The sequence below is a fragment of the Rhodococcus sp. NPDC054953 genome (assembly GCF_053609225.1).
Window position 1 is genome coordinate 1 of sequence record NZ_JBSGXD010000013.1, and the last position, 115,343, is coordinate 115,343.

The following is a 115,343-nucleotide window of genomic DNA, read 5'->3' on the forward strand; positions in this document are numbered from 1 at the left end:
CCGACACGTTCGAGGCGGCCTACTACGCTCAACCATCGACTCCCCAACCGGAGATGTCGCCAGCATAGGAGCGGCCAGATTCCCGGGTCGGTTCACAAAGCCACTCTCGAAGAGCAGCTCCCCGCCTTCATCCAGTACCTCGAGATCTCCGAAGCCAAAGCTCACTGGGCACGAGAAGAGGAAGCCCGCCGCTCGGAGATCCGCAAGGTCCGCTGGCACCAGGTCAGAAAGGAAGCGTTCGCTGCGCTCACCCAGCAACGCAATGCCGAGAAGCTTCGCGACGAACTGACGCGGCGCGACGCTGCCGCAGCCATGCGCGAGTATGCCAACGAGATCGATGCCGTCGCAGCTCAATCCACAGACCTCGACTCCGAAGCCGCACACGAATGGGCCAACTGGATCCGCCAACACGCCGAAACGACAGATCCGCTCAACGGGCCGCTGCACATCGTGCAGGTCACTTCCTGCAGCCACGACGAACTTCAACCGCACATGAAGGGTTGGAGCACGTACGGACCTCATCTGGGGTAGCCAACCGCCATACTGCTGGTCGTCCGGATGGACTTGCGCTCAACGGTTTACACCACGCCTCTGGGCTCTGTCGGAAGATCCTCCTCCAGATGCGCTTCGATCTCCTCCGGCGAGGAGTACTGGGCCTGGATTCCGGGCCACCATCGGCTCTGTTTGGCCTGGTACGGCCCGTACATGCCTTCCGTCATTCGCGTCCTCGTCACGACCAGGCCGTGACGAGCCCTGGAGAGCATGACCAGCAGGACGCGCTGCTCCTCATCCAGTGCGTCTCCCTGGCTGTTCCGCTTGCCCGGCAGGTGTCCTTCCTCCAGGCCGATGACGAACACCCAGTCGAACTGCTGGCCTTTGCCAGTATGTGCGTTGAGCAGGTGGACGCCGGGGCCGATCGCCTGCTTGGGATCGGAGGCCCTGATCGACCTCACCGCGGCCTTCGCCGTGACTGCATCGCTCTGCTCCAGGGTGTCGAACGCGTCGTCGACCAGCTCGCGGGCGTCGACGTCGGCGGGGTCCATTGCATCGAGCACCGCCAGCCTCGCGTCCGCGATGCTGGCTCCATGGGGCAGGGCAGCGACGGTCGACTGGATGAGGGCGACGATCCCGGGGTCGTCGATCGCGAGGTCCCATCGGCGGACTGGGAAGGCCTTCTCCTCCACGAACGCCGCGTCGATATTTTCCCTGCGCCACCCCGCACGAGTGATGATCCCGATGGATGCTTCGGGCAGCCGGTCCAGGATCGATCCCGCCAGACGCCTCAGCAATTCCGCCTCGACAGCGCGGTTCTGGAGCACAAGGGCCGCGGAGCAGCCCCTGCCTGGCCACCGCTCCGGCTGCGCGGACACCAGACCAGAGCCCGGATCGACCTGCTCGCTCACCGAGTTGACCGTCTCCAGCACCTTCGGCGAGGAGCGGTAGGACTCGTGCAGCCTGATCGGCTCGCCACAGGTCCTCCGGGCCTCCGCCTCGACCTCGGTGGGCGCGGCCCCTGCCCACGAGTAGATGCCCTGCAGGGGATCGCCGGCGAACGTCCGCCTGGACGTGCAGCTCAGCAGGGCGAGGTCGAGCTGTTGCATCGAGAGGTCTTGGAACTCGTCGACCAGTACCGCGCCGAAATGCGCTTGGTAGAGACGCGCGACCGCGGGGATGCGGAGTAGGTGCTGTGCGTGCCGGAGGAGGTCGTCGTAGTGGAGCTGATTGGTCTCCTGCCGCGACCGCTCCACCTTCTCCGCGAGCACGACCGCGTGCGCGGAACCTCGCTGTCTAATGGCCGTCAGCACCTCGACGTCCGATAGCGGTCCCCGCTTGATCTCGCTCAGGATCCGCTCGGCGTCGTACATGGCGGCCCCGCCGCCCGCTGCCTCCATCGCCCGCCGCATAGTGCTGGTCTTCGGTAGCTCCAGTCCTTCCATGTCGAGGCCGATGGTCCTGCCGTGGGCGAGGACTACCTGGGTCGCGAAGCCGTGGAGGTTGCGGACAACGATCTGCCTACGCGCTCGTGCGTGGCCCAGCACGGAGCGGAGGCGTTCTTCGAGGTTCGAGCGGGCCCGCTTGGTGAAGGTCAGAGCGAGCACGCGCTGGTTCTGCTCTAGCGAACCGATCTGATGGGCGGCGCGGTGCGCCAGGACCTCGGTCTTGCCGCATCCTGGCGGGGCGATGATCAGCAGGTGATCCTGCGCGGAAGTCGCCGCATCGCGCTGCTCCGCGCTGAGCGAGAACCCGCTCACTGCCTGCTCAGCTCGTCCAGCGCCCGCACGAGCCGCGACACGCTGCCGATCTTCTCCGCTGCGTCCGGCGTCATGGCCTCAGCGATGCACGTCGCCGCCTCGACTTTGCCCTTGTCCCTACAGAATTTCGCCACCGCTTCGGGGCTAATCGCCTCGATCGTGTCGACGCCCGCCGACTGCAGCAGCCCCTGTTCCTGGCAGAACTTTCCGTCGATGAGGGCCTTCGCCGCGACTGGGCCGCCGAGGGCGCAGGTGTACTCGTCCTCGAGGTCGGCCTTGGAGACGAACACCTTCTTGTCGACGACGTAGCGGGGCTTTCCACCGAACGCGTTCACCCAGGGGGCGCTCTCCTTGTCGTCGACCAGACCCAGAAGCGTGGGTCCGAACCCGTCGGGCCCAAGGAGCGGGAAGACGTTCCTGAACTTGTCCGCGCCGTCCAACTCGACGACCACAGCACCGAGCCGGTCGAGGTCGATGCCGAGGCTGTCGGCCACCGACTCCACGATCACCCGATCGGCGTCGCCCTCGACGAGGACGACGAAGCGCGCCGTCAGGGCCTCCAGCAGCCGCGGCGACCACCAGTGCGCGCGCACCTTCTCGACCTTCGACAGCTTAGACTCTCCGATCTGGTGGCACTTCCCGTGACGGTCTACCGCGATAACCTCCGAGGGCTCGAACCGGTGGAGGATGTACGGCGAATGCGTGACGATGATCTTCTGATTCCCGTCGCCGCTCAGGAGGTCCGCCGCCGTCCGTTGACTGGTCGGGTGCAGATGGATCTCCGGCTCGTCGATCGCGAGGACGTTCGCCGTCCCCTCTGCCAGGTCGAAGAGCGTCATGGACATGAGCTGTCGGACTCCGTCCGACTGCTCCGCCAGCGAGACCTGGCTGTCGCCTCGGTTGAGGAACATCGTCACGTCCTGGAGCACGTCGCTGGACGGATCGGTCACGCTCCGGACCGAAAAGTCGTCCTTGGCGACGGCGCGCGGCATCGAACGGCTGAGATGACTTGCGACGCGGCCCAGGAGATCCCCAACCGACTCGTTACCCGCGAGCTTCTCGTTGAATTGATCGAGGATTGCCTTCAATCCGTCCTCATTGGGTCCGAGGTTAGCGGCCGCCAGGAGCGTCCGGACCGGGCTGTGCGCGCCCTCCATCATCGACGCGCCGCGCGTCGCCTTCAGATAGCGCCAGCCGAACGCTTCCAACTGCTCGCGACTCGGCGCTCGTTCATGACCGCTCTCCGGAAACCACCGGCGGATCGACACCGCCTCGTCGTCCTCGGGATCCGGCTCGACCACCATCTGGACCCAGAGATACTCGCCGACCTGATCCTGGGCGATGCTGATCTCCGAGGGGAAGAGACGACGGCTCTCGTCCGTGAATCCCGACCACCAGGCGTTGACCACGAGAGACTGCTCCAGGTCGCGCAGGTCGCCAGGCTTCAGCGCCTGGTAGAGGCCAGCGGTGCTCGTCCCGAGGAGCAGGTTCAGCATGCGCAGGATCGATGACTTGCCCACGTCGTTCGCACCAACGATGACCGCATGCCGGCGCACTTCGAGATCCAGGTCCTGGATTCGGCTGTGGTTGGTGATTTCCACCCTGGACAGACGCATGCCCGCCTCGCCCCCTCGTGTTCTGGAGCTGAGACGCTGCTCCGAATTTACGTTCTACGACGGTCAGTGAACCAGCAGGCTCCTCAGCCTAGGTCTCGGTTCAGCGTCGATTTCTTCGCCGATCATCTCCGCCGGTTTCCCAGCAGGTCCCTGCAGATCCACCAAGCGCAAGTATCTCGGACACCACAAGCAGGATCATCGTGATGACAACCAAAGCATGATCGCACCCAGAATTCATCTGTCACAGTCAGTTTCGAGCCTGAACCTGCGCGGCAACCTCGACTGCGAAGTCCGGGTCGGAGCGGATGCGCGCCACCACGTCGTCAGCGATCTTGTTCAAGTCGAGCGGACCAGCGAGATCGGCCTCCACCGCCTGCGGGTAATTGATGTCGAGGCGTCGATTGTAGGCACTGTCACCGTCGTCGCCGTATGCGGTGAGAACGTGATCGAACACGAGATGGACCTTGCTTGTGAAGATGTCCGGCGTATACGGATCTTCCGGAAGACCCTCGTCGAGCACACGACGGATTGTGCTGTTGACGTCATTGGTGGTCGCGACCTTGCGGCGCCAGTCCTGGACGAGCTTCTCGTGGAGGTGCTCCAGGAGTTTCTTCGCGCTCTCCTTGACCATGTCGCGCTCCTCGGCCGTGAGCACGGGATCGGGCTGGGTCAGTAGGTCGAAGATCGCGAGTTCTTCCTCGGTCATGCCTTCGCGGACAGCGCGTTCTTCTTCCTCGGTGAGCGTCTTGGAAAGCTCGATGAGGCGGCGCAGGTACTCGTCGATGTTGACGCTGCCCGCGTTGTAGTCGGCGATTAGTTGTTCGATGCGCTCGACCAGTTCGTACCGCGTCGGGTTACGCAACGCCGCGCCGATGGCCTGCTGCCGCAGTAGTTGTGCGAGTCGGTCGGTCTCGGCCCGCTTGCGGCCGGCGAACTTCACCGCGAGGCCATCGAAGTCGATGAGCGATAGGTCGATCAATGGGTCAGGCATGGCGCCCTCGGCGGCGGCTCGGATGACGTACTCCTCAGCTCCGACCGACCGATCGAGCAGGGCGTCCACGGCGTTGCGCACGGCCGAGATGTCGGCCTCTTGTGGCCGGGTGACTTCAATGATCCGTTCATGCAACACCCGGATAGCGGCAACAGTGCGCTGCTGCGCGGCAGCCTTCGGGTTCGGCAGAAGCGCCTTGAAGAGCTTCCGCACTTGGCGCGCCTTAACGGTGAAGTCGTTACGGGTTTCCTCGTCGACCAGCAGGGCCTCGACAGCGGCATCACGCTTGGCGATGTGGCTGAAGCCCTCGGCATCGCGCACTGCAATGAGGTCTACACCGACGCTCGCGCAGTATGAGATCAGGTCCGCGACCGCTGAATCCAGCTCGCCGGCGAGGGCGTCGATGATCTCGATGGGGGATTCCCCGGTATTCGCAGCACCGTAGACGGCGAGAGCCTTCTCCAGGTTCCGGAAGACGCCGACGTAGTCGACAATGAGTCCGTTTTCCTTCTCCGGGAAGACGCGGTTGGCGCGTGCGATGGTCTGCATCAGCGTGTGGTTCTTCATCGGCCGGTCCAGGTAGACCGTCGACACGCTCGGGGCGTCGAAGCCGGTCATCCACATCGCGCAGACAAATACCAGCCGCAGCGGGTCGTCGGCGTCCTTGAACTTCTCGGCGAGGTCTTCGCGGTTCATCCGCTCACGGTGGGGGCGGATGTCGAGGCCGAGGTCGTCGAGCATCTTCAGTTCGTTCTGACTTTGGGAAACCACGACCGCCATGTCGGTGGTCTCCATCAGCCCGATCCGTGAGGCCAGCCAGGGACGCTCCAGCTCAGGCAGCGCATCATGCTGCCGACGCAACTCGTCGAGGTGCTCAGCCCATGCATCCTGGACGAGGTCATACATCCGTACGGCTGCGGCCTTGTCGAGGCCGACGTACATTGCCTTGCCAGAGAACCCGCGCCCGACGAAGTGCCGCACCAAGTCGGCAGCGATCGTCTTGAGCCGCTCGGGCCGGGTCAGCAGCGTGTACTGCGTGCCGAACTCCCGCGCCAGCGCACCCTCGGCATCCTCATCCAACTCGGCATCTTCGAGCAGTGCGTCAAGCTCGTCAGAAAAGCCCTCGTTGACCAGTTGCAGCTCGGGGATGCGGTTCTCGTAATACAGCGGCACGGTCGCGCCATCTTCGATGGCGTCGCGGAAGTTGTAGGTGCTGACGTAGTCGCCGAACTGCTCACGCGTCGCCTGCTCCTCGCCGGCGATCAGAGGGGTTCCGGTGAAGCCCATCATGGAAGCGTTGGGCAGTGCGCGGCGCATGTTGAGCGCGAGGGTGTCGTACTGGCTGCGGTGGGCCTCATCGGTGATGACGATGATGTCCGAGCGGTTGGACAGTACCGGCATCTCACGCTCGCCGACCGCTTTGGAAAGCTGGAACTTCTGGATCAGTGTGAAGACGTAGCGGTGGTCAGCGGTCAGCAGCTCGCGCAGGTGCGTGATTGATTCGGCGTGGACCCTCGCCTCAGGTGAGATAGCTCCGGCGTCGGCGAACTCGCCGTGAAGCTGGGTGTCGAGTTCGGTTCGGTCAGTGACCATGACGAACGTCCACTTGCCCGCGACCTGGCGGAGCACCTTTTGCGTGAACCACAGCATCGACAGTGACTTGCCGGAACCCTGCGTATGCCAGAAGACCCCGAGCCGTTTCTCCTGCTCGGAACGTGCACTGTGCAGCTTTTCGACCGCGGCGTTGACTCCGAGGTATTGGTGAGAGCGTGCGACGCTCTTGACCAGTCCACCCGGACGCTCCAGATAGGCGACGAAGTTCTCTAGCAGGTCGAGCAGGATCGCCGGGGTACACGTGCCGCGCAACGCGGTCTCCAAAGCGATCTCGCCGCGCATCCCGTTGGCGTCGATGACTTTCCAGTCACCGAAGAACTCCCATGGAGAGTACGTCGACCCCACCTTGGCCTCGCTGCCGTTTGAGAGCAGCACGAAGCAGTTGGGGACGAAGAGTTGCGGGATGGTGTCACGATAGTCGGTGAGGTTGTCGTCGTACGCCGACTTGACCGGCTCGTTCGGTTCCTTGAACTCCATCAGCACAAGTGGCACGCCGTTGACGAACAGGGCGACATCGAGTCGGCGACTGTGCAGGTGGCCCTTGACCCACATCTGCTGCACCGCCAGCAGGTCGTTGTTCGACGGATCATCCTTCAAGTCGAGGTAACGCAAAGTCTCGATGCGCTTCTCGCCGTTCTCGTCGGTCCACTCAGCCTGGTAACCGTCGCGTAGCAGGTCATTGACCTCACGGTTGGCGCGTACCCGGTCCGTGGCTGAGCGGTCCTTGGTGAGTACCTCGATAGCCTCGTTGATCGCGGTGTCGGGCACGTCCTCGGGGTTGAGCTTGCGCATCGCGAACCGGAGTCGGTGGGTGAGCACGACCTCGTGCTGAGAGTCGCGCCCTAACGTGCCCTGTGCACCAAGGGTTTCGGAGAACGCGTCGACAGGAGTCCAACCGAGCTTGGCAAGCAGCTCCATGCTTGGCTTCTCGACGTAGTCGAACTCCGGACCCTTGGCCATCATCACTACACGTGCTCCTCGATGAGTGCTTCGATATCGAGCGTTGAGATGTCGATCTGGCCGGTTACTAGCTTGGGGAGCAGAAGGTCCCTGATCTCCGCCAGGCGATCTGACTCCTTGCGGATAGCTTCTGTCATTTCGAACATCGGGAAGACCACCAAGTCCCATCGATTGATCAAATCGGCGGGCGGCATAACCGTGGGGAGTGCATGCACGACCTTCCTGTCCAAACTAGGAACGGCGGCCCCGGACGCCGCCCGCTTCAGATCCAACTCCGTGAGCAAGAAATAGGCATAGCGAGGCGTCGCGAGACGGAACTCTTTGACCCATAGCGACGTGTTCAGCGGCCAGAACGCGTGAGAAACATACGTCACTACGCCTATCGTCCCACTTCGCCCAGTCGTGACCCCTGGTCCTTCTGATTTCGGAATGGAATGGCTTCCTTGCACTCCCGATGCACCAATGACCGGAATGTCGCCAACTTCACGGTTCTTCAGGGGAAGGTCGAAGCCACGCTGAAGAACGAGGAGCGACTCCACCGGGCCGACGACCCACCCTTGCGGAATCGAGCCGAGGCTGGAGTCGACGAAGGGTACTTCTTCGTGGCCGGGGTAGCGGAACTTCACGAACCACTCGAGGTAGATGGCCCGCGCCATCTCTTCCAACACCTCAACCCGCCGACGATTGTTCGCGATCAGGTCGTCGATTGCGTCGAGGACTGCGCCGACGACCGCCTGCGAACTCCTCGGAAGCAGTGGGATCTCGACAGCCTTCAGTTCTGGTTGCCTGATGCCGCTCACTGTCGTCCCGCTCGCGCGTCGACGCAAGCTCGCTTGCGCATTCGGCGAGCGGAGGTAGTGGAAGAAGTAGCTGGGGTCGACTAGGCCAGGATCAGGCCGAAGGAGGATGACCCGCTGTGCCAGCGCAATTTTGGCGTCTAGCCCAACCCGGGCAACTTCACCCAGCGGAGCTTCTGTGGTAATGAGGACATCGCCAGACTTCGGCAACCCTCTTCGCATCCAAGTCTCGTAGGTGGCCTCGGCGATGTACTCGCGCCGATCGGTCAAGATGGTCCCGCCCTTGATCACTTTCGCCGTGATCAGCGGCACTCCTGCTTCCGTTTTGGGCGGCGTCTTGCCTCGGTAATCGATCAGCGTCTCTACCAGTTCACCGATCGTTGACTCGGTGCTCATACGTCGAGAATTCCTTGCACCGCCGCGTCGACCTTGGCCCGAAGCAAGTCGGCCTCACTACTCAACTTAGTGAACTCCTCGTACAGCTCTTCGAGCTTGACCACGAAGTCTTCGTCATCCTCGTCGACGGCGGCTGAGCCGGCGTAGCGACCGGGGTTGAGGCTCCACCCTTGTGTCTTGATGTCGGTGCGAGTCGCGACCTTGCACAGCCCAGGAACGTCGACGTACGCGCCGTCGGGGAAGTGCTGCTCGATCAGGGTTTCGCTGCCTGCGAACTTCTCGACGTCTTCGCCTCGGTAGAGCCGCACGACGTTGGCGAGGAACTCGATCTGCTCCGGAGTGAAGTCGCGGTGGGCGCGGTCGATCTGGTTGTAGATGTGGCGTGCGTCGAGGAACAGCACGGTGTCCTCGCGTGGCGTGCCGATCTTGGCCTTGTCGAAGAACCACAGCGTCACCGGGAGTGTCACTGTGTAGAAGAAGTTTGGACTGATCGAGACCATCACGTCGACTGCCCCGGACTCGATGATCTGCTTGCGGATCTCCTTCTCGGAGTGGCCAGCGTCGCCCGCCGAGTTGGCCATAACAAAGCCGGCGCGACCCTTCGGCCCAAGAGATGCATAGAACTGCTGGATCCACAGGTAGTTGGCGTTGTCAGGTCTGGGGACGCCGAACGGGTAGCGCTTGTCGCCGGCGAGCTGCTCCTTCTTGACCTTGTCAACATTGAACGGCGGATTGGCCATGACGTAGTCGAAGGCACCGACCGCGTCGTGTGGGTCTTCGTAGTAGCTGTTGGCTCGCTTGATATCGCCGGAGAGGCCGTGGAGAGCGAGGTTCATCTTCGCGAGCGGAACCGTGTCCTCTGTCTTCTCCGCACCGAGTATGGAGAGCGTGCGGGTGGCTGACTCGTGGTGGCGCTCAACGAACTTGGCGCACTGAACGAACATGCCGCCCGAGCCACAGGCCGGGTCGAAGACGCGGCCCTGGAACGGCTCGAGGACGTCCACGATGAGCCGGACGATCGAGTACGGCGTGAAGTATTCGCCGCCGCCCTTGCCTTCCTGGGCGGCGAAATTGGAGAGGAAGTCCTCGTAGATGAAGCCGAAGGCGTCGCCTTCGAGCTGGGTGGGCAGCGGAGCGAACAGGCGCAGCAGCTCGATCAGTGTCGAGCGCTCAAGCTTCTGGTAGCCGCGGGGGAGGATGTCTTTAAGTTCCGGGTTGGCGGCCTCGATGCCCTTGATGGCCTCGTCGACGGCCTTGCCGATGTCATCACCCTCAGGCAGGCCGACCAGGTGCGATAGACGCGCTTCATCGGGTACGTAGAGCACCGACTTCGCCTTGTAGTCCGCGATCGTCGCGGGGTTGCGCTTGGTGGCCTTTGCCTCGACCTCGTGACGGACTGCTTCGAAGCGGTTCTCGGCGTATGCGAGGAACACCAACCCCAGCACCGGGTCGCGGTACTGAACCGGCGTCAGCTTCGAGTTGGCTCGCAGTTCGTCGGCGGCGGACCACAGGGTCGCACGCACCTTGGCGAGGTCGGTAGTTTTCATGTTGCGAGATTAGCTGGGGGTTACACCGGTTCGGCGCTAACCTCGCCCTGCTGGCAGCGCCCCGCAGCGTGGCGGAATTTCCCAGGAGAGCCCACAGGTGTGTGCCTCCGTCACTGTGAGCGAACTAAGGTGTGGCCCCGACCCGCGTCACCCTCACGAGCGTTGGGTTGTGCCTACCCCGCCTCGAGTCGGGGATCGCATCACGCAAACCGCAGGGGAGATGGTGTCGTCAGGAATGGGGACTGGCACACCCTCGTCCCCACACAGGCAGGAAGGGAACTCGCATGGCGAGATCAACAAAAAGGACGAGGTCACGAACTCTTTCGAGTTCGTGACCTCGTCCTGTGCAGTTCGTGGAACTGCTCCTGGTGGGCGAAGGGGGACTTGAACCCCCACGTCCCGAAGGACACTGGCACCTGAAGCCAGCGCGTCTGCCATTCCGCCACTCGCCCGAGCGACGCTGGAAACACTAGCACGCACCATGACGAAATCACGATTCGCCCGTCTGACCTGCGGCGATGCGCGCCGCCGATGACGTTGTCGCGCGTCACGGATACCATGCAGAAGCGGTCGCGGTTGACCGCGACACGCGGCGAGGTCGAGAGGAGGCGACGTGGGTATCGTCCAGCGCTTCGAACGGAAGCTTCAGGGCGCCGTCGGCGACGGTCTGGCCCGGGTCTTCGGCGGAGGAGTCGTTCCCCAGGAGGTCGAGTCCGCGCTGCAGCGCGAGGCGGTCGACGGGTTGCAGCGGCTCGACGGCGGGCACACGCTCGCCCCGAACTCCTACGTGATCACGATCAACGAGTCCGATCACGAGGAACTGTCCTCGGATCGGGAATTGACGGTGCGGGCGTTCTCCCGCCACCTTGAGGACTTCATCCGTGACCAGGGGTGGCAGACCTATGGGCCGGTTTCCGTTCGGTTCGAGGCATCACCCACACTGCACACGGGGCAGTTCCGGACCAGTGGTGCGGTGGATCCGGATGTGGGGACAACCCCTCCCCCTCGACCGAATCGGCAAGTAGCCTTACCGCCCGCGAACGCACGACCCTCCGCACCGAAGAATTCAGGAGCTGGCCAGATGACCCAGAACCCAGGTTTCGACCCCTCGCGTGAGCCCGCCGACGAGGGTCGCTACCCGCAGGACCGGCAGGTCAGCGCCCAGAATGGCAACGCCTACCCGAGCTACTCCGCGGCGGGCGGCGGCTACGACCAGCCCCGCAACGGCTACGCGCAGGGCGGCGCGCAGCAGCGCAACGGTGCCGAGTACCCGGCGAACCCGTACCCGCAGACGGACTACGCGAACCCGTACCCGCCGAACCCCGACTACGCGCAGGGCGGCAGCGACTACGCCTCGGCCGACTACGCGCAGCAGGACTACGCGAACCCGTACCCGCCGAACCCGGACTACCCGGCCTACGGCCAGCAGCAGCCCGACTACGCGCAGCAGGACTACGCGAACCCGTACCCGCCGAACCCGGACTACCCGGCCTACGGTCAGCAGCAGCCCGACTACGCGCAGCAGGCCGACTACGGGCAGCAGGACTACGCGAACCCGTACCCGCCGAGCGCCGACTACCCGGCCTACGGCCAGCAGCAGGGCTACGGCCAGCAGCCGCAGCAGCAGTACGGGCAGCCGTACGGCGGCGACTTCCAGGGCGGCTTCGAGCAGAACCGCGCCCTCACCGCGACCCTGCAGCTCGAGGACGGCAGCGGCCGCAACTTCCAGCTGCGGGAGGGCCGCAACGTGATCGGCCGCGGCCAGGAGGCCCAGTTCCGGCTCCCCGACACCGGTGTCTCCCGCCGCCACATCGAGGTCCGCTGGGACGGCCAGGTCGCGATGCTGTCGGACCTCGGTTCCACCAACGGCACCACCGTCAACGGCGCTCCCGTGCAGGACTGGCAGCTGGCCGACGGCGACGTGATCCGGGCCGGGCACTCCGAGATCCTGGTGCGTATCGTCTAGTTACCGGACAGTTACCCAGTCCGACGTGGCCAACCCGACAGCAGCGGAACTCCGCAGGAATTCCGTATTGTGGTTCGGGCGTCCCTGATGCGATCGACAACCGCCGCATCGCCATACGACGCTGTCGGCACGACGCCGCACGCACGAGGAGGAGGTGGACCGCTGTGCAGGGACTCATCCTGCAGTTGACCAGGGCCGGCTTCCTGCTGCTCCTGTGGTTGTTCGTGTGGGCGGTCCTGCGCACCCTGCGCAACGACGTCTACGCCGCGGCGGGCGTTCGGATCCCGCCCCGCGGCCGCAGCGCGTCGTCCGTGCTGCCGACGTTCGGGAAGCCGAAGGTCGCGAAGAACCTCGTCGTGACGCAGGGCTCCCTCGCGGGCACCCGGATCACGCTCGGCACCCAGCCGGTGCTCATCGGCCGCGCCGACGACTCGACGCTGGTGCTCACCGACGACTACGCCTCCACCCGGCACGCCCGCATCTCCCCCCGCGGAACCGACTGGTACGTGGAGGATCTCGGCTCCACCAACGGCACCTACCTCGACCGGGCCCGCGTCACCACCGCGGTCCGGGTGCCGCTCGGCACCCCGGTTCGGGTCGGCAAGACCGTGATCGAGCTCCGCCCGTGACCCTCGTCCTGCGCTACGCAGCGCGCAGCGACCGCGGCCTCGTGCGGTCCAACAACGAGGACTCCGTCTACGCCGGCGCCCGCCTGCTGGCCCTCGCCGACGGCATGGGCGGGCACGCCGCGGGCGAGGTCGCCTCGCAGCTGATGATCGCCGCGCTGGCGCACCTCGACGACGACGAACCCGGCGACGACCTGCTCGGCAAGCTGGAGGCCGCCACCCGGCACGGTAACGCCGCCATCGCCGAACAGGTCGAGGAGGAACCCGAACTCGACGGCATGGGCACCACCCTGACCGCGATCCTGTTCGCGGGCAGCAAGCTCGGCCTCGTGCACATCGGCGATTCCCGCGCCTACCTGCTCCGCGACGACGCGCTCACCCAGATCACCCGCGACGACACCTTCGTGCAGTCCCTCGTCGACGAGGGCCGCATCACCGCCGAACAGGCACACACCCACCCGCAGCGGTCGCTGATCATGCGGGCGTTGACCGGCAACGAGATCGAGCCGACGCTGACCGTCCGCGAGGCCCGCGCCGGCGACCGGTACCTGCTGTGCTCCGACGGACTGTCCGACGTCGTCAGCGACGAGACCATCGCCGACGTCCTGCGCGGCGGCACCCCCGCCGACTCGGCGGACCGGCTGATCGAGTTGGCGTTGCGCAGCGGCGGACCCGACAACGTCACCGTCGTCGTCGCCGACGTCATCGACCTGGACTACGGTCCGAGCCGCCCGATCGTCGGGGGCGCCGCCTCCGACGAGGAGGAGGACACCCCGCCGCCGGACACCGCAGCGGGCCGCGCCGCCGCGATGCGTCCGCCGCGGGCCACCCCGCGCCGGGTGACCGTCACCGAACCGGAACCGAAGAAGAGTCACCGGATGCGGTGGACCCTGATCTCGCTCGGCCTGGTCGTCGCGCTCGCGGTCGGGCTGCTCATCGGGCGGGCCCTGATCCGCAATAACTACTACGTCGGCGCCGACGACGGTCGCGTCGCCGTGCTGCGCGGGGTGCCCGGCTCCGTCCTCGGGTACTCGCTACAGGAGGTCGACCTCGTCGGCTGCGTCACCGAGGACGGCGACCTGACGCTGGTCGCCACCGATATCACCCCCACATCCTGCACGGCGCTGATGGTCGACGACCTGCAGCCGTCCGCGCGGGAACAGGTCCGGGCCGGGTTGCCGTCCGGGTCGCTCGCCGATGCGAAGGACCAGATGCACCGGCTCACCGACGGGGACCTCCTCCCGGTGTGCACGCCGCTGACCACCAGCACGCAACCCACCCCGACCCCGACCCCGGCCCCCGCGCCCGCCCCGGCCCCCACCCCGGTCCCCGCGCCGGGAGCACCCCCCGCGCCCCCGGCGCCGCCCGCCCCGGCACCCGTACCGACCACGGAAGCGGCCCCGCCGACGGAGACGACGCTGCCTCAGGTCCCGGGACAGAATTGCAGGACCGGTAGCTGATGTCCGTGTCCTCGGCACCCTCGGGTGCCTCCTTCCCGAGCCCACCCGGCGGTTTCGCCCCCGCACCCCCTCCGTCGAACCGCCGCGGTGTGGAACTGCTGCTGATCGGCGCCGCCATCGCGATCACCACCCTGTCGTTGGTGCTCGTCGAGATCAGCCAGGAACAGGCCCTCACCTGGGACCTCGCCAAGTATGCGATCGCGTACGCGGTCCTGTTCCTCGTCGCGCACGCCGCGGTCCGCCGGTTCGCGCCGCACGCCGACCCGCTGCTGCTGCCGATCGTCGCGCTGCTCAACGGCCTCGGCCTGGTCCTGATCCACCGGCTCGACCTCGCGGACGCGTCCAGCGCCGCCTACTTCGGTAGGGAGGCGCCGTCCCCGGACGCCACCCAGCAGGTGCTGTGGACGGCGCTCGCGATTGCCGGGTTCATCGCGGTGCTGGTGCTGCTGCGCGATTACCGGCTGCTCGCGCGGTACAGCTATACCCTCGGCCTCGCCGGGCTGGTGCTGCTCGCGATCCCCGCGATCCTGCCGTCGTCGATGTCCGAGGTGAACGGCGCCAAGATCTGGATCAAGCTGCCGTTCTTCAGCATTCAGCCGGGCGAGTTCGCGAAGATCCTGCTGATCATTTTCTTCGCGTCGGTCCTGGTGTCGAAACGCGAACTGTTCACCACCGCGGGCAAGCACGTCTTCGGCCTCGACCTGCCGCGCGCCCGCGACCTCGGCCCGATCCTCGTCGCCTGGGTGGTGTCGATCGGCGTGCTGGTGCTCGAGAAGGACCTCGGCACCTCGCTGCTGCTGTTCGGCACCGTGCTGGTGATGCTGTACGTCGCGACGGAACGGGCCGGCTGGCTGGTGATCGGCGGCGGCCTGCTCGCGCTCGGCTTCGTCCTCGCCTACCAGATGTTCGGGCACGTCCGGGTCCGCGTGCACACCTGGCTCGACCCGCTCGCCGACTACAACAACACCGGCTACCAGATCTCCCAGTCGCTGTTCGGGCTTGCCACCGGCGGCGTCGCCGGCACCGGGCTGGGCAGCGGCAGGCCGTCGCAGGTCCCGTTCGCGAAGACCGACTTCATCGTCGCCACGATCGGTGAGGAACTCGGCCTGATCGGGCTCGCCGCGGTGCTGATGCTGTTCCTGATCTTCGTCATCCGCGGCCTGCGCACCGCGCTCGCGGTCCGGGACAGCTTCGGCAAGCTGCTCGCCGCTGGCCTGTCGTTCACGATCGCGATCCAGCTGTTCGTCGTCGTCGGCGGCGTCACCAAGCTGATCCCGCTGACCGGTCTGACCACCCCGTTCATGTCGTACGGCGGCTCGTCGCTGCTGGCGAACTACCTGCTGCTGGCGCTGCTGATGAAGATCTCCGACGCCGCCCGCACCCCACCGGAACCGAAGCAGAAGGGACCCGCACCGATCGCGGACGCACCGACGGAAATGCTGAGGCGCACATGAACACCCCGCTGCGCCGGGTCGCGATGGCCGTGATGGTGATGGTCGTCGCGCTCCTCGCCAACGCCACCTACGTGCAGGTCATCAAGGCCGACGACCTGCGCACCGACCCGCGGAACTCGCGGGTGCTGCTCGACGAGTACTCCCGCCAGCGCGGGCAGATCTCGGCGGGCGGGCAGGTGCTGGCCGCGTCCGTCCCCACCGACGACCGGTACAAGTACCTGCGCACCTACCCGCCGAACCCGTCGTCGCCGTCCAGCCCGTTCGCGAACGCCCCCGTCACCGGCTTCTACTCGATGCTCTACGGCAACACCGGCCTCGAACGCGCCGAGGACGCGATCCTCAACGGCTCCGACAACCGGCTGTTCGGGCGCCGCTTCTTCGACCTGGTCTCCGGCCGCGACCCGCGCGGCGGCAACGTCGTCACCACCATCGACCCGGTGGTCCAGCAGGTCGCCTACGACCAGCTCACCGCGAAGGGCTACACCGGGTCCGTCGTCGCGATCGAACCGAGCACCGGGCAGGTCCTCGCGATGGCCAGCACCCCCAGCTACGACCCGAACCTGCTCGCCAGCCACGACGGCAAGGTCAGCACGCAGGCGTGGGAGGACCTCAACGCCGACCCGGACAAGCCGCTGCTCAACCGGGCCGTGTCGCAGACCTACCCGCCGGGGTCGACGTTCAAGGTGGTCGTCACCGCCGCCGCGCTGGCGAACGGAACGACCCCCGACGAGCAGCTGACCGCGGCGCCGAACATCACCCTGCCCGGCACCACGACCACCCTGGAGAACTACGACGGCACCACCTGCGGCGGCGGCCCAACCGCGTCGCTGCGGGAGGCGTTCGCGCGGTCCTGCAACACCGCGTTCGTCGAGCTCGGCATCCGCACCGGCGCCGACGCGTTGAAGGATCAGGCGTCGGCGTTCGGGATCACCGCGGACTCGCCGGGCATCCCGATCCCGGTCGCGGACGGCACCGTCGGATCGATCCCCGACGACGCCGCGCTCGGCCAGTCCAGCATCGGGCAGCGGGACGTGGCGCTCACCCCGCTCGAGAACGCGGTGATCGCGGCGACCGTCGCCAACGGCGGCGTCCGGATGCAGCCGCACCTCGTCGCGCAGCTGCAGAGCCCGGACCTGTCCGACCTGGCCACCACCGCGCCCGAATCGAAGGGACAGGCGGTGTCCCCGCAGGTCGCGGCCACCCTGACCGACCTGATGATCGGGTCGGAGAACAACACCGGCGGCGGGAACAAGATCCCGGGCGTGCAGATCGCGTCCAAGACCGGCACCGCCGAGCACGGCAACGACCCGCGGAACACGCCGCCGCACGCCTGGTACATCGGGTTCGCGCCCGCCGCGAACCCGACGGTCGCGATCGCGGTCATCGTCGAGGACGGCGGCGACCGCGGCGCCGCGGCCACCGGCGGCTCGGTGGCCGCACCGATCGGCCGGGCCGTGATCGCCGCTGCCCTGCAGCGGGAGGGGGAACGATGAGTCTGCAGAACGGCGCGGTCATCGCGAACCGGTACCGGCTGCTCCGCCTGATCGCCACCGGCGGCATGGGCCAGGTGTGGGAGGCGACGGACAACCGGCTGCACCGCCGCGTCGCCGTCAAGGTCCTCAAGTCGGAGTTCTCCTCCGACCCCGAGTTCCTGGAGCGGTTCCGCATCGAGGCCCGCACCACCGCCCAGCTGAACCATCCGGGGATCGCGGGCATCTACGACTACGGCGAGACCCGCGACGCGGCGGGCGCGGCCACCGCCTACCTGGTGATGGAGCTGGTCAACGGGGAGCCGCTCAACGCGGTCCTCGCGCGGGTCGGACGGCTGTCGCTGCCGCACGCGCTGGACATGCTCGAGCAGACCGGTCGCGCGCTGGAGGCGGCGCACGCGGGCGGCGTCGTGCACCGCGACGTCAAACCCGGCAACATCCTGATCACCCCGACCGGGCAGGTGAAGATCACCGACTTCGGGATCGCGAAGGCGGTCGAGGCGTCCCCGGTCACCCGCACCGGCATGGTGATGGGCACCGCGCAGTACATCGCCCCGGAGCAGGCCCTCGGGCAGGACGCCACCCCGGCCAGCGACGTGTACGCGCTCGGCGTCGTCGGCTACGAGGCGCTGTCCGGGCACCGCCCGTTCAGCGGGGACGGCGCGCTGACCGTCGCGATGAAGCACGTGCAGGAGGTGCCAGCGCCGCTGCCCGCGGACCTGCCACCGAACGTGCGGGAACTGATCGAGATCACGATGGCGAAGGACCCCGCCGCCCGCTACCACAGCGGCGGCGAGTTCGGGGACGCCGTCGCCGCCGTCCGGGCCGGTGCCCGGCCGCCGATGCCGGGCTCCGGCGCACCGACCGTCGCGGTCGCACCACCCACCGCGGCCACCCAGGTGCTGACCTCGTCGACCGATGCCTATGCTGGGCCCGATCCGGTGGCGGACCCGCCACCATCCGGGCTGACCCCCGGTCAGCGGGCCCTGGCCTGGGGCGGCGGCGCCCTGGTGCTGCTGGCACTGCTGCTCGGCGGCTGGGTGCTGCTGACCGGGGGTGACGGGCAACCGCCGAGCCCGGGCGCACCGACGACCACCCGGACGCCGGTGACCACCACCCACGCACCGACGACCACCCGGCCGACGACCACCGAACGAACAACGGAGTGGACCACGGAGCAGACGACGGAACCGACGACCCTGTGGACGACGGAACCGACGACGACCACCGAGCCGCCGACCACCACGCTGGAACGGACCACGACGACGACCACCGAGCCGCCGACCACCACGACCGAGACCACCACCGAGACCACGACCGAGACGACGACCTCGGCTTCCCAAGGACAGCCATGACCACACCGCGCAAACTCTCCTCCCGCTACGAGCTGGGCGAGATTCTCGGCTTCGGTGGCATGTCCGAGGTGCACCTGGCCCGCGACCTGCGGCTCAGCCGCGACGTCGCGATCAAGGTGCTGCGCGCCGACCTGGCCCGCGACCCCACGTTCTACCTGCGGTTCCGCCGCGAGGCACAGAACGCGGCCGCGTTGAACCATCCGGCGATCGTCGCCGTCTACGACACCGGCGAGGCCGAGACCGACGGCGGTCCGCTGCCGTACATCGTGATGGAGTACGTCGACGGCGTCACCCTGCGTGACATCGTCCGCGGCGAGGGCCCGATGGCGCCGCGCCGCGCGATGGAGGTCATCGCCGACGTGTGCGCGGCGCTCGACTTCAGCCACCGCAACGGCATCGTGCACCGCGACATCAAGCCCGCGAACATCATGATCAACCGTTCCGGTGCGGTGAAGGTGATGGACTTCGGCATCGCCCGCGCGATCTCGGACAGCTCCAGCCCGATGACGCAGACCGCCGCGGTGATCGGCACCGCGCAGTACCTCTCGCCCGAGCAGGCCCGCGGCGAGCAGGTCGACGCCCGCTCCGACGTGTACTCGCTCGGCTGCGTGCTGTTCGAGGTCCTCACCGGGGAACCGCCGTTCAAGGGCGACTCCCCGGTCGCGGTCGCCTACCAGCACGTCAAGGAGGATCCGGCGCTGCCGTCGTCGGTGAACCCCGACATTCCGCGCGAGCTGGACTCGGTGATCCTCAAGGCGATGAGCAAGAACCCCGCCAACCGGTACCAGAGCGCCGCCGAGATGCGCAGCGACCTGGTGCGGGTGCTCGGCGGGCAGCGCCCCTCCGCGCCGATGGTGATGAACGACGAGGACCGCACCACCATCCTCGGTGCCGTCGACACCAACTCCGGCCGGTACGCGGCGACCCCGCCTGCCGCAGCGACCCCCACCGCCGCTGCTGCCGCGGTGCCGCCGCAGCAGCAGGACGGCTCCCGCAAGGCGCTGAAGATGACGCTGCTCGCGGTCGCCGCGCTCGCGGTGATCGGCATCGTCGGTGCATTCCTGTGGTCGCTCGGCCCCGGGTCGAAGGCCGCGCAGGTCACCATCCCCGACGTCACCAACCAGGCGTCGCAGGCCGCGCAGACCGAACTGCAGAACCTCGGCTTCCGGGTGCAGACGCAGCAGAAGCCCAGTGATGTCGTCGCGACCGGCAACGTCGTCGCCACCATCCCGGTCGCAGGCTCCCGCGCCGACGAGGGCACGGTCGTCACCCTCGACGTGTCGTCGGGGCCGCAGCAGGTGGAGGTGCCGAAGCTGACCGGGATGACCCAGTCGCAGGCCGCGCAGGCGCTGAACGCGGCCGGGTTGGCGCTCGACCCGAGCGTGGAGCGGGCGCCGTCGTCCGCCGACGAACTCGACAAGGTCACCGCCCAGCAGCCCGCGTCGGGTGCCACCGTCGACCTCAACGGCACCGTGCAGGTGACCCTCGGCAGCGGCCCCGAACAGGTCCGCGTCCCGAACGTCGTCGGGCAGACCCTCGAGGTCGCGCAGCCGAACGTCGAGGGCGCCGGGTTCAAGGTCGAGGTGGAGAACGTCGACTCCGGCAGGCCGAAGGGGCAGGTGGTGTCCACCGACCCGACCGGCGGCGGGACCGCGGCCCGCGGCAGCACCGTCAAGCTGAAGGTGTCCAACGGCAACATGATCCAGATGCCGGACCTGTCGAACCAGACCGTGTCGAAGGCGCTCGACTCGCTGCGCCGAGCAGGGTGGACCGGCTCGACCAGCCAGCTGGTGCAACATCCGGAGGCGACCCTCGAAACCGATCAGGTCGGGAAGGTGGTCACGCAGACGCAGCCGCCGGGGTCCGAGGTGTCGAAGACCGCGTCCATCACGGTCGGCATCGGCCAGCTCGGCATCCCGAGCGGCAACCGCTAGCCCGGCCCCGCCCTCGCCCGCCCGGCCTGAGCAACCCCGCCCCGCCCGGCCTGACCCGCCCGCCCGGCCAACCCCGCCCCGCCTGACCGAATGTGGGATTCGGTCAGTTGAACTGATCGAATCCCACATTCGGTCAGGGGGCGGGGCGGTCGGTCAGGGGTGGGTGAGCGCGTCGCCGAGAGCGCGGGCCATCTCCGCCTCAAGGGTCTCGATCAGGCCCTCCGCGGGCCGCTCGCCGCACACCTCGAGCCAGTTCGCGAGCATCCGGTGCCCGCCCTGGGTCAACACCGACTCCGGGTGGAATTGGACGCCGTGGATCGGCAGATCCCGGTGCCGCAGCGCCATCACGATGCCGGAGTCGGTGTGCGCGGTCGGGATCAGCACGTCGGGCAGCGTCTCCGGCAGCACCGTCAGCGAGTGGTAGCGGGTCGCGGTGAACGGGCTGGGAAGCCCGGCGAGCACCCCGGTGCCGTCGTGGGTGACCTGACTGGTCTTGCCGTGCAGCAGCTCCGGTGCCCGGTCGACGGTCGCGCCGAACGCGGCACCGATCGACTGATGCCCCAGGCACACCCCGAGCAGCGGCGTCGACGCCGCCGCACACGCCGCGACCAGGTCCATGCTGGCCCCTGCCCGTTGCGGGGTGCCCGGTCCGGGGCTGAGCAGGATCCCGTCGAAGTCGGATGCGACCGCGGCCCGATCGTCGAGCCGCGGGTCGTCGTTGCGCCACACCGTCGCCGTGGTGCCGAGCTGGCCCAGGTACTGGACCAGGTTGAACACGAAGCTGTCGTAGTTGTCGACGACGAGGATGCGCATGGCGTCAGGATAGGCGCACCGGCCCGCACGGCGGGTACGGGCGTCGGTTCAGCGCGCGAACCTGGTCCGCATCTGCCCGTCGTAGGCCGGGACGGACAGGTCGTCCGACGGTTCCTGGACGAAGCCAAGCCCGTAGCGGACCGCGTACTGCTTGAACAGCCGCACCCCAGGTTCCCCGTCCAACGCGGCGGTCAGCCGGGCAGGGTCGCCGAGCGCGGTCATCACGTAGGGCGGGCTATAGGTGCGTCCGTGCAGCAGCAGCGTGTTGCCGATGCAGCGGGGCGCGGTGGTCGCGACGACCCGCTGATCCTGCAACCCGACCGCCGTCGCGCCGCCCGCCCACAGCGCGTTGAGGACGGACTGGACATCCTGTTGGTGCACCACCAGGTCGTCGGGGCGCACGCCCGCCGGATAGTTGCCGTCGGAGTCGCGGGGCGCGTCGGTGAGGGTGACGGTCACCCCCGGTCCGCTCGCCGCGGCCAGCCCGGCGGGACCCTCCAGGCCACGAACCCGGTCGAGGACCTGCGCAACGCCAGCATCGGAATCGGCGGCACCCGCCTGCAGCGCGTCGACCTGCGCGGCGAGCACGTCGCGGTCGGCGGTGATGTGGTCGAGGTCGGACTGGGCGGCCCGCACCAGATCCGACAGCCTGGTGGTGTCGCCGCGGCGCAGCTCGTCTCCGGAGGACGCCTCGCGCGCGGTCGCGAACAGCAGCCCGGCAACCAGGCACACGATCGGCACGCACACCAGCCAGAGCCCGGACCGGCGGGGGCGTTCGGTCATCGCGGTGCCTCCCGGCGAAGTCGTCGTGATCCGCGCCCGACGGATCGGTGCCGGACCGGTGCGAATGCCGCTACCGTAGGCTCGAATCTACCTGCCCTGCACACATCACCCGAGGACGTCATGCCGAAGTCGAAGGTCCGTAAGAAGACGGACTACACCGTCAACCCCGCGAACCGCACTCCCGTGAAGGTCAAGGCCGGGCCGTCGAGCCCGATCTACGTGACGGTGATGCTCGGCCTGATGGTGATCGGCCTGGCCTGGCTGATCGTGTACTACCTCGCCGGCGAGCAGATCGATTTCATCAACAACCTGGGCGCGTACAACTTCCTGATCGGGTTCGGTTTCATGGTTGCCGGGTTGATCATGACGATGCGCTGGCGATGACCTGCGGTTTTGCTCAAATCCCCGGACGCGATTACACCCATGTCATTCATCCCCACTGTGGATAGCGCCTGTGGATAACTCTGGGGAGGGTGCGTTGAACGGTCCGGCAACCGGGTGGTCGACCCCCGCCGCGGCGCTCGCCGCGACCGGGGTCGGCGGGGTGGCGATGGCGATCGCCGCGCTCGCCGTCCCCGCGGATCCCGCGGGCCGGGTCCTGATCGGGTTGGCCGCGCTCGGTCTGCTCACCATCACCGCGCTCGGCGCGCGGCAGCGTCCGCGGCTCGCGATCCAGGACGGGGACCGGGGACTGACAATGCAGCGGCTCCTCGGCCGTCTCGACGTCGACCGCACCGAGGTGAGCCGGATCCGGGTCGTCCGCTATCCGCGGCTCGGCCGCCGGGTGCCGATGCTGGAGATCGACATCCGGCCACCCGGCGTCGACGACGACCGGCTGCTGATCTTCGGCCGCTGGGACCTCGGCACCGACCCGGCCACGGTTTTCGAGGAGCTCGACGCCCGCGGCCTGGTCCCCCCGGACCGCCGCTCCGCCACCCCGTGACCCGGGGCTACAGCCCGTACTCGCTGCGCAGCTGCGCCACGCGCATGCCGATGACGCCGAGGGTGACGACGGCGACCACCCCCAGCCCGATCCAGCCGATCCGGACAATCTTGTCCCGGTCCTGCCCGGCGCCGAACCACTGCGGCGCGTAGAGCAGCGCGGCGGTCGCCGCCGCGCCGGCGGCGAGACCACCGAAGTGTCCCCAGAACGAGATGCCCGGCAGCGTCACGCTGATCACGACGTTGATCGCGATGACCGCGAGGACCGGTCCCGGACTGCGCCGCATCCGCAGGAGGAGCACGGCCTGCGCGCCCATGATGCCGAAGATCGCGCCGGACGCCCCGGCGGTGAAGCCGCTGCCCTCGAACGCCATCACCGAGGCGGACCCACCGAGCAGGGAGATCAGGTACACCGCGCCGTACCGGGCCCGCCCGAGCACGAGTTCGGTGTCCCGCCCGAGGACGTACAGCGCGAACATGTTGACCGCGAGATGCACGAGCCCAAAGTGCAGGAACCCGCTGCCCACCAGCCGGATCCAGTCGCCTGATGCCACGTCGACCGGGGACAGCACCCACCAACCGAACAGGGACGAGTCGAAGACGGCCGTCCCGGTGAACGGGTTGATGAAGCCGCGGCCGTTGTCCATCAGCGACTTCGCCTGCAGCGCCGTCACCAGGAACACGAGGATGTTGATCCCCATCAACACGTAGGTGACGATCGGCGTCGGGGTCCCGGACCGCACCGGCGCGCCCGCGACGGTCCGCACGGTCGCGGTCTGTCGGTTCGCCGCAGCGACGCAGTCGACGCAGTGTTGGCCGACCGGGGCCGAGCGCAGGCAGTCGGGGCAGGCGGGGCGGCCGCAGCGGGTGCAGGACAGTCCGGTCGGTCGATCCGGATGCCGCACGCACCGCGGCTGGGGCGGGAGACCCTCGCCGGGCCCGCCGCCCCAACCGGGGTTGGTCATCGGTGTCCTCGGGGAATCAGGAGATGGTGATGCCGTTGATCACGACCGGCTCGACCGGGCGGTCCGAACGGTCGACCGGGGTGGCCGAGATGGCGTCGACGACCTTCTGCGACTCCGCGTCGACGACCTCACCGAAGATGGTGTGGCGACGGTTGAGGTGCGGGGTCTTCCCGGTGGTGATGAAGAACTGGGATCCGTTGGTGCCCGGACCCGCGTTCGCCATCGCGAGCAGGTAGGCGCGGTCGAACTGCAGTTCCGGGTGGAACTCGTCCGCGAACTGGTAGCCCGGGCCGCCGCGCCCGGTGCCGGTCGGGTCGCCGCCCTGGATCATGAAGCCGTCGATGACGCGGTGGAAGACGGCGCCGTCGTAGAAGGGGCCGGACTTCTCGCCCTTCGCATTCTGGGTGGTGTAGTCGGCGGAGCCGTCGGCGAGGCCGACGAAGTTGGCGACCGTCTTCGGCGCGTGGTTGCCGAACAGGGCGATCTTGATGTCGCCACGGTTGGTGTGCAGCGTTGCGGTTGCGGTCTGATTCGGTGAAGTCACCCCTCCATGGTGCCATTCACTCGACCGGTACATATGCGACAGTGGACCAATGACCCGCGCGACCGCCCACACCGCCGCCCCCCATGACGCCGAAACCGACGCCACCTCACCGGATGCGACCGCCCCGAGCGCATCGGACACCGCCCTCCGGCTCGCGAAATCCTCCGCGCTCGGCGTGTTGCGGGGCGCGAGCGGACTGGCCAAGGGCGGCGCCTCCGTCGGCACCTACCTGTTCGGCAACGGCTACACGCTCGCGAAGACCGCGGCGTCCCGCGCGAAGCGGCGGGCCGCCGCCCCGCACACCGAGGACCTCGTCGTCGTCGCCGCGACCGACAAGCACCGGGGCCGCCTGCTGCGGCGGGTGCTGGTGTTCGGCGCGGTCGGCGCCGCGGCCGCCGCCGCGGTGGCGGCGTGGCGCCTGCGACGCCCCGAGCCGGCGCCGGTCGCGGACCAGCCGCCGAGCCTGCGCGACGTCGAGGTCGTCGAGTAGCGGTTTCACGTGGAACGGCCCGGCACCCCCGGTCATCGCGGGAGGTGCCGGGCCGAACCCGACCGGTGGACGGCCGTCAGCAGGTGCCCGCGGCGGGAACTCCGTTGAAGCGGTCCACCATGAACTGGGACGCCTCGGGCAGGCCGAGCAGCATCGGGGCGGCGTGGTTCACGCCGACACCCGGTCCGAGCGCGGGCAGCGGGTTCTCGGTGAACCGGACGGTCGCGCCCCGGTCGCACCAGTCGGCGGCGAGCTGAGCGGCCTGCCCGAACGGCACCACGTCGTCGTGCACGCCCGATTGGATCAGCACCGGGGCTGCCGGCGTCAACCGGCCGATGCGCTGCCGGTCCAGGAGGTCCTTCGCGAGCGGCATCCGCTCCAGCACCACCGACAGCGGCTCGCCGCTGCGGGTGTAGTCGCTGGTCCGCTGGAAACCGAACGCGGCGGCGGTCTCGGGAACGCACTGGGTCGCGGTCCGGGCCAGCATGTCCCGGCCGCGGTCGTTGATCTCGGTGTCGAGCAGCTCCAACAGCTCCGGGTAGGCCTGCACGAGGCTGTTGATCGAGTAGCCGATCGCGCCGGTCAGCGACGAGCCGTCGATCTCCTCCAGCGTGGCCTCGAGGTCGGCGGGGGGCGCGCCCGCGTATGCGCCCCTGACGTCGAGGTCCGGCGCGTACTGCGGCGCGAGTTCGGCGGCGGCCGCCGCCGCGCCGCCGCCCTGCGAATAGCCCCAGAAGCCGACCGGGCCGTCGGCGGTGATCGCGGTGTCGGGCAGGGCGCGGGCCGCACGGGCGGCGTCGATCACCGCGTGTGCCTGCGCTGCGCGGTTGACGTAGGTGTGGACACCGTCGGTGCCGAGCCCCTCGTAGTCGGTGACGACGACGGCGATGCCGCGCAGCAGGAGGTTGTCGACGGCGAGCGTCTCGTACTCGACCATCGGGGCGAGGTGCTCGTCGACGTTGAGCGGCTGCCCGAAGAGCTTCGACGGGGCGCACTGGTCACCCTGGCCGTGGGTTCCGACGGCGAGCGAGACCAGTGGCCGCTCCCCCGCTCCGGTCCACGGCGCCTGCGGGTCGAAGTAGGTGCCGGTGACCGCGATCGGCTTCCCGTTGGCGTCGGCGCTGCGGTACATGATCCGGGTGCTGTCCGCGGGGAAGCCGCCGGTCGAGGTCGGCACGCTCGGCACGAGAACCGCCTGCTCGGTCCGGATCAGCGCGCCGGCGGTGTCGGGCAGCTCGGTCGGGGCGCGGTAGAAGTCCGGTGCCGCCGCGGCCTGACCCGACATCGCGACGGCGGCGCCAGCGACCAGTGCGGCCGTGACGGCGCCGCGCACTCCCCTGCTGTTGATCACGTGGAGAACCCCCGAAGGAACGGATGCCTGTTACCGGTGGTAACAGATCGTCGGGGAGATTAACACAACACCGCGCCCGGCCCGGGCGACCGGCTCACGCCCGCGCAATGCACGACACCCCGCACCATTCGGGTGCGGGGTGTCGCGGGAAAGCCTGTGAACTTGTGGAGCCTAGGAGATTCGAACTCCTGACATCTGCCTTGCAAAGGCAGCGCTCTACCAACTGAGCTAAGGCCCCGTCCGCGTCAGCGGCTGGTGACCTCGTGCCAGACGTCCTCGCCGCGTTGCTGTGAGCGCAGCTTGGTGAGTCCGAAGATCACTGCTGCCGCGGTCGCGATGACCACCAGAATCTTCATGCTCGAACCCTTCGTCGGCACGGGGAGTGGGCCTAGGAGGACTTGAACCTCCGACCTCTTCCTTATCAGGGAAGCGCTCTAACCGCCTGAGCTATAGGCCCGTGATCGGCCCGGAAGATCACTCTCTCGAACCGAGGCATGACACTACCCCACCGACCCGCGGCCACCAAAATCGGGCCGGTGGAGTAGCGAAAGCCCAGGTCAGTCCCGATCCGCCAGGGTCACCTCGACACCGCCGACGAGATCGGTGCAGAGGTTGTAGATGAAGGCCCCGACCGTCGCGAGCGCGGTGAACAGGACGATGTTGATGCCACCGATCAGCGCCGAGTACCCGAACACCTGTCCGGCCGTCACCAGACCGGAGTCGGACGACTCCGAGATGATGTCGGTGAACGCGTTGTTCAGCCGATCCCACACGCCCATGCCGTCCAGCACGAGGTACAGGAATCCGATCGCGAACATCCACACGAAGAACATCGCCACCGACAGCACGAGGGCCACCTTGAGCGCGGACCACGGGTCGATCTTGCGGACCTGCACGGACGCCCGCAACGGGTCCCCGATCGGGGTGGTGGCCGCGACGACGACGGGCGGCTTCCGCGCTGGCACCTTCTCCGTCGCGACCGGCGTCGGATGCTTGATCTCCGACAGGTCGGGGAGGTCCTTCGCGAGGTCCTCCCGGTCGATGTGCCGGGTCGGGCCGTCGATCACGGCGGCCTTCGCCTGCGCCGCCTGCTTCTTCGCGGCCCGTGCGGGGTCGGCGGGCCGCTGCCCGGCAGGCCGGGCAGCAGGCTGCTGGGCGGTGGCGGCCTGCTGGGCGGCCGGTCGTGCCGCGGCGGGCGTGCCCGTACCTGCCTGCGCTGCCGCTGCCTTGCCGCTTGCGGGCGGGGTCTTGGCGGGTGTCGCGGGCGCAGCGGCGGACTGCGTGCCGCGCTGCCACGGCGGGGTCTGCGCACCGGGCCGGGCGGCCGCGGCGGGCCGCCCCTGGCCGGGGCGGTCGGCCTGCTGCCCGCTCGTCGCGCCCTGGTCCGGACGCGATGCGGCCGGGGTGGACGAGGCGGAGCGGCCGCTGGCCTGCGCGCCGGAACCCGACGGCTCACCCGAGGCACCTGCGGCCGCCGGACGCCCGGCAGCGCCGGGGCCGGTTCCCGAGGTCGGTGCCGCGGCCGGGGGCTTCGCCGACTCCCCCGCGGACGGCTTCGACGCGGCGGGCTTCGACGCGGCGGGCTTCGCCGACTCCGACGCGGCGGACGGCGCGGACGCCTCCTTGGCTGCCGGCTTGCCCGCGGCCGGTGCCGCGGTGGGCGACGTCGCCGCAGCATCCGGCTTCACCGCGGGACCGGCGGGTGTCGCCGCCGCGGTGTCCGGCTTCGCGGGCGTTGGCCGCGCCGACCCGTTTGCGGGCTGTGCCGAACCGCCGTTCACGGGCTGTACCGAACCGCCGTTCACGGGCGGGGCCGTCGACGCGGCCCCGTCCGAGACCCCATTGGTTCCGGTCTTCGCTGCCTGCGGCTGCCCCGACGGGCCGGGGCCCGCCGGGGTGGGCCGGTCGCTGCCGGACTGGTGGGGAGTGCTCACTTACGACTCCTTCGCTGCATCGGTCGCGGCGGCGTCGGACTCCTCGGGTTCGTCGGCGTTGCGCGCGATCGCGAGCAGGTTGTCGCCGTCCCCCAGGTTCATCAACCGCACGCCCTTGGTCTGTCGGCCGGCCTTGCGCACCTGCTTGGCCGCCGTGCGGATCACACCACCGCCGGAGGTGATGGCGTACACCTCGTCGTCGTCGTCGACGATGAGCGCTCCGACCAGGGTGCCACGCTTGCGGTCGTACTGGATCGTCAGTACGCCCTTGCCGCCGCGACCCTGCACCGGGTAGTCCTCCATCGGGGTGCGCTTCGAGTAGCCGCCGGAGGTCGCGACCAGCAGGTACGTCCCCTCCTTGACCACGTTCAGCGACAGCAGGGCGTCGTCACCGTTGAACCGCATGCCCTGCACACCGGACGTGGCACGGCCCATCGGGCGCAGCGCCTCGTCGGTGGCGGAGAAGCGAATCGACTGCCCCTGCTCGGACACGAGAAGCAGATCGTCCTCCGCGGAGCACAGCACCGCACCGACCAGCTCGTCCTCGCCACGCAGGTTGATCGCGACGATGCCGCCGGACCGGTTCGAGTCGAAGTCCGACAGCTTCGACTTCTTCACCAGGCCGTTGCGGGTCGCGAGCACCAGGTAGGGCGCGTCCTCGTAGGACTGCAGCCGGATCACGCCCTGGATCCGCTCGTCCGGCTGGAACGCCAACAGGTTCGCGACGTGCTGACCGCGGGCGGTGCGCCCGGTCTCGGGCAGCTCGTACGCCTTCGCCCGGTAGACGCGGCCCTTCGTGGTGAAGAACAGCAGCCAGTCGTGGGTGGACGTGACGAAGAAGTGCCGGACCAGGTCGTCCTGCTTGAGTTCGGCACCCTTGACGCCCTTGCCGCCGCGCTTCTGCGAGCGGTACAGGTCGGTCTTGGTGCGCTTGGCGTACCCGGTCTCGGTGATCGTGACGACGACGTCCTCGCGCGCGATCAGGTCCTCGTCGGACACGTCGCCGTCGGCGGCGATGATCCGGGTGCGGCGATCGTCGCCGTACTTGTCGACGATCTCCTTGAGCTCGTCGCGGACGATCGCGCGCTGCCGCTCCGGCTTGGCGAGAATGTCCTGGTAGTCGGCGATCTCACGCTCGATCTCGGCGAGTTCGTCGATGATCTTCTGGCGTTCGAGCGCGGCCAGGCGACGCAGCTGCATCGCGAGGATCGCGTCGGCCTGGATGTCATCGACGTCAAGCAGGTTGATCAGGCCCGCGCGGGCGATGTCGACGGTCTGCGACGCGCGGATCAGCGCGATGACCTCGTCGAGGGCGTCGAGTGCCTTGACCAGACCGCGCAGGATGTGGGCGCGCTCCTCCGCCTTGCGGAGCAGGTACTTGGTGCGCCGGACGATGACCTCGAGCTGGTGGACGGTGTACAGCCGGATCATCTGATCGAGGCGCAGCGTGCGCGGCACCCCGTCGACGATCGAGAGCATGTTGCACCCGAACGTGGTCTGCAGCTGCGTGTGCTTGTACAGGTTGTTGAGCACGACCTTCGCGACCGCGTCCCGCTTGACGGTGACGACGATCCGCAGGCCGACGCGGTCCGAGGACTCGTCGTGGATGTCGGAGATCCCGGCGATCTTCGCGTCCTTGACCTGCTCGGCGATCGCGTTGACGAAGTTGTCGGTGTTGACCTGGTAGGGCAGCTCGGTGATGACGATGATCGTCTGGCCCTTGGCGTTTTCCTCGATCTCCACCACGCCGCGCATCCGGACCGAGCCGCGGCCGGTGCGGTAGGCGTCCTGGATGCCCTGGCCGCCGACGATCAGGCCCGCGGTCGGGAAGTCCGGGCCCTTGACCCGTTCCATCACGGCCTCGAGGGTGCTCTCCTCGTCGGCCTCCGGGTTGTCGAGCGCCCAGTACACGGCGTCCGCGACCTCCCGCAGGTTGTGCGGCGGGATGTTGGTGGCCATGCCGACGGCGATGCCGTTGGAGCCGTTGACCAGCAGGTTGGGGATGCGGCTCGGCAGGACCGTCGGTTCCTGCGTCTTGCCGTCGTAGTTGGGCGCGAAGTCGACCGTCTCGTGGTCGATCTCGCGGAGCATCTCCATCGCCAGCGGCGTCATCCGGCACTCGGTGTAGCGCATCGCGGCCGCGCCGTCGTTGCCGCGGGAACCGAAGTTGCCCTGGCCGTCGACGAGCGGGTAGCGCAGCGACCACGGCTGCGCCATGCGGACCAGGGTGTCGTAGATCGACGTGTCACCGTGCGGGTGGTAATTGCCCATCGTGTCGGCGACCGGTCGGGCGGACTTCACGTATCCGCGGTCCGGGCGATAGCCGTTGTCGTACATCGCGTACAGCACGCGGCGATGCACGGGCTTGAGACCGTCACGCACGTCCGGTAGGGCGCGGCCCACGATCACGCTCATCGCGTAGTCGATGTAGCTGGACTGCATCTCCTGCTGGATGTCCACCGGCTCGACGCGATCGTGCCCCGGTTCGTCCGGCGGCAACGTGGTGTCAGTCATCGGCTCCTCTTCTTCTCAGCTTCTGTGGTGCCGGGTGCGACGGCCGCGGGCGGAACCCGCGAACCCGGGGCGACGGTCGACATCGAAAGCCCATGCTCCCTTCGTCCCGCGTCGCACAACCACACAAGTCTATAGGTGCTGGTCAGCCAGAACCGGCAGCCGTGGCGACTTGTCGCCGAACACCGTCCCCGCGGCGCGCCCGACGGTCAGCCGTGACGAGGCGACTCCTCCTGCCGCACCCACATCCGGGCCTGTTCCTCGAGTTCCGCGGTGAGCCGATCCGGCGCGAGCAGCAGCGCGACGGTGGGCACCGCGAGGATCAGCATGCCGATCACGAAGGCGGGGAACAGGATGGCGAACACTTCGACACCCGGCGGCGTGGTGGACACCCCGTCGAGGCGGACCCGCAGTGCCGCCATCATTGCGGCGTGCATCGCGACCGGTGCGAGCCCGACCGCGACCGATCCGCAGGCGAGCACCACCCGCGGGACGTCGGCGGTCGCCATCCACAGCACGCCGATCGAGGCAAGGACGGCGGCAACGGCGGCGACCGCGATCAGGGCCCCGTCCATGTAGGTCCGCCCCTGCACCTCGATGGAGGTCATCACGAGGTAAAAGCCCGCGGTCATGCCGAGACCCATCGCCGCAGCACCGGCCATCACCTTGATGATCAGCCGGTCCCCGGTGGACACGTGCCGGTTGCCGCCGCGCGATCTACTGATCAGCAATCCGGCGAACGCGGCGGCCAGGCACAGGATCAGCGATCCGACGATCCGGACCGACTCGTACCGGACCGCACTGTCGTCGACCTCAAACCCGGCCAGCACCACGATGTTCGCGAGCCAGAACGCAACGCCCCCGATCGCCAGCACCGCGATCGCGGTCCACATCGCCCGGCGGTTCGGCGCGAACGCGGCCCGTCGGGCGCAGGCGACGCCGACGTAGGTGCCGATCGCCGCGGTCCCGACGGCGAGGAGGACGACCCAGATTCCCATCGACAGGTGATGCACTTGATCCGACATGTTGCAGCTCGCCGTCCTTCGGGGTGGTGTGGACCTGGCTCAGGCGACCGGCTGTCCCAGGCGCCGCAATGCGTATTCGGTGACGGCGACCAGCGCGCCCTTCGCGGATTCCCGGTTGCGGGCGTCGATCGACATGATCGGCACGTCCGGCGAGACCGCGAGCGCCTGCCGGATCTCCTCCAGCGGGTAGCGCGGCGAGTCGTCGAACTCGTTGATCGCCACCAGGAACGGCAGGTTGCGGGCCTCGAAGAAGTCCACCGCCGCGAACGATTCGTCGAGGCGTCGGGTGTCGATGAGCACGACCGCCCCGATCGCACCGCGGATCAGGTCGTCCCACATGAACCAGAAGCGGTTCTGCCCCGGGGTGCCGAACAGGTACAGCACCAGGTCCTGAGCGAGGCTGATCCGACCGAAGTCCATCGCGACCGTCGTCGTGGCCTTGTTCGGCGTTGCGCTGATGTTGTCGACCCCGTCCGAGGCGTTGGTGACCAGCGCCTCGGTCCGCAGCGGCACGATCTCGGACACCGCGCCGACGAGCGTGGTCTTGCCGACACCAAAGCCGCCGGCAACGACGATCTTGGTCGAGGTGACCCGGCCACCGGGCCGAGGTTCAGAGCTTCCGAAGTCCACCGAGGACCCTTTCGATGAGTTCACGACGTTCGCTCTCGCTCGAATCGTCCTGAAGGGTTGCCAGGATCCGGACATGACCAGCCTCGACGAGGTCGGCCACCAGCACCCGGGCGACACCGATCGGCACGCCGACGCGGGCGGCGATCTCGGCCACGGACGGCGACTGGGCACACAATGCCACGATCGCCGCGTCGACGTCACCGAGTTCGAGAGTCCGGTTCTCGGGGTCCGGTAACGTCTGGATCAATGCCTCGATGGCCAACTCCACCGCGGGTTTCGTGCGTCCCGAGGTCAGTGAGTAGGGCCGGACCAGGCTCGGCCCGCCTCCGCCGGGGCCGTCGGTGTACTGCTCGTTCATGGCCAACCTCGGCTCAGGTGCCCATCGCCGACCGCGGCACCGCCTGGACGGAGGCGCCGACCCGGTCGACCAGGAGCGCCATCTCGTAGCCGACCTGTCCGATGTCGCAGTTGGTGGAGGTCAGCGCGGCCAGATGCGATCCGTCGCCGACGCTCATCAGCAGCAGGTATCCCTGCTGCATCTCGACGACCGACTGCAGGACGCCGCCGCCGTCGAACAGGTTCGACACGCCCGCGGACAGGCTGGCCAGTCCGGAGGTGACCGCGGCGAGCTGCTCGGCGCGGTCGGTCGGCAGGTGCGCACTCCCGGCCATCAGCAGGCCGTCCGCGGAGACCAGGACGGCATGCGAGACCCCCGGCACGTCGCGGGCGAAGTTCGACACGAGCCAGTCCAGCGGATGGCCCTCGGACACCTGTTCGCTGCTCATTTGTCTCCTCCGTTGCTGTTGCGTTCGGCCGTGCCGGCGGCACGACCCGCGCGAATTCCCATTTGGTGACGGCTGAGGTTCTCACGTACCGCCTCAGGGTCACGCAACCGACTCCGCGCCGCCGCGGACTCCGCGTGGCCGGGCACGAGCCGCCGCCCCGGTGTCCGCTGCGGCAGGCCGGACTCGGTCCTGCCGTCGATCGGGGCCTCGGCGGCGCGGTCCGCGGCCCGCCACCCCTCGTCCGCCGCCGACGTCCAGTCCCGTCCGATGCCGTGCGGCTCGGTGGGATCGGTCAACCAGTCCGACACCATGCCGGAGAAGATCGGGGTGCCCGTGCTCGTGACGTCCTGCGTCGCACCCGGATTGGGCCGGTTCTGGAAGAACGACGCGGTCTTGACCGGGTTGCTGCGATAGCGGTGCCTGCTTGGCAGGTCCGGCTCGGGCGGAGCCGCAAGCGGAGCGGCTGGCGGAGCGGCCGGGGCAGGCGGGGGCAGGTCGGGAACCGGTGCGGGCGGAATCCCCGCGCCGGCGGACGCCGGGCGCGGCGCCCCGGATGCCCCGGGGGTGCGCTGCGGCAGACCGGGAGTCGAGCCGGGAACACGCTGCGGCAGGCCGTTCTGCGCGGTCAGGGCCGTCGGGGGTGCGGACTGCTCCCCCGCGACCGGTTCCGGGGCTGGCGATTCCGGGGTGACGACGGCCGGGGCGACGGGGGCCTCGCCGTACGGGTCCGGCGTGAGCGGCGTCGGCAGGGCGCGCCTCGACAGCGCCGGGTGCGACCCCGTCACCAGCTGCGGCATCTGACCGGACTCGACGACGGTCACCTCGGGGATCGAGCCGGTGTCGACCCTGGCCTGGGGTCCGGTGAGTTCCATCTCGACCGGTGACATCAGCAGGCTCGCCGGAATGTGCACGCTCGCGGTGATGCCCTGCTCCCGGCCCTCGCTCATGGCGTGCCGCAGCCGGACGGTCAGGCCGTGCCGTTCCGAGAGCCGACTGGCCACGAACAGGCCCATGTGGCGTGCGGTTTCGGGTCCGACCTGACCACCGGACGCGAGCCGCTCGTTGATCACCGCGAGGTCGGCGGCCGGGATGCCGATGCCCTGGTCGGTGACCTCGAGGAGGACGCCGCCGTCGACCGCGCGGGCGAAGGCGATCCGCACCTTCGTGTCCGGCGGGGAGGCGCGCAGCGCGTTGTCGAGCAGCTCCGCGAGCACGTGCATGATGTCCGTCGCGACGCCGCCGCCGAGGGCGCCGTTCGGGGTGGATCCGACCTGGACCCGCTGGTACTCCTCGACCTCGGACATCGCCGCGCGAACCACGTCGCCCAGTTGAACGGGCGCGGACTGGCCGCGACGCGTCTGAGTTCCGGAGAGGATCAGCAGGTTGTCGCCGTTGCGGCGCATGCGCGCGGCGAGGTGGTCGAGCCGGAACAGGCTTTCGAGTCGCTTCGGGTCCTTTTCCTCGAACTCGAGGGCCTCGATCAGGCCGAGCTGCTGGTCGACGAGCGACTTCGACCGGCGCGCGAGGGTCTCGAACATGTCGCCGATCTGCAGCCGCAGGCTGGCCTGCTCACCGGCGAGCTTGAGTGCCTGCGCGTGGATGTCGTCGACCGCGCGGGCGAGCTGGCCGATCTCCTCCGTGGTGTGCACGGGCACGGGTTCGAAGTGCTTGACCGCGTCGGTGTCACCCGCCTTGACCCGGTCAATCGCCTCCGGCAGATCCTTACGGGCGACCCGCAGCGCGCCGTAGCGGAGCCTGCGGATCGGCCCGACCAGGGATCGGGACACGAGCAGCGCCAGGACCAGCGCCGCGAGCAGCGTCGCGAGGACGAGGGCGGCGTCGCGCAGGGCCGACGATCGGGTCTCGTCGGCGCGGGCGGCGACGGTGGAGGTGATGGCCTCGGCGGACTCGGCGACGAGGTCGCTGTAGGTTCCGACGCTCTCCACCATGGACTGGCGCAGTTCGAGCAGCGGCCAGGCGCCTCCCTGCGCCGCGTCGACGGTGGCCAGTCGGGTGTGCACCGCCTCGGTCAGCGCGTCGAGCCGCGGCGCCGCCGCGGGGAACGAGCGGGCCAGGGAGTCGATCATCGCGATCTCGGCACCGGACGCAGTGATGAAGTCGGTGGACGACGCGTTGGGGTTCGTCATCATCTCGAGCGCGCCCGTGACCTGGTCGGCCATCCGGCGCTGCGCCGACCACGCGTCGACCAGCTGACGATGCGCGGTCATCACACCGGTGTCGTCGATCGGCGAGACGATGTCGTCGACGATCCTGGTCAGGTCGGCGCGGATCGCGGAGGTCTGCTCGGGCAGGTCGGGCCGGACGGGAGCCTTGGCCTCCATCTCGGTCTGGATTCCCTCGATGGCGCCGAGCGACGCACGCAACCGGTCGGTCAGGTCGTCGGGCAGTTCGGGGTTCTCGGCCGCGGTGCGGACCTGCTCGATCGACCCCTCCAGGCCGACGAGATCCTCCGGCATGAGCGCGCCGACGCTGAAGCCCGCGGAGGCGAGGCCGAAGTCGGTACCGAGCTTGACGATGTCCGGGATGCTGGAGACCTGGTCGGCCGCGGTGCTGTACCGGACCGCTCGGCTCAGCTCCTCCTGCACGCGCAGCCCACCGAGCACCATCGCGACGGTGACCGGGATCGCGAGCACTGCGGTGACCTTCCACCGCAGACCCCAGCCCTCGAGGTTCCAGAGCCTGCTCGCAGGCGGTGCTTGTTCGTTCATCTCTCCAACGCTCACTTTCCACCCAGGTCCGATGCGGGTTGCCGACCTGCACCGTCCTCCCCCACCCCCGAGTGTTCGCACGGGCGCCGAAAGCTGTTTGCTGGGCGATACCGGAGTGTAGAGGCTGCGCCCCCGGGCCAGAAGTGCGAATGTACCCATTCGGTTATGTCGTCGTGACCAAATTCGTCGGTCACGACGCCAGAACTGGACACCAGGACATCACCCGTCACACCGGTCACAGAGGACGCGGGCTTGCGTGACCGATCGATACGCCACAGGCCGGGCGCCAGCGTGAGTGAGATCACACGGGCGCCCGGCCTGCGGCGGTACCGCTACACGTCGAGGAAACGGACATCCTTCGCGTTTCGGGTGATGAAGCTGCGTCGAGCCTCCACGTCCTCACCCATCAGGACGCTGAACAGCTCGTCGGCCGCCGCAGCATCGTCCAGGGTGACCTGGCGCAGGATCCGGACCGACGGGTCCATCGTGGTCTCCCACAGTTCCTTGGCGTTCATCTCGCCGAGGCCCTTGTAGCGCTGAATGCCGTCGTCCTTGTTGATCTTCTTGCCCGCGCCCAACCCGGCCTCAAGCAGGCCATCCCGCTCGCGATCCGAGTAGGCGAACTCCGGCTCGGAGCGCTGCCACTTGAGCTTGTACAGCGGCGGCATCGCGAGATAGACGTGACCGTGCTCGATCAGCGGGCGCATGAACCGGAAGAGCAGCGTCATCAGCAGCGTCGAGATGTGCTGGCCGTCGACGTCGGCGTCGGCCATCAGCACGATCTTGTGGTACCGCAGCTTGGCGATGTCGAACTCGTCGTGGATGCCGGTGCCGAACGCGGTGATGATCGACTGGACCTCGGCGTTCTTGAGGACCCGGTCGATGCGGGCCTTCTCGACGTTGATGATCTTGCCGCGCAGCGGGAGGATCGCCTGGTACATCGAGTCGCGGCCGGACTTCGCCGAGCCACCGGCGGAGTCGCCCTCGACGATGTAGATCTCGCACTTGCTCGGATCGTTGGACCGGCAGTCCGCCAGCTTGCCGGGCAGGCCGCCGATGTCGGTGGCGCTCTTGCGTCGGACCAGCTCACGCGCCTTGCGGGCGGCGGTGCGGGCCTGCGCGGACGACACCGCCTTGCTCACGATCGTCTTCGCGTCGGCCGGGTTCGACTCGAACCAGTGCGCGAGATGCTCGTTGCACGCCTTCTGCACGAACGACTTGACCTCGGTGTTGCCGAGCTTGGTCTTGGTCTGGCCCTCGAACTGCGGCTCGCCGACCTTCACCGAAATGATCGCGGCCAGACCCTCGCGGATGTCGTCTCCGGACAGCTCCGGGTCCTTGTCCTTGACCAGCTTCTTTTCCTTGGCGTACTTCTTCACCGTCGCGGTCAGCGCAGCGCGGAAGCCCTCCTCGTGGGTACCGCCCTCGTGGGTGTTGATGGTGTTCGCGAAGGTGTGCACCGACTCCGAGTACCCGGAGTTCCACTGCATCGCGATCTCGAGCTCGTGGCCGGTGCCCTTCGCGGTGAAACCGACGACCGAGTTGTGGATCGGCTGCTTCGTGCGGTTGATGAACCGCACGTAGTCCTCGAGGCCACCCGGGTAGTGGTAGACGCGCGACTTGACCTTGTGCACCGGCGCGCTGGCCTCGGCCTCGGTCTCGGTGGCGGTCTTGGGCGCATCGGCCGTCGTGCTGACGACCTCGTCGGTGATCTCCTCGTCCGCGACCCGCTCGTCGGTGAGGGTGATGGTCAGGCCCTTGTTCAGGAAGGCCATCTCCTGCAGCCGGCGCGCGACGGTCTCGAAGTTGTAGTTCGTGGTCTCGAAGACCTCCGGATCCGCCCAGAACCGGACGGTGGTGCCGGTCCGCTTCGTCGGCTCGCCCTGGATCAGCTCCCCCGGAACCGCATTCGTGTAGGTCTGGAACCAGTGGTGCCCGTCGGTGTCGATCTCAACCTCGAGCTTCGTCGACAGGGCGTTCACCACGGAGATGCCGACGCCGTGCAGGCCGCCGGAGACCGCGTACGCGTCGGAGTCGAACTTGCCGCCCGCGTGCAGCTGGGTGAGCACGACCTCGACGGTCGGCGCGCCGGAGGCGTGCATTCCCACCGGGATGCCGCGGCCGTCGTCGACGACCTCGATGCCGCCGTCGGCGAGCATTGTCACCTCGACCTTGGACGCGTGTCCGGCCATCGCCTCGTCGACCGAGTTGTCGACGACCTCCCAGATGAGGTGGTGCAGGCCGCGCTCACCGGTGGAGCCGATGTACATGCCGGGACGCTTCCGGACCGCCTCGAGTCCCTCGAGGACGGTGATCGAAGAGGCGCCGTACTCCTTGTTTCCAGTGCTCTTGTCTGACTTCTGGGCAGCCACGGGAGGTGTGCTCTCCTTCTCGTTCACACGACGGTCCCCCGCACGACGTCCATCGCGCGAACGGTTTCGCCGGCATGGCGATCGCGGCCGACGACGTGGCCGCGAGTTACCACACCATCCTACTGGTAGAGCCGGACAGCAGGGCATCTGCGACACCCCTGAGCTGCCCGTAGACGCAGTTTCGGCGGCCGCGCCACACCGCGGATACCGTCAGGCGCGGATCGCGGTGTCGCCGGGCGACGTGCGGCCGATCACGTCGCGCACGAAGTTCGCCGTCAGCCGGGCGATCTCGGGCGCATGCGAGAGCGGTGCCCAGTGCCCGGCGGTGGTCTCGCTGCGCCGCAGGTCGGTGACCCAGCGGTCGGTGTCCTCGAACGCGAAGGGCAGCACCGCCTTGTCCCTGGTGTTGACGATCAGCTGGACCGGGATGTCGGTCCGCCGGTCCCGCGGACGCAGGATCCGCTGCCTGGTGTTCGCGCGGTACCGCTTGAGTCCATTCGCGGCATCCCGGCCGATCGTGACCGCCGGCCGGGCCAGGGTCGGTTCCATCCGGTCGAACAGCGACAAAAACAGCGGCCAGCGCGGAGCAAGCAGGCGTCCGGTGACCAGCTCCGGCACGACCGGGATGTGGAAAAGCAGGGCGTAGAAGGAGGCCGCCCACTGCGCCGCGACCCGGGCCAGCCCCCTGGGTGTCGGGTTCCGCAGGTTTCGCCACATCCAGTGGCCGAGGTGATCGAAGCACCACCCCGAGGTGGACGTGAACGAGGCGATCCGATCCCCCGCGCCCGGCGCGCACACCGCCTCCCACGACTCCAGCGACCCCCAGTCGTGCGCGAGCACGTGCACGGGTTCACCGCGGCCGACGGCATCGACGACCGCGAACAGGTCGGCCGCAAGCAACTCCAGGTCGTAGTCCGCGACCCGGATCGGCGAGGTCGACCGGCCCGCTCCCCGAGTGTCGTAGGTGACGACCCGAAAGTCGCTGCCGAGTTCGGCAACCACGTGGTCCCAGAGCAGGTGGGTGTCCGGCCAGCCGTGCACCAGCACGATCGTCGGGCCGTCCGGGTTCCCCTGCTCGAATACCGCGAGCTCGATGTCGCCGTTGCGCACCGTGGTGGCAACGGCGGGAGCGAGGAAACCGTTGGCGGGGTGGGTCATTGATACTCCTTCGACGGATCAGAGATCGAGCACGAGACGCTCGCCCGCAGCCCGGGACACGCAGAGCAGCATGGCGGTCCGCTGCTCGTCCGGCGTGAGCCGGGCTTCCCGATGGTCGGGGACACCCTCAAGGACCCGGACGCGGCAGGTGCCGCAGAAGCCCTGCTGGCACGAGTAGCCGATCCCCGGCAGTCGCTCCCGGACCACCTGCAGTGCGGTGCGATCCGCGGGGACGGTCAACACCTCACCGGTGCGGGCGAGCTCGACGTCGAACGGTGTTCCGTCAAGAACATCTGGGGCGCCGAATCTTTCGATGTGCAGGGCGGTGGCCGGGGTGTGCGGGAAGCTCGCGCGGACCAGGTCAAGCATCGGCGCCGGGCCACAGCAGTACACCGCACCCCCCGGCGCGGCCCGTCCCAGCAGGTCGGCCGCGGCTGGCACGCCGTGCTCGTCGTCGGTTCGCACGAAAACCCGGTCCTGTTCCCATGATTCAATCTCATCGAGGAACGGCATCGTGTCCCGGGAGCGGCCGGAGTAGACGAACTGCCAGTCCATGCCGGCTGCCCGCGCGGCCCGCACCATCGAGAGGATCGGGGTGATCCCGATCCCGCCTGCCACGAACAGCGCGCTGCCGCCGCCGACGAACGGGAACCCGTTGCGCGGACCACGCACCGTCACCCTCGCCCCCGGCTGCAGCGCGTGCATCTCGAGCGACCCACCTCCGCCGTCCGGGATCGCCCGCACGGCAACCGTGTACCGGGACCGATCCGCCGGGTCCCCGCACAGTGAGTACTGCCTTCGCCTGCCCGACGGCAGGTGGAAATCGAGGTGACACCCCGGCTGCCAGGCGGGCAGGTCGCCGCCGTCGATCGTGCCGAACGCCAGTGCAACAACCTGCTCATCCCGCGCGACGATCCGGCGGTCGACGACCTCGAGGGTCATGGCGGAATCCGGGTTGTGCCCGGCATGGTCACGGTTGTAGTCGTGGCCGGCGAGGACCCCGACGTAGCGCTCGGCGACCGCCCCGAGGGCGGCCATCATCCGATCCGGGCGGCCCCGCCCGCGCAGGTCTGCGGGCACCGGCCCGGGTGTGCGGCGATTAATGATGGACGGCATGACTTCTCGCGTTCGACGAATCAGCGGACCGCGGCCTGCGCCGCAGGAGAGGAGGCCAGGTAGGCGACGGCCTGCGCAGTGGATCCCTCGCTGGACGGGTGGTAGTCGCGACGGAAGTAGCGGCTCATCCGGCTGACCAGATCGGTCGTTGTCGGGAGCACGCCCCGCCTGCCCGCCGACCGGAAGTCCGACCAGTGCGGGCGGCGGCGGTGATGTGACCAGTTCGCGAGCTCGGGATCGTTGGCCATCAGGAACCGGGTGCCCCGGATCCAGAGGTACACCAGTGTCGGAGTTGCGATCAATTGCGTTCGCAGCCTTCGGCTTTCACGCTTGTCGAAGTAGCGCATGACGTCATAGGCGACCGAGCGGTGCTCGACCTCCTCGGACCCGTGCCAGCGCAGCAGGTCCAGCATCGTCGGGTGCACGCCCGCACCGTCGAGCGCCCGGGCGTTCAGCACCCAGTCGCCGAGGAAGGCGGTGACGTGCTCGATCGCCGCGATCAGCGCGAGCCGCTCGACGAGGTAGTTTTCCTTCCGGCCCGAGGTGAGCGGGCGCGGACCGAGCAGGTGGGTGAAGACCCAGTGCATCTGATCGGTGTACGGCGTGGTGTCGAGGCCCTTCGCCTTCAGGTGGTCGAGGACGCCGGAGTGCGCGTTTGAGTGCATCGCCTCCTGACCGATGAACCCGGCGACGTCGTCGCGCAGCTTCTCGTCCTCGATCAGCGGGAGTGCCTCCTTGAAGGTCTCCACGAACCAGTCCTCACCCGCGGGCAGCAGGATGTGCATCACGTTGAACACGTGCGTCGTGAAGGGGTCACCCTCGACCCAGTGCATCGGCAGGTCCGACCAGTCGAAGCGGACGTTGCGCGCCTGCAGCAGGATGTTGTCGGGTTCGAGCGCGGACGCGGTGGTGTCGACGGCCATCGGGCTCCCTTCGGCGACGCGACTGCATCGCGGTGACACAGTTCACTCCAGAAGAAGGTAACTGTAACACCGCGTAATAGGCAATCCCCGGCCTGTGGAGCCTCCGGTTACCCGTAGGTGTCGCGCGGGCCGCGTCCGCGCACGTGCCGTTCCCCCTTGCGCCAGCTCGGCGCGGTCGGCCCGGCGATCCGCAGGCTGGTGACCACCCCGTCCCCGACCGCGGCCGCGATCTTCGCGAGGATCTGGGCCTGCATCAGCCGCAGCTGCGTCGCCCACGCGGTGGATTCGGCGGAAACGCTGAGCACCCCGTCCTTCAACGCCACCGGCTCGGCGTGCGCGGAGATGTCCTCCCCGACCACCTGCTGCCACCTGCCGAATACGGTCCCCTCCGACACCCGCGGCGACCAGCCGCGACTCTTCGCGACCGTACTGGCCAACGCCCCAAACGGTTGCGGATCCCTGGCATCGGGTCGGGCGCCGGACCAGCCCCGTCGGCCCGTGCCGCGCGTCCTGGGCTTCGGCGACGACCGGCCCTGGCCGACCGACTTGCCGCTGGCCTTCGCCGCGGCCCGCGCCTCCTCAAGCGCCCGGCGGGCCAGGTCGATGCCGCGCAGTTCGGGCTCCCCGCTTCCGGGTCGTGCACCCGGAGCATCCGCCTGCTCACTCATCGCGACTCCCTTCTCCGTCGATCATCCCAGCACTCCGCCCCGCCCGCGTCCCGCCCGCACCTCCCCGCCCCCTGACCACCCACCTCACTGACCACCCCGCCCCCTGACCGAATGTGGGATTCGGTCGGTCTAAGTGACCGAATCCCACATTCGGTCAGGGAAGTAGAGGGGTGGGGTGCTGGTGGGGTGGGGTCAGCGGACGGTGGAGGTGCGGCCGTCGGGGCGGTCGACGGCCTCGACCGCGAACCTGGTCGCGTGCAGCTCCTCGGGAACGTCCTCGGCGACGGCGGCGGTGATCAGCACCTGCTCGGCGTCGGCCGCCACCTCGGCGAGCGCCCGCCGACGCTTGCGGTCCAGTTCGGCGAACACGTCGTCGAGCATCAGCACCGGGTCGGTGCCGTCGGAGCGGAGCAGCGCGAACGCGGCAAGGCGCAGCGACAGCGCAAACGACCACGACTCGCCATGACTGGCAAACCCCTTCGCTGGCTGGTCCCCGAGCCGGAGTTCCAGGTCGTCGCGATGCGGTCCGACGAGGCAGACGCCACGCTCAATCTCCCGCTGCCTGGCCTGGGCGAGTTCGTTGAGGAAGCACGCCTCCACCAATTCGACGTCGTCGCGGGTCCACCGATGCTGTGGATCGGCGAGTTCCGGCGGCAGCGACGCACCGAGACTCGACCGGTACCCGATCGAGGCCGGGCGGGACTCGGGTGCGATCCGCGCGTACGACTCCGCGACGTGCGGCCCCAACTCGGCGATCAGCCGCATCCGCCCAGCCAGCAGCTCGGCGCCGTGCGCGGCCAGATGACCGTCCCAAACATCAAGTGTGGCAAGGGCACTTGTGCCGTCGGTCGACCTATTCCCGCGACGCAGCGCGCCGCTGGCGGTCTTGAGTAGCGCGGACCGCTGCCGCAGCACCTTGTCGTAGTCCGAACGGACCGCCGCCATCCGCGGAATCCGGCTGCTGAGCAACTCGTCGACGAACCGGCGACGGTCACCCGGGTCGCCGCGGACCAGGGACAGGTCCTCGGGCGCGAACAACACCCCGCGCAGCACCCCGAGGATCTCTCGGGGCCTGCGCAGCGGTGAGGTGTTCATCCGGGCCCGGTTGGCCCTGCCGTCGTTGATCTCCACATCGATCGAGAGTTCGCGCCCGTCGTTGACCACCACGGCGCCGATCTGGGCCGCCGTCGCCCCGGCCCGGATCAGCGGGGCATCCGTCGACACCCGATGCGACGACAGGGTCGCGAGGTAGCCGAGCGACTCGAGCAGGTTGGTCTTGCCGTGCCCGTTCGGACCGAGGAACAGGGTGATGCCCGGTCCGGGTTCGAGGGTGACGGCGTCCCACGATCGGAAGTTGCGGAGCGAGAACTTGCGGACGAACACCCTATGGCTGCCCGGATTCCGAAACGCGTTGCACCGCATGACCACCGAACTGGTTGCGGAGTGCCGACACTGCCTTCATCGCGGGCGAGTCGGCCTGCCTTGACGCAAACCGCGCGAACAGTGCCGCCGAGATAACCGGAGCCGGGACGGCGTGGTTGATCGCCTCCTCGACGGTCCACCGACCCTCACCGGAGTCCTGGGTATACCCGGAGATCGCCGCCAGGTCGGGGTCCTCCGCAAGCGCCTTGACGAGCAGGTCCAGCAGCCACGACCGCACCACGGTGCCCGTGGTCCAGGCCCGTAGCACGCCGTGCACATCGGTGATCAGGTCTTCTGCCTCGAGCAGTTCGTAGCCCTCGGCGTAGGCGTGCATCAGCCCGTACTCGATGCCGTTGTGGATCATCTTCGCGTAGTGGCCCGCGCCAACCGGCCCCGCGTGCACGAAGCCGTCGGCGCGTTCCCCGTCCGGACGAAGGGCATCGAAGATCGGCATGGCTCGTGCGACGTCGTCGTCCGCGCCACCGACCATCAGGCCGTACCCGTTTTCCAGGCCCCACACGCCACCGGAGACACCGCAATCGACGTAGCCGATCTCCTTCTGCGCCAGCAGTTCTGCGTGTGGCCGGTCCTCGGTGAACCGCGAGTTCCCGCCGTCGATCACCAGGTCGCCGCTCGTCAGCACGTCGGTCAGAGCGGCGATGGTATCCCGGGTGATCTGCCCGGACGGGACCATCACCCACACCACCCGGGGTGTATCGAGCGCGGCCGCCAGGTCCGCGAGCGAGGCCACGTCCGTGACCTCGGGTCGCGGGTCGTACCCCACCACCTGGTGGCCGGCCGCCCGCAACCGCTCCCGCATGTTGAAGCCCATTTTTCCGAGGCCGACCAATCCCAGCTGCATCGGGTGGCTCCCTTCGGTGGTGGACGTGCGGTGACGGTCTCGGGCCGCGGGGAATCAGCCGGGAAGCCGGACCGGCATCAGCAGGTAGGTGTAGGCGCTGTCCGGGGCGGCGAAGGTGCCGCCGTCGCCGGGCTGAGGTTCCTCGTCCTCGGCAGGCCGGAGCACGGCGGGGCGGCTCGGAGTGGTGAAGCCGAAGGTGACCCGGTCGCTGTGCAGCGAGGTCAGCCCCTCGGTCAGGTACGTCGGGTTGAACGCGATGGTGAGCGACTCGCCCTGGAACCGGGCCTCCAGGGCCTCCTCGGCGCGTCCGGCGTCCTCCCCGCCTGCGGCGAGCAGCAGCCCATCCTCGGAGAACTGCAGGCGGACCTGGGCGCCGCGTTCGGCGACGAGTGCGACGCGCTTGATCGCGTCGACGAGCGGGGCGACCTCGACGGTGGCGATGGCGGTGTGCTCGGGCGGCAGCAGCTGCCGGAACTTCGGGAACTCCGCATCCAGCAGGCGGGTGGTGGTGCGTCGGCCCTCACCGACGATGCCGAGCAGGCCTTCCGACCCAACCGACGATCCCGCACCGAAGGCCAACTCAACCGGCGAATTGGAGCTTCCCCCAAGAGTTTTCGCTGCCTCCGACAGGGTCTTCGCGGGGATCAGCACCGCGGCGCTGGTGTCGGGGTTGGTCGGGGTCCATTCGATCTGACGGACCGCGAGCCGGAACCGGTCGGTGGCGGCGAGGACCACGTTGCTGCCCTCGATCTCGACCCGGATGCCGGTGAGCATCGGCAGGGTGTCGTCCTTGCCCGCTGCGATAGCGACCTGACCGATTGCCTCGGAGAACACGTCGACGGGCAACGAACCGGTCTGCTGCGGCAGTTCGGGAAGCTGTGGATAGTCCTCGACCGGCATCGTCGGGAGGGAGAACTTGGCGCTGCCGCAGGTGATGAGCACTCGAGCACCATCAACGACCAGGTCGACCGGCTTCAACGGCAGGGACCGGGTGATGTCGGCGAGCAGCTTGCCGGACACCAGGGCCTGACCGGGATCGGACACCTCTGCCGAGATCCGAACCTGTGCAGAGACCTCGTAGTCGAATCCGGAGATCGTCAGGCCCTGCTCGTCCGCGGAGATCAGCACACCACCGAGAACCGGGACCGGAGGCCGTGACGGGAGACTGCGGGCCACCCATGCGACGGACTCTGCAAAGTCTTCCCGGGCGACCCGAAATTTCATGCTCCCGAGCTCCATCGCTGGGCTGATCCTCTCCGTAGATGCATCACCGTGCCACCGTCCGTCTCACACGACGGGGCAGAAGCCCACCGTAGGCCCTTCCGGTCGAAGTTTAAAGCCGAAACCGGCGCGTCACCTCGCCCGTCCGGGCGGCGCGGAGCGGCTGTGTACGAACGGACTCCACAGAACCTGTTTTCAAAGGGAGAACTGGAGAGAAATACAAGCAGTATTAGTAGGTCCTGTGAAAACTGTGCAGAAGTCCCCTTCCTCGCTGGTCGCTGACCGTGTCGGCCTGGGGAGCCCGTGTGGATCGACGGGGGACGAATTGGGGACGGTTGTGGAGAACCGCTGAGTTGTTCATCGTTGTTCCCACACTGTCCACAGCGATTCCCTAGTTGTACACCGGGTTGTCCACAGTCGGACGGTGTTTGTGCGGAGTTGTGCACGGCACACGAAATCGGCGGTCCGTCCGGGTGGACGAACCGCCGAGGGGCGAGCGGGGTGCGGTCAGCGCTTGGCGCGCTGCTTGATCCTGGCGGTGAGTTCCTGCACCTGGTCGTAGACCTTGCGCCGTTCGGTCATCTCCTTGCGGATCTTCTTGTCGGCATACATGACCGTGGTGTGGTCGCGTCCGAACGCGTTGCCGATCTTCGGCAACGATAGGTCGGTCAGCTCCCGGCAGAGGTACATGGCGATCTGCCTGGCCTGGGACAGCGGCCGGGTCTTGCCGGGGCCGCACAGATCCTCGATCGCCATCCCGAAGTACTCGGAGGTGGCCGCGATGATGGTCGGCGCGTCGATCTCGAGGGGGGTCGAGTCCGGCAGCAGGTCCCGCAAGACCACCTCGGCGAGGGCGAGGTCGAGGGGCTGGCGGTTGAGGGACGCGAACGCCGTGACGCGGATCAGCGCGCCCTCGAGTTCGCGGATGTTGCGGTCGAGCCTGCTCGCGATCAACTCGAGGACGTCGTGCGGAACGTCGAGCCGGTCCATCCGCGCCTTCTTGCTGAGGATCGCGATGCGGGTCTCAAGTTCGGGCGGCTGCACGTCGGTGATCAGGCCCCACTCGAACCGGGTGCGGAGCCGCTCCTCCAGCGTCGCCAGTTGCTTGGGCGGCCGGTCGGAGGTGATGACGATCTGCTTGTTGGCGTTGTGGAGCGCCTCGAAGGTGTAGAAGAACTCCTCCTGGATGCCCTCCTTGCCCTCGATGAACTGGATGTCGTCGACGAGCAGGACGTCGGTCTCCCGGTAGCGGCGCTTGAACGCGACCTTGCGGTCGTCGCGCAGGCTGTTGATGAAGTCGTTCGTGAACTCCTCGGTGGAGACGTACCGGACCCGGATGCCGGGGAACAGTCGCTGGGAGTAGTGGCCGGCGGCGTGCAGCAGGTGCGTCTTGCCGAGGCCCGACGAACCCCACACGAACAGGGGGTTGTATGCGCGGGCAGGTGCCTCCGCGCAGGCGACCGCCGCGGCGTGCGCGAACCGGTTGGACGCACCGATCACGAAGGTGTCGAACGTGTACTTGGCGTTGAGGCTGTTGCCGTCGGAGCCGGCGGGGGCCGGGGCGGGCGGCTTGGTGAAGTACGCGGGCCACGACTCGTTGACGCTGGCGATGGCCTCGCCGTCCTCGTCCACCTCGTCGTGTTCGCCCGGGTCGGGTTCGAAGAGGTCGGCGTCACCGATGCCGGGCCTGCGTCGACGGAAGGCCTCCACGCTCACCGCTCCCGCGTTCGCGGACTCGGCTTCGGCCTGCCGGACCGAGGGCGGCGGCGCGGGCGCGGGCTCCGGGGCCGGGGCGGGCGGGGCCGGAGCGGGCTGGGCATCGGTGGGCGGGGCGACGCGGACACCGAGTCCCGCGACCCCCTCGTCGATGTGCCGGTTGAGGGTCTGCAGGATCGGTTCGCGCAGATCGCGTTCGATCGCCTCCTGGACGAACGACGAGGGCACCGACAGCAGCGCGAATCCCTGGGCAAGCGTCAGCGGCCGGACGAGCGCCAGCATCGCCTTCTGCGCCTTGGTGAGCGGGTGGCCTGCAGCGTCCGCGGTCAACTCGTCGAGGACGTCCACCCACACCCGTGCCAGGGTGTTCGCTTCCTCGTTCAACGTCGGCCCTCCCGGATCGGTGCGTGGGGAGTCGCCGCCGCTCGGTTGCGTCGACGATCGCGGGCTGTTCACCCCTGGGGATAACTTCCCCGCACAAGGCTACGAATATGCCACCTGAACAGTGTTTCCACACAATTATCCACAAGTGTGGATAACGTTTTCCGGTATCGGGTCGGGTCCGGACTGGGCCGGGAAACCCCAGCTCAATGCGCCTCCCACCTGCGATGATGCGGTCCTCTGCTGATCCGGTCCGCTCGCCGATGGTGCCGCGTGCCACACCTCGGGGCCGGACCTGTGCACAGATGTCAAGACCGGGCAAGCATCTCGGGTCACGTGGCGTGTCGGGACCCGTCGCGGTTTGACCTGACCGGCGGCGCTGCGTACTCTCGTACAGTCACCCGAGTTCGAGGTGGCGGTCTCATGCTGGCCACGTGTTGTTCACGAGAACGCGCGTGCCTCCGCGTGCCGTCGCCGATCGGGGAACACCCGAATCTCAGCTACAGATGGCGTCTCCCGGCGCCGACGATTTACAAGGAGTGTCGACCGTGGCCAAGGGCAAGCGGACGTTCCAGCCGAACAATCGCCGCCGCGCGCGTGTTCACGGCTTCCGTCTCCGGATGCGGACCCGTGCGGGCCGCTCCATCATCTCTGCGCGTCGCCAAAAGGGCCGCGCTACCCTCTCCGCCTGACCGCGTAGAGCGCGGGAGCTCGGGGTGCTTCCTGAGCCGCACCGGTTACGTCGTCGTGCGGACTTCGCGTCCACGGTTCGCCGTGGACGCCGCGCGGCCCGTCGGGATGTGGTCGTCCACGCCCTGACCGAGGCCACGCACGAGTCGCTCGTCGGGGATCCGGGTCCGCGTTTCGGTTTGGTTGTGAGCAAGGCTGTCGGGCCGGCGGTGATTCGACATCGAGTCGCGCGCCGGCTTCGTCATATCTGCGCGAGCCTGGTCGACGATGTGTCCGAGGGGACGTTCGTGGTGATCCGGGCACTTCCCGGGGCGGCAACCGCCTCGTCCGCCGACCTGGATCGGCAACTCCGATCCGGGCTGCGCAAGCTGAACCTCATCGGTGGGTAGGCCCCAATGACACGCAACCTCTCGACAGGGATGGGGCCGTTCGGCATGATCCGGCGCGCCCCGGCGCGGGGCCTGATCTTCTGCATCGAGCTGTACCGCAGCTATGTCTCGCCGACCCGGATGCCGACCTGCCGGTTTGCCCCGACCTGCAGCGAGTACGCGGTCGACGCGCTGCGTGAGCGTGGCGCCGCGGTGGGAATGATCCTGACCGTGGTGCGCCTGCTCAAGTGCGGGCCCTGGCATCCTGGCGGCTGGGATCCGGTGCCACCGCGCGGATCCGGTCGTCACCGCGAGCGCGGTGCCGCGGACCTGGACACTGGTAAGCAACCCCACGATCTGCTGAACGTGGGCGAACAGAGGAGTACCTAGAGCCGTGCTCGACTTCATCTATTACCCGGTGTCCTGGATCCTGTGGGTCTGGCACAAGGTGTTCGGCTCCTTCCTCGGGGCAGACAACGGCTTCGCGTGGGCGCTGTCGGTGATGTTCCTGGTGTTCACCCTGCGCGCGATCCTGTACGTGCCCTTCGTCAAGCAGGTCCGCACCACCCGCCAGATGCAGGAGTTGCAGCCGCAGATCAAGGCGCTGCAGAAGAAGTACTCCAACGATCGCCAGCGGATGGCGCTGGAGATGCAGAAGCTCCAGAAGGAGCACGGGTTCAATCCGCTGATGGGTTGCCTGCCGGTGCTGCTGCAGGCGCCGGTGTTCATCGGCCTGTTCCACGTCCTGCGATCCTTCAACCGCACCGGCACCGGGTTCGGCCAGCTCGGGATGACGGTGGAGGAGAACGCCAACACCGCGAACTACGCGTTCTCGGCGGCGGACGTCCAGTCGTTCCTCGATGCACGCCTGTTTGGCGCCCCGATCGCCGCCGCGATGACCACCCCGAAGGCGCAGCTCGAGGCCTACGGTGTGCCGATCCCGACGGTGTGGACCATCGCGGCCGTCGCGATTCCGCTGATGATCATCGCGTCGGTGGCAACCCACTTCAACTCCCGTGCGTCGGTGGCCCGCCAGAGCGAGGCGGCGGCGGCGAACCCGCAGGCCGCGATCATGAACAAGCTGTCCCTGTGGGTCTTCCCGCTCGGCGTGCTCGTCGGCGGCCCGTTCCTGATGATCGCGATCCTGCTGTACTGGGTGTCGAACAACATCTGGACCTACGCTCAGCAGCACCTGGTGTTCCGGCGCATCGATGCGGAAGAGGAAGAAAAGAAGGCCAAGGCCCTCGAGCGGCGCGCCGAGAACGCGCCGAAGCCGGGTGCGAAGCCGGTCAAGCGCAAGGGTGCGGCGGCCGCGCAGGCCGTTGACGCCGGAACGGATGCGGCGGAGCCGTCGGACGGCCCGGACTCTCCCACCCCGACCGCGTCCGACTCGAAGCCCAAGCCCGGTGCGAAACCGACCGGAAACCGCGGCAAGAACAAGCGCAAACGCTGAGGCGGCACCCGACTTCTGAGCGCGGCAGCGCTCCCCTTCACAGAGAAGAGAACGACGATGGCGAACGATCCGGCTACCGGACGGGACGGAGATGACGAGGTCGTGGCGGACGTGACAGTGGAAGCGCCCGTGGACGAGATCGACGAGGAGGACGCGCTCGTCGAGGAGGGCGAGATCGCGGGTGACTACCTCGAGCAGCTGCTGGACGTCCTGGACTTCGACGGCGACATCGACCTCGACGTCGAGGGCGATCGTGCGGTCGTGAGCATCGACGGCGGCGAGGACCTGGCGAAGCTGGTCGGGCGCAAGGGCGAGGTTCTCGACGCCCTGCAGGAGCTCACCCGGCTCGCCGTGCAGCAGGCCACGGGTGACCGCAGCCGTCTGATGCTCGACATCGCCGGCTGGCGCGCGGGCAGGCGCGCGGAGCTCACGGAGATCGGACTTGCCGCCGCCAAGCGGGTTCTCGACTCCGGCGAATCCGAGTCCCTCTCCCCCATGACACCGTTCGAGCGCAAGATCGTCCACGACGCGGTCGCGTCGGTCGAGGGCGTCTCCAGCGAGAGCGAGGGCGCCGAGCCGTCCCGTCGCGTGGTCGTCATCAAGGGCTGACGCTTCACCTCACGAGGGGCTCCCGACCGGATGGTCGGGAGCCCCTCGTCGTTGTGCGGTGTTTCACGTGAATCAGTGCACGGCGCGCCGGCGTTCCAACCCTTGCCTCACACCCGCGGGCCCGCGTCCGGCGCGCGGAGTCCGGTGGTCGGTCCGAGCGCACCGGGACGGCCTGGACCGAGAATTCATCCACAGGGTGGGGCGAGGCCTGTGGAATTCTCGGATGGTCTCGGGGATCCCCATGATCGGGCGTGTTTCGGTGACGCCGGGGTGGTGATCGCCTGTGGATAACCTCGATTTCGGGCGTCGACGCCGCGGTCGGGTCCGCCCGGATGCGGCGCCTCCCCACTCCCCGCGCCGCTTCGCGGACCGAACGTCGAATGGTGCTGCAGTACAGGGCAATTCGGGTGCGCTTCGGTGACCGGCGCGGACGGGTCGCCCGATGGGAGGTGATTCGTGTCCTTCGGTGTCCGGCCGGTTATCTCGACACGGGCACATTCCGTCACTGTGACGGCAGTGCGCTGCCGCGGGAGGCGGAACACTGCGGTGTGTGCTCGTCCCTCGCCCGGCCGATGTCCACCGGGCATCACCCGCGCGGTGGGTGCGGGGTGATGCGCGCCGGCGCCCTCCGCGGTGAGCGGCCCCGGTGCTCGATCTTCGCCGGCGGTGTCGTCGCCGGCGCCGACGCGACGGTGGGCCGGCCCAGCCCGTGCACGGGTCGTGCCCGCGGCTTGGCTCCCCAGGCATCTGCGCGACCCGCGCCCATGCGGGTCGCGTCCGCTGCGGGCGTGATTCACGTGAAACATCGGGGGTGGTCCCCGGCAGGACCGGCCGGGGCGGACGTCCCGTCGGATCAGGTGCCCCCGGGGAACCCGGCCGTGTCGGGTGCGGGCGCGGCCGACTGAGCACCAGCCACACCGGCGTTCAGCCCCGCCTCCTGACGTCGCCGCCGCTGCGGCAGATGCGGTCCGCGCCGGAGCGGGGTCCGTGGAGGGGCTCCCGTCGCGCATCCGATGACGATCGGTGCGCCAGGTACGGCACCGAGGGAGGCGAGGCGCATCCCTGCGTCGGCCGGTGGCACGCCGGAACGGATCCCGCGCACGACCACGTGGATGAGGCGGCACCGTCGGCCGTGCTGAATTGCGCGACCCGGGTGGGCTCGCCTGCTGCCGTTCGGGGTCGGTGGATGGGAGTGCGCATGCATGTGGTCGCAGGCGCTCCGAGCGGCGTCGCGGGCGGTGCCGTACACGACCGGCCGAATGCTTCCAGGTGGGGGCCGCGACTCTCCCGGGATTGCGTCCTCGGGCGTTGCGAAGGATGACCCTGCGGGTTTGCGTACCGCACCGCGACGGGATGGACGGGCTCGCGCCGGGCGCCGCCGATTCACGTGAAACATTCGAGGGGTCGCCCGGCCCTTGGCTAAGGGTCCGTGCTCGGCCAGGGTCGCGGTCGGCCCCTCCCCTCCCTTGGCCCTCCCCTCCCCCACTCCGGTGGCCGGTCGCCATGTTTCACGTGAATCGAGGGCCCTGCGCGTGTCGAGCGGGAGCCGGGTACGCCTGACCGGCGACCCCTCGTCGGCTGGGAACGGCGCCAGTCCGGCGGTCAGCCCGACCGGCACGTCGCGGTCGGCAGCTTCCACGCTGGCTGCGTGGTCGACCGTGCTGCGTCAGCTGGGTGTCCGCGGTGCAGCGGTACCGCAGGCCGACCGCGCCAGCGCGTCCGGGCGCCACCGCGCATCCGGGTGGCCCGCACCTCACGTCGTCGACCCGTGTCACGATTCGTCCGGTCCGGTCGCCGCATGCGGGGCGCCCGTTCCACCGCGCTTGTCGAGGGTGGCCAGGTCGGCGCCGGCTCGAGGGGTCGATCTCGAGGTTCCTTGGCTACCCGCCGCGTCATCGGTCGCCGGGCCAGCGCGGGTGGTGTGGCGGGCCAACGCCCGCCGTCGGGATCCGGTGCGGTGACCCGGCCCGCCGGGCGCCGCCGGGGCGGAAGGCGCCGCTGCCAGCCCGACGGCATCCGCGCCCGACCCACCCCACGACAGCACCAAAACCCCGGGCCGAACTCTCCATCTGGGCGGGGACCGGGCTGGTGGGCCGTTCCGGCTACCGGACCGGCGGTGTTCCCGTGGAGTTCGATGCGGATACGAAGGCGTGGCGGACGCCGTGTGCGCCCGTGGTCGACGGCTTCGACCGGGACCAGGTCTACCCCGGCAGCGCGCTGGCCGGATGGTGTCCCGCCGTCAGGCTCGTGGGATCAACCCGCAGCGTGGACGTCGCGCCCGGGCCGCCGGGCCGTGCCTCCTGCCCCGTCGGTCCAACCGGTTCGCTGCGGTCGAGCCCACGCTGTTTCGGGTGGTGCGCGACCGGCGGCTGGCATCCCCGATCGATCGGTCGGGCACCGCCGCGGGCAGACGGGCGCCCCGGCACCCACCCGACGACCGCCTCGACCGCCCGACCCCCGCTGACGCCGACCGCGACGCCGTCATGCCGGTGCCTCCGGGACGGTGTCCGGCGCCTGGGCACGTGTCCCCGTCCCGCTCGGATGAGCCGGGCCGGACCATCGCCGTCCGGAGAATGTCGCTCCCGCTGGCTCCGCACCGTGCGCGGAGGCGAAGCCGTTACGGCATTGGTGCCGACGACAACGCCCCGGGCGGTGATTGAATGCCCGGGCGCCAACATGGGGGTCCCCGCGAATGAACCGGGCCGGCGCCGATTCCTCCGCCCCGGCGGTGGGTCCCTGCTTCACGTGAAACATGGCCGCGTCGCGAGGCCTGGAAGGCGCACCGCCGACACCGTGTCGGTCCGTCACCGTGCGACGTGGTCGGCGGGCGCGCCAGCCCTCGGTCCTCCGGTTGCCATCCCGGATCCGCTCAGCCGCCCGCGGTCCGGCGTCCCGGGGCGCTCGTCCCCCGATGGCGGTGGGTTGCCGACGCCGCGTGTTCCGGGGCGGCGCCCTCCCCTCCCCCACCGCCGGATCGACCGGACGTTGTCGCGTCCCATCGGCCGGGGTGCATCGCAAGCACGGGGTCCACGCTGTCGCTGTGACACCCGAACCGAGCACGGTCCGTCGGCGGCCCGGGAGCATCTGATGTCGGTCGGCGAGATACGGCCTGTTGGTTTGTGGAATCCCGAGTGCACACGGGAAGATGTTTCACGTGGAACCCACCGACCCCATCGACCTCACCGACGCCGCGCACCGTGTGTTCGGGGAGCGTTTCGCGCTGGCCCAGAAGTATCACGAATCCCTCGCGACGGATGGCGTCGAACGTGGTCTGATCGGGCCACGGGAGGTCCCGCGGCTGTGGGAACGGCACCTGCTCAACTGCGCCGTGCTCGGTGAACTGATCGGTGAGGGCGAGTCGGTCGTCGACGTCGGAAGCGGTGCGGGTCTGCCCGGCATCCCGCTCGCGATCGCCCGACCCGACCTGCGGATCACCCTGGTCGAGCCGCTGCTGCGGCGCTCGGTCTACCTCGCCGAGTTCATCGAATCGGTCGGCCTGGATGTGCGGGTGGTTCGGGGTCGTGCGGAGCAGGCCGGGGTGGTGCAGGAGGCGGGCGGCGCCGATGTGGTCACCTCCCGCGCCGTCGCCCCGCTGGAGAAGCTGGCGCGGTGGTCGCTGCCGTTGATCCACGAGCACGGCCGGATGCTGGCGATGAAGGGGTCCAGTGCGGCCGAGGAGATCGAGCGCGATCGCGCTTCCCTCACCCGCCTGGGGGCTGGCAAGCTGGAGATCGTCGAATGCGGCGCCGACGTCCTCCCGACACCGACGACCGTGGTTCGGGCGGAACGGATTCCAAAGCGATCGCATCGCCGATGACGTCGAGGATCGGTGGAACCGGCGGTCGAGTGACTTCGAGTGAGGAGCAATACATGTCGGGTGGACCCGAAGCAACTGTTTCACATGAAACGGACCCCAATCCCTCGCGTTCCACCGACACCGCACCCTCGACCGACCCGAGTGCCCACGCCCCCGGCCCATACGACGGCATCTCCCTCGAGGAGACCCCGATCGGGGCCGCCGCGCAGCGCGCCAGCCAGGTCCTGCATCCGGGGAGTGTGACCCTGCCGAAACCGAGCCGGCGGCGCATGCTTACCGTCGCGAACCAGAAGGGTGGCGTCGGGAAGACCACCACCGCGGTCAACCTGGCGTCCGCGCTCTCCGTTCAGGGGCTCACCGTCCTCGTCGTCGACCTCGACCCGCAGGGCAATGCCAGCACCGCGCTCGGCATCCCGCACCACTCCGGGGTGCCGTCCAGCTACGAGCTGCTCATCGGGGAGGTCAGCGCGAAGGAAGCTGTCCAGCAGAGCCCGCACAGCGAGCGGCTGTACTGCATTCCCGCGACGATCGACCTCGCCGGCGCCGAGATTGAGCTGGTGTCGATGGTCGCCCGCGAGAACCGACTCAAGAGCGCCCTGTCCGATGCGTTCCTATCCGACCTGGACGTCGACTTCGTGCTGATCGACTGCCCGCCGTCGCTCGGGCTGCTCACCGTCAACGCCCTCGTCGCGGTCAACGAGGTCCTCATCCCGATCCAGTGCGAGTACTACGCGCTCGAGGGGGTTGGCCAGCTGCTCCGCAACATCGAGATGGTCAAGTCGCATCTCAATCCCGACCTGCACGTGTCGACGGTGCTGCTGACCATGTACGACGGCCGGACCAAGCTGGCCGACCAGGTCGCCGAGGAGGTGCGGAACCACTTCGGGGAGGCGGTGCTGCGGTCGGTGATCCCCCGCAGCGTGAAGGTCTCCGAGGCTCCCGGCTACGGGATGACCGTTCTCGACTACGATCCCGGATCACGCGGCGCCATGAGCTATCTCGACGCCGGACGTGAACTTGCCGCCCGTACCGCATCGATCACATCGCAGGAGAACTAGTGGCACAGAGAAGCAAGGGCGGTCTCGGTCGCGGGCTCGCGTCGCTCATCCCGCCCGGCCCCGACGCGGGTCCGCGTCTCGGCAACGCCGCAGCCGACATCATCATCGGCAACGGAACCGCCCCGGCGGCGGCGACCGCGGACGGCGGCCCCCTCCCCTCCCCCACCGAGGCGGCACCCGCCGACGGCGCAGGGAAGGCCACCAGATCGGGTCGGCCGCAGGCCAAGGCGTCCGGCAAGACGCAGGCGAAGACCACCGGCAAGACCGCTGCGACGGCCAAGACCCCGGAGCTGGCCCCGGTGGACGGCGCCGTCTACCGGGAGATCCCGGCGGCACAGATCCAGCCCAACCCGAAGCAGCCGCGGTCGGTGTTCGACGAGGAGGCGCTCGCCGAGCTGGTGCATTCCATCCGCGAGTTCGGTCTGATGCAGCCGATCGTCGTGCGGGCGACCGGGCCGGACACCTATCAGCTGGTGATGGGTGAACGGCGGTGGCGGGCCAGTCAGGCCGCCGGGCTCGAGTCGATCCCCGCCATCGTGCGCGAGACGGGCGACGGCGACATGCTGCGGGACGCCCTGCTCGAGAACATTCACCGGGTGCAGCTGAATCCGCTCGAGGAGGCGGCGGCGTACCAGCAGTTGCTCGAGGAGTTCGAGGTCACCCACGAGGAGCTGGCTGCCCGTATCGGGCGCTCTCGCCCCGTGGTGACCAACATGATCCGGCTGCTCAAGCTGCCGATTCCGGTGCAGCGCCGGGTCGCCGCGGGGGTGCTGTCCGCGGGGCATGCCAGGGCGCTGCTGTCGCTGGAGGCGGGCGCCGAGGCGCAGGACTTGCTCGCCGCCCGGATCGTGGCGGAGGGCCTGTCCGTCCGCGCCACCGAGGAGGCGGTGACGCTCGCGAACCGGGATGGTGGGGAATTGCCGACTCCCCCGGTCAAGCGCAAGCCGATCCAGATGCCGGGTCTGCAGGACGTCGCGGACCGACTGTCCGGCGCCTTCGACACCCGCGTTACCGTCAGTCTCGGGAAGCGGAAGGGCAAGATCGTCGTCGAGTTCGGCTCGGTGGACGATCTGCAGCGGATCGTGGAGATGATGGAGACCTCCGGCGCGGAATAGTGCCGTCAGGGGGACCCCGGTGTGAAACGTCACCGTGACGTTTCACACCGGGGTTTCCTCTACCTGTCCCGCCGGACGCACTGAAATGCAGTGCCCCCCAACGTCATCCGATGCGCCTCCGGTCGGGAACGGCCAGGACGATCGGGATCGCCTATCCTGGATGTGGTGATGACCCGCGGTCGCCGACCCCGGGTCCGAGACGTGACGTCGTGGAGGCGAGAGACAGGGTGTCGATGCGCATCAGTCCGCTCACCCTCGACGGCTTCGATCGGCTTCCCCGGCACTCCCGCCGCTGCATCTTCTGGGAGATGGACCCGGACGCGCTGCGCAACTCCCGCGTGTACGCGGACCCCGAGTTCGAGAAGGAAGCCTGGCTGTCGATGGTCATGCTCGAGTGGGGCTCCTGCGGGCAGGTCGCGACCCTCGAGGGGCGGCCCGCCGGGTGTGCGCTCTACTCGCCGCCGGGCAACGTGCCCCGATCCACCCTGTTCCCCACCTCCCCGGTGAGCCCGGACGCGGTCCTGCTGACCACGATGCGGCTCGAACCGGCCGCCGAGCTGGACGGGGTGGGGCCGAGCCTGATTCAGGCCGTCGTGAGCGATCTGGTGCGGCGCGGCGTGCGTGCGCTGGAGGCGTTTGGCATCGTCCGTGGACCCGACGACGACCGGACGCCGGGCAGCACTCACCAGTGCGGGCCGACCGAGTGCATGATCGACGCCGGGTTCCTCGCCGACATGGGCTTCGAGGTGGTCGCGGCGCACCACCGCTATCCGCGGATGCGTCTCGAACTGGACCGCGATCACGGCTGGAAGGCCGACGTCGAGTCCGCCCTGGAACGGCTGCTGATGTCCGCAGCGGTGACCACCGCCGACAGCGGCGCGCGGTCCACCATCGGTGTCTGACCCGCACCGCCGCCCCGCTCGCCGGGCAACGGAACCGGACCGTCAGGCCCGTTCGGCCTTCGCGAGCTCCTCGGCGAGCAGTTCCTTGAAGGTGTAGGTGCCGGTCGGCTGATCGTCCTGACCCAGCAGGTACAGGCGCTTGACCGCGATCAGGATGGCCTCGGCGATGATGTCGCGATTCCGCGGATTGATCAAGGTTTTGACGTCGGAATCGTTTGTGAGATAACCGATGTCGATCTGAACGGTCGGCATCGTGGTGAGGCGCAACAGGTCCCAGGATCGACCGTGCGATCGGCAATCCTGAAGTGGTGCGCGCGCAACGATTTCACGCTGAATGAAGTTGGCGAGGACCTGCCCGATCCGGGAGGTGGCGCCGTGTGAGTTGCCGAAGTGGAAGCTGGCGACCCCGTTCGCGTTGCGGCTCGGGCTGCTCGCACAGCGCAGCGAGATCATCAGGTCCGCGTCGAACGAGTTGGAGGTTGCCGCGCGCTCCGCGGTCGACGGGTTGCTGCTCGCCGGGTGCGACAGGAACGTCTCCATGCCGGTGGCGGCCATCCGCCCCTCGAGCCGGCTCGCAACGTCCCACAGGATCTCGGCCTCGGTGATCGGGCCGTTCGGCGTCGCCAGCACCATGCCGGTCGTTGCGCCGCCGAGATCGGGGTCGATCACGATCCGCTTGCCGCTCAGCTGCGGTCCGGACCGTCGGACCGACTCCTCCTCGGTGATCGCGTGCGGCGAACCCCCGGTGACCCGGGTGCCGAGCAGATCGAGCGAGCGCAGCGTCTGCGGTCCGCAGATGCCGTCGGACGCGATGCCGATCTCCCGCTGGAACGAGGACAACCCCTCGTGCGTCTTCGGGCCGAAGTAGCCGTCCACCCGGCTGGAGTAGAAACCGAGGTCCTGCAGCCGGGTCTGCAGCGCGGCGACGTCGTCGCCGTACTGCGGCGCGGACAGCTGGTACGCGAGGGTGCGCGCGCCGAGCCGGTACGAGGCCTCCCGCAGCGCCCGGTACGTCGCGGTGCCGACGACGCCGTCGACGAGCAGGCCGCGCTGCTGCTGGAACGCGCGTACCGCGCTATCGAGGTGATGGTCGAACACGGCGTCGGGGGCCACCCACTGCGAGCCGTTCACCGGCTCACGGGAGGTCAGCGACACGCCGCCGCGGAGATATCCGAGGGCGGACAGGGTGCCTCGAATCTCGGCAACGGCGGGACCGTGATCGCCGTGACGGAGTCGATGCATACGTGGGAACCCTTCCTCGTCCTGACGGCAATACCCAGTGGGTGATTCTCGCAGAAGCCCCCGGGATATCGGGAATCCCGGGGGCTGTTGCGATCGCTACAGTACGTCGGAAAGGTCCTTGAGCAGTGCAGCCTTGCCCTTCGCGCCGACGATTTGCTTCACCGGCTTGCCGCCCTGGAACAGGATCATCGTCGGAATCGACATGACCTGGAAGTCCCGCGCAGCGGACGGGTTGGCGTCGATGTCGAGCTTCGCGACGGTCAGCTTCTCGGCGTGTTCCCCGGCGATCTCCTCGAGCACGGGTGCGACCATCTTGCACGGTCCGCACCAGGTCGCCCAGAAGTCGACCAGAACGGGCTTCTCGGAGTCGAGCACGTCCTGCTGGAACGAGTCGTCGGTGATGGTGATGGTGTTCGCCATGGTGTCTCCTCGGGGACGGGTGGGTGGTGTGGCCAGGTCAGGCGTCGACGGCGACGGGGCGACCGGCCACGTCGACGGTGTTGCCGGTGATGTCGCCGCGTTCGGCGAGCCACCGCTCGGCATCGATCGCGGCGGAGGCGCCGGTGCCCGCCGCGGTGATCGCCTGCCGGTAGGTGTGGTCGACGAGGTCACCGGCGGCGAACACGCCCTCCACCGCGGTGTGCGTGGTCGGGGACTGCACCCGCACGTACCCCTCGTCGTCGATGTCGACCTGACCCGCGACGAGTTCGCTGCGCGGATCGTGACCGATCGCGACGAACATGCCGGTCACCGGCAGCGTCGACTGCTCACCGGTGACGGTGTCGCGGAGCACCAGACCGGTGACACTGCTCTCGCCGAGCACCTCGACGGGCTCGGCGTTCGTGACGATCCGGATCTTCTCGTTGGCCTTCGCGCGCTCGAGCATGATCCGGGACGCGCGGAACTCCTCGCGGCGGTGCACCAGGGTGACCGAACGGGCGAACCGGGTCAGGAAGGTGGCCTCCTCCATCGCGGAGTCGCCACCGCCGATCACCGCGATGTCCTGGTCCTTGAAGAAGAAGCCGTCGCAGGTGGCGCAGGCCGACACGCCGCGGCCCAGCAGCGTCTCCTCGCCGGGAATGCCGAGGTAGCGGGCGGCCGCGCCCATCGCGAGCACCACCGCGTGCGCGTAGTAGGTCTCGCCGTTCGCGACGACCTTCTTCACCGGACCGGTCACGTCGAGCTCCTCGACGTCCTCGGTGCGGATGTCGGCGCCGAACCGCTTCGCCTGCTCACGCATCTCGTCCATCAGGTCGGGGCCCATGATGCCCTCCCGGAACCCGGGGAAGTTCTCCACCTCGGTGGTGGTCATCAGGGCGCCGCCGAACTGGGTGCCCTCGAACAGCAGCGGCTGGAGTTCGGCGCGGGAGGCGTAGACGGCTGCGGTGTATCCGGCGGGTCCGGAACCGACGATGATCAGGTCACGAACCGAGGTCGGGGTAGTCATGCGGGCCTTCCAGGTAGTGGACGTCGTCTGGCTCAACACCAGATTATGGGGTGATGTTCCCCGGTACGGCCCGTCCGGCGATGAACGCCACATAGGGCTCGACGAGGGCGGCGGCCCGCGACTGCACGCCGGTGGCGTCGCTGCCCGCCTCGATCTGGCGGGTCGCGGCGTGCACGATCGCGTTCACCAGGTCCGCGGTCTCGGCCGCATCGGGGACTCCAAGCTCGGCCAGCGCGGTCACCAACGGCGCGGCAAGGCGGGCGTGCATTTCCGCCCCGGCCGCGCCGACCTTCTCGCTCGGGGCGATCGACGAGATCGCGGAGGCGATCGCATGCTCCCCCTCGGCGACCAGGTCGAGGTTGACCCGGACGTACGCGAGCACCCGCCGGTCCGCCGACCCGGCCGCCGCCATCTCCCGTTCGACTCGGGTGGACCAGCGCGGAAAGGAGTCCTCGATCAGCGCGTCGAGGAGGTGCTGGCGGGACTTGAAGTACTGGTACATGCTCGATCGGGCCAGTCCGGCGCGGGCGGCGACCTCCGCGAACCCGGGGATCTCCGGGGTGCCTTCGGCGAGCACCTCGCGAGCGGCGTCGAGAAGGGCCCGCTGCTGGGCGGCCCGGTGCTCGGCGACGGTCGGTGCAGTGATACGCGGCAACGCCGTCCCTCCCGGTGGGCCGGTCCGGGTCGTCCGGACGGTGGTGGTGCGCCCCCGATTCGCGTCGTGACCGGGCCGCAGTGGTCGAGGACATCGTAGTCGGGTGCCCCGGCACCGATGGCCGGCGCCCGATGTCGAGGCAGGGACGGGTGACCCGGCACGCCGCGGCGGGTCGTGTCCGGTGGTCGGACCGGCCCCGGTGGTCGACAATGACGGGCAATGAATGCCACCGCTTCGGGCCGACCCCGTGACCCCCGCATTGACACACAGGTGCTCACAGCGACGCGAGAGCTGTTGCTGGAGTTGGGTTTCGACGGCCTCAGTGTCCGTGCCATCGCGGTTCGCGCCGGCGTGAGCCGTGCCGCGATCGCCCGCCGCTGGGACTCGAAGGCCCAGTTGGTGCTCGACGCAGTGCTCGGCGTGACCCCGGACCTGACGCCCTTCGACGGCGCCGACCGGGAGGGCTGGATCCGCTGGGTGGTCACCGGCAGCTCCGAACTGTTCCGGCGGCCGGAGGTGCGGGCCGCGGTGCCCGGACTGCTGGCCACCCTCCGCGACCACGACGACCTGCGCGCCGCGCTGTGGCGCAACTTCGCTGGCCCGGCGACCGCGCTGCTCCCCGGACCCACTCCCGGCGCCGGAACCGACCCGGACACCGCGCGCGCCCTCATCGCGCTGGGCGCAGGCGCGGCGATGTTCCTGTCGCTGATCGCGCCGAGCGAGGACACCGAGGGCGTGCGCGGCGCGATCCTGTCGATCCTGCTGCCCGGTGCGGGCGCCGACGCTCCCCGGTGTCGGTCAACCGATGTCGGTTCGGGCCAGGGTCTCGGGATTGGATGCGCTGCAACCGGACCCGACGACGAGGGCGGTGATCTGCGGGGGGCGGGGTCCGGCGACGAGGAGGAGTACACCGGCGGCGCCACGCAGCCGGACCGGACCCGACCCGAGTAGCGGGGTCGCCGGGTCAATTCCGTTGGCCCGCAGGCAATCCGATCTGCGGATCGGGTCGGTCAGGCTGCCGTTCTCGGTCCGACCGAGGACGGCGAGCGCGGCGTCGGGCCGCAGTTCGTCGCCGAGCTGGATGGCCGCCGGGTCGGCGAGCACCGTCTCCTCGGGTGCGGAGGACGGCCCGTCGTCGCCGAGGCGCGTGATGCCGATCGCGCCGAGCGCGAACACCACGAGGGCGGCGGCAGCGGCGGCCGCGATCCGGACGGGATCGCGTCGTCGGGAGGACACCGCAGGGATCGGCGACCGGTCTTCGTCGGTGGCGGTGAGCCCGAGCGCGGCGTGCAGGCGGTCGATCACCTCGGGTGGCGCGGGCGGCGCCGGCGCCGGATCCGTCCGCAGCGCGCCGAGTTCGGTCCGGACGCGGTCCAGTGCGGCGAGGGTGGCGATGGCGTCGGGGTCGTTCATTGCGGCGGTCCGGATCCGGTCCGCCTCGTCGTCGGATAGCACGTCACCGTGCAGATCGGCGAGCTGTTCGGGAGTGAGCGGGGGGCGACGCGCGTCCTCACCCTCGGCGACCATGACACCTCCTTCTTGCGATCGTGAACTGCGGATCCCAGCGGCGGCGCAGGTTCGCACCGCGCGTCACTGGATTAGACTCCGGGCGAGCCGATTTGGTTCCGCTCCGGCCGAATGTATTTCAACTGTTGCGCCAGTTTGTTCCGTGCCCGCGAGCACCTGCTCTTCACGGTGCCCTCCGGCACCCCGAGCAGCGCGGCGGCGTCCGCGACCGAGTAGCCCTCGAGGTCGACGGCGACGACAGCGGCGCGCTGCTCGGGCGGGAGGGTATCGAGGGCCTCCCCGATCGTCAGCGTCGTCTCCCGGTCCGCCATCGGGTCGCGGGGTTCCGCGGGTTCGGACCCGTCTCCCTCGGTCAGCGGCACCGTCGGGCGGGCCCGATTGCGCCGGATCCGGTCGAGGCAGGCGTTGACCACGATCTTGTGTAGCCAGCTGCGGACGGCGGCATCCTCACGGAACGTCGCGGCCGTCCGGTGCGCCGACAGCAGCGCCTCCTGCAACGCGTCCTCGGCGTCCTGGATGCTGTAGCTGGTCCGGCGTGCCGTCTGCCACAAGTGGTCCTGGTGTCTACTCAATAACTCAGCAAATGCACGCGGCTCCCCAGCCGCGTGCGCCGCCAGCAGCTGGGCATCGGACATGCCCGCCGCGGCGATCCCCCTGTTGATTCGCACGCGCGATGTTAACCGACCAGGAGGTCTCCAGTCACCCCTTTGCGGGCGAAGTGTCTAACGAGTGGAGCTGAGTCCGATCTCCGCGATCGCGCTCTGGTTCTTCCCACCGTCCGTGCCGAGCTTGGTGATCCACACCAGCACCCGGCCGGTGCTGCCGTCCATCGTCACCGGAATGGTCGTCACCCCGCTGGTGAGCGTCCCCCGCCCGACCACCTGGGTCTGGTCGAGCGTCGGCCGATCGCTGGGCGCGGTCCGGATCTCGACCTGGGTCCCGACGCTCGGCGACGTGATCGTGACCTCGTTCAGCCGGGACGGCTCGTCGAGCGCGACGAGCAGACCGACCCCGTTCTTGAAGCTGGGGAACTGGTCGAAGTACGCGTCGGTGGTCCACTCGGTCGCCGGGTCGCCGTCCACCGCCAGTCCCGCCGACGTCGGATTGTCGGCCGACCCCTGTGGGGAGAACACCGTCGCGCCCGCCGGGACCACCGGCAGCGGTGCCGCCGGAGCAGGCGCGGGCACGGCGGGTGCCTCCGTCGCTGGCGCCTCCGCACCCGTGGTGAGACCGATGTTCTGCTCGGTGAGCGGCTCGTCGGAGCTGCCGCCTGCCAACAGGTTCGTCAGCCACCAGACGGCGAGCGCCACCACGATCACGGTGAGCACACCGAGGGTGGACAGCGCGATCATCATCCGGTTGCCGCGCGCCTTCGCGACCTCGGCGGTCTCCTCCTCGGACAGCGCGTGCCCGCTCGTCCCCGCTGGGCGCTGCCCGAGCCGCAGCGCGGGCATCATGTCGGTCTGCTGATCGACCACGGACGCCTGGTCCAGCACGTGCTGGACGGTCGCGGCGGTGCGGATGCCGCCGTCGGTCTCCATCGCGCGCACCGCGACCGCGGAAATCTCGAACGGCACCTCCGACCGCACCGCGCGCGGCTCCACCGGCTGCCCGTCACCGCCCCGATCGGCGAGCTTCATGCCACCGACGGTGTTGGCGGGCCGCGCGTCGGGCGCGGCGGGCGGGGTGCCCGACTCGGGGGCCGGGGCCGGCTCGCCGAGCGGCCAGCGCGCCGTGATCAGCGCGTACAGCATGGCGCCGAGCCCGCGCACGTCGGACGGGGCGTCCGCGTCGGAGAGGGTTGCGGGGAAGGCGAGGACCGCGTTCCCGTCGACCGAGATCCGCACCCGGTCCGGGTGGTCGATGGACAGCGCGCCCCCGCCGCGGTGCGCGGCCTCGGCCGCGGCGGCCAGCGCCCGAATGGCGCGGGCGGCGCCGATCGGGGACGGCGTCGTGTCGGCCATCTCGCGCAGCGACCGGCCCGGGGTCCATTCGGCGACGACGATGCCGCCGGAGCTGCCGCGGACCACGTCGAGGACCCGGGCCAGGCCGGGCGAGTTGATCCGGCCCAGGCGCAGGGTGCGGGAGAGCACGGCCTGCGGGCCCTCGGTGTCGGACAGGTCCGCGGAGGCGCGCTGCTCCGCGTCAACGAAGGTCAACGCGACCTCACGGTCGAGCTTGGTGTCGTGCGCCTGCCAGAACTTCAGGCCGCGGGCGCCGCCGTGCGGGGCGAGCAGGCGGTATCGGCCGCCAGCGACCGATGCACCGGCGATCAGCTGCGGGCCGCGGGGGGCCCGGCGGCGGGGCGCCCCGGTGCCGTCACCGATCCGGATCGGGGGCAGCTGCGGCGACCCGATCGGGATGACGCCGGTGTCGACCGTGAGGTCCCGCTCGGGGCGGACGATCCGGCCGTCGGCGGTGCGCTTGTCCGCCGGGCGCTTCGGTGCCTCGGCCGCAGGCTGCGGGCCCGGGCGGGTGCTGTCGGCGGGACGGCTGGACTCCGAGTCGGATGCGCGAGGTGTCGGCGTGGACGCCTCCACCGTGGAACTGCCGGACTGGCCGCCGGCAACACTTTCGTCGCTCACCCTCGCTCCTTCGTGCAGCTCGTCGGAATCACCCGTGGTCGGCGCCCCGGTACGTCGGGCACCAGGGTACGGGAGTTGTGTGCCGCCGCCGCGTTCTACCAGAGGACCCCCGATCACGGGGAGCAGTTCGGTGTCGGCCTCGTAGATCGACACCGAGTCCAGGGTCGCCCTCCGTGGCGCCGCGGCGGGGGTGGTCTGCTGCGCCGGCGGCTCGGTGTCCGCCTGGCCCGAGCCCCGACGGAGGACCCGGTTCACCAGCCGGGTCACCGCGACCGTCCCCGCGACAACCTCGGGGACGCCGGCGAACCGCAGCAGCGTGAACGTGACCCCGAGCATCAGGATCGCGCAGGCCCCGACCTGGATGAACGCGCCGGGCCCGCCGAACCGGTCCCCGAGTCGGTCGAGGCCGAGGACCTCCTCGGCGGCGAGCATCGCGATCCCGCCCGCCATCGAGGCGACGACCACCAGCACCACGGTCTTGCCGACGTTCGCCATCCGCAGCGACCCGAGGCTGCGGCGCAGCAGGACGGCGCCGATCACCGCGCCCGCGGTGAACCCGAGTCCGTTCGCGACGCCGAGCAGGCTGACGACCTGCTGGTCGTCGGTCGCGATGCTGGGCGCGAGCAGGGACAGCACGACCTTCACCCCGGTGATACCCAGGATGATCCAGGTCGGGGTCCAGGCCTGCTCGCGGGCGTAGAACACCCGCAGATGGATCAGCACCAACGCGTACGGGATCAGGGTGAACGCCGACCAGCTGACGGCGTGGCCGAGGCGTTCGGCGTCGTCGGCGCCGAAATTGCCGTAGCCGAACAGCGCGTGGCCCACCTGTGGGCCCGCGAAGGTCAGGAAGGCGACCATCGGGACCAGCGCCACCATCGTCAGCCGGGTCGCCACCGACAGGTCGTCGACGACGGCGGGGATGTCCTCGTCGGCAGCGTTGCGACTCAGCCGCGGCATGATCGCGGTGAGCACGGTGACGCCAAGGATGCCGTACGGCAGCTGCAGCAGGATCCACGCCTGCTGGTAGATGACCGGGCCTGCGGCGTCGACGTCGGCGGCGACCCGGGTGCCGATCATCAGGCCGATCTGGCTGATCAGCACGTACAGCACGATCGCAACGCCCATGCCGGCGAACATCTTCAGCCGGTTGTCGATCCCCCAGAGGGGGCGCAGGCTGATGCCCTGCCTGCGAATCGCGGGCAGCAGCGTCAGCACCTGCACCACGACGCCGAGGGTGAAGCCGAGACCGAGGACCAGGAGCCGGACGGTGGTCACCTCGTCGCCGCCGGGCAGCAGCCAGTACACCGCGAGGACGACCAGCACGGTCACGTTGTTCAGCACCGGAGCCCAGGCACCCGGCTTGAACACCTGCCTGGTGTTGAGGATCGCGGTGAGCAGCGCGGACAGGCCGTAGAACAGGATCGCCGGGAGCAGCAGGTACGCGAAATGGGTGGCGAGCTGCTCGTCGACCTTGCCGTGCTCGGGCAGGAACAGCCGGGTTAGCAGCGGCGCCGCGAGCACCGCGGCGACGGTCACCGTGCCGAGCGTCGCGACGGACAGCGTGAACAGCCTGCGGACGAACGCCGCGCCGTGGTCGTCGTCCTCCTTCTCCGCCCGCACCAGCACCGGCACCACGATCGCGGTCAGCACCGCGCCGAGCACCAGCTCGGAGATCATGTTCGGCATTGTGAACGCGACCGTGAACGAGCTGGCCGCGGCGGCGCCGAGGGTGGTGAGCAGCAGCACCTGCTTGAGGAAGCCGGTGATCCGGCTGACGAGCGTCGCGATCGCGATGGACCCGGTCGACGCGATCAGCCCGGAGTTCGAGTTGTCCGGCCCGTCCTGGTCGTCGGGGGCGTCGGGGTCCGCGATCGGTTGGGGCGCGGTCGCGACCGCACCGGCCGGGCGGGGTGCGGCGGGCGCAGCGACCTGCGGCGCGGGCTCGACCCGCCGCGGCTCCGCCCGCGTCGGCTGCGGGACGCCGGCGCCGGCGGGCGGCGCGGGCCGCTGCGGGGGGGCCTGCTGCGGAGGCGGCTGCTGGGGATACGGCTGCGGCGGATACGGCCGGGGCTGGTGGGGCTGGTTGGGCTGCTGGGGCCGGGGCGGATACGGCCGGGCCTGCTGCGGCGGGTGGGGCCGCGGCACGGGCCCGGTGGGTGGTTGGCGCCGCGGATCCGGCGGCGGGCCGGCCGGGTGCCGCTCCCACGGGGCGACCCCGGATGGACCTGCCTCGCGGGCGGGCCGCGCCGGGTGGGGATGCTGGTCGCGTCCGGGTTCGGCCGGTTGCCGCGCCTGCTCCGGGCCGCCGCCCGGTGGTCGTCGCGTGCTACCCGTCATGGCCCCTCGTACCCTTCGTCCGCCGGGTCCGGCTGACCCCGGAATCGGTGCCAGAGCCGCCGTCCGGCAAGCAACAACAGTAGTGCGCCCGCGCAGCCGGTGATGATCGCCAACAACTTGCCGTACGAGTTCGACCGGACCGACACCGACGTCGGCTCGCCGAGCTCGCGTCCGGTCACGGTGGTCAGCGCGACGTCGACCACCATCTTGCCGGTCTCGGTCACCTGCGCCGGAACCTGCAGGGCGCGGCTGCCGCGCGCGGGCAGCTGCTGATCGCCGATATCGGTGATCGTCATGCCGTCCGGGGCCGACAGCCGCAGCCGGACGGTGATTCCCACCGGCAGGTCGTTGCGGGCGACGAACAGCAGCGGACTCTGCTCCGACGCGAGGGTGTACGCGCCGCCCGGCGCCAGCACCGTCACCGATCCGTACACCCGGTCCAGGGCCGACCGCACCTGCGCGACGCGTTGCTCCGCGGTCGCCGTCGCGATGCTCCGGTCGCTGTCGCGGCGACCCGAGGTGCTCATCGCCCGCAGCAGGTCCGCCTCGAGCGGTCCGGTGAACCCGTCCGGGGTCAACGTCGACTGCGGGTCATAGACCAGCGTCTCGGTCAGCGCGTCGATCTCGGGCGCGGACGCCGCCGCGGCGTCGGCGACCGTGGCGGGCGCCCCATCCTTGACCGCCTGGTCCGGGTAGGTCAGGCGCAGCGGCGGCGGCGACGCGGGATGGTCGAGGATCTCCGGCACCGAACGGGGCACCGCCAACCCGGACCGCAGCATCGTCGACGTGACGGACAGCACCGCGCGGGCCTCGTCGCCGTCGGGTGTCCACTGCTGCGGCGGCACCAGCAGCAGCGATCGCGGTGCCGCGTCGGCCATCCGGGCGCCGGTGCTCCGCGCGGTGAGCGCCTCCCAGGTCATCGCGCCGATGGCGTCCTGCAGGCGGGCGGTGCGGGAATCCTCGGTCAGGTCGTAGCGTGCGGCGTCGGGGGTGAACGTCGGGGTCTGCGGGGTCGCACCGACCGCGGCGAGGGCGGTCGCGGCGGACACGTCGAACAGCGCCGCGTACAGCGGGTCGCCGTTGTTGCCGCCGTCGAGGGGCACCTTGGGTTGCCCGGTCGCATCCGGGACGGTGTTCGCCGCGAGCAGCGCCGTCGGCCCGAGGCCGGACAGTTCCGCCGCGGCCGCCGGGTCGAGGACGCCGGAGTCCGGCCAGGTCAGGCCGCGGACGGAGGTCACCCCGAGGAGGCCGTCGACGAGGTCGGCAGGCCGGGAGAGTGCGCGCGCGGTGAGCGTCGCATCGCCGACCCGGTGCAGCGCGGTCAGGTCGGTCTGCGCGTACGGCAGCGCGGTCACGCACATCCGGGACGCCAACTGCCGGAGCGTGCCCAGCCATTCGGTCGCCGCGGCCTGCCCGGTGCCCTCGCGGGCCGGGCCGGTCGGGTCCGCCGGATCGTCGACGACGAGATAGCCGCGGGACATCGCGTCGACCGTGACCAGCAGATCCGGGTCGACCGCCAGGCACATGCTCTGCCGCAGCCGCTGATCCCGGTCCAGGTCGTCGCCGGTCGCGAAGTCGGCGGCCGCGACGAGCTGCTCGAGCCTGCCGCCCTGGGCCAGCGACGCGGCCAATTCGTCGTCCACCAGTCGCGGCTTCTCGTCCGCGGACCCGGTGATCCCGGCCGCCAGCCGGGGTCGGTCCGCGAGCGGCCACATCAACGTCACCGCGACCGGGTCCGACGTCGACGGCGGCACCGGCCCCGCGTCCGAGTCGGACACCGTCGGGTCGCGCGGCACCCCGAGGACCGGCAGCAGGAAGCGGGCGTCGTCGAGGCGGGCGGTGCCGCCGTACTCGGGGGTGCCGTTGACGTTCACCAGCAGCGGATACACGCCGGGTTCGTCGATGTTCAGCGATGCTGACTCGGTGGACCGCAGCGGCAGCGCGACGGTGAAACCGGCGGACTGCCCGACGTCGAGCCGGTCCCGGATCCGGGTGAACGGCCCGACGGTGTCGAAGTCGTCCTGTCCCGCGGTGAGCACCGTGCGCAGGGCGGTGGGCGTCGCCACCATCGGGCCGCGTTGCAGCCGCATCTGAAGATCGGAGACGGCGCGGTCGCCGACGTTCCTGACGGTGCCGGTCACCGTCACGGTCGGCACGCTGGACGTGGTCACCGTGCCCGGGGTGACGGAGTCGACCGACAGCGACACGAACTGCTGCGACTGGTCGGCGCGTTGAGTGTGGTCCGCTGCGGTGCCGGCCGGGGCCGCGCCCGCGAGGGCGGGGTGCCCGAGCGGGGCGGCGAGAGCCAGTGCTGTCAGGGTGGTCGCGGCAAGCCGTCGTAGAGCCGTCCTCATCCGTTCTCTCGGGTCCTGTCACCGTCGGGGGTCCGCCGGATGTCCTGCCCGGAGGTCATCCGGTCGATCAGTTCGCCCGCGACCTCCGCGAGACGACGCTCGTCGGCGTACGCGAGCCGCGAGCCGAGCTCCGTCAACGGCACCCACGCCACCTCGGTCACCTCGACGTCCTCGTCGGACAGTTCCCCGCCCTGGAACCGCAGCAGGTAGTGGTGCACGGTCTTGTGGACACGCCTGCCCTCGGTGACGAACCAGTAGTCGATGCTGCCGAGCGATGCGAGGACGCTGCCGCGGATGCCGGTCTCCTCCGCCACCTCCCGGATCGCGGTCTGCTCCGCCGTCTCCCCCGCCTCGATGTGCCCCTTCGGCAGCGACCACAGCAGCCGGCCGCGGCGGTCGGTGCGACCGATCAGCGCCGCGCACTGCAGCTCACGGGGACCGTCGAGGCCGTCGACGACGAGCCCACCTGCGGAGGTCTCCCGCACCGTCCGCATCCGCGCGTTGGTGCGGTCGCCGTGCCCACCGCGACGCCGCGGGTTGCGGCGGCTGCGGTTCGCGCGTTCGGCTGGAGACACCCAATCGATACTAGTTGTCACCCGACAGTGGTCCCGAATCCCACACCGCGCGGGCGGCGGCGGCATTCGCCGTCCACGGTCGGCGGGCTCCGAAGGCGGCGCCGCGGGTCGGTAAGCTGCACAGTCGTGGTTTCCCCGACTCCCGACGCCGACCGACGCGCACGCCTGCTCGCCTCCGCGACCGTGACCCTGCGCGGCCTCTCGGACGTGCTCACCCCCCTCGGCGCCCGGTTCGCCGCCGCCGGGCACGAGCTGTACCTGGTCGGCGGCAGCGTGCGGGACGCGGTCCTCGGCAGGCTCGGCACCGATCTCGACTTCACCACCGACGCCCGCCCCGAGCAGGTGCAGGCCCTGCTCAAGGGCTGGGCCGACAACCAGTGGGACACCGGCATCGCGTTCGGGACGGTCAGCGCGGCCAAGGGCGACCAGCAGATCGAGATCACCACCTACCGCACCGACGCCTACGACGGCGTCACCCGGAACCCCGAGGTGGTGTACGGCACCAGCCTCGGGGAGGACCTGGTGCGCCGCGACTTCACCGTCAACGCGATGGCCGTGCGGATCGGCGCCGACGGCGAGCAGGAGTTCGTCGACCCGCTGCACGGGATGGACGCGCTGCTCGCCGGCCTGCTGGACACCCCCGCGGCGCCGGAGGTCTCGTTCAACGACGACCCGCTGCGGATGCTGCGGGCCGCCCGGTTCGTCTCCCAGCTCGGATTCACCCTCGCCCCCCGGGTGCACGACGCGATCGTGGCGATGGCCGGGCAGATCGACCGGATCACCGCCGAGCGGGTCCGCGCCGAACTCGACAAGCTGATCCTCGGCGAGTATCCGGGCGACGGCATCGAGGTGATGTGCACGACCGGGCTCGCGGCGCGGGTGCTGCCGGAGATCCCGGCACTGACCCTGGAGATCGACGAGCACCACCAGCACAAGGACGTCTACCAGCATTCGCTGACCGTGCTGCAGCAGGCGATCGACCTCGAGGACGGCGACCCGGACCTGGTGCTGCGCTGGGCGGCGATCCTGCACGACATCGGCAAGCCGGACACCAAGCGCAACGAGGCGGGCGGCGGCGTCAGCTTCCACCACCACGAGGTGGTCGGCGCGAAGATGGTCCGCAAGCGGATGCGGGCGCTGAAGTATTCCAAGCAGATGATCGAGGACGTGTCCCGGCTGGTGTTCCTGCACCTGCGGTTCCACGGCTACGGGGACGGTCAGTGGACCGACTCGGCGGTCCGCCGCTACGTCACCGACGCCGGCGACCTGCTGCCGCAGCTGAACAAGCTGGTCCGCGCCGACTGCACCACCCGCAACAAGCGGCGGGCCGCGCGGCTGCGCGCCAACTACGACGACCTCGAGGGCCGGATCGCCCGGCTCGCCGAGCAGGAGGACCTGGCGCGGGTGCGCCCCGACCTCGACGGCAACGCGATCATGACCCTGCTCGGCCTGAAGCCGGGTCGCGAGGTCGGCGAGGCGTGGACGTTCCTCAAGGAGTTGCGCCTGGACCGCGGCCCCCTGTCCCGCGAGGAGGCCGAGGCCGAGCTGCTGAAGTGGTGGAGTATGCGCTGACGCGCCCGTGCAGAGAGGCGGCTCCGCTGCGCTTCGCGCCCGTGCGTGACTTTTACCCCAGTAGGGGTGAAAATCACGCACAGTTCCACTATTTCAGTGTCGCGCGCATGAGGTAGACGTTGTAGCTGTCCCACTCGGACATCGTGAAGTACAGGTCGTGTTCGGTGGACCACGGGTGGATAAACCCGCCGTAGAGGGCCGGATAGTCGGCGGACCGGACGACGGGGACGCCCTCGGTCCAGCTGCCCTGCGGGCTGGACGCCTGGCGTAGCACGATCGCCCCGGCGAGGGTGTCGAGGTAGCTCATCTGCCACAGGTCGCGGGTCTCGTCGTACCGCACCGACAGCTCGGCCGCGGTGTCGTGCAGGATCGGCGTCGGCCACGCCTCCCCGACCGGCGTCCACTGCCCGTCCACCCAGTACTGGTACGCGGTCTTGTTGAGCACCTGGGCCTTCGGGACGCGCGCGACGGCGACCGTGCCCATCCGCCCGTTCGGGGTGCCGAATAGGTAGACGTGCTCACCGGCCGGGACCATGCTCGCGACCTGGAAATTGTTGAGGCCGAAGATGTTTTCCCACCTGGCGTGCGGGTCCTTGGACCAGGTCTGGCCGTCGTCGTCCGAGTAGGCGATGCCGCCGTAGTTCGTGTACCACATCCCGGGAACCACGCTCCACCGTCGCACCGACATGTAGCTCATGTACTGCCGATCCCCCAACGCGAAACCGGAGGTGGGGATCGTGGTGGTCTCCCAATTCTTGATCTTCCTGCTGCCGAGCACCTCGGCGGCATGACAGCGGCTGTCCTGCACCATTGAGTCGATCGTTAGCCCGTCGGCAAGGTTCCGATCGGTGCTGTGCCCCAACACATTCGAGCGCCAGTCGGTGCCGTTCGCGCCGGGCGGCGCCCAGTCCTTGCCGAAGGTGTCTCCGAATACGATCGCCACCTCCCCCGGCTTGGATTCCCACATGATGCCGAGATCGGTGCCGTTCACCTGCCACCGCTTGTCGGTGCGGTTGATCGAGCCGGGCCCGGTCAGCTGCGCGACCAGGGAGGTGGAGTCGACGGTCGCTGCGGCGGGAGCCGGTGCCACCGGTGCCGGTTCGACCGGCGGCGACTGCGGATCGGGAGCGGGTGGAAGCGGTTGTGCCGGAACGGGAATCGGGATCGGAATGGGCTCCGGGTCGGGGCGGATCGAGAACCGCGGTACCGACGATCCGGACGATCCGGGGGTCGACCCGAACGACGACCCGGATGACCCCGCCGACCCGAAGGACGACCCGTCGGACTCGGGTGCCAGCTCGTCGGGTGCGGTGTCGGTGAGGTCCGGGCACGGGTCGGCGCAGGGGTCGGCGGGCAGCGGTGCCTGCGGGACCCGCGTCTGGTCCTGCGGCGGATCCGGCAGAGGTACCGGCACGAGCTGCGGCCACGGGTACCGGATGTCGATGTTGCCCACCGGGGCCGGGCCTCCCCCTGCCGACGCGGACGGGTCGAAACCCGTTTCGCCGCAGGCATTCGTCGGGGCATTCGGTCCCGCGACGGCGGCAGGCGTGGACAACAGCGGGCTTGTCGCGGCGAGCGTGAGCACCAACAGCGGTGCGCCGATGCGTCGATACATCGTGCCCCCTTCTCGATCCGGTGGCGTGACGAACGTGGATCGAATCTAACAGCGGTCGGTGCCCATCTCTCGGTTCGGCGACCGTTTGGTGGACGGCCGCGCGACGGAACCGGACCCGTCCGCCGCGCGTCGATATCGACATGGAGTTGGTGGAGTACGTGTTCGGGACCGGGGTCGGCGACCCGCACGCGTGGGTGTCGCCGGCGGACCTCGACCTCGGCCCACCGGGCGGACTCGACGCCGTCGCACTCGATTTCGACGGTGACGGGTGGCGTGACGACGCGCTGTGGGACCGCGACGGGGACGGCGTGGCCGAGTTCTCCGTCCTCGATGTCGGAACGGAGACGGCGCGGTACTTCACCGACCCGGGTGGGGCGGGGACGTGGGCGTCGGAAACCGGGTCACCGGACCTCCCCGCTCCCGCGGCGCGGACCCCCGCGGCGGCGGGCGCAGCACCGGACGACGGCGGGACCGACACCGGGATCGACACCGACGGTGACGGCCGGGTCGACGCGATGCTGATGACGTGGGGGCGGAGCACGGAGCTGCACATCGACACCGACGGCGACGGAGTGCTGGATCTGGTGCTGGCGGACACCGACGGCGACGGGCGCCTCGACACGCCGCCGACCGACTCCGCCGGGTGAGCTGGGGCGCCCGTCAGCGGCGGGCGTTGAGGGCCACCGCGGCGAGGCCGAGCGCGTACACCCCGGCACCGGCAACCGCGAGCGCCGGGGTGCGTCCGTCGGGGGCGACGACGGTCGCGGCGGCGGCGAGCGCGGCGAGGAACGCGACGTTGAAGACGGTGTCCTGCAGCGCGAACACCTGGCCGCGGCGGGTGTCGTCGATGTCGATCTGCATCGCCGCGTCACCGGTCAGCTTGACCGTCTGCCCGGCGAGCCCGAGCAGGAACGCGCCGACCAGCAGGGACCCCTGGGTCAGGGTCGCGATGAGCGTCGCCTGCACGACGAGCGCCGTCGACAGGCCGAGGACCACGGTGCGGGTGCGGCCGATCCACGGGATCAGCAGCGGCGTCGCGACCGCGGCGAGCAGCATCCCGCCAGCCGTTGCCCCGACCGCCACCCCGAAGCCAGCGAGCCCGGCGGGCAGTGCGGCCTCGGTGTCCGGGGCTCGCAGCACCAGCACCATGATCAGCGTGTCGATACCGAACACGATGCGGTGCGCGCCGATTCCGATCATGGCGGTGGTGACGCCGGGGGCCCGCCACACCGCGGTCGCGCCGACCCGCAGGCCCGCCGCGACCGCGCGGACCGCGGCGGTGCCCGGCACTGTCCCGGCGGCATCGGCTCCGGGACCGAGCCGGTGCGGTGCGAATCCGGCCGCGGCTGCTGCGCCGACGGCGGAGGCGAGGGCGGCGACGGCGACGGCGATGCCGGAGCCGCGGTCACCGGTGCCGAGCACGCCGATCACGGCGACGGCGGTGCCCGCGCCCGCCGCGGACACCCCGGAACCGACGGTGGCGAGCACCGAATTGGTGGATACCAGCCAGGATTCGCGCACCACGTGCGGCAGGGACGCGGACACCCCGGCCAGGACGAACCGGCTAACGCCGACGGCGGCGAGGGCGAGCAGCAGCACCGGGGCGTTCGGCGCACCGGACAGCAGGCACAGCGCCGCGGCGAGAATGAGGCTGCCGCGCAGCAGATTTGCCCACTGCAGCACCGCCCGCCGATCCCAGCGGTCGAGGAGCGCCCCGGCGAACGGGCCGATCACGGAGTACGGCAGCAGCAGGACCGCGAACCCGGCGGCGATGGCGAGGGGATCGGTGTGCCGTTCCGGGTTGAACAGGATCGCCCCGCCGAGGGCGGCCTGGAACATGCCGTCCCCGAACTGGCTGGCGAAGCGGACCGTGACCAGGCGACCGAGGTCGGGGGTGGCGCGGATCGTTGCCCGCAGTCGCCGGTGCGGGCGACCGGCGTCGTCCGGGTCGTCAGTGAGGCCCACCGCCGGACCCTACCGCGGCGGGTGCCGCGGCCCGGTCCCGCCACCAGGCGATCGTCGCGGCCGCGGCCTGCGGCAGCGGCGTCGGGGTCAGGGCGAGAAGGCGTTCGCTGCGCCGCGAGTCCAGCAGGAACGGACGTTCGAACTGGTACAGCATCTCCGCGAGCTCCCTGGTCGGTGGGTGCACCCGGCCGAGGCCCCGCAGCGCCCAGCCGGGAAGCACCCCGATCCGCGGGTTCGCGATCCCGGCGGCGTCCGCGAGGGCCTGCACCAGCTGCCGTTGCGTCACCGCGGGCCCGGTGGGCGCGTGCAGCACGCTGTTCCACAGCGCCGGGTCGTCGGCGGCAGCGATCATCGCGGCGGCGAGATCGGGGACGTAGGTGAACGCGTGCGGCACGTCCAACGCGCCCATCACCCGCACCCGCCTTCCCGCGAGCAGGGGTGCAACGACGCGCTCGCCGCCGTGCGCGGTGCGGACCCGCGGCCCGAAGAAGTCGGACGCGGCGACGCTGACGGTCGGGGTCGCAGACCGCTGGCGGGCCCGGAGTAGGTCGGCACGGATCCCGAGCTTGCCGGTGGTCGCGGTTCGCGGGGTGTCCTCGGTGATCGGCCCGTCGACCGGACCATACGAATAGAGGCTCTCCGGGAACACCACGACCGCGCCCGCGCGGCCCGCGGCAGCGAGGACCGCTGCCTCGGTGGCGGGCAGTTCGCGTCGCCAGGCGTCGGCGGCGTAGGCGGAGCCGTGCGCGGCGTGGAACACCGATGCCGCGCCGGTGAGGGCGTCGTCGATGGCGCCGGGCCGTGCGACGTCGACGCGGCGGCGCTCGATTGCGGGATGGTCGGGTCCGGATCCGGAGCGGGTCAGCAGCCGGACCCGGTCGCCGCGGTCCGCGAGTCGGGTCGCGACGGTCCAGCCGACCGGTCCGGCGCCGGTCACCACGTGCAGTGTCGACATGTCAGTTCTCCTCCGAGCTGCGACTTCACGGTGCGAGAGCACCGCTCTCGTTTTCAGCATGCACCGACACCGCGGATCGAGTCAAGAGCACCGCTCTCTAAAGTTGACAGTGCTCGCGGCGGGGGTGAGGCTGGGGAGGTGACCGCAACCCCGCGCCAGCGTGCCCGCGAACGGACCCTCGCCGACATCACCCGCATCGGACGTCAGCACCTCGCCCGCGACGGCGCGGCGGCCCTGTCGCTGCGGGCCGTCGCCCGCGATCTCGGCGTCGTGTCGTCCGCGGTCTACCGGTACGTGGCGAGTCGGGACGAGTTGCTGACACTGCTGGTCGTCGAGTGCTACACCGAGCTCGGGGACGCCGTCGACGCCGCGGTCGGCGGCGTGGACCACGGCGACCCGGCGGCCCGGTGGCGGGCGCTGGGTCACGCGGTCCGGGACTGGGCGCTGCGGGAACCGGCGAGCTATGCCCTGCTGTACGGGACGCCGGTCCCCGGCTACCGCGCGCCCGCGGAACGGACCACCGGGCCGGGCATCCGCGTCGCGGTCGCCCTGGTCCGGATCGTCGACGACGCGCACCGCCGGGGACTGCTGCGAGAGATCCCCGACCCGGCGCCGGGGCGACATCTGCACGAGGACGCCGCGCGGATCCGCGCGCAGGTGTCCGGCGACCTGCCCGACGAGGCGCTGCTGCGGGGGGTGCTGATGTGGGCATCGCTGTTCGGGACGGTGGGTTTCGAGGTGTTCGGCCAGTACGGCGCGGACACGTTCACCGACCCCCAGGCGCTGTTCGACCACCACCTGGACGTGCTGGCCGAGACCGTCGGGCTGGAGCGCCCGCGCGTGGGGCCCGAGTCGGCCACCGCGGTGCAATGATTGTCCGGTGGAACCCGCTGACGACCCCGACGACCGCACGGCCCCGACGGAACCCGTGGTCCGACCGGGAAGTCTGCTGGTGTCCGCCACCGCACTCACCGAACCCACCTTCCGGCGCACGGTCGTCTACATGATCGAGCACAACGACGCGGGCAGCCTCGGTGTCGTCCTCAACCGGCCCAGCGACGCCGCGGTGCACACGGTGCTGCCGCAGTGGGCCCAACTGTGTGCCCGGCCGAAGGCATTGCACGTCGGGGGTCCGGTCAAACTCGACTCCGCGCTGTGCCTGGCGACCCTGCGGACCGGGGTGAACATCGACGGCGTCCCCGGCCTGCGCCGCGTTCACGGCCGGGTCGTGATGGTCGACCTCGATAGCGACCCGGACCAGGTGGGACCGCACATCGAGGGGGTACGGGTGTTCGCGGGCTATGCCGGCTGGACGATGGGTCAGCTCGACGGGGAACTGCAACGCGACGACTGGATGGTGGTCTCGGCGCTGCCGTCCGATGTGATCGGCCCGCCGCGCGTCGACCTGTGGGCACAGGTGCTGCGCCGGCAACCGTTGCCGGTGTCGCTGCTCGCCACTCATCCGATCGAGATCGACCGCAATTAGGTGACACGGAGGTCCTGCCGAACACCGCCCACCCCGATACCGTGGACGGGTGGGGAGGAGTCGAATGCCGCAGGACGACGCGGAACGGGTGGGGGCCCTGTACGGGGACCACGCGGCGCCGCTGTGGGGGTACGCGATGCGGCTGACCGGCGACCGGGTGCGGGCGGAGGAGGTCACCGGGGAGGCGTTGCTGCGGGCGGCGCGTAGTCCCGTGGTCGCGGGCCGGGATCCGCAGTTCGTCCGGGAGTGGCTGTTTGCCGTCGCCCGCCGCGTCGCGCAGGTCCCGGATACGGAGCGCGGTGAGCCTGCCGCGGAGGTGCCGCTCCGGGCGGACGCCGTCGGGGACCCTCCACCGGACCTGCTGCCGACCCTGCTCGGCCGGGTGGGCCCGCCGCCGCATCGGATCCGCACGGCAGCGACGGCGGTCGGGGTGGTCGCGGTCGCCACCGCAGTGGTTGCGGTGGTCGCACTGCTGCCGAAGCCCGAACCGACCGGACCGTCACCGACCATGCCGCAGGGTCCGTCCGCGCCGGTGACCGGTCAGCCGATGCAGCCGGTGGCCGCGTCCCCGGTATCGGCCGATGTGTCGGTGATCCAACAGGATTGGGGTTCGCGAATCGACGCGGTGGTGCGCTACCCGGCCCCGCCCGGCGGCGGTTTCGGCACCGACCCGTCCGGGTACGAGATGGTCCTCACCGATCACACCGGTGCCCGCACCACCCTCGCCACCTGGACGGCGGTGGCCGGTGAGACGGTGACACCGTCCACGTCCACCGAGCTGCCGATGCTGTGGATCACCCGCGTCGACATCCGGGCGGTCCCGGCGGACCGGGTGCTGCTGACGAGCACCTTCTGACCGCCGCCCTCCGCCCGTGGTTCCCGAAGGTCACATCCGCTCACCTGGCGACGCCCGATGTGACACGACGGAACCCTCGGCAGGGGTCAGGCGGTGACGGGGTCGGTGCGCCTCGCGTACCGCTGCGCGAGCGCCGCGCAGACGATCAGTTGGATCTGGTGGAAGATCATCAGCGGCAACACGATCAGCCCGATCGGCTGCCCGGCGAACAGCACCGCCGCCATCGGCAGCCCGGTGGCGAGCGACTTCTTCGACCCGCAGAACACGATGACGATCCGGTCCGGCAGCGAGAAGCCGAGTGCCCGGCCCGCGTAGGCGGTCGCGGTCATCACGATCGCCAGGATCAGGCAGCACACCGCGACCAGCGCGACGATGTTCCAGGCGGTGAGCCCGTCCCAGGCGTGCTCGACCATGCCCGCGCTGAACGCGGCGTAGACGACGAGCAGGATCGAGCCGCGGTCGACGAGCTTGGTCGGCTCGGCGTACTTCTTGAGGAACCCGGTGACCCACGGCCGGATCAGCTGCCCGACGATGAACGGGATCAGCAACTGCACCACGATGTCGACGATCGACGACGCGTCCACGTGTGCCTCGCCGGTGGTGTTCATCAGCAGGATCACCAGCAGCGGGGTGAGAAACACGCCAAGCAGGTTGGACGCGGACGCGCTGACGATCGCGCCGGCGACGTTGCCGCGGGCGATCGAGGTGAACGCGATCGACGACTGCACCGTCGACGGCACCAGGCACAGGTACAGGATCCCGGTGTACAGCTCGTCGGTGAGCACGGTCGGCACCAGGATCCGCAGGGCCAGGCCGATCAGCGGGAACAGCACGAAGGTCGACGCGAACACCACCGAGTGCAGCCGCCAGTGCTTGAGGCCGTCGAGGGCCTCGCGGGGGTGCAGCCGGGCGCCGTAGAGCAGGAACAGGAACGCGATCGCGATCTTCGTTGCCCAGTCCAGGACGGTGGCGCCGGTGCCGGACGCCGGGAAGATGCTGGCGACGATCGCCACCGCGATGATCGACAGGATGAACCCGTCGATGTAGAACCTGCTCAGAAACTTCACCCGACCACGGTAGTTCGACAGTCCGCTATCGGAGAAGTCGATCAGAGTGATTACTGGCATCGCGAAACGTGATAGATATCGGGGATGCTCGATCCGGTGCTGCTGCGTTCGTTCGTCGCCGTCGACCGCGAGGGCGGCTTCACCGCCGCGGCGGCCGTCCTCGGGCTGAGCCAGTCGACGGTCAGCGGTCACGTGGCGCGGCTGGAGAGGTCCGTCGGCCGGGAACTGCTGCGCCGGGACACCCGCAACCTGGAACTGACCGCCGACGGCGCCGCCATGCTCGGCTTCGCGCGCACCATCCTGGACGCATCGCAGCAGGCGGAGGCGTACTTCGCGGAGTCGGAGATGTCCGGGGTGCTGCGGTTCGGCGCGTCCGATGACCTGGTCGCCGCGCAGCTGCCGGAGGTGCTGCTGGAGTTCCGCCGCAGCCACCCGCGGATCGACCTGGAGCTGACGGTCGGGCTCAGCGAGACCCTGGGTGCGCGGGTCGCGGCCGGTGAGTTGGATCTGGCGTTCGGGATGCGCCGACCCGGTGAGCGGCACGGCGAGCTGGTGTGGCGGGACCGGCTGGTGTGGGCGGGATCTCCCGCCGGCGACCCGGTCGAGGAGTCCGGACCGGTGCCGCTGGTGACCTATCCCCCGCCGTCCATCACTCGCCGCGCGGCGATGGAGACCCTCGAACGCGCCGGGCGGGTGTGGCGGACGACGTGTGTGACGGACAGCCTGCTCGGGTTGCGGGCTGCCGTCCTCGCCGGGCTCGGGTACATCGTGCACGCGGAGTCCGTGCTGCCGGACGGCCTGGTGCCGCTGCCCGCGTCGGCGCTGCCCGATCCGGGCGACGCCGACTTCGTGCTGATGCGCCGCCCCCGCCCCGCCTCCGGCCCGGAGGCGGCGCTGACGGCGCTCATCGTCGCCAACGAGCGCCGCCTGCGCCGCACCTGACCCCTGCCGGGGGTTCCCTAATGTCACATTGGCTCACTTGGTGATACCTACTGTGACATTAGGGAACCCGCGGGTTGGGGTCAGAAGCGGATGACGCCGCGCAGGTTGCGGCCCGCGTGCATGTCGTCGAATCCCTGCGCCACCTCGTCGAGGGTGTAGGTACTGGTGACGAGCGCGTCGAGTTCGAGCTTGCCGGCGGTGTACAGGTCGATCAGCCACGGGATGTCGGCGGACGGGGCGGACGCGCCGAACAGCGATCCCTGCAGCCGCTTTTGGTACAGCGTCAGTTCCATCGGGCTAATCGGGATTCCGACGTCGGTCATCTTGCCCAGCCCCGTAACCACGCAGACGCCGGCCTTGCGGATCGCGGAGAACGCCTGTGCGATGTGCTCGCCGGTGGTGACGCCGACGGTGACGATCGCCGCGTCCGCGCCCTGACCGTTGGTCAGCGAGCGGGCCACGTCGGTGGCCTCCTCCATCGTCGAGAACGCCTGGGTGGCACCAAACTTCAGCGCGCTTTCCCGCTTGAACGCGACCGGGTCGACGGCCAGGATGTGCGCGGCACCGGCGTGCGCGGCGCCCTGGACGGCGTTGATGCCGATGCCGCCGACACCCATCACGATGACGGTCTGGCCGGGGTACACCTGCGCCGAGTTCACCGCGGCGCCCCACCCGGTGCCGACGCCGCAGCCGAGGAGGCACAGCGTCTCCAGCGGCAGGCTCTTGTCGTGGACCTTGACGGCGGAATCGGTGCTGACGGTGGTGTACTCGCTGAACGTCGACAGCCCGCAGGTCTGCGCGACCGGCTGGCCGTCGAGGCTGAGGCGGAAGCTCGTCGGGTCGTCGGGGCGGCTGCCGGTCATGATCGCCGCGCCCCGGTCGCACAGGTTCTGCATGCCCTTCGCGCACCAGCGGCAGCGTCCGCAGCCGGAGACGAAGGAGAACAGGACGTGGTCGCCCTCGGCGAAACCGGTGGTCTCCGGGCCGACCTCGACGACGACGCCCGCCCCCTCGTGCCCGCCGCAGATTGGGTAGACGCCGACGGCGTGGTCGCCCTTGGCGATGTGGTCATCGGAATGGCACAGGCCGGAGGCGACCATCTTGACGGTGATCTCGCCGCGTCGGGGCGCGTCGAGATCCATCTCGACGACCTCGTAGCGGCCGGGGGCGCTGCGGATGATGGCACCGCGAGTCTTCATCTGCACTCCTTCACAACGGAATCGGTGGGCTACGGGGTGACCTGGGCGGACATCATGTCGCGGAAGTGCTCGCCGTAGGGCGGCAGCATCCCCCATTCACCGCGCAGGTCGGGGCCGGCGGACCGGTAGACGGCGCGGGCGTGGCTGAACTCGAGGAAGCCCTCGCGTCCGTTGTAGTGCCCCATGCCGGACGCGCCGACGCCGCCGAACGGGGCGTCCTGCAGGCCGGGATGCATCATCACGTCGCCCACCGTGACGCCGCCGGACAGGGTGCGGTCGACGACGGCGGCCTGCTCGGCGGTGTCGGTGCCGAAGTAATACAGCGCCAACGGGTTCGGACCCGCATTGATCGCGTCGATCACCTCGTCGATGTCGTCGTAGCCGAGCAGCACCAGCGCGGGGCCGAAGACCTCCTCCCGACGGATCACGGCCTCGGCAGGCGGGTCGATCACCATGCGCAGCGGGCGACGCCGATTCGACTGCGGGACCGCGACGTCCGGTGCGGTCTCGATGCGGGCGCCGAGCTGGGCGGCGTCGGCGACGTACCCGTCGACGCGGGCGGCGTGCCGGTCGTCGACGATCGCGACGACGTCCGGGTTGTCCTCCACGGTCGGATGGAGGGCGGTGTAGGCGGCGCGGAGTTCGTCGACGAAGTCGTCGAGCCGGTCGGCGGGCACGTACACGGTGTCCGGGCTGACGCAGATCTGGCCGCCGTTGGTGGACTTGCCGACCGCGATGCGGTGTGCGGCGTCGGCGAGGTCGGCGCCGGCGCCGATGATGGTCGGCGACTTGCCGCCGAGTTCGAGGGTGACGGGCACGAGATTGGTTGCGGCGTTGGCCATCACCAGCTTCCCGACCGCGGTGCTGCCGGTGAAGACGAGGTGGTCTAACGGCAGCGAGGTGAGCGCGTCCGCGACGTCGGGTCCGCCGGTGACGATCGCGAGAACCTCGGAATCGAACGCGGCGGTGACCGCGTCGGCGAGCACCTCGGCGGTGCGCGGCACCAGTTCGGACGGCTTGAGCACCGCCCGGTTGCCCGCGGCGAGGGCACCTGCGAGGGGGCTCATCAGCGTGTAGACGGGAGCGTTCCAGGTGCCGATGATGCCGACCGAGCCCTTCGGCTGGTGGATCACCTCGGCGGTCGCGCCGAGTTGGTCGTAGGGCGCGAACACGGGACGATCGTCGAAGGCCATCCAGGTGTCGAGGTGGTCGCGGGAGTATTTGAGGGCGGTGATCGAGCCGACCACGTCGTTCATCAGCGAGTAACCCTCGGGACGTCCGCCGAAATCGACGTCGAGGGCCTTGGCCAGGTCGTCGGCGCGGTCGACGAGTAGGTCGATCACCTGCTGGATCCGAGCCCGACGCTCCGCGGCGTCGGGCACCCCGGCGGCGATCCGGGCCGTCCGCTGACGATCGAGGATGGTCGAGATCTGTTCGTGCGCTTCGATATTCCGATCCATTGTTCGGACGTTATGACGTGGGTAACGTCACATCAGGGTGGTTCCCGGTGGCTGGGACTCGCCCCACAGCCCAGTCCGGGGTCTGTGTCAGATATGAACTGACACAGACCCCGAACCGTTGCTTTGCAAACGCGCGTGCTAGCCGCTCGCCGATTCTGCGCTCGACCAGCCAGCACCCTCAGCGGACGCCGAATCCAAGCCGAAGAGCGTGATGGTGAAGAGGGAGGAAATGTGATTCACCATTCCACCCCAGAAGTCTCCCCACATGTTGTTTCCTTTCGAAGGTTAGGACAGAGCGACAAAGAACTCGGTGACCGGACCGGCCATCGGGATCCAGCTCTGCCAGACCAGACTTACCAAGTCTGCGGAAAATGCCTGCATGACAGCTCCTTCCTAAACCTTGATGCCGGTCGAAAGTTCGATCGGCGCGACGATGATGCCGTAAAACAGCATGGGCAACATCTGCTCGAGCGTTTCTCCCAAAGAGGAAGTTGATTCGGCTGCGGATCCCATTTCGCTACTCCTCACTCGAGTAGGTGGAGGACATGGTGTTCAGACCATCGGCCGACCCGGATAGTCCGGGGGTAATGCCGGTGACCAGGGCGTTGAGGGCTCGAAGAAACTCGGCCAGCATCAGGACTCCTTACTGTGTGGACTGGCGTCTAACTCCCACCCGTCGAAGGTGGTTGGTGTGGTACCCAGGCATGTTGCCTGGGTACCACCACACCTTGAAGGTGTTACGGAACAACGATGTTGAATCCCGTCGCACCTGTCAGGCCGACCTGATGATTCTGGAAGTCGGCTTGGTAGATGCCCGTCGGGTGCGAAACGGCGATCGGCGTTACGCCAGCTGTGGTCAGGGTAACGTGCCCGCCGCCGAGAATGGTGGCAACGAGTCCCGCGTTACCTTGAAGGCAGTACTGGCCGTTGCCGTTGGTCGCAACGGCGGGGAAGGTGGTCGACGTACCTGTTGACGACACAAGTGTTCCCACGACCTGGACTCCCTCGGCGACGACAGCGTCGTCCGGGACCCCGCTGTTCGGTGAGGGATGGTTGTCTGCGAGTGGTGCACCACTGTAGACAGTGCCGCACAGCTGGTGTGCACCGGCGCTGGGGTCTGCGACGACGGCATGCGCAACTCCGGCGCCAAGCAATGCCGTGGCGCCGATCATTGCGGCGAGGGTCGAGATAGACTTCCTGGTACCCATGTCAAACCTTCCGTTTGACTTGCGATTCGGTAGTACTTGTTGTGCGGCTCGAGGATTGCCTCGGTTTGCACGCCCACCATTGCTGGTTTGATACTCCGCAAGGAAAACGGCTGTTCCCCTATCGGCAGCTCGTTGACGGGATGCCGGATCCCGTAGGGAACGCAGACATCCGATACCCCGCGCCAGGTCTCCTTCGCGAAGGTTGGTTGTCCACGGCGCTCCTCGATGTTCTGAGTTGTTACTGGTCACACTCAGGTATGTGGTCGATCTTCAATCGATCTGACTGGGCAGAGTACTCATCGTGCGGTCGCGTGTGTGCGAAACGGGAAAATAACCGGGGGACCGGTATGTGAGCGGATGTCCAGGTGATCGGCTAGTGCTGGACTATGTGGATTCGTAGTTGCGTGAGAGTCGTGTCCAGCCGGGTCCTGACCTGCCCTCTGTCAGAACTTGGGGCGACGTGGCTGGTGCCCGTGACCGTGTCGGCAAGTTCCCGCGTTGCACAAAAGTGCACGAATCGGATCCGCGCGCCCTATTCTTCGTGAGATGTTGCAGCCGTTGAGTTTTGACCGGACAGTGTCGAGGCAGCTCGTGCACCGTCAGGCGGTTTCCGAGGTGTACCTCACGGACAGTGCGCCATCTGGCACGAGCGAAAGGTTCGACGTTGGTGCGCAGTGGCCACGGCAGCATGCGTTCTACCACAGCTGTGTAGGTCGGTACGACACCATGCTCCTGGCGGAGACCCTCCGACAGTGCGCCATCTACGTTGCGCACCGGCATTTCGCGGTGCCGCTCGACCGGAAGTTCACAATGCAGAGGATGCACGTCGATGTGAACCTCGATCGACTGCTGATCGGCCGTCAAGCCGCCGAAGTCACTCTCAGTTCCCGGGTGACCGTGCAATCCCGCAATCGCCGTCACCCGACGGCGTTCACTGTCAACGTGGACTTCCAACTCGACGGACGGGTCGTCGGTAGCGGCGTCACCGCGGCGAATGTTCTCACTACCGACCAATACCGGCGCGCCCGCTGGCGCGGCGACCGCGACCCGGTCGTCGGTCAGGTACCGCTGCCGCCACCCGTTGCACCCAGCAGAGTCGGCGTCGCGGATCACGCAGCCGTTGCCCTCAGTGCACATCCATCCGGTTCCGATCGATGGATGCTCCGCACCGACCTCACCCACCCCGTGCTGTTCGACCACCCCTCCGATCACGTGCCGGGCGCGGTCCTCCTCGAAGCTGCGCGTCAGAGCGCCCGGCTAGTGCTCGGAACCCCCTGCGCGGACGTCGAATCGATCGACCTCGAGTTCCAGCAGTTCGTGGAGCTCGACGAGCCCACTACCGTCACCGCTACTCCGGCCGTGGGAGGAGAGGACGCCGTCACCGTCGACTTCGCCCAGTGGGGAGTCACCAAGGCCCGCGGCACGGTGCGGCTCGAACCGCTCCGCGCCGCCGCCTGCCGTCACGCCGTGGCGGAAGCCCACCGCGCATGACGGAACCGGTCGATCTTGTGGCGACGCCGCGGCGGCACGATCGACGGCAGCAGGAAGCCGAACATCTGGTCCAGCCGCTCCGCCAGATCGGAACGCTGAGTGAGCACGTTCGCCACCAGCTGCACGCCGGTGAACGCGCCGACGAAGTACCGGGCCAGCTCGGCCGGGTCGACGGTGTCGAGGACGTCGCCTTCCTCGATCGCCTTCCGGAACGTGCGCTCGCACGCCTCGATCCAGTCCAGATACGGCTGCGGCGGCCCCACCTCCGCGCTCGCCTCCAACGTGAGCCGGATCCCGGCCCGCACGATCGGATCCTCCACGATCTCCCGCGCCATCTCGTGCGAGAACATCACCACCTGCTCCAACGCAGGCGCATCCGATTCCAGGATCGCCGCGACCGCCCGCATCGAGATCGCGTGCTGCTCCTCGATCACCACCGTCGCGAGATCGTCCTTCGACTTGAAGTGGAAGTACAACGCGCCCTTGGTCACTCCGGACTGGTCGACGATCTCCGACAGGCTGGCCCGCTCGTATCCCGCCTCGTCGAACCGTTCGGCGGCCGCCATCAGGATCTGCTGCCTGGTGACCACTGCCCGTTCCTGCCTGACCACTACGACAACCCTCTCTCGGTTCGACTGCGGACCGGACGTCCACGGTGACGACGCCCGGCGCCTCCGGTCACGGTGACGGTGCTCGACGCGTCGCGGTGGTGGGGGCGTCCGGCTTCATCGGTGCCGCCACTCTACGGGCTCTCCTGGCATCGGGGCACCGGCCAGTCGCGATCACCCGAACCGCGCCCCCGGCACCCGAACCGGATGCCAGGTATGTCCGGTCCGACGTCCCCGACCGGGAGGCGCTGCTCGCGGCGCTGCGTGGCGCTGACGCGGTCGTGCACGCCGTCAGCTACACCGGCCCCGACGAACAACATTGCCGCGCCGTCAACCTCACCGGAACGGCGAACGTCCTCGCCGCCGCCGACACCCTCGGCATCACCCGCATCGTCACCGTCAGCACCGTCGGCGTCTACGGCCCCGGACCGTTCCGCGGCATCGCCGAGGAGGATCGGGAGCCGAACCCGGTGACGGCCCTCAGCGCCACCCGCGCCGCCGCGGACCGTCTCGCCCGCGATGCGGGCGGCACCGTCGTCCTCCCCGGCTTCGTGCACGGCCCGGGCGACCGCTGGTTCGCGCCCGGGCTGCGGCACCTGCTCGGCACGCTCGGTGCGTGGGTCGACGACGGGACCGCCCGGCTGTCCACCATCGCGTTCGACGACCTCGGCGCGCTGATCGCGCACCTCGCCCGCACCGCCACCGACGTCGACCGCGGCGTACTGTTCCACGCCGCCAACGTCACGGCTCGCACGGTGCGGGAGTTGGCAACGGACCTGTCGGGCAGGGACTTCCGGCCGCCCACCGAGTCCTGGTCGTACGACGACGCGCTCGTCCGGGCGGCCGGCGTCGGGCTCACCGAACGGCAGATCGACCTGATCGGCCGCGACCACACCCTCGACGGGACGCGGCTGCGGCGGCGCACCGGGCAGCGGCCACACCGTTGACGCCGTGACCTCTGCCGTGCCGGTGGCGCCGACACCCACCGGCACGGGGTGTCGGTGGCCGCCCGGTCCGGTCAGGCGTTCTGCGCGGCGCCCGGCTTCTTGTCGATGACGACGTGCTCGAAGCGGCTGCCGTCGAAGCTGACCTCGAAGGCCTTGCCGAAGCCGACGACGTAGCGGCCGGCGCGCGGGGTCAGCCGGAACAGGTGGAAGTCGAGGCCGCGGAGCAACTGGACCATCTTCGGGTTGGTGCTCTCACCGAACTTCTCGAAGACGCCCTCGTTCCCCTCCTCCGGCTGCTGCTCGACGTCGCAGACGAAGCTGGCCCGCTCGACCCCGAAGATGTTGGCGGCCGTCGACTCGTCGCCGTGGATCATCACCCGCGCGGTGTCCGCGTCCCGCAGGTACCGGTAGTGGTCGGCGACCTCGCTGACGTAGACGTACAGGGCGCCGTCGTCCGCGACGAACGGGGCGATCGACTGGAACGGCTCCCCGGTCTCGTCCTTCGTCGCGATGACGACGGTCTTGCGGGTGGCGAGGAAGTCGCGGTAGCCGGTCAGCGACTTCTCGAGTTCGGTATCGGTCAGCATCGGTTCTCCTCGGGGGTGGGGACATTCGCGGCAATGGTCCATTGCCGCCGGACCAGGTGAATTCGGGGGTGGCCGGTGCCGGGATGCGCCTGCACCTCGGCCTCCATGCCGTACACGTCGCGGATCAGGTCGGGGGTGAGCACCGCGGCCGGGGCGCCGTCGGCGACGACCCGACCCCCGGACAGCGCGACGATGCGGTCGCTGAACGTCGCCGCCTGGTTCAGGTCGTGCAGCACCATCAGCACCGAGATGCCCAGGGTCCGGTTCAGCGAGGTGACCACCTCGAGCACCTCGTGCTGGTGCGCGATGTCGAGGTAGGTCGTCGGCTCGTCGAGCAGCAGCACCCGCGGCCGTTGCGCGAGAACCATTGCCAGCCACGCCCGTTGCGCCTCGCCGCCGGACAGCTGCGACACCGGACGCTCCGCGAGAGCCTTCAGTTCGGTGTGCGCGATCGCCCAGTCGACGGCCTCCCCGTCGTCGGCGGTGGACCGTTCGTACCAGCGGCGGTGCGGGTGCCTGCCGTAGCCGACGAGTTCGCGGACCGTCATGTCCTCTGGCGCGGTGTTCTTCTGGTTGAGCATGCCGATCGCCCTGGCCCGCCTGCGGGCCGACCACGACGTCAGGTCCGCACCCTCCAACAGGACGGCTCCGGTGCGCGGGGCGAGCCGGCCGCTCAGCGCCTTGAAGATGGTGGACTTGCCGGACCCGTTCGGCCCGATCAGGGTGACCACCTCGTTCGACCCCACCGCGATCGAGACGTCGTCGACGATCCGCTTGTCGCCGTACCAGATTCCCAGGCCCCGCCCCTCGAGCAGCATTACCGCGCTCCCTGTCGACGCATCAGGTAGAGGAAGTAGGGGGCGCCGATCGCCGCCATGATGATGCCCGCGGGGATCTCGGTGGGGCTGAACGCGGTTCGCCCCACGGTGTCCGAGATCAACACCAACAGGGCGCCGACGGCGATGCTCATCGGGATCAGCACGGCGTGATTCGAGCCGACGATCATCCGGGCGATGTGCGGGACGACGAGGCCGACGAAGCCGATGATGCCGACGGCGGACACCGCGATCGCGGCCAGGAACACCGCAACCAGCGACAGCAGGATGCGGGTGAGGTTCACGCCCTCGCCGAGGTTGCGGGCGACGTCGTCGCCGAGCCGCATCACGTTCGCCGAGCGGACGCACAGCAGCGAGACGGCGAGACCGATCGCGATGTAGGGCAGGATCATCCAGACCGAGCTCATGCTCTTCGCGGCGAGGCTGCCGTTCATCCACTGGATCGCGGCGGGCAGGCGTTCGCTGTAGCGCAGCGACAGGAACGCGATGAACGCGCCCGCGAGCGCGTTGACCGCGACACCGGCGAGGATGATGTTCAGCGGTTTGATGCCATCGCGCCGCCATGCCAACGCGTACACGATCGTCGCGGCGACCACGCCGCCGACGAAGGCGGCCACCGGGATCATCGAGTGGTAGGCGGGGGCGGCCAGCAGGATCACCAGGACCAGGGCCGCGGCCCCGCTGGTGACCCCGGTCAGCCCCGGATCCGCCAGCGGATTGCCCATCACCGTCTGCAGCAGCACACCCGAGACCGCGATCGCCGACCCCACCAGCAGCGCCAGCAGGACCCGCGGCAACCGCACGTCCCACACGATCGTGTCGAACGACCCCGGCTCGCCCGCCCCCGACAGGATGGCGAGGATCTCCGCGGGCGAGATGTGCACGCTGCCCAGGCCCAGGCTGACGACGGTGGCCACGGCGAGCAGGATCCAGGCGGCGGGCAGCGCCCACCGGGACCGGCCGCGGGCCGGGGCCGACCCCGCGGTCGACGGGTCACCCGCGGGCGGCGCGGCCTTGACGGTCGGCGGGGCGCTCACGGGGTGAGCACGCCCGCGAGGGTCGGCACGGCCTGGTCGAGTCCGGTCACCGAGGTGTAGCCGAAGGTCGCGTAGTCGAGGACGTGGATGCGGTCGTTCGCGTACGCGGGCAGGCTCGTCCACGCCGGGTTCTTCGCGACCTCCGCATCGAACGCGGCCTGACCCGCGGCGACGTCGCCGGAGCGCAGCACCAGCACCACGTCCGGTGCCGCGGCGATGATGTTCTCCAGGTTCACCGCGCTGAAGGTTTCCGTCGCGCCGAGCGCCGAGTCGGCGATGTTGTCGGCGCCGGCCAGCTGGATCAGGCTGCCGAGGAAGGAGTTGTTGTTCATCACCATGAAGGAGTCCGCGGCGCCGATCAGGACCAGCACCTTCTCGCCCGGGGTCCCGGACTCGGCGAGCCGCGCGGCGTGGGTGTCCATCGTGGCCAGTACCTCGGCGGCGCGGTCTTGCCGGTCGAAGGCCTCGCCCAGCACCTGCACCGCGAACCGCAGGTCGCCGAAGCTCTCGGTCTCGAGGTAGGCGCCGGGGATGCCGGTCGACGTCAGGGTGGCCGCGACCGCCTCCCGGGCGCCCTCGGCGGCGACCACCAGGTCTGGGCCGAGGCTGACGATCTTCTCCACGTCGAGCGCCTTCACGGTGCCGATGCGCGGGACGGCGTCCAGCGTCGTCGGCAGCTGCTGCGTCGTGGTGGACGGCACGCCGGCGACCGGGACACCCAGCAGGGTGAGCACCTCCGCCAGCGGCACCGACGCCGTGACCACCGTGGCCGGCGGGGTCGCCGGGAACTGCGCGAGGGCCGCGTCCCGGCGCGCGGTGTCCTCGGCGGCGCTCGCGGTGCTGGTGGCGGCGGCCGCGGTCGACGCGGGCGCGTCGCTGCCGCAGGCGGTGGCCCCGGCGAGGGCGGCGAGGCAGACGAGGGCTGCGGCGATCGGCGTGGAACGGTGTCGCACGGGGGTGCACTCCTCGGGTGGGCGGCGAAGCTCGGCAATTAGGTGAGGGTACCCAAATGCAGGGCAGCCTGCGCTAAAGAGTTCGTCGCGGACCCTTGAGCTGTCAAGTCGGGGTCCCACGCACGGCGACAGTTTCCGGCCGGTGCGGCCGCCTACCCGTGTCGACGGTCGGCGAGCGCGTTGAGCGCACCGGCCATCGCCGGCGCCCGATCCGTGGTGACCGTCAGCCGCTGCCCGTTCGCGGCGGTGAAGACGAGAGCAGGCCCGGTCTCGGTGACGACGCCGTAGTTGCCGCGACCCTTGGCCCGCAGACCCCAGCCACCGAAGTCGCGGAACGGCGCCACCTCGGTGACCTTCGCGCCCTCGAGCTCGTCGACGCCGTACCCGAGCGCGCACATGCCCATGTTGAACACCCGCAGCCCCGACTCGTCGACCACCACCCGGAACCGCAGCAGCCCGATCACCAGTGCGCTCACCGGCAGGAACACCGCCATCAGCCACCACGACCCCGCCAGTCGGCACAGCCCGACCGTCACCAGGGCGGCGACACCGACCAGCACCGCCGTGGTGCCGGTCCCCAGGCCGACCCGGGCCACGATCGGCAGGTCCACGGGCCCGCGCGGCAACCGGGCGTCGGGCGCCGCGACCGCCGACCGCCGTTCCCGATGGTCCCGCAGCAGGGACGCCCCGACCACGCCGACCGCCCCACCGACCAGGATCCCGACCACGATCGTCGTGGTGGACAGTCGCGCGTCGGCCGGATCGGTGAGGTCCAGATTCGCGGCCAGCAGGCCGAGCCACAGCGTCAGCATCAGCCCGGTGACGGCGGACCCCACGATGAGCATGGTGCGGCGCATCATCAGCATCGCCTGCGCGAGCGCGGCGACCGCGCTGGAGCCGCCCCCGACCAGGACGATGACCAGCACGAACGTCCATGCCGCCGACCCGGTCGCGGTGAAACTGTCGGCGCTGCCGTCCGCATTCCAGTGGATTGCCAGGGCGTCCGGCAGCCGCGGTCGCCACATCCGTGCCGTGACGAGGACCGTCGCCGCGGACAGCAGCGGCAGTCCGATTCCAAACGCCACCCCGGCCGGGTCGAATGCCCGCGATTCGCTCATGGCCGGATTATGCGCTCCGCGCCGGTGTGGCCAGCGGCGAACTCCGCTGCGCTCCGCGCCGGTGCGTGATTCTTACCCCCATGAGGGTAAAGATCACGCACAGTCGCCGGGGTGAGTTAGTGCGGCAGGCAGGCGCCCTTGAGGGAGCAGGAGCCGCAGGAGTCGGTGCCGCAGTCGGCGGCGGCCGCGGCATCGGCGTCGACAGCGGAGGTGGCGGCGGGCGCAGCGTCGTGCCCGCACCCGCAGGCGTCTCCGCACCCGGCGGGAGCTGCCGCCGCGGCGGCCCTGGCTCCGATGGCGCCGCCGTAGCCCGCGGTCATCAGGGCGGCGACGACGGCGACCGCCGCGACCGCGAGGCCACCGACGGTGGGCAGGGCCAGCGCGCCGACCCCGCCGATGACCAGCAGCAACGCGGCCGCGGCCAGCGTCGGCCCGGCGATCCGATTGGCGAGGGTGAAGGTCTCCTCGGAGGCGAGGGTGTCGGGGGTGCGGACCCCGGCCCAGCGGTTGCGCGGCAGTCGCCCGGTCATCCCGGCGACCGCGACGCCTCCGACGACGACGGCGACGACGAACAGCACGCTTGCAACGATGAGCACGACCACCAGGGTACGTCGGGGGCCGTCCCGTGGGCGTCCGAGGGTGACGCCCTAAGCTGGTCTCGGGAAATCCTGCCCGGAATCCGGGCGCGGACGCCCCTGACCGCGGAGCCCGCGGCGACCGGCCGCAGCCGTGTCCACCCTCGCAGGCTCCTCAGACCCCCGCGCAGAGAAGACAGCGAACAGTGACCGAGTCAGTGCAGCAGCCAGGCGGCGACGCGACCCCCCAGCACCGCTACACCGCGGACCTCGCGGGCCGTATCGAGGCGCACTGGCAGGATCAGTGGCGCGAGCGGGGCACCTTCAACGCCCCCAATCCGGTCGGCGATCTCGCCGGTGAGCTGCCCGCGGACAAACTGTTTGTGCAGGACATGTTCCCGTACCCGTCCGGTGCGGGCCTGCACGTGGGTCACCCGCTCGGCTACATCGCGACGGACGTGTTCGCCCGGTTCCACCGGATGAACGGGCACAACGTGCTGCACACCCTCGGGTACGACGCGTTCGGACTGCCCGCCGAGCAGTACGCGGTGCAGACCGGCACCCACCCCCGCACCACCACCGAGGCGAACATCGCGAACATGACGCGGCAGTTGCGCCGTCTCGGTCTCGGGCACGACGAGCGCCGGTCCGTCGCCACCACCGACGTCGACTTCTACCACTGGACGCAGTGGATCTTCCTGCAGATCTACAACGCCTGGTACGACACCGAGCTGAATCGGGCCCGCCCGGTTGCCGAGTTGGAGGCGGAGTTCGCCGCGGGCACCCGCTCTCCCGCCGACGGCCGCGCCTGGGCGGACCTGTCGGCCGCCGAGAAGCATGCCGAACTCGACTCGTACCGCCTTGTCTACCAGTCGGATTCGATGGTCAACTGGTGCCCCGGACTGGGTACGGTACTGGCCAACGAGGAGGTCACCGCCGACGGACGCTCCGAGCGCGGCAACTTCCCGGTCTTCCGGAAGCACCTGCGGCAGTGGATGATGCGGATCACCGCCTACTCCGACCGGCTCACCGACGACCTCGAGTACCTGGACTGGCCGGAGAAGGTCAAGTCCATGCAGCGCAACTGGATTGGACGCAGCCAGGGCGCCCGGGTCAAGTTCGCCGCGCACCGGGAGCACGCCTCCGTTGCCCCGGACTACGACATCGAGGTGTTCACCACCCGCGCCGACACCCTGTTCGGAGCCACCTACGTCGCGCTCGCCCCCGAGCATGACCTCGTCGACACGCTCGTCGCCGACGTGTACCCCGACGGCACCGACCCGCGCTGGACTAGTGGCGCTGCGACCCCGACCGAGGCGGTCGCCGCCTACCGCGCCGCGATCGCCGCGAAGTCGGACCTCGAGCGGCAGGAAAGCAAGGAGAAGACCGGCGTCTTCCTCGGTTCCTACGCGGTCAATCCGGTGAACGGGCACAAGGTTCCGGTGTTCATCGCCGACTACGTGCTCACCGGGTACGGCACCGGCGCCGTGATGGCCGTGCCCGGCCACGATCACCGCGACTGGGAGTTCGCCACCGAACTGGGCCTGCCGATCGTCGAGGTCATCGCGGGCGGCGACGTCACCGAGGCCGCGTACTCCGGCGACGGCCCGCTGGTGAATTCCGACTATCTCGACGGGCTGAGCATCGCCGAGGCGAAGAAGGCCGTCATCGCCCGACTCGAGGCCGACGGCCGCGGCGAGGGCACCATCCAGTACAAGCTGCGGGACTGGCTGTTCGCCCGGCAGCGGTACTGGGGCGAGCCGTTCCCGGTCGTCTACGACGAGCAGGGGCTCGCGCACGCACTGCCGGATTCCGCGCTGCCGGTGGAACTTCCGGAGGTCGAGGACTACGCCCCGGTGTCCTTCGACCCGGACGACGCGAGCTCCGAGCCGTCCCCGCCGCTGGCGAAGGCGTCGGACTGGGTGAACGTCGAGCTCGACCTCGGCGACGGCATGCAGAGCTACCACCGCGACACCAACGTGATGCCGCAGTGGGCGGGCAGCTCCTGGTACCAGCTGCGCTACATCGACCCCACAAACTCGGATGCGTTCTGCGCCAAGGAGAACGAGCAGTACTGGATGGGTCCGCGGCCGGAGCTGCACGGCCCGAACGATCCCGGCGGCCTCGACCTGTACGTCGGCGGCGTCGAGCATGCGGTGCTGCACCTGCTGTACTCGCGGTTCTGGCACAAGGTGCTCTTCGACCTCGGGCACGTCAGCTCGTCCGAGCCGTACCGACGCCTGTACAACCAGGGCTACATCCAGGCGTACGCGTACACCGACAGCCGCGGCGTGTACGTGCCCGCCGCGGACGTCGTGGAGGAGGGCGGCAAGTACTTCTACGAGGGCGCCGAGGTTAACCGCGAGTACGGCAAGATGGGCAAGTCCCTGAAGAACGCCGTTGCGCCGGACGAGATCTGCGACGACTACGGCGCCGACACGCTGCGCGTCTACGAGATGTCGATGGGCCCGCTGGACACCTCCCGGCCGTGGGCCACCAAGGACGTCGTCGGCGCGCAGCGGTTCCTGCAGCGCGCGTGGCGCACCGTCGTCGACGAGGAGACCGGGGCGCTGCGCGTCACCGACGCCGAGCCGACCGAGGACACCCTGCGGGCGGTGCACCGGGCGATCGACGGGGTCACCGCCGACTACACGGCGCTGCGCGACAACACCGCGATCGCGAAGCTGATCGAGCTGACCAACCACCTCACCAAGGCGTACCCGGACGGGGCGCCGCGGGCCGCGGTGGAGCCGCTGGTGCTGATGCTGGCACCGGTCGCGCCGCACGTCGCGGAGGAGCTGTGGTCCCGGCTCGGTAACGAGATCTCGCTGGCGCACGGGCCGTTCCCGACCGCGGACGAGAGGTGGCTGGCCCTGGATTCCGTCGAGTACCCGATCCAGGTCAACGGCAAGGTTCGCAGCCGCATCACCGTTGCCGCGGACGCCGACCCGAAGACCATCGAGGCCGCCGCCCTCGCGGACGAGAAGATCGTCGCGTTCCTGGAGGGCAACGCCCCCCGCAAGGTGATCGTCGTCCCGGGCAAGATGGTGAACGTCGTCAAGTAGGCGAGCCGCCGCATCCGATGAATGGGGGTTCATGCGTCACGTCCGGCAGGCGAATGACCCATGAACCCCCATTCAACGGGCGGCGGGGCGCGTGTCGTGCCGGTACTCTTCGATTCTGAAACGTGTTCTAGAAATCGAAGGGAAACCGGCATGGCACCGTCACGCGAGAGCATTCAGGCCACCATCGAGTCGTACGTGAAGTCGGTCGCCGGGGGCACCGTCGACGACGTGCTCGCGCTGTACGCGCCGGGCGCGACCGTCGAGGATCCGGTCGGCACCGAGCCGCGCACCACCGAGGCGGCGCTGCGCGAGTTCTACGGCATCATCGAGCCGCTCGAGCAGACCGTCGAGCTCGGCATCGTCAAGATCGCCGCCGACCACGCCGCGTTCAACTTCACCCTCACCACCCACATGGGTGAGCAGAAGGTCGAGATCTCCGTCATCGACGTGATGACCTTCGACGACGACGCCAAGATCACCAGCATGAAGGCGATCTGGGGCCCCGAGGACATGGTCGCCCGCTGACCAACCCGAGGTTCCGTAATGTCACATTGGGGAACGTCACGTGAGCCAATGTGACATTACGGAACCCGAACGGGGTGTCAGGCGGCGCGGGCGAAGGTGGCCCAGGCGCGGGCCGCGATCCGTCCCCCGCCCGCGACGGCGGTGAGCACCACGTCGATGCGCGGCTCCCCGTCCGCGGTGTACTCCTGCAGCACCTCCCCGGTGCAGGAGAGCGCCTCGCCCGCGGCGACCGGCTCGACCAGCCGGGTCCGGAACCGGCGGACCGACTCGGCGCCGAGCCAGTCGGTGGCGTAGTTCGCGAGCAGCCCGACGGCCGCGGTGTCCCCGCCCGACCCCTGGGTCCAGGCGTCCGCGATCAGCCTGCCGTCCGCGTCCCGGTACTCGGTGAGGCGGTCGTGGTCGCCGTCGCGGACGGTGACCCGGAGCAGGTCGCCCGCGCGGGGAGGCAGCCCGAAGAACCGGCAGTCGCGTTCGAGCGGCAGGTCGTGCCCGCCGGCGACGGGGTCGGTGCCGCACAGGTAGGTCGGGGGGACGACGGGCCGGGAGTCCCGGTAGGCGGTGTTGGTGCACCCGGTCGCGTCCGCGAACGCGCGAATCCTGTCGGGGTCGACGACGAACCGGCCGTCCTCGTGCTGCAGGGTCTCCATGCGTTGCCTCCGATCGGTGCCGATGACCGACGCTAGGCCCGGCGCCGCGCAGGCCGTCGCCCGGTTCCCGCTGATCGGGAGCCCGGCACTGTCGCTTCCGCCCGCCGACGTCGGCCGGAAACCGGGCTGGCCGCCGAATACCGGGAGCGAGCCCACTGACCGGGACAGCGGATGGCATAGTGCCTGCTGGCACTCGATCCTGTCGGGGCCCGTTTCGTCAGGAGGAATCACACATGAGTGCAGAACAGACCGCTGTCGCCGAGCACATCGAGCTGTCCGGTCCCGACGCCGCCACCTTGCGCAAGGTGATGAGCCACTTCTGCACGGGCGTCGCGGTGATCACCGCGCACGACGGCGAGCGCCCCCTCGGGTTCACCTGCCAGTCCGTGGTGTCGCTGTCGCTCGAGCCGCCGTTCGTCTCGTTCTGCCCGACGAAGACGTCGAAGAGCTGGCCGCTGCTGCGCGAGGCCCGGCACCTGTGCATCAACGTGCTCGCGCACGACCAGAAGGACATCTGCGGCCAGTTCGCGACCAGCGGCGCCGACAAGTTCGCCGGCGTCTCCTGGTCGACGGCCCCGAACGGTGCGCCCGCGCTGGACGGCACGCTGGCCCGGATCGACGCGACCGTCGAGGTCGAGCACGACGCCGGTGACCACACCATCGTGATCGCCCGCATCACCGATCTGACCGCCGACGTCGATCGTCAGCCGCTGCTCTTCTTCAAGGGCGGCTACGGAGACTTCGCCGCGCACTGACCGGCCCGGCCCCGGTCAGGAGCCGTCGGCGAGCGATCCGGCCGCCGACCCGGATCCGAGTCCGGGCTCGGCTCCGGTCAACACCGGCAGGAACGTGTCGGCGATCACCTGGTGTCCCTCCCTGTTGGCGTGAATGTCCTTGTACGGGGTGCACATCCATGTCCATCGGCAGATCTGGGCGACATTGTGCGGCACCTCCCCGATGCCGGGGAGGGTGACGGGGTTGCCGAAATCGTTGTTGGCGAACGCCGCTGCGACGTCGGCGGTCTTCCAGTCGGCGGACGCGTTGGCGTCGGCGATGGTGGCGCTGAGCACGTTGTTAGCGACGGCGGTGGCGTTGGCGACGAGCCTGCCGGTGCCGCCGCCGATCCAGCCGGCGAGGGCCGGGTCGTAGTAGGTCATCCCGACGTAGCGGACGTCCGGGCCGCCCGCCTCCGTCAGCTGACTGTTCATCGTGGCGATGTTCTGCCGAATCGTCGCGAGTTCGTCTGTGATGCACCCGATGTCGGGTAGCCCGCCGGACCCCGATCCGCTGAGGCAGTGGTTGACGTCATTGCCGCCGATCCCCTCGCTGACGTACCGGACCTGCCCGCGATGCTCGGTGAGGAACCGTGTTGCCGCGTCGAGTTGCGAGGTCGCATCCGGGTACACGCACCTGCCGCCGTTCATCATCGTCTCGGTGGTCTCGCCGGCGCAGCCGAGCCGGACGTGTTGCAGGGTCGGCTCCTCGGCGCGCAGTGCGGCGTAGATCCGGTCGGTGTACGCGAAGTCCTCGTTGGTGGCGGTGTCCGGCTGGTATCCGGTGGCCAGGGAGTCCCCGAGCGAGACGTAGTAGGTCGGGGCGGGCGTCGGGTCCGCCCCGGCGGGCGCGACCGAGAGCAGGAGCGCGGCGGCGGCCGCGGATGCGAGGGTGATCAGGGTGTGACGCATGGGCGAACCTCCGTGGGTGGGCTGCCCGCGAGGCTAGGCCCCGCCCGCGGTGTCCGCCGACGTTCGCGCGGAATCGTTACCGCCCCGCGCGCACCGAAACGACAATTACGGTTCCACTGGTAACGGAATTGTCCTAGGCTCGGGTGACCCGCGACCGGAGGACATCGACGTGACCAACCCCGACGTGCTTGCGCCAGCCAAGCTCGGCCCGATCACCCTGCGCAACCGCATCATCAAGTCGGCCACCTTCGAGGGGAAGACCCCGAACGCCCTGGTCACCGACGACCTCATCGAGTTCCACCGGCGCCCCGCCGCCGGCGGGGTCGGGATGTCGACCGTGGCCTACTGCGCGGTCGCGCCCGAGGGCCGCACCGAGTACGGGCAGCTGTGGATGCGGCCCGAGGTGGTGCCCGGACTGCGCAGGCTCACCGACGCTATCCACGCCGAGGGGGCCGCCGCGTCCGCCCAGATCGGCCACGCCGGGCCGGTGGCCAACGCGAAGTCGAACGGGTATCCCGCCCTCGCTCCGTCCCCCTCCTTCAATCCGCTGAGCATGAAGATGACGCGGTCCGCGACCCGGGACGACATCGCCCGGATCACCGCCGCGCACGCGGACGCCGCGCGGCACGCGATCGAGGGCGGCTTCGACGCCGTCGAGATCCACTTCGGGCACAACTACTTCGCCAGCTCGTTCCTCAGCCGGGCGACGAACCATCGCAAGGACGGCTACGGCGGGTCGCTGGAGAACCGGGCCCGCATCGTCCGGGACATCGCGCTCGCCGTCCGGGAGGCGGTCGGCGACCGAATCGCGATCCTCGCGAAACTGAACATCGATGACGGTGTCCCCGGCGGCTTCTGGGTCGACGAGGCGATCCAGGTCGCGCAGTGGCTCGAGGCCGACGGCGGGCTGGACGCGCTGGAGCTGACGATGGGCAGCTCGCTGCTCAACCCGATGTACCTGTTCCGCGGCGACGCCCCGGTGCACGAGTTCGCGCAGGCGATGTCGCAGCCGCTGCTCCGGGCCGGGGTGAAGGCGGTCGGCAAGAAGTTCATCCGCACGTACCCGTACGAGCCGCTGTTTATGCTCGAGTCCGCCAGGCAGATCCGCGCCGCCGTCGACCTGCCGCTCGTGCTGCTCGGCGGCGTCACCGACCGGGCGGGCATGGACACCGCGATGGCGGAGGGGTTCCAGTTCGTCGCGATGGCCCGCGCCCTGCTCCGCGAACCCGACCTGGTCAACCGGATCGCCGCGGACGAGCGCACCCGGTCGCTGTGCATCCACTGCAACAAGTGCATGCCGACGATCTTCTCCGGCGCTCGCTGCGTGCTGGTGGAACGGAAGTAGCCGCCGCCCTGCGCGGTTGGCCGATCAGCGCCCGGTCGGGCGCAGCACGATCTCCGTCGGGTGCGCGTCGCGCGGCGCGTCCACGGCGCCCCGGACCGCCCGCGCGACCGAGGCGGTCGCGAGGAACCGCGCGGGCTCGTAGGTCCCGCCCTCCGCGGCGACGATCGCGCGCTGCATGTCGGTGTCGATCCGCCCCGGGTGGACGGAGGTGACGCGCAGCGCCGGTTCCTCCGCGCGCAGGGCATCGCCGAACGCACGCAGCGCGAACTTGCTCGCCGCATAGCCGCCCCATCCCGGGTTGGCGCGTAGGCCCGCACCCGAATTGATCAGCACCACATGGCCATTCGCGGAACGGAGCGCGGGAAGTAGCAGCCGGGTCAGCTCGACGACGGCAAGCACATTGGCCTCGTACATGTCCCGCCACGCCGCGATCGGGGTGCCCTCGACGGTGCCGATCTCCGCGACGCCTGCGTTGTGCACCAGGACGTCCAGCCGGTCGATGCCCGCGACCGCAGCGGCAACGGCGGCATGATCGGTCAGGTCCACCGGCCATCCGCGGGCCGAGTCGAGTTCGGCGACGATCGCGGTCAGCGAATCCGCCGTGCGGGCACCGAGGAGGAGGTCGTGGGTCGGGGCGAGCTCACGGGCGATGGCGGCGCCGAGGCCGCGGCCTGCCCCGGTGATCAGTGCTGTCGGGCGCATGGGTCGAACGATAGGCCCCCCGGAGCGGGACTCGGTCGATCGCGTCGACGGTGCATGTCGCGCGCTGCGGGGTGGCCGGGTCGTACCTAGACTCGAGAGGCCATGATCACCCCGCGCCGACGGGCGAAGGAGGTAGCGCGTCAGCTACATTCTGGTTACGAGTCTGGTGCCGTATCGGCGCCGTGGTCCGTGTTGTTCCACCGGACCGTGCGGACCCGGGCGAGCAGGAAGGAAGTCGCGAACATGGGATCCGGCAAGGAATCGAAGGGGTCCGGTGCAGCACCGGGCGGGAAGTCCGGGGGCGTCCCGTTCGCCGTCGGCGACAGCGTGGTGACCAGGGCCGACCCGGTGTCGGGCAAGGGTGATCCGACGCAGGAATCCGGCGTCATCGTCGACGATTTCGGTGGTGCGCTGGTCGAGGATGAGGCCGACTACGGCCGCGACTGGGCGCTCGCCAAGCGGTGGGCGATCAAGCTCGACGACGGGCGGCTGGTGTTCCGCAGCTCCGACGAGGTGTCCCGGCCCAAGGGCTGACGCACCGGCAACTCCCCGGCCCGGCGGGCATGGCGCCCCGGCGGGCCGCACACTGGTGGGCATGTCGGATCCCGGTTTCACGCCAACCCAGCTCGCGGCGCGCGCCGCCTACCTGCTGCGGGGCAATGATCTGGGAACGATGACCAGCGCCGCTCCCCGCCTGTACCCGCACATGTGGAGCTGGGACGCGGCCTTCGTCGCGGTGGGGCTGGCGCCGCTGAGCGTCGAGCGGGCCGTCGTCGAGCTCGACACCCTGCTCTCCGCGCAGTGGCGCAACGGAATGATCCCGCACATCGTGTTCGCGAACGGTGTCGACGGCTACTTCCCCGGGCCGGACCGCTGGGCGACCGAGCTGGCCGCGGCCGCCCCATCGACACCCCGGACCTCCGGGATCACCCAACCCCCGGTGCACGCCATCGCGGTGCAGCGGATCCTCGACCACTCCCGCAGGCACGGCCGCAGCACCCGCGCGGTCGCCGAGGAGTTCCTCGATCGCCGGTGGCCCGACCTGATGCGCTGGCACCGCTGGCTCGCACACGCCCGCGACCCGAAGGGGTCGGGCCGGGTGACGCTCTACCACGGCTGGGAGTCCGGTATGGACAACTCCCCGCGCTGGGATATGCCGTACGCCAACGTGATACCCGGGCCGGTGCCGGCCTATCGGCGTGCCGACACCATCATCGTCGAGGACCCGGCGCAGCGGCCCAGCGACGCCGAATACGACCGCTACCTGTGGCTGCTTGAGGAGATGAAGCAGGTCAGCTACGACGACACGGACCTGGCGTCGGCGATGAGCTTCGCGGTCGAGGACGTGTTCGTCAGCGCGATCTTCGCGCTCGCCTGCGACGTGCTCGCCACCATTGGCGAGGAGCATGCGGCCCCGCGCGCCGACGTCCGCGACCTGCACGAGTGGGCGGCCCGGTTCCGCGCCGGGGTCGTCGCGACCACCGACCCGCGGTCCGGCGCGGCCCGCGACCTCGACCTGCGGTCCGGACGGTGGATCGGCACCGACACGCTCGCGACGTTCGCGCCGCTGCTATGCGGCGGCCTGCCCCGCGACAGCGAACGGGCCCTGCTTCGGATCTTCGAGGGGCCCCGCTTCTGTGGGCATCCGGACCTGAAGTACGCGGTGCCCCCGTCGACGTCCCCGGTGTCCGCGGACTTCCGGGCCAGCGAGTACTGGCGCGGGCCGGTGTGGCCGGTGATGACGTGGCTGTTCTCCTGGTCGTTCGCGCGTCGCGGCTGGGCCGAGCGGTCCCGGCAGCTGCGCGCCGAGGGTCTCCGTCAGGCCAGTGACGGCAGCTTCGCCGAGTACTACGAGCCGTTCACCGGGGAGCCCCTCGGCAGCATGCAGCAGTCGTGGACGGCGGCGGCGGTCCTGGACTGGCTGGGCTGAGCGGGGACTGGCTGGGCTGAGCGGGGACTGGCTGGGCTGGGCGGGCCGCGTTCGAACAGGCGATAACGATTGTGTCGGCCGCCACATCACGGTTCGGGTATCGGTCTAGGGTCGTGCCATGACGTCGCCGCGCCGTGGTCGTATCCGACCTGCCCGTCGTATCCGACATGTCATCCGGTTCGCGCCACTGGTGGTGGCGGGGGCGCTTGCGATGGGCCTGCCCGGGGTGGCGGCCGCCGGACCCGTCAAGGGGCCGGACGTCGCGTCCTGGCAGCACCCGGGCGGCGCGGGCATCGATTGGTTCGCCGTCCGCGCGTCGGGGCATCAGTTCGCGATGGTCAAGGCCACCGAGGGCCTGAACTACGTCAACCCGTACTTCGTGCAGGACGGGATCGGGATGCGGCTCGCGGGCATGGTCCGCGGCGCCTACCACTACGCCGACGTCCGGGCGTCCCCGGAGGCGCAGGCCGCGTTCTTCGCGGCAACCGCGTTCCCGGTGGTCAGCGGCGGCCTTCCGCCGGTGCTGGACCTCGAGGACGCCAAGGGGCTGCCGCCGGCCGCGGTGATCGACTGGACCCGCCGCTACCTGAGGGCGGTCGAGTCGCTCACCGGGGACAAGCCGATCATCTACACGTACCCGCACTTCTGGCGGACCGCGATGGCGAACACCACCGAGTTCTCGCACTATCCGCTGTGGATCGCCGACTACAACGGCAAGAACCAGCCGGGACCGCTGCCCGGCGGGTGGTCGCACTGGACGTTCTGGCAGTACACCGACTCCGGCCGCATTCCCGGCGTCAACGCCGCGATCGACCTGAACATCTACGGCGGCGGCCTCGGCGACATCAACCGGTTCTCGAACCCGTTCGGCTCGTAACTCAGGTGCGCTACGACCCGACCGCGCCGCCCGCGCCGCGCCACACGGCGACCACGGACGGTCGCGGCTGCGCGGCGCCGCCGTCGGGCCAGTGTGACTGAGGCCTGTCGGCGCTTGCTCCGTCGACCTCGCCAGGATGCTGCACACACAACACGACCCGCCGGCCGTCGACGATGGGGCCGCACGTTTCGCCGCCCTTCGGGACGGTGAGGAACTGCTTGGTCTCGCCGCGCCGCTCCCCCTCCAACGCGACCGCGAACAGGCCATCGTTCGACTTGAGTGCGTTGCCGTCGGTGGAGATCCACAGGTTGCCGTGCGGGTCGAACGCCAGGTTGTCCGGGCAGGAGATCGGGCTGACCTGTGTCTTGTCGAAGCCGCCGAAGTAGGTGTCGGCGGCGGCCGGGTCACCACACACCAGCAGCAGGTTCCACACGAAGTCGGTGCCCGCGTGGTCGTCCTCGATCTCGAGCACCTGGCCGTTCTTGTTGTTGCTGCGCGGGTTCGCCTCGTCCGCCTGCGCCTTCCCGTCGGTGCCGCGCTGGCTGTTGTTCGTCAGGGCGACGTACACCTTGCCGGTCTTCGGGTTGGGCTCGAAGTCCTCGGGCCGGTCCATCTTGGTTGCGCCGACCTTGTCCCCGGCGATCCGGGTGAAGACCGCCACTTCCTCGGCCGACATGTCGTCGACGAGGGACTCGCCGCGGCCGTCCTCCCCGGTGCGCAGGATCGGGATCCACTCTCCCTTGCCGGAGAACCGGCCGTCGGACGGCAGCTTCCCAGAACCGTCGACCTCGTCGGGTGAGTCACCGCTGAGCTTCGCGACGTACAGGGTGCCCGCATCGAGGATCGTCAGGTTGTGCCGCATGCTGGCCTGTCCGCCGCCGGGCACCATCTTGCGGCTGGAGACAAACTTGTACATGTAGTCGAACCGCTCGTCGTCGCCGCTGTACGCGACGACGGTGCCGTCACCGGTGACGTGGATGGTCGCCGCCTCGTGCTTGAACCGTCCTAGGGCGGTGTGCTTGATCGGCGTCGACGCCGGATCCCACGGGTTGACCTCGACGACATAGCCGAACCGGTTGGCCTCGTTGGGTTCCTGCGTGAGGTCGAAGCGGTGGTCGAGGCGTTCCCACTTGCGTTCGCTGGCGTCGCCGGACAGGCCGTACCGCTTGAGGCGCGCGGCCGCGGTGGCGTCGGTGACCTGTGCGGCGTTCGCGAAATACTGGTTGAAGTTCTCCTCGCCGGACAGCACGGTGCCCCACGGGGTGAGCCCGCCCGCGCAGTTGTTCAGGGTGCCGAGGACCTTGGTTCCGGTCGGGTCGGCGGACGTCCTGAGCAGTGCCGAGCCGGCCGCCGGACCGGTGACGTGGAATTCGGTGGTCGCGGTGATGCGGCGGTTCTGCGGGCCGAATTCCGGGGTGAGACGGCCGGACTGAAAGTCGCCGCGGACCTTGACGACCGACAGGCCGTGCGCGGCGAGCCCGATCCGGATCTGCTCGTCGGTCGGGTTCTCGGGGTCGTAGCCGTGGAACATGAACGGCTCGGTGCTGTACTCGTGATTGACGACGAGCAGGTAGGCGAGCGGCTCCCCGGGGATCGGGAGCAGGCCGGCGAAGTCGTTGTTGAAGCCGAACTGCCGCTCCTGTGCCGCGGCAGTCTGGTTCGCGAAGTCGAAGGCGGGCGCGTCCGGCAGCACCGGGTCACCCCAGCGGATGACGACGGCCTGCTCGTATCCGGCGGGGACGACGACCTCGTCGAGGGTGTTCGGCGCGACCGGGGCGAACCCCATTCCCGGCGCGGAGCTGCCGCCTTCGAGTGAGCCACCGCCCAGCGAACCGGTCTGCGCCGTCGCGTCGTTCGAGCACCCGGCGAGGACACCACCCGCCCCGACCGCAAGGACGGTGGTCGCGCCCGCCTTGAGTGCCCCGCGCCGCGACAGGACGGTGCGCACGATGTCGCCGAAATACTCGCCGCCCGAGGTGTTGGGCACGTCGTGGGAACAGGCGTCGCCGCACTTGTAGCGGCAGGTCACGTTCGACCGCGAGGACTGGCCGTCGTGAGTCACGAAAAGGGCAAGGGGCTTGAGCTTCACAGGTACTCCTGGCAGAAGGGCGACGACCCGGCGACCGTAGAAGGCGCAAGTAATGGAATGGGAACGTCCGGGTGAACGCGCACCCAACGTGGGTCCGACTGCCGGGGACCGCGGTTACAGCACCTGCGAGAGGAAGTTCTGCAGCCGTTCGGTCTGCGGATCGTCGAACAGTGCGTCGGGTGCACCCGTCTCCACCGCGACGCCGCCGTCCATGAACAGGACGGTATCGGACACCGTTCGCGCGAAACCCATTTCGTGGGTGACGACGATCATCGACATGCCGCCCGCGGCCAGGTCGCTCATCAGCGCGAGGACCCCCTTGACGAGTTCGGGGTCGAGTGCGGAGGTGGCCTCGTCGAAGAACATGATCTCCGGCCGCATCGCCAGCGCCCGCGCGATCGCGACCCGCTGCTGCTGCCCACCGGACAGGTTCGCCGGCCGCGAATCCGCCTTCGCGCGCAGCCCGACGAGGTCGAGCTGTTCGAGGGCCAGTTCGCGCGCCGCGTCCCTGGTCAGGCCCCGCAGCTTCCTGGGTCCGAGGGCGACGTTGTCGGCGACGGTGCGGTGCGGGAACAGGTTGAACTGTTGGAACACCATGCCGATCCGCTGCCGCAGCGCGTCGGGGTCGTCGCGCAGCACCGAGCGGCCGTCGAGGAGGATGTCGCCGGCGTCGGGTTCGTGGAGCCGGTTGAGCACCCGCAGCAGCGTCGACTTCCCGGACCCGGACGGGCCGATGACCGACGTGGTTGCCCCGGCGTCGACATGGACGTCCACGCCGCGCAGGATCTTGTTGCTGCCGAACGCGAGGTGCAGTCCGGTCCCGGTCAGGGATCCGGAGCGGGTGTCGGCGGTGGGTGCGGTCAACGTCCTATCCCCTCTCCACGACGATCGCCTGGTCGAGCTCGTCGAGGGTGCCGGAGGTGTCGGCCTTCCCGGTTCGCAGCCGCTTGTCGATGTGGTTCACCAGGTGCGTGAGCGGAATCGTCAACACCAGGTAGAACAGGCCGGCCGCGACGAGCGGCGACAGGTTCCCGGTCTGCGCGTTCAGATCCCGGCCGACGGCGAACAGTTCCCGCTGGGTGGCGAGCAGGCCGAGGAAGTAGATCAGTGACGAGTCCTTGATCAGCGCGATGAACTGGTTCATCAACGCGGGCAGCACCCGGCGCACCCCCTGCGGGATCACCACCAGGGTCATCGCCCTGCGGTAGCCGAATCCGATGGCCCGCGCGGCCTCCATCTGTCCCGGTTCGACGCTCTGGATCCCGGACCGGAAGATCTCCCCGATGTAGGCGGCGGCCAGCAGCGCCAGCGCCGCGGCGCCGAGCCAGTAGGGGTTGTTCCCGGTGAGGTTCTTGACCAGGGGGCCGACCCCGAGACCGACGATCAGGATGATCACCACCGCGGGCAGGCCGCGGAAGACGTCGGTGTAGACGCGGGCAGGCCACCGCAGCCACCGGGTCCGGGAGATGCCTGCCATCGCGAGCAGCATCCCGAGGATGGTGCCGACGATGCCGGAGGTGAGGGCGAGGATCACCGTGTTCGGGAGCCCGGTCGTGAGCAGGTCGGGGATCGCCTTGCGGTACAACTCCCAGTTGAAGAACGTGTCCCGGAGCTGCGCGGCCGTCGATTTCGGGGCGGTCTGCTCGGCGGCGGGATCCTGCGCGTGTTCGGCGGCCAACGCCGCGAAGTCGGGCAGCACCGGCTCCGGTGCTGCCCGACTGCCGGGCTTCCATCCGGGCGGCAGCTGACGCGGCACCCACTCCGAGTACAGCCGCGACCAGGTGCCGTCGGCGATGACTGCATCGAGGCCGGAGTTCAGCGCGTCGATCAGGGGCTGGTTGCCCGGCGCCACCGCCCACCCGACGAAGTTGTTGAGGCTGAAGGTGTTCTGCACGATCGAGGTGGCGTCGCCGGGTTTGATCGCGCCCTCCGCCTGCTGCGACGGGGCCACCCAGGCGTCGATCTGCCCGGACTTGAGGTTCGCGTACGCGGTGTTGTAATCCGGGAATTTCACCGGGTCCAGCTTCAGCGTGTTGACGACGTAGTCGTCCTGCACGGTGCCCTGCACCACCCCGATCCTGGTGCCCGCGTTCAGGTCCGAGAACGATCGGACCGGCCCGCCGTTCGGGGCGACCAGGGAGAAGTAGCCGAAATCGTAGCCGTTGGTGAAGCCGACGGTCCTGCGGCGGTCGTCGGTGGTGGTGATCGACGACGAGCCGACGTCGAACCGGCGGTTCGCGACCTGGGAGAGCAGACCGGCGAATTCGGTGCCCGAGAACTGGATCTGCAGGCCGAGCTTCGCGGCGATCGCCCGCAGCAGCTCGTTGTCGAAACCGGTGAAGGTGCCCGCGGAGTTGACGCAGATGCTCGGCGGCGCGTCGGAGAGGGTCCCGACGCTGATCGTTCCCGGCACGATCAGCCCAAGCGCGGCGGTGTCGATCCGGTCGAGGGGCGTCGTCGTCGCGGTGGTGTACCGGTCCTCCCCCGCCGCGGCGGCAGCGGCGTCCAGGTTCGTCGGGGCCGCCGCAGCCGCACCGACCCCGGGCGGCGAGCACAGGTCGGTGGTCGAGCCACCCGATCCCGCGCCGCACGCGGTGACGGCCCCCGCCACCAGCACCATCAGCAGCGCGAGTACCCACAGCCTGACCGATCGGGTCATGGCGTGAGCCTAATCGCATCGGCGCCGTCTCACCGGGTGGCAGCGTCCGACCCGCCCGCGCCGTCCAGCAGTTCGGCCAGGTGCAGGCTGCGGATCCCGGCGAGGTCCCGGATCTGAGTACTGCAGGAAAATCCGTCGGCCAGCACCGTCGCGCCGGGGTGGTCCCGGATCTGCTGCAGGACACCCGCTTCGGCGATGCGGACGGAAATCTCGTAGTGACCCTTCTCCATGCCGAAGTTGCCGGCCAGCCCGCAGCAGCCCGCCACGGTGACGACGTCCGCGCCCGCGGCGCGCAGGACCCGGAGGTCGGCGTCGTAGCCCATCACCGCGTGCTGATGGCAGTGCGGCTGCACGACCACCGGCAGCCCGTCCAGGCGGGGCGGGCGCCAACCGGCCCGCATCGCGGCGTCGAGCAGCTCGCCGAGGGTGCGGACCGATTCCGCCACGGCGGCGGCCCGCGGGTCGCCGGGCAGCAGTTCGGTCAGGTCCGACCGCAGCACCGCGGTGCACGACGGTTCCACCCCGACGATGGCCCGGCCCGCCGCGACGTGGCCGCCGAGCCGGTGCACGGTATCCCGCAGCCTGCGTTTCGCGGCGTCGAGCTGCCCGGTGGTGATCAGTGTCAGTCCGCAGCAGGCGCCGGGAGCGGCGATCTCGACGCCGTAGCCCGCGTCCTCAAGCAGCCGGACGGCCGCGTGTCCGGGTCCGGGACGGAAGTACTCGGTGAACGAATCCGACCACAGCACAATGGAACCAAGGGGAGCTGGGCCGTCTCGGCGAGGGTCGGCCGTCGACGCCGTGAACCGGCGGCGGGCGAGCTCGACCATCGACCGGCGGGTGTCGACGCCCGCCAGCGCCAGCATCGGCCTCGCGACCGCCCGGCGCCGGGTCGCGGCGTTGACCAGGGCCGCGACCGGTGACGCCAGTCTCGCCCAGGTCGGCAGCCGGCCCAGCGTGTAGTGGCTGATCGGCCGGACCCTGCCCCGGTATGCGCGGTACAGGGTCTCGGACTTGTAGCTGGCCATGTCGATGCCGGTCGGGCACTCGCTGCCGCACGCCTTGCAGGACAGGCACAGGTCCAGCGAGTCGCGGACCTCGGTGGCGTTCCAGCCGCGGATCAGGCTGCCGTTCGCCATGTCCTGCAGCACCCGGGCGCGGCCGCGGGTGGAGTCCTTCTCGTCGCGGGTGGCCCGGTACGACGGGCACATGAACCCGTCGTCGGCGCGGCACTTCCCGACACCGACGCAGCGGTGCACCGCCCTCGACAGGTCACCCCCGTCGGATGTGAACCCGAACCCGCCCGTCGCGGGCAGGGGAAGTGCCGCTGGCCTGCGCAGGTTGTGGTCGAACGGTTCCGGGTCGACGATGACGCCGGGGTTGCACAGATTGTCGGGGTCGAACAGGGCCTTGAACGCGCGGAACGCCGCCAGCGCTGCCGGGGAGTACATGTCGGCGAGCAGCTCGCCGCGGGCGCGGCCATCGCCGTGCTCCCCGGACGGCGACCCGCCGTGCCCGAGGACGAGATGCGAGGCGGCCCGGATGAACGGCCGCATCTCCTCCGGACGGTCCTCGAGCGGCAGGTCGATCCGCACGTGCACGCACCCGTCCCCGAAGTGCCCGTAGACGAGCCCCTCGACGCCGTGATCGGTCATCAGGTCGTCGAACTCGCGCAGGTACCGGCCGAGCCGTTCCGGCGGGACCGCGGCATCCTCCCAGCCGGGCCACGCCTGACCGCCCGACGCGGTGCGACCGGCGAGCCCGGCGCCGTCGGCGCGGATCTTCCACAGCCGCGCGGCGTCCGGGCCCGGGGGGAGCACCGCCGCGTCGACGGCGTTGCTCGCCGCGATCAGCAGGCGTCCCGCGTCCAGCCCGTCCGCCACGGTGTCGCCCGCCATCTCGACGAACAACCAGCCGCGGCCACGCGGCAGCGCAGGGACCGCGCCGTTGCCGTGCACGCGGCGCACCACGTCCACCAGCCGGGAATCCATGCCCTCCATCGCAAGCGGCTTGAACGGCAACAGGTTCGGCACGTCGTCGGCGGCATCGGGCATGCTGTCGTAGCCGAGCACCGCCAGGGCGGGTGCCGCCGAGGCGGGGTGCAGCCGCACCGTCGCCTCCAGCGCGAGGCCGCAGGTGCCCTCGGTGCCGACCAACGCGCGGGCCAGGTGGTGCCCGCGCTCGGGCAGCAGGTGCTCGAGCGAGTATCCGGACACCTGCCGGGAGAACCGGCCCAGCTCGGTGCGCAACACCGCGAGGTTGGCCGTGGTGAACCGGTCCAGCCCGTCGACGACGGACGGGTCATCGGCCGCGACGAACCGGCGGCCGTCACCGGTCAGCCAGTCCATCTCGACGACATTGTCGGAGGTCCGGCCGTAGGCGAGGGCGTGGGGGCCGCAGGCGTTGTTGCCCAACGTTCCACCGACCGTGCACCGGGTGTGGGTGGACGGGTCGGGCCCGAACCGGAGGCCGTGCGGGGCGGCGGCCGCCGCGAGCCGAGCCAGGACGACGCCCGGCTGCACGCGGGCGGTGCGGGCCACCGGGTCGACGTCGAGGATCCCGTTCATGTGGCGACTGAAGTCGAGCACCAGCCCAGGCCCGATCGCGTTCCCGGCGACGGAGGTGCCCGCGCCCCGGCCGGTCAGCGGGATCCGGTGGGCCGCGCAGATCTCGCGGACCGCGAGCACGTCCGCGGCGTCGCGGGGGGCGACCACCCCGCGCGGGACCACGCGGTAGTTCGAGGCGTCGGTGGAGTATTCGGCGCGACGCCGGGCGGAGAAGTCCACCTCGCCCGCGATGGCGCTGCGCAGGTCCGCTTCGAGTCGGTCGACGGGCACCGGGTCGCGCCTCACGTTGCTCGGCTTCGGGGCGCGGCGCTCACGCCAGCCCGGCGAGAGCCTGCGGAAACCGGTCGTCGCGCCAGCGCACGGCCTCCGCGACGACGCTCAGGTCGTAGCCGGGGCCGCCGGTCCCGACCGTGAACAGGGTGACGCCCGCGTCGACGAAGGCCTGGGCCTCGTCGGCACCCGGCCACGGGACGGACCGTTCGATGTGTTCGGCGTCCCGCCCGACGTCGCCCGCATGCCCGGCGAGCACCCGCGACTTGTGCCGCAGCGCGTCGAGGTCGGCGAAGCTGTGCCAGATGTCGGCGTACTCGGCGACCAGCCGCAGCGTCTTGCGTTCCCCGCCGCCCCCGATCAGGACCGGAATGTGGCGTGTCGGGGCGGGATTCAGCTTCCCGATGCGGGCCCGGATCCGGGCCAGGTACTCCCCGAGCAGCCGCAGGCGGCTGCCCGCGGTGCCGAAGTCGTAGCCGTACTCGGTGTAGTCCCGTTCGAACCAGCCGCCGCCGATGCCGAGGATCAGCCTGCCGCGGCTGATGTGGTCGACGGTGCGGGCCATGTCGGCGAGCAGGTCCGGGTTGCGGTAGCCGCCGCCCGAGACGAGCGCCCCGATCTCGACCCGCTCGGTCTGCTCGGCCCACGCGCCGAGCATCGTCCAGCATTCGAAGTGCGCACCGCCGGGGTCGCCGGTGAGGGGATAGAAGTGATCCCAGGTGAAGACGATGTCCACGCCGAGGTCCTCGGCCCGGAGCACCGCATCCCGGAGCAGCTGATACTCCGGGGCGTGCTGGGGTTGGAGTTGGACACCGATGCGGACGGGTCGGGGCATGGGCACTCCTGGGGGTGAGGACCGCGGCTGGACGGTGAACTCCGGGGACCTCTCACGGTAGCCCCGCGCGTCACCTGCCGCAGGGGTCGCTGCGGTCTACCGTCGATGGTGGTTCGTGTCCAACCCAGGAAGAGGTGCAGCCATGAAGGTCGTCGCGCAACCCGGGCCCCCGACCGGTGTCCGCAGGCTGCTGTTCCGAACCCCGATCCGGCTGTATCGCGCCCGCCTGGGGTGGCTGCTCGGCGGCCGATTCCTGCTGCTGCACCACCGCGGCAGGAAGAGCGGACTGCCCCGTGAGGTGGTGCTCGAGGTGGTCGAGCACTCCCCGGACGGCAGCTACGTCATCGCATCGGGATTCGGGAAGGGGTCGGATTGGTATCGCAATCTGCTCGCCGCCCCGGACACCACCATCCAGGTCGGCCGCCGCACCCTCGCGGTGCACGCGGCGACGATCGACCCGGACACCGGCGCCGACCTGATGGCGCGCTATGCGACCCGCCATCCCCGCGCGGGGCGGGCGCTGTGCCGGCTGATGGGGTTCGAGGTGGACGGCACGCCCGCTGACTTCGCCGCAGCGGGACGGCTGATCCCGTTCGTGCGGCTGGTGCCCGCCGCGCCCTGAGTCCGACCGATCGTTGCTCAGCCTTCCGCTGAAAGCTGTTGCGACGGAACGTCCGCGGCGGCGGTGCCCTTCCACAGGTCCGCGAAGTGGTGCCGGTTGTGCGGCCCGAGCACGTGCAGCATCACAAAGCGCGGCACCGGACCGACCAGGTGGACGAGGTGGTCGCTGCCCACCGCGTCCAACCCGTCGAGGATCCACACCCCCTCCCGGCCCAGTTGCCGGATCGACTTGGGCTTGATGTTGCATTCGTCGTCCCACGCGCGCCACTCGCCGTCGGTGATGCTGGCCGACACGACCGGCATCATCTGACGTTCCTCGCGGTCCAGGTGCGGGAGCAGCACCGCCGACAGCCGGGTGAGGGCCGCCTCCAGGACGTCCTGCGCCCCCGGGACACCGTCGCGGAGGTCGCGCGCGGCCGCGTCCACGTCGTCGATCGCCGGATCGATGAGGGCGTGATCGCGCTGCATCTGGGCGACCAGGTCCGCCGACTCGGGGTTGTGCTCGACGACCCTCGGGTAGAGGACGGTGTCCTCCCCCTCGTGGTGGTGTCGCAGGAACTCCATCATCCACAGCGCGTGATCGGCCAACTCGACGCGGCGATCGTCGTCCGGAGGTCCGGAACCGAGAACAATCTGCAGGCGGAGCAGGTCCCGCCGAAGGGCGGAGTGGACGATCCCCATTACCCGGGTGTCCGCGGGGGCGTCGAGGTCCGGTTTCATGGTCGTTGCCTCCTGTGCTGCGGCCCGCGCCCGCGGGCCGATCCGGCCATGTCCATTGTCCGTCGCGGAACGTCCCGCGTGAACCCCGCGCACGGGACCGACTGCGCCGCGGCGCTGCCCTGCGATACTGTCCGGCGCAGCACCACGACCATGGATCGTCCGGCGCGTACGCCGCCGGTGAAGGGAACGACGCACCCGATGGCGACAGTCACCTACGACTCGACCACCTGCCTGTTCCCCGGCTCCGACACTCCGGCCGTGGACCGCCTGCAACTCGACATCGCGGACGGCGAGTTCCTCGTCCTGGTCGGGCCGTCCGGCTGCGGCAAGTCCACCTCGCTGCGGATGCTCGCCGGCCTCGAGGACGTGCACTCCGGGCGGATCTTGATCGGCGACCGGGACGTCACCGGCGCGGAACCGAAGGACCGGGACATCGCGATGGTGTTCCAGAACTACGCCCTGTACCCGCACATGTCGGTCGCGGAGAACATGGGCTTCGCGCTCAAGCTGGCGAAGACCCCGAAGGACGAGATCGCGCGCCGCGTCAAGGAGGCGGCGACGATGCTCGACCTCGAGCCGTACCTGGACCGCAAGCCGAAGGCCCTCTCCGGTGGCCAGCGGCAGCGGGTCGCGATGGGTCGGGCGATCGTCCGGCAACCGCAGGTGTTCCTGATGGACGAGCCGCTGTCCAACCTCGACGCGAAGCTCCGGGTGCAGACCCGCACCCAGATCGCGCAGCTGCAGCGTCGTCTCGGCACCACCACCGTCTACGTCACCCACGACCAGGTGGAGGCGATGACGATGGGCGATCGGGTCGCGGTCCTCAAGGACGGGGTGCTGCAGCAGTGCGCCTCGCCGCGGGAGCTGTACTCCCGGCCGGCGAACGTCTTCGTCGCCGGGTTCATGGGGTCGCCGTCGATGAACCTGTTCACCCTGCCCGTCGCCGACGGCGGCGTCCGGTTCGGGGAGATCGTGGTGCCGGTGCCCCGCGACACCCTCGGTCGGGCCCGCGCCGCCGAGGTGATCCTCGGGGTCCGGCCCGAACACCTGGAGCCGACCGACGGCGGCACCGACACCGGCGTCGAGATGGAGGTCGACGTGGTCGAGGAACTCGGGTCCGACGCCTACGTCTACGGTCGCGCGGCCGGGGCGGGGGCGAGCCAGACCATCGTCGCCCGCGCGGACTGGCGGCGGCCGCCGCGGCCGGGCGCCCGGGTGCGGTTGCATCTCGACCCGGCCGAGATCCACCTGTTCTCCGTCGCCGACGGCCGACGGCTCGGGTGACCGCACCGATCCAGTGCGGGGGTAATCGCCGAAATCGCCCGCGTGTCGTGCCACAGTAGGCGACGACACACGCCCCGGCCCGAGGCCGGAGACACGTCCCTTTCGAAAGGTGGACCATGCGTTCTTTCAACACGCGGTCGCGGATCGCGGTGGCGGCATCGGCCGCCCTGCTGCTCGCGCTCGCCGGCTGTTCCAGTGACAACGGGTCGAGCGGCGGCGGCAGCGTCGACGAGGCCGTCGGCCAGAACCTCGACGGCCGCGGCGCGATCACGTTCGCGATGGGCAAGAACGACGTCGACAAGCTGCAGCCGGTGATCGAGAAGTGGAACGCCGCGCACCCCGACGAGCAGGTCACCCTCAAGGAACTCGCGGGTGAGGCCGACGACCAGCGCAACCAGCTGGTGCAGTCCCTGCAGGCGGGCAACGCCGACTACGACGTGATGGCACTCGACGTCACCTGGACCGCGGAGTTCGCCGCGAACGGCTGGCTGCAGCCGCTGGAGGGCGAGCTG

Annotated in this window: 96 protein-coding genes, 3 tRNA genes and 2 pseudogenes (1 of these 101 running past the window's edge); 39 read left to right on the forward strand and 62 right to left on the reverse strand. The window is 69.7% G+C overall.

All coding sequences use genetic code 11. The features are described from left to right. A pseudogene (locus tag ACWF62_RS11025) lies at positions 1-531 on the forward strand (hypothetical protein); the annotation flags it as partial. Positions 532-578: 47 nt separating this feature from the next. On the opposite strand, the gene ACWF62_RS11030 reads toward ACWF62_RS11025, so the two are convergent. The 6 genes from ACWF62_RS11030 to ACWF62_RS11055 form a co-directional block, all read right to left on the reverse strand. Beyond that, positions 579-2,252 carry a UvrD-helicase domain-containing protein gene (locus ACWF62_RS11030; RefSeq protein WP_452630073.1) on the reverse strand — a complete coding sequence of 558 codons (1,674 nt, stop codon included), beginning with the start codon at positions 2,250-2,252 and terminating at the stop codon, positions 579-581. Then, entirely contained in the window at positions 2,249-3,868 is a 1,620-nt protein-coding gene (locus ACWF62_RS11035; RefSeq protein WP_452630075.1) for an ATP-dependent nuclease, read from the reverse strand. Before ACWF62_RS11035 ends, ACWF62_RS11030 begins: the two co-directional genes overlap by 4 nt. A gap of 247 nt (positions 3,869-4,115) precedes the next feature. Next, positions 4,116-7,436, reverse strand: a complete 3,321-nt coding sequence (locus ACWF62_RS11040; RefSeq protein ID WP_452630119.1) for a type I restriction endonuclease subunit R — start codon at positions 7,434-7,436, stop codon at positions 4,116-4,118. Between the two features lie 2 nt (positions 7,437-7,438). After that, the gene (locus ACWF62_RS11045; protein WP_452630076.1) at positions 7,439-8,626 is read right to left on the reverse strand and encodes a restriction endonuclease subunit S; all 1,188 of its coding nucleotides are present in this window, start codon (positions 8,624-8,626) and stop codon (positions 7,439-7,441) included. Next, positions 8,623-10,173: a type I restriction-modification system subunit M gene (locus ACWF62_RS11050; protein WP_452630077.1), complete on the reverse strand. Its 1,551-nt coding sequence runs from the start codon at positions 10,171-10,173 to the stop codon at positions 8,623-8,625. Before ACWF62_RS11050 ends, ACWF62_RS11045 begins: the two co-directional genes overlap by 4 nt. 366 nt (positions 10,174-10,539) lie before the next feature. After that, positions 10,540-10,625: transfer RNA gene (locus ACWF62_RS11055), tRNA-Leu, on the reverse strand. 161 nt (positions 10,626-10,786) lie between these two features. Between ACWF62_RS11055 and ACWF62_RS11060 the strand changes: the two genes are divergently transcribed. The 7 genes from ACWF62_RS11060 to pknB all read left to right on the forward strand — a co-directional run bounded on the left by ACWF62_RS11060 (position 10,787) and on the right by pknB (position 20,458). Continuing rightward, entirely contained in the window at positions 10,787-12,139 is a 1,353-nt protein-coding gene (locus tag ACWF62_RS11060; RefSeq protein WP_452630078.1) for an FhaA domain-containing protein, read from the forward strand. Positions 12,140-12,303: 164 nt separating this feature from the next. Continuing rightward, a complete protein-coding gene (locus ACWF62_RS11065) occupies positions 12,304-12,768 on the forward strand; it encodes an FHA domain-containing protein FhaB/FipA (protein ID WP_378508712.1) in 465 nt (154 codons plus the stop codon). Beyond that, positions 12,765-14,225 (forward strand): PP2C family protein-serine/threonine phosphatase, encoded by a 1,461-nt coding sequence (locus ACWF62_RS11070; protein ID WP_378569566.1) that lies wholly within the window; start codon positions 12,765-12,767, stop codon positions 14,223-14,225. The genes ACWF62_RS11065 and ACWF62_RS11070 overlap by 4 nt, the downstream gene beginning before the upstream one ends. Continuing rightward, positions 14,225-15,679 (forward strand): FtsW/RodA/SpoVE family cell cycle protein, encoded by a 1,455-nt coding sequence (locus ACWF62_RS11075; RefSeq protein WP_378508710.1) that lies wholly within the window; start codon positions 14,225-14,227, stop codon positions 15,677-15,679. Before ACWF62_RS11070 ends, ACWF62_RS11075 begins: the two co-directional genes overlap by 1 nt. Further along, entirely contained in the window at positions 15,676-17,172 is a 1,497-nt protein-coding gene (locus ACWF62_RS11080) for a peptidoglycan D,D-transpeptidase FtsI family protein (RefSeq protein ID WP_378508709.1), read from the forward strand. The genes ACWF62_RS11075 and ACWF62_RS11080 overlap by 4 nt, the downstream gene beginning before the upstream one ends. Further along, complete coding sequence (locus ACWF62_RS11085) at positions 17,169-18,524, forward strand: serine/threonine-protein kinase (protein ID WP_378508708.1); 1,356 nt, start codon at positions 17,169-17,171, stop codon at positions 18,522-18,524. Before ACWF62_RS11080 ends, ACWF62_RS11085 begins: the two co-directional genes overlap by 4 nt. After that, positions 18,521-20,458 carry a Stk1 family PASTA domain-containing Ser/Thr kinase gene (pknB, locus tag ACWF62_RS11090; RefSeq protein ID WP_378508707.1) on the forward strand — a complete coding sequence of 646 codons (1,938 nt, stop codon included), beginning with the start codon at positions 18,521-18,523 and terminating at the stop codon, positions 20,456-20,458. Before ACWF62_RS11085 ends, pknB begins: the two co-directional genes overlap by 4 nt. A 153-nt stretch (positions 20,459-20,611) precedes the next feature. On the opposite strand, the gene ACWF62_RS11095 is transcribed toward pknB, so the two are convergent. Both ACWF62_RS11095 and ACWF62_RS11100 read right to left on the reverse strand, forming a co-directional pair. Next, positions 20,612-21,271 carry an aminodeoxychorismate/anthranilate synthase component II gene (locus ACWF62_RS11095; RefSeq protein ID WP_378569565.1) on the reverse strand — a complete coding sequence of 220 codons (660 nt, stop codon included), beginning with the start codon at positions 21,269-21,271 and terminating at the stop codon, positions 20,612-20,614. 48 nt (positions 21,272-21,319) lie between these two features. Then, a complete protein-coding gene (locus ACWF62_RS11100) occupies positions 21,320-22,054 on the reverse strand; it encodes a DUF881 domain-containing protein (RefSeq protein ID WP_378508705.1) in 735 nt (244 codons plus the stop codon). 120 nt (positions 22,055-22,174) lie between these two features. Between ACWF62_RS11100 and crgA the strand changes: the two genes are divergently transcribed. Together crgA and ACWF62_RS11110 are read left to right on the forward strand one after the other, a co-directional pair. Then, positions 22,175-22,438 carry a cell division protein CrgA gene (crgA, locus tag ACWF62_RS11105; RefSeq protein ID WP_378508704.1) on the forward strand — a complete coding sequence of 88 codons (264 nt, stop codon included), beginning with the start codon at positions 22,175-22,177 and terminating at the stop codon, positions 22,436-22,438. A 94-nt stretch (positions 22,439-22,532) separates the two neighbouring features. Beyond that, positions 22,533-22,997 carry a PH domain-containing protein gene (locus ACWF62_RS11110; RefSeq protein ID WP_378508703.1) on the forward strand — a complete coding sequence of 155 codons (465 nt, stop codon included), beginning with the start codon at positions 22,533-22,535 and terminating at the stop codon, positions 22,995-22,997. Between the two features lie 7 nt (positions 22,998-23,004). On the opposite strand, the gene ACWF62_RS11115 is transcribed toward ACWF62_RS11110, so the two are convergent. Both ACWF62_RS11115 and ACWF62_RS11120 read right to left on the reverse strand, forming a co-directional pair. Further along, entirely contained in the window at positions 23,005-23,961 is a 957-nt protein-coding gene (locus ACWF62_RS11115; RefSeq protein ID WP_378508702.1) for a rhomboid family intramembrane serine protease, read from the reverse strand. Between the two features lie 16 nt (positions 23,962-23,977). Next, positions 23,978-24,538: a peptidylprolyl isomerase gene (locus ACWF62_RS11120; RefSeq protein ID WP_452630079.1), complete on the reverse strand. Its 561-nt coding sequence runs from the start codon at positions 24,536-24,538 to the stop codon at positions 23,978-23,980. A gap of 16 nt (positions 24,539-24,554) precedes the next feature. Between ACWF62_RS11120 and ACWF62_RS11125 the strand changes: the two genes are divergently transcribed. After that, positions 24,555-24,995: a hypothetical protein gene (locus ACWF62_RS11125; protein WP_378508700.1), complete on the forward strand. Its 441-nt coding sequence runs from the start codon at positions 24,555-24,557 to the stop codon at positions 24,993-24,995. A 76-nt stretch (positions 24,996-25,071) separates the two neighbouring features. On the opposite strand, the gene ACWF62_RS11130 is transcribed toward ACWF62_RS11125, so the two are convergent. From ACWF62_RS11130 to dnaA, 20 genes are all read right to left on the reverse strand, one after another. Continuing rightward, on the reverse strand, positions 25,072-26,280 hold the full coding sequence (locus ACWF62_RS11130) for a lipase family protein (protein ID WP_452630120.1): 1,209 nt from the start codon (positions 26,278-26,280) through the stop codon (positions 25,072-25,074). A gap of 231 nt (positions 26,281-26,511) precedes the next feature. Further along, positions 26,512-26,584 (reverse strand) — tRNA-Ala (locus ACWF62_RS11135). A 7-nt stretch (positions 26,585-26,591) separates the two neighbouring features. Next, positions 26,592-26,702, reverse strand: a complete 111-nt coding sequence (locus ACWF62_RS11140) for a DLW-39 family protein (RefSeq protein WP_378508699.1) — start codon at positions 26,700-26,702, stop codon at positions 26,592-26,594. Between the two features lie 27 nt (positions 26,703-26,729). Next, a tRNA-Ile gene (locus ACWF62_RS11145) sits at positions 26,730-26,803 on the reverse strand. A gap of 100 nt (positions 26,804-26,903) precedes the next feature. Continuing rightward, on the reverse strand, positions 26,904-28,280 hold the full coding sequence (locus ACWF62_RS11150) for a DUF3566 domain-containing protein (RefSeq protein WP_452630080.1): 1,377 nt from the start codon (positions 28,278-28,280) through the stop codon (positions 26,904-26,906). Then, the gene (gyrA, locus tag ACWF62_RS11155; protein WP_378508697.1) at positions 28,281-30,794 is read right to left on the reverse strand and encodes a DNA gyrase subunit A; all 2,514 of its coding nucleotides are present in this window, start codon (positions 30,792-30,794) and stop codon (positions 28,281-28,283) included. It abuts the gene before it with no gap. 206 nt (positions 30,795-31,000) lie between these two features. Beyond that, positions 31,001-31,816: an MHYT domain-containing protein gene (locus tag ACWF62_RS11160; protein ID WP_378508696.1), complete on the reverse strand. Its 816-nt coding sequence runs from the start codon at positions 31,814-31,816 to the stop codon at positions 31,001-31,003. A 39-nt stretch (positions 31,817-31,855) separates the two neighbouring features. Then, positions 31,856-32,446: a GTP-binding protein gene (locus ACWF62_RS11165; RefSeq protein ID WP_378508695.1), complete on the reverse strand. Its 591-nt coding sequence runs from the start codon at positions 32,444-32,446 to the stop codon at positions 31,856-31,858. Continuing rightward, a complete protein-coding gene (locus ACWF62_RS11170) occupies positions 32,427-32,804 on the reverse strand; it encodes a DUF742 domain-containing protein (RefSeq protein WP_378508694.1) in 378 nt (125 codons plus the stop codon). The genes ACWF62_RS11165 and ACWF62_RS11170 overlap by 20 nt, the downstream gene beginning before the upstream one ends. Before the next feature lie 13 nt (positions 32,805-32,817). Further along, on the reverse strand, positions 32,818-33,231 hold the full coding sequence (locus ACWF62_RS11175) for a roadblock/LC7 domain-containing protein (protein WP_378508693.1): 414 nt from the start codon (positions 33,229-33,231) through the stop codon (positions 32,818-32,820). Then, complete coding sequence (locus tag ACWF62_RS11180) at positions 33,228-35,960, reverse strand: ATP-binding protein (protein WP_378508692.1); 2,733 nt, start codon at positions 35,958-35,960, stop codon at positions 33,228-33,230. The genes ACWF62_RS11175 and ACWF62_RS11180 overlap by 4 nt, the downstream gene beginning before the upstream one ends. A 332-nt stretch (positions 35,961-36,292) precedes the next feature. Next, complete coding sequence (gyrB, locus tag ACWF62_RS11185; protein WP_378508691.1) at positions 36,293-38,332, reverse strand: DNA topoisomerase (ATP-hydrolyzing) subunit B; 2,040 nt, start codon at positions 38,330-38,332, stop codon at positions 36,293-36,295. Positions 38,333-38,542: 210 nt separating this feature from the next. Further along, positions 38,543-39,490 carry an alpha/beta fold hydrolase gene (locus ACWF62_RS11190; RefSeq protein WP_452630081.1) on the reverse strand — a complete coding sequence of 316 codons (948 nt, stop codon included), beginning with the start codon at positions 39,488-39,490 and terminating at the stop codon, positions 38,543-38,545. Positions 39,491-39,508: 18 nt separating this feature from the next. Next, positions 39,509-40,606, reverse strand: a complete 1,098-nt coding sequence (locus tag ACWF62_RS11195) for a PDR/VanB family oxidoreductase (RefSeq protein WP_452630082.1) — start codon at positions 40,604-40,606, stop codon at positions 39,509-39,511. A 20-nt stretch (positions 40,607-40,626) separates the two neighbouring features. Next, on the reverse strand, positions 40,627-41,529 hold the full coding sequence (locus ACWF62_RS11200; protein WP_452630083.1) for a metal-dependent hydrolase: 903 nt from the start codon (positions 41,527-41,529) through the stop codon (positions 40,627-40,629). A gap of 107 nt (positions 41,530-41,636) precedes the next feature. Then, positions 41,637-42,197, reverse strand: coding sequence for a DUF721 family protein (locus ACWF62_RS11205; RefSeq protein ID WP_452630084.1), 561 nt, complete (start codon positions 42,195-42,197; stop codon positions 41,637-41,639). A 192-nt stretch (positions 42,198-42,389) separates the two neighbouring features. Then, positions 42,390-43,580 (reverse strand): DNA replication/repair protein RecF, encoded by a 1,191-nt coding sequence (gene recF / locus ACWF62_RS11210; RefSeq protein ID WP_378508686.1) that lies wholly within the window; start codon positions 43,578-43,580, stop codon positions 42,390-42,392. Between the two features lies 1 nt (position 43,581). Beyond that, positions 43,582-44,481 carry a phosphogluconate dehydrogenase (NAD(+)-dependent, decarboxylating) gene (gnd, locus tag ACWF62_RS11215; protein ID WP_452630085.1) on the reverse strand — a complete coding sequence of 300 codons (900 nt, stop codon included), beginning with the start codon at positions 44,479-44,481 and terminating at the stop codon, positions 43,582-43,584. A 54-nt stretch (positions 44,482-44,535) separates the two neighbouring features. Continuing rightward, entirely contained in the window at positions 44,536-45,720 is a 1,185-nt protein-coding gene (gene dnaN / locus ACWF62_RS11220; protein WP_378508685.1) for a DNA polymerase III subunit beta, read from the reverse strand. Positions 45,721-46,209: 489 nt separating this feature from the next. Further along, positions 46,210-47,802 (reverse strand): chromosomal replication initiator protein DnaA, encoded by a 1,593-nt coding sequence (gene dnaA, locus ACWF62_RS11225; RefSeq protein WP_378508684.1) that lies wholly within the window; start codon positions 47,800-47,802, stop codon positions 46,210-46,212. 545 nt (positions 47,803-48,347) lie between these two features. Between dnaA and rpmH the strand changes: the two genes are divergently transcribed. The 9 genes from rpmH (at position 48,348) to ACWF62_RS11270 (ending at position 57,811) form a co-directional block, all read left to right on the forward strand. Continuing rightward, positions 48,348-48,491: a 50S ribosomal protein L34 gene (gene rpmH, locus ACWF62_RS11230; RefSeq protein WP_137876442.1), complete on the forward strand. Its 144-nt coding sequence runs from the start codon at positions 48,348-48,350 to the stop codon at positions 48,489-48,491. A gap of 24 nt (positions 48,492-48,515) precedes the next feature. Further along, positions 48,516-48,878, forward strand: a complete 363-nt coding sequence (gene rnpA, locus ACWF62_RS11235; RefSeq protein ID WP_378508683.1) for a ribonuclease P protein component — start codon at positions 48,516-48,518, stop codon at positions 48,876-48,878. Positions 48,879-48,884: 6 nt separating this feature from the next. After that, positions 48,885-49,247: a membrane protein insertion efficiency factor YidD gene (gene yidD / locus ACWF62_RS11240; RefSeq protein WP_452630087.1), complete on the forward strand. Its 363-nt coding sequence runs from the start codon at positions 48,885-48,887 to the stop codon at positions 49,245-49,247. Between the two features lie 4 nt (positions 49,248-49,251). Next, the gene (yidC, locus tag ACWF62_RS11245; protein WP_452630088.1) at positions 49,252-50,310 is read left to right on the forward strand and encodes a membrane protein insertase YidC; all 1,059 of its coding nucleotides are present in this window, start codon (positions 49,252-49,254) and stop codon (positions 50,308-50,310) included. A gap of 57 nt (positions 50,311-50,367) precedes the next feature. Beyond that, entirely contained in the window at positions 50,368-50,919 is a 552-nt protein-coding gene (locus ACWF62_RS11250) for a Jag family protein (RefSeq protein WP_378508680.1), read from the forward strand. A 3,145-nt stretch (positions 50,920-54,064) separates the two neighbouring features. Continuing rightward, positions 54,065-54,736 carry a 16S rRNA (guanine(527)-N(7))-methyltransferase RsmG gene (gene rsmG / locus ACWF62_RS11255; protein ID WP_378508679.1) on the forward strand — a complete coding sequence of 224 codons (672 nt, stop codon included), beginning with the start codon at positions 54,065-54,067 and terminating at the stop codon, positions 54,734-54,736. A gap of 53 nt (positions 54,737-54,789) precedes the next feature. Continuing rightward, entirely contained in the window at positions 54,790-55,794 is a 1,005-nt protein-coding gene (locus ACWF62_RS11260) for a ParA family protein (protein WP_378508678.1), read from the forward strand. Further along, complete coding sequence (locus ACWF62_RS11265) at positions 55,794-56,909, forward strand: ParB/RepB/Spo0J family partition protein (protein WP_452630089.1); 1,116 nt, start codon at positions 55,794-55,796, stop codon at positions 56,907-56,909. The genes ACWF62_RS11260 and ACWF62_RS11265 overlap by 1 nt, the downstream gene beginning before the upstream one ends. 227 nt (positions 56,910-57,136) lie before the next feature. After that, entirely contained in the window at positions 57,137-57,811 is a 675-nt protein-coding gene (locus ACWF62_RS11270; RefSeq protein ID WP_378508676.1) for a GNAT family N-acetyltransferase, read from the forward strand. A 42-nt stretch (positions 57,812-57,853) separates the two neighbouring features. Here ACWF62_RS11270 and ACWF62_RS11275 read toward each other — a convergent pair whose 3' ends face one another. The 4 genes from ACWF62_RS11275 to ACWF62_RS11290 form a co-directional block, all read right to left on the reverse strand. Further along, entirely contained in the window at positions 57,854-59,053 is a 1,200-nt protein-coding gene (locus tag ACWF62_RS11275; protein WP_378508675.1) for an N-acetylmuramoyl-L-alanine amidase, read from the reverse strand. 96 nt (positions 59,054-59,149) lie between these two features. Continuing rightward, a complete protein-coding gene (gene trxA, locus ACWF62_RS11280) occupies positions 59,150-59,473 on the reverse strand; it encodes a thioredoxin (protein ID WP_378508674.1) in 324 nt (107 codons plus the stop codon). A gap of 37 nt (positions 59,474-59,510) precedes the next feature. After that, positions 59,511-60,500, reverse strand: coding sequence for a thioredoxin-disulfide reductase (gene trxB, locus ACWF62_RS11285; protein ID WP_452630091.1), 990 nt, complete (start codon positions 60,498-60,500; stop codon positions 59,511-59,513). Positions 60,501-60,543: 43 nt separating this feature from the next. Then, the gene (locus tag ACWF62_RS11290) at positions 60,544-61,155 is read right to left on the reverse strand and encodes a TetR/AcrR family transcriptional regulator (protein WP_378508672.1); all 612 of its coding nucleotides are present in this window, start codon (positions 61,153-61,155) and stop codon (positions 60,544-60,546) included. A gap of 219 nt (positions 61,156-61,374) precedes the next feature. Here ACWF62_RS11290 and ACWF62_RS11295 point away from each other — a divergent pair. After that, a pseudogene (locus tag ACWF62_RS11295) lies at positions 61,375-61,938 on the forward strand (helix-turn-helix domain-containing protein); the annotation flags it as partial. Between the two features lie 15 nt (positions 61,939-61,953). On the opposite strand, the gene ACWF62_RS11300 reads toward ACWF62_RS11295, so the two are convergent. The 5 genes from ACWF62_RS11300 to ACWF62_RS11320 form a co-directional block, all read right to left on the reverse strand. Next, positions 61,954-62,682 (reverse strand): hypothetical protein, encoded by a 729-nt coding sequence (locus tag ACWF62_RS11300; protein ID WP_378569553.1) that lies wholly within the window; start codon positions 62,680-62,682, stop codon positions 61,954-61,956. Between the two features lie 71 nt (positions 62,683-62,753). Then, the gene (gene sigM, locus ACWF62_RS11305; protein WP_378508670.1) at positions 62,754-63,350 is read right to left on the reverse strand and encodes an RNA polymerase sigma factor SigM; all 597 of its coding nucleotides are present in this window, start codon (positions 63,348-63,350) and stop codon (positions 62,754-62,756) included. Positions 63,351-63,404: 54 nt separating this feature from the next. Next, the gene (murJ, locus tag ACWF62_RS11310) at positions 63,405-67,607 is read right to left on the reverse strand and encodes a murein biosynthesis integral membrane protein MurJ (RefSeq protein ID WP_452630092.1); all 4,203 of its coding nucleotides are present in this window, start codon (positions 67,605-67,607) and stop codon (positions 63,405-63,407) included. Then, positions 67,604-69,961, reverse strand: coding sequence for a glycoprotein (locus tag ACWF62_RS11315; protein WP_452630093.1), 2,358 nt, complete (start codon positions 69,959-69,961; stop codon positions 67,604-67,606). The genes murJ and ACWF62_RS11315 overlap by 4 nt, the downstream gene beginning before the upstream one ends. Next, on the reverse strand, positions 69,958-70,602 hold the full coding sequence (locus ACWF62_RS11320; protein ID WP_452630094.1) for an NUDIX hydrolase: 645 nt from the start codon (positions 70,600-70,602) through the stop codon (positions 69,958-69,960). Before ACWF62_RS11320 ends, ACWF62_RS11315 begins: the two co-directional genes overlap by 4 nt. Positions 70,603-70,662: 60 nt before the next feature. Here ACWF62_RS11320 and ACWF62_RS11325 point away from each other — a divergent pair, with 60 nt between their 5' ends. Continuing rightward, complete coding sequence (locus ACWF62_RS11325; protein ID WP_452630095.1) at positions 70,663-72,108, forward strand: CCA tRNA nucleotidyltransferase; 1,446 nt, start codon at positions 70,663-70,665, stop codon at positions 72,106-72,108. An 88-nt stretch (positions 72,109-72,196) separates the two neighbouring features. On the opposite strand, the gene ACWF62_RS11330 is transcribed toward ACWF62_RS11325, so the two are convergent. After that, positions 72,197-73,723, reverse strand: coding sequence for a DUF4185 domain-containing protein (locus tag ACWF62_RS11330; protein WP_452630096.1), 1,527 nt, complete (start codon positions 73,721-73,723; stop codon positions 72,197-72,199). Positions 73,724-73,863: 140 nt separating this feature from the next. Between ACWF62_RS11330 and ACWF62_RS11335 the strand changes: the two genes are divergently transcribed. Further along, the gene (locus tag ACWF62_RS11335) at positions 73,864-74,370 is read left to right on the forward strand and encodes a hypothetical protein (RefSeq protein ID WP_378508664.1); all 507 of its coding nucleotides are present in this window, start codon (positions 73,864-73,866) and stop codon (positions 74,368-74,370) included. Between the two features lie 13 nt (positions 74,371-74,383). Here the strand turns inward: ACWF62_RS11335 and ACWF62_RS11340 are convergent, their stop codons facing one another. Then, entirely contained in the window at positions 74,384-75,688 is a 1,305-nt protein-coding gene (locus ACWF62_RS11340) for an MFS transporter (RefSeq protein WP_378569548.1), read from the reverse strand. Further along, positions 75,675-76,643, reverse strand: a complete 969-nt coding sequence (locus tag ACWF62_RS11345) for an NAD-dependent epimerase/dehydratase family protein (RefSeq protein ID WP_378569547.1) — start codon at positions 76,641-76,643, stop codon at positions 75,675-75,677. Before ACWF62_RS11345 ends, ACWF62_RS11340 begins: the two co-directional genes overlap by 14 nt. Before the next feature lie 138 nt (positions 76,644-76,781). On the opposite strand from ACWF62_RS11345, the gene ACWF62_RS11350 reads away from it, so the two are divergent. The 3 genes from ACWF62_RS11350 to ACWF62_RS11360 all read left to right on the forward strand — a co-directional run bounded on the left by ACWF62_RS11350 (position 76,782) and on the right by ACWF62_RS11360 (position 78,985). Continuing rightward, positions 76,782-77,516 carry a TetR/AcrR family transcriptional regulator gene (locus ACWF62_RS11350; RefSeq protein WP_378569546.1) on the forward strand — a complete coding sequence of 245 codons (735 nt, stop codon included), beginning with the start codon at positions 76,782-76,784 and terminating at the stop codon, positions 77,514-77,516. 7 nt (positions 77,517-77,523) lie between these two features. Beyond that, positions 77,524-78,129: a YqgE/AlgH family protein gene (locus ACWF62_RS11355; RefSeq protein WP_378508660.1), complete on the forward strand. Its 606-nt coding sequence runs from the start codon at positions 77,524-77,526 to the stop codon at positions 78,127-78,129. Between the two features lie 64 nt (positions 78,130-78,193). Beyond that, positions 78,194-78,985 carry a sigma factor gene (locus ACWF62_RS11360; RefSeq protein WP_378569545.1) on the forward strand — a complete coding sequence of 264 codons (792 nt, stop codon included), beginning with the start codon at positions 78,194-78,196 and terminating at the stop codon, positions 78,983-78,985. A gap of 86 nt (positions 78,986-79,071) precedes the next feature. On the opposite strand, the gene ACWF62_RS11365 is transcribed toward ACWF62_RS11360, so the two are convergent. Further along, positions 79,072-80,052, reverse strand: coding sequence for a bile acid:sodium symporter family protein (locus ACWF62_RS11365; protein WP_378508725.1), 981 nt, complete (start codon positions 80,050-80,052; stop codon positions 79,072-79,074). A gap of 84 nt (positions 80,053-80,136) precedes the next feature. On the opposite strand from ACWF62_RS11365, the gene ACWF62_RS11370 reads away from it, so the two are divergent. Next, on the forward strand, positions 80,137-80,994 hold the full coding sequence (locus ACWF62_RS11370; protein ID WP_378569544.1) for a LysR family transcriptional regulator: 858 nt from the start codon (positions 80,137-80,139) through the stop codon (positions 80,992-80,994). Positions 80,995-81,074: 80 nt separating this feature from the next. On the opposite strand, the gene ACWF62_RS11375 is transcribed toward ACWF62_RS11370, so the two are convergent. The 3 genes from ACWF62_RS11375 to ACWF62_RS11385 all read right to left on the reverse strand — a co-directional run bounded on the left by ACWF62_RS11375 (position 81,075) and on the right by ACWF62_RS11385 (position 84,861). Beyond that, a complete protein-coding gene (locus ACWF62_RS11375) occupies positions 81,075-82,193 on the reverse strand; it encodes an NDMA-dependent alcohol dehydrogenase (protein WP_452630099.1) in 1,119 nt (372 codons plus the stop codon). A gap of 29 nt (positions 82,194-82,222) precedes the next feature. Then, positions 82,223-83,653 carry an aldehyde dehydrogenase family protein gene (locus ACWF62_RS11380; protein ID WP_452630100.1) on the reverse strand — a complete coding sequence of 477 codons (1,431 nt, stop codon included), beginning with the start codon at positions 83,651-83,653 and terminating at the stop codon, positions 82,223-82,225. 737 nt (positions 83,654-84,390) lie between these two features. Next, the gene (locus ACWF62_RS11385) at positions 84,391-84,861 is read right to left on the reverse strand and encodes a hypothetical protein (protein ID WP_452630101.1); all 471 of its coding nucleotides are present in this window, start codon (positions 84,859-84,861) and stop codon (positions 84,391-84,393) included. 546 nt (positions 84,862-85,407) lie between these two features. Here ACWF62_RS11385 and ACWF62_RS11390 point away from each other — a divergent pair. Next, entirely contained in the window at positions 85,408-86,352 is a 945-nt protein-coding gene (locus ACWF62_RS11390) for a ScbA/BarX family gamma-butyrolactone biosynthesis protein (RefSeq protein ID WP_452630102.1), read from the forward strand. On the opposite strand, the gene ACWF62_RS11395 is transcribed toward ACWF62_RS11390, so the two are convergent. After that, positions 86,322-86,963, reverse strand: a complete 642-nt coding sequence (locus ACWF62_RS11395; protein WP_378569540.1) for a ScbR family autoregulator-binding transcription factor — start codon at positions 86,961-86,963, stop codon at positions 86,322-86,324. The genes ACWF62_RS11390 and ACWF62_RS11395 overlap by 31 nt on opposite strands. A gap of 44 nt (positions 86,964-87,007) precedes the next feature. On the opposite strand from ACWF62_RS11395, the gene ACWF62_RS11400 reads away from it, so the two are divergent. Next, complete coding sequence (locus ACWF62_RS11400; protein ID WP_378508653.1) at positions 87,008-87,907, forward strand: NAD-dependent epimerase/dehydratase family protein; 900 nt, start codon at positions 87,008-87,010, stop codon at positions 87,905-87,907. A gap of 71 nt (positions 87,908-87,978) precedes the next feature. Here the strand turns inward: ACWF62_RS11400 and ACWF62_RS11405 are convergent, their stop codons facing one another. The 6 genes from ACWF62_RS11405 to ACWF62_RS11430 all read right to left on the reverse strand — a co-directional run bounded on the left by ACWF62_RS11405 (position 87,979) and on the right by ACWF62_RS11430 (position 93,034). Next, on the reverse strand, positions 87,979-88,494 hold the full coding sequence (locus ACWF62_RS11405; RefSeq protein WP_378508652.1) for a HugZ family pyridoxamine 5'-phosphate oxidase: 516 nt from the start codon (positions 88,492-88,494) through the stop codon (positions 87,979-87,981). After that, positions 88,488-89,312, reverse strand: a complete 825-nt coding sequence (locus tag ACWF62_RS11410) for an ABC transporter ATP-binding protein (RefSeq protein ID WP_378508651.1) — start codon at positions 89,310-89,312, stop codon at positions 88,488-88,490. The genes ACWF62_RS11405 and ACWF62_RS11410 overlap by 7 nt, the downstream gene beginning before the upstream one ends. Further along, positions 89,312-90,367 (reverse strand): FecCD family ABC transporter permease, encoded by a 1,056-nt coding sequence (locus ACWF62_RS11415; RefSeq protein WP_452630104.1) that lies wholly within the window; start codon positions 90,365-90,367, stop codon positions 89,312-89,314. The genes ACWF62_RS11410 and ACWF62_RS11415 overlap by 1 nt, the downstream gene beginning before the upstream one ends. Next, positions 90,364-91,320: an ABC transporter substrate-binding protein gene (locus ACWF62_RS11420; protein ID WP_452630105.1), complete on the reverse strand. Its 957-nt coding sequence runs from the start codon at positions 91,318-91,320 to the stop codon at positions 90,364-90,366. Before ACWF62_RS11420 ends, ACWF62_RS11415 begins: the two co-directional genes overlap by 4 nt. A gap of 152 nt (positions 91,321-91,472) precedes the next feature. Next, positions 91,473-92,438, reverse strand: coding sequence for a DUF1648 domain-containing protein (locus tag ACWF62_RS11425; RefSeq protein ID WP_452630106.1), 966 nt, complete (start codon positions 92,436-92,438; stop codon positions 91,473-91,475). A 116-nt stretch (positions 92,439-92,554) separates the two neighbouring features. Beyond that, on the reverse strand, positions 92,555-93,034 hold the full coding sequence (locus ACWF62_RS11430; RefSeq protein ID WP_452630108.1) for an SdpI family protein: 480 nt from the start codon (positions 93,032-93,034) through the stop codon (positions 92,555-92,557). Between the two features lie 185 nt (positions 93,035-93,219). Here ACWF62_RS11430 and leuS point away from each other — a divergent pair, with 185 nt between their 5' ends. Both leuS and ACWF62_RS11440 read left to right on the forward strand, forming a co-directional pair. After that, positions 93,220-96,078: a leucine--tRNA ligase gene (gene leuS, locus ACWF62_RS11435; RefSeq protein WP_452630109.1), complete on the forward strand. Its 2,859-nt coding sequence runs from the start codon at positions 93,220-93,222 to the stop codon at positions 96,076-96,078. A gap of 150 nt (positions 96,079-96,228) precedes the next feature. Next, positions 96,229-96,603: a nuclear transport factor 2 family protein gene (locus tag ACWF62_RS11440; RefSeq protein ID WP_378508643.1), complete on the forward strand. Its 375-nt coding sequence runs from the start codon at positions 96,229-96,231 to the stop codon at positions 96,601-96,603. A 77-nt stretch (positions 96,604-96,680) separates the two neighbouring features. Here the strand turns inward: ACWF62_RS11440 and ACWF62_RS11445 are convergent, their stop codons facing one another. Beyond that, positions 96,681-97,250 (reverse strand): hotdog family protein, encoded by a 570-nt coding sequence (locus ACWF62_RS11445; RefSeq protein ID WP_378508642.1) that lies wholly within the window; start codon positions 97,248-97,250, stop codon positions 96,681-96,683. Between the two features lie 233 nt (positions 97,251-97,483). On the opposite strand from ACWF62_RS11445, the gene ACWF62_RS11450 reads away from it, so the two are divergent. Continuing rightward, positions 97,484-98,005: a flavin reductase family protein gene (locus ACWF62_RS11450; RefSeq protein WP_378508641.1), complete on the forward strand. Its 522-nt coding sequence runs from the start codon at positions 97,484-97,486 to the stop codon at positions 98,003-98,005. A gap of 15 nt (positions 98,006-98,020) precedes the next feature. Here the strand turns inward: ACWF62_RS11450 and ACWF62_RS11455 are convergent, their stop codons facing one another. Then, entirely contained in the window at positions 98,021-98,935 is a 915-nt protein-coding gene (locus tag ACWF62_RS11455; RefSeq protein ID WP_378571365.1) for an SGNH/GDSL hydrolase family protein, read from the reverse strand. Positions 98,936-99,104: 169 nt separating this feature from the next. On the opposite strand from ACWF62_RS11455, the gene ACWF62_RS11460 reads away from it, so the two are divergent. Then, positions 99,105-100,280 (forward strand): NADH:flavin oxidoreductase, encoded by a 1,176-nt coding sequence (locus ACWF62_RS11460; protein ID WP_378571367.1) that lies wholly within the window; start codon positions 99,105-99,107, stop codon positions 100,278-100,280. Positions 100,281-100,304: 24 nt separating this feature from the next. Here the strand turns inward: ACWF62_RS11460 and ACWF62_RS11465 are convergent, their stop codons facing one another. Continuing rightward, positions 100,305-100,982 carry an SDR family oxidoreductase gene (locus ACWF62_RS11465; RefSeq protein ID WP_378571369.1) on the reverse strand — a complete coding sequence of 226 codons (678 nt, stop codon included), beginning with the start codon at positions 100,980-100,982 and terminating at the stop codon, positions 100,305-100,307. A 243-nt stretch (positions 100,983-101,225) separates the two neighbouring features. Here ACWF62_RS11465 and ACWF62_RS11470 point away from each other — a divergent pair, with 243 nt between their 5' ends. The 3 genes from ACWF62_RS11470 (at position 101,226) to ACWF62_RS11480 (ending at position 103,789) form a co-directional block, all read left to right on the forward strand. Then, positions 101,226-101,516: a hypothetical protein gene (locus ACWF62_RS11470; protein ID WP_378508637.1), complete on the forward strand. Its 291-nt coding sequence runs from the start codon at positions 101,226-101,228 to the stop codon at positions 101,514-101,516. Between the two features lie 61 nt (positions 101,517-101,577). After that, a complete protein-coding gene (gene ggh, locus ACWF62_RS11475) occupies positions 101,578-102,912 on the forward strand; it encodes a glucosylglycerate hydrolase (RefSeq protein ID WP_452630110.1) in 1,335 nt (444 codons plus the stop codon). 118 nt (positions 102,913-103,030) lie between these two features. Next, the gene (locus ACWF62_RS11480; protein ID WP_378571371.1) at positions 103,031-103,789 is read left to right on the forward strand and encodes a glycoside hydrolase family 25 protein; all 759 of its coding nucleotides are present in this window, start codon (positions 103,031-103,033) and stop codon (positions 103,787-103,789) included. Positions 103,790-103,799: 10 nt separating this feature from the next. On the opposite strand, the gene ACWF62_RS11485 is transcribed toward ACWF62_RS11480, so the two are convergent. From ACWF62_RS11485 to ACWF62_RS11505, 5 genes are all read right to left on the reverse strand, one after another. Then, a complete protein-coding gene (locus ACWF62_RS11485; RefSeq protein WP_452630111.1) occupies positions 103,800-105,878 on the reverse strand; it encodes a PhoX family protein in 2,079 nt (692 codons plus the stop codon). Between the two features lie 114 nt (positions 105,879-105,992). After that, positions 105,993-106,742 (reverse strand): amino acid ABC transporter ATP-binding protein, encoded by a 750-nt coding sequence (locus ACWF62_RS11490; protein ID WP_378571375.1) that lies wholly within the window; start codon positions 106,740-106,742, stop codon positions 105,993-105,995. Between the two features lie 4 nt (positions 106,743-106,746). Then, on the reverse strand, positions 106,747-108,537 hold the full coding sequence (locus tag ACWF62_RS11495) for an ABC transporter substrate-binding protein/permease (protein WP_378508632.1): 1,791 nt from the start codon (positions 108,535-108,537) through the stop codon (positions 106,747-106,749). A 29-nt stretch (positions 108,538-108,566) separates the two neighbouring features. Next, positions 108,567-111,371 carry an FAD-binding and (Fe-S)-binding domain-containing protein gene (locus ACWF62_RS11500; RefSeq protein ID WP_452630112.1) on the reverse strand — a complete coding sequence of 935 codons (2,805 nt, stop codon included), beginning with the start codon at positions 111,369-111,371 and terminating at the stop codon, positions 108,567-108,569. Positions 111,372-111,411: 40 nt separating this feature from the next. Further along, positions 111,412-112,206 carry an LLM class F420-dependent oxidoreductase gene (locus ACWF62_RS11505; protein ID WP_452630114.1) on the reverse strand — a complete coding sequence of 265 codons (795 nt, stop codon included), beginning with the start codon at positions 112,204-112,206 and terminating at the stop codon, positions 111,412-111,414. Between the two features lie 142 nt (positions 112,207-112,348). On the opposite strand from ACWF62_RS11505, the gene ACWF62_RS11510 reads away from it, so the two are divergent. Beyond that, a complete protein-coding gene (locus ACWF62_RS11510) occupies positions 112,349-112,828 on the forward strand; it encodes a nitroreductase family deazaflavin-dependent oxidoreductase (protein WP_378508629.1) in 480 nt (159 codons plus the stop codon). A gap of 17 nt (positions 112,829-112,845) precedes the next feature. On the opposite strand, the gene ACWF62_RS11515 is transcribed toward ACWF62_RS11510, so the two are convergent. Beyond that, positions 112,846-113,547 (reverse strand): hemerythrin domain-containing protein, encoded by a 702-nt coding sequence (locus ACWF62_RS11515; RefSeq protein WP_452630115.1) that lies wholly within the window; start codon positions 113,545-113,547, stop codon positions 112,846-112,848. A gap of 198 nt (positions 113,548-113,745) precedes the next feature. Here ACWF62_RS11515 and ACWF62_RS11520 point away from each other — a divergent pair, with 198 nt between their 5' ends. After that, the gene (locus tag ACWF62_RS11520; protein WP_378508617.1) at positions 113,746-114,831 is read left to right on the forward strand and encodes an ABC transporter ATP-binding protein; all 1,086 of its coding nucleotides are present in this window, start codon (positions 113,746-113,748) and stop codon (positions 114,829-114,831) included. A gap of 116 nt (positions 114,832-114,947) precedes the next feature. Then, on the forward strand, positions 114,948-115,343 hold the 5' portion of the coding sequence (locus ACWF62_RS11525) for an ABC transporter substrate-binding protein (RefSeq protein WP_378571386.1). 891 nt of this gene lie beyond the right edge of the window; only the first 396 of its 1,287 coding nucleotides appear in the window; its start codon is at positions 114,948-114,950; its stop codon lies beyond the right edge, outside the window.

Coding starts and splice junctions, on each gene's coding strand:
- ACWF62_RS11370 (WP_378569544.1), top strand. CDS start 80,137: ATGCTCGATCCGGTGCTGCTGCGTTCGTTCGTCGCCGTCGACCGCGAG.
- trxB (WP_452630091.1), bottom strand. CDS start 60,500: ATGACTACCCCGACCTCGGTTCGTGACCTGATCATCGTCGGTTCCGGA.
- ACWF62_RS11405 (WP_378508652.1), bottom strand. CDS start 88,494: ATGCTGACCGATACCGAACTCGAGAAGTCGCTGACCGGCTACCGCGAC.
- ACWF62_RS11130 (WP_452630120.1), bottom strand. CDS start 26,280: ATGTCGGGTCAGGCCGCGGCGGCACCGGACTTCTACCGCGCCCCGACC.
- ACWF62_RS11125 (WP_378508700.1), top strand. CDS start 24,555: ATGACCCGCGCGACCGCCCACACCGCCGCCCCCCATGACGCCGAAACC.
- ACWF62_RS11345 (WP_378569547.1), bottom strand. CDS start 76,643: ATGTCGACACTGCACGTGGTGACCGGCGCCGGACCGGTCGGCTGGACC.
- ACWF62_RS11425 (WP_452630106.1), bottom strand. CDS start 92,438: ATGAGCGAATCGCGGGCATTCGACCCGGCCGGGGTGGCGTTTGGAATC.
- ACWF62_RS11035 (WP_452630075.1), bottom strand. CDS start 3,868: ATGCGTCTGTCCAGGGTGGAAATCACCAACCACAGCCGAATCCAGGAC.
- trxA (WP_378508674.1), bottom strand. CDS start 59,473: ATGGCGAACACCATCACCATCACCGACGACTCGTTCCAGCAGGACGTG.
- ACWF62_RS11330 (WP_452630096.1), bottom strand. CDS start 73,723: ATGTATCGACGCATCGGCGCACCGCTGTTGGTGCTCACGCTCGCCGCG.
- ACWF62_RS11520 (WP_378508617.1), top strand. CDS start 113,746: ATGGCGACAGTCACCTACGACTCGACCACCTGCCTGTTCCCCGGCTCC.
- ACWF62_RS11335 (WP_378508664.1), top strand. CDS start 73,864: ATGGAGTTGGTGGAGTACGTGTTCGGGACCGGGGTCGGCGACCCGCAC.
- ACWF62_RS11170 (WP_378508694.1), bottom strand. CDS start 32,804: ATGAACGAGCAGTACACCGACGGCCCCGGCGGAGGCGGGCCGAGCCTG.
- ggh (WP_452630110.1), top strand. CDS start 101,578: ATGTCGGATCCCGGTTTCACGCCAACCCAGCTCGCGGCGCGCGCCGCC.
- ACWF62_RS11320 (WP_452630094.1), bottom strand. CDS start 70,602: ATGCCGCCGCCGCCCGCGCGGTGTGGGATTCGGGACCACTGTCGGGTG.
- ACWF62_RS11100 (WP_378508705.1), bottom strand. CDS start 22,054: ATGACCGAACGCCCCCGCCGGTCCGGGCTCTGGCTGGTGTGCGTGCCG.
- ACWF62_RS11200 (WP_452630083.1), bottom strand. CDS start 41,529: ATGGCCGTCGACACCACCGCGTCCGCGCTCGAACCCGACAACATCCTG.
- ACWF62_RS11470 (WP_378508637.1), top strand. CDS start 101,226: ATGGGATCCGGCAAGGAATCGAAGGGGTCCGGTGCAGCACCGGGCGGG.
- ACWF62_RS11140 (WP_378508699.1), bottom strand. CDS start 26,702: ATGAAGATTCTGGTGGTCATCGCGACCGCGGCAGCAGTGATCTTCGGA.
- ACWF62_RS11050 (WP_452630077.1), bottom strand. CDS start 10,173: ATGAAAACTACCGACCTCGCCAAGGTGCGTGCGACCCTGTGGTCCGCC.
- ACWF62_RS11450 (WP_378508641.1), top strand. CDS start 97,484: ATGAGTGCAGAACAGACCGCTGTCGCCGAGCACATCGAGCTGTCCGGT.
- gnd (WP_452630085.1), bottom strand. CDS start 44,481: ATGCAGCTGGGATTGGTCGGCCTCGGAAAAATGGGCTTCAACATGCGG.
- ACWF62_RS11095 (WP_378569565.1), bottom strand. CDS start 21,271: ATGCGCATCCTCGTCGTCGACAACTACGACAGCTTCGTGTTCAACCTG.
- gyrA (WP_378508697.1), bottom strand. CDS start 30,794: ATGACTGACACCACGTTGCCGCCGGACGAACCGGGGCACGATCGCGTC.
- ACWF62_RS11465 (WP_378571369.1), bottom strand. CDS start 100,982: ATGCGCCCGACAGCACTGATCACCGGGGCAGGCCGCGGCCTCGGCGCC.
- ACWF62_RS11390 (WP_452630102.1), top strand. CDS start 85,408: ATGTTGCAGCCGTTGAGTTTTGACCGGACAGTGTCGAGGCAGCTCGTG.
- ACWF62_RS11275 (WP_378508675.1), bottom strand. CDS start 59,053: ATGCATCGACTCCGTCACGGCGATCACGGTCCCGCCGTTGCCGAGATT.
- ACWF62_RS11300 (WP_378569553.1), bottom strand. CDS start 62,682: ATGGTCGCCGAGGGTGAGGACGCGCGTCGCCCCCCGCTCACTCCCGAA.
- ACWF62_RS11045 (WP_452630076.1), bottom strand. CDS start 8,626: ATGAGCACCGAGTCAACGATCGGTGAACTGGTAGAGACGCTGATCGAT.
- ACWF62_RS11175 (WP_378508693.1), bottom strand. CDS start 33,231: ATGAGCAGCGAACAGGTGTCCGAGGGCCATCCGCTGGACTGGCTCGTG.
- ACWF62_RS11480 (WP_378571371.1), top strand. CDS start 103,031: ATGACGTCGCCGCGCCGTGGTCGTATCCGACCTGCCCGTCGTATCCGA.
- ACWF62_RS11505 (WP_452630114.1), bottom strand. CDS start 112,206: ATGCCCCGACCCGTCCGCATCGGTGTCCAACTCCAACCCCAGCACGCC.
- rsmG (WP_378508679.1), top strand. CDS start 54,065: ATGTTTCACGTGGAACCCACCGACCCCATCGACCTCACCGACGCCGCG.
- ACWF62_RS11440 (WP_378508643.1), top strand. CDS start 96,229: ATGGCACCGTCACGCGAGAGCATTCAGGCCACCATCGAGTCGTACGTG.
- ACWF62_RS11445 (WP_378508642.1), bottom strand. CDS start 97,250: ATGGAGACCCTGCAGCACGAGGACGGCCGGTTCGTCGTCGACCCCGAC.
- ACWF62_RS11260 (WP_378508678.1), top strand. CDS start 54,790: ATGTCGGGTGGACCCGAAGCAACTGTTTCACATGAAACGGACCCCAAT.
- ACWF62_RS11115 (WP_378508702.1), bottom strand. CDS start 23,961: ATGACCAACCCCGGTTGGGGCGGCGGGCCCGGCGAGGGTCTCCCGCCC.
- murJ (WP_452630092.1), bottom strand. CDS start 67,607: ATGACGGGTAGCACGCGACGACCACCGGGCGGCGGCCCGGAGCAGGCG.
- dnaN (WP_378508685.1), bottom strand. CDS start 45,720: ATGGAGCTCGGGAGCATGAAATTTCGGGTCGCCCGGGAAGACTTTGCA.
- ACWF62_RS11375 (WP_452630099.1), bottom strand. CDS start 82,193: ATGAAGACTCGCGGTGCCATCATCCGCAGCGCCCCCGGCCGCTACGAG.
- ACWF62_RS11120 (WP_452630079.1), bottom strand. CDS start 24,538: ATGTACCGGTCGAGTGAATGGCACCATGGAGGGGTGACTTCACCGAAT.
- ACWF62_RS11250 (WP_378508680.1), top strand. CDS start 50,368: ATGGCGAACGATCCGGCTACCGGACGGGACGGAGATGACGAGGTCGTG.
- ACWF62_RS11080 (WP_378508709.1), top strand. CDS start 15,676: ATGAACACCCCGCTGCGCCGGGTCGCGATGGCCGTGATGGTGATGGTC.
- ACWF62_RS11190 (WP_452630081.1), bottom strand. CDS start 39,490: ATGACCCACCCCGCCAACGGTTTCCTCGCTCCCGCCGTTGCCACCACG.
- ACWF62_RS11495 (WP_378508632.1), bottom strand. CDS start 108,537: ATGACCCGATCGGTCAGGCTGTGGGTACTCGCGCTGCTGATGGTGCTG.
- ACWF62_RS11180 (WP_378508692.1), bottom strand. CDS start 35,960: ATGAACGAACAAGCACCGCCTGCGAGCAGGCTCTGGAACCTCGAGGGC.
- ACWF62_RS11385 (WP_452630101.1), bottom strand. CDS start 84,861: ATGGGTACCAGGAAGTCTATCTCGACCCTCGCCGCAATGATCGGCGCC.
- ACWF62_RS11075 (WP_378508710.1), top strand. CDS start 14,225: ATGTCCGTGTCCTCGGCACCCTCGGGTGCCTCCTTCCCGAGCCCACCC.
- ACWF62_RS11455 (WP_378571365.1), bottom strand. CDS start 98,935: ATGCGTCACACCCTGATCACCCTCGCATCCGCGGCCGCCGCCGCGCTC.
- pknB (WP_378508707.1), top strand. CDS start 18,521: ATGACCACACCGCGCAAACTCTCCTCCCGCTACGAGCTGGGCGAGATT.
- ACWF62_RS11410 (WP_378508651.1), bottom strand. CDS start 89,312: ATGCTGCTCGAGGGGCGGGGCCTGGGAATCTGGTACGGCGACAAGCGG.
- ACWF62_RS11360 (WP_378569545.1), top strand. CDS start 78,194: ATGCCGCAGGACGACGCGGAACGGGTGGGGGCCCTGTACGGGGACCAC.
- crgA (WP_378508704.1), top strand. CDS start 22,175: ATGCCGAAGTCGAAGGTCCGTAAGAAGACGGACTACACCGTCAACCCC.
- ACWF62_RS11085 (WP_378508708.1), top strand. CDS start 17,169: ATGAGTCTGCAGAACGGCGCGGTCATCGCGAACCGGTACCGGCTGCTC.
- ACWF62_RS11205 (WP_452630084.1), bottom strand. CDS start 42,197: ATGAGTGAGCAGGCGGATGCTCCGGGTGCACGACCCGGAAGCGGGGAG.
- ACWF62_RS11315 (WP_452630093.1), bottom strand. CDS start 69,961: ATGAGGACGGCTCTACGACGGCTTGCCGCGACCACCCTGACAGCACTG.
- ACWF62_RS11195 (WP_452630082.1), bottom strand. CDS start 40,606: ATGCCGTCCATCATTAATCGCCGCACACCCGGGCCGGTGCCCGCAGAC.
- ACWF62_RS11515 (WP_452630115.1), bottom strand. CDS start 113,547: ATGAAACCGGACCTCGACGCCCCCGCGGACACCCGGGTAATGGGGATC.
- yidD (WP_452630087.1), top strand. CDS start 48,885: ATGACACGCAACCTCTCGACAGGGATGGGGCCGTTCGGCATGATCCGG.
- ACWF62_RS11510 (WP_378508629.1), top strand. CDS start 112,349: ATGAAGGTCGTCGCGCAACCCGGGCCCCCGACCGGTGTCCGCAGGCTG.
- ACWF62_RS11380 (WP_452630100.1), bottom strand. CDS start 83,653: ATGGATCGGAATATCGAAGCGCACGAACAGATCTCGACCATCCTCGAT.
- ACWF62_RS11160 (WP_378508696.1), bottom strand. CDS start 31,816: ATGTCGGATCAAGTGCATCACCTGTCGATGGGAATCTGGGTCGTCCTC.
- ACWF62_RS11040 (WP_452630119.1), bottom strand. CDS start 7,436: ATGATGGCCAAGGGTCCGGAGTTCGACTACGTCGAGAAGCCAAGCATG.